The organism is Enterobacter sp. DNB-S2, from assembly GCF_019443845.1.
GTDB classification, from domain to species: domain Bacteria; phylum Pseudomonadota; class Gammaproteobacteria; order Enterobacterales; family Enterobacteriaceae; genus Enterobacter; species Enterobacter asburiae_B.
Genome location: NZ_CP050520.1, coordinates 4,563,973 through 4,679,315, shown reverse-complemented (window position 1 = coordinate 4,679,315; position 115,343 = coordinate 4,563,973). Strand labels below are relative to the sequence as shown.

At 54.3% G+C, this 115,343-nt stretch carries 105 protein-coding genes, 1 tRNA gene and 6 pseudogenes (2 of these 112 only partly in view); 59 read left to right on the top strand and 53 right to left on the bottom strand.

Annotation, left to right across the window (positions count from 1 at the left end):
• Positions 1-798: the 5' portion of a TrkH family potassium uptake protein gene (locus HB664_RS22505; RefSeq protein ID WP_033146649.1), read on the bottom strand. The gene continues 678 nt to the left of window position 1, outside the view; only the first 798 of its 1,476 coding nucleotides appear in the window; its start codon is at positions 796-798; its stop codon lies beyond the left edge, outside the window.
• 199 nt (positions 799-997) lie between these two features.
• On the opposite strand from HB664_RS22505, the pseudogene HB664_RS22500 reads away from it, so the two are divergent.
• Positions 998-2,173, top strand: a pseudogene (locus HB664_RS22500) (YgiQ family radical SAM protein); the annotation flags it as partial.
• Positions 2,174-2,308: 135 nt separating this feature from the next.
• Here the strand turns inward: HB664_RS22500 and HB664_RS22495 are convergent.
• Entirely contained in the window at positions 2,309-2,944 is a 636-nt protein-coding gene (locus HB664_RS22495; RefSeq protein ID WP_023279901.1) for a hypothetical protein, read from the bottom strand.
• A 613-nt stretch (positions 2,945-3,557) separates the two neighbouring features.
• On the opposite strand from HB664_RS22495, the gene HB664_RS22490 reads away from it, so the two are divergent.
• The 5 genes and pseudogenes from HB664_RS22490 to HB664_RS22470 form a co-directional block, all read left to right on the top strand.
• Positions 3,558-4,805, top strand: a complete 1,248-nt coding sequence (locus HB664_RS22490; protein ID WP_007897923.1) for a site-specific integrase — start codon at positions 3,558-3,560, stop codon at positions 4,803-4,805.
• Positions 4,792-6,558: a hypothetical protein gene (locus HB664_RS22485; protein WP_007897920.1), complete on the top strand. Its 1,767-nt coding sequence runs from the start codon at positions 4,792-4,794 to the stop codon at positions 6,556-6,558. Before HB664_RS22490 ends, HB664_RS22485 begins: the two co-directional genes overlap by 14 nt.
• On the top strand, positions 6,546-8,663 hold the full coding sequence (locus tag HB664_RS22480; protein ID WP_017384059.1) for a hypothetical protein: 2,118 nt from the start codon (positions 6,546-6,548) through the stop codon (positions 8,661-8,663). Before HB664_RS22485 ends, HB664_RS22480 begins: the two co-directional genes overlap by 13 nt.
• A 3-nt stretch (positions 8,664-8,666) precedes the next feature.
• Complete coding sequence (locus HB664_RS22475; RefSeq protein ID WP_017384060.1) at positions 8,667-9,095, top strand: hypothetical protein; 429 nt, start codon at positions 8,667-8,669, stop codon at positions 9,093-9,095.
• 90 nt (positions 9,096-9,185) lie between these two features.
• A pseudogene (locus tag HB664_RS22470) lies at positions 9,186-9,874 on the top strand (IS3 family transposase); the annotation flags it as partial.
• A gap of 546 nt (positions 9,875-10,420) precedes the next feature.
• Here HB664_RS22470 and HB664_RS22465 read toward each other — a convergent pair.
• Complete coding sequence (locus HB664_RS22465) at positions 10,421-10,729, bottom strand: helix-turn-helix transcriptional regulator (protein ID WP_032415288.1); 309 nt, start codon at positions 10,727-10,729, stop codon at positions 10,421-10,423.
• A 95-nt stretch (positions 10,730-10,824) separates the two neighbouring features.
• Positions 10,825-11,949 carry an alkene reductase gene (locus tag HB664_RS22460; RefSeq protein ID WP_023279877.1) on the bottom strand — a complete coding sequence of 375 codons (1,125 nt, stop codon included), beginning with the start codon at positions 11,947-11,949 and terminating at the stop codon, positions 10,825-10,827.
• A 260-nt stretch (positions 11,950-12,209) separates the two neighbouring features.
• Between HB664_RS22460 and HB664_RS22455 the strand changes: the two genes are divergently transcribed.
• The 5 genes from HB664_RS22455 to HB664_RS22435 all read left to right on the top strand — a co-directional run bounded on the left by HB664_RS22455 (position 12,210) and on the right by HB664_RS22435 (position 16,924).
• Positions 12,210-13,142 carry a LysR family transcriptional regulator gene (locus tag HB664_RS22455; RefSeq protein WP_158002126.1) on the top strand — a complete coding sequence of 311 codons (933 nt, stop codon included), beginning with the start codon at positions 12,210-12,212 and terminating at the stop codon, positions 13,140-13,142.
• An 82-nt stretch (positions 13,143-13,224) separates the two neighbouring features.
• Positions 13,225-14,100 (top strand): MBL fold metallo-hydrolase, encoded by an 876-nt coding sequence (locus HB664_RS22450; RefSeq protein ID WP_017384065.1) that lies wholly within the window; start codon positions 13,225-13,227, stop codon positions 14,098-14,100.
• 178 nt (positions 14,101-14,278) lie between these two features.
• Positions 14,279-15,058: a DMT family transporter gene (locus tag HB664_RS22445; protein ID WP_048702732.1), complete on the top strand. Its 780-nt coding sequence runs from the start codon at positions 14,279-14,281 to the stop codon at positions 15,056-15,058.
• Between the two features lie 75 nt (positions 15,059-15,133).
• On the top strand, positions 15,134-15,970 hold the full coding sequence (locus HB664_RS22440; protein WP_023279881.1) for a helix-turn-helix transcriptional regulator: 837 nt from the start codon (positions 15,134-15,136) through the stop codon (positions 15,968-15,970).
• A gap of 294 nt (positions 15,971-16,264) precedes the next feature.
• On the top strand, positions 16,265-16,924 hold the full coding sequence (locus HB664_RS22435; protein ID WP_007897903.1) for an SDR family oxidoreductase: 660 nt from the start codon (positions 16,265-16,267) through the stop codon (positions 16,922-16,924).
• A 41-nt stretch (positions 16,925-16,965) separates the two neighbouring features.
• Here the strand turns inward: HB664_RS22435 and HB664_RS22430 are convergent.
• A pseudogene (locus HB664_RS22430) lies at positions 16,966-17,562 on the bottom strand (LysR substrate-binding domain-containing protein); the annotation flags it as partial.
• Positions 17,563-18,009: 447 nt separating this feature from the next.
• Positions 18,010-18,336, bottom strand: coding sequence for a four-helix bundle copper-binding protein (locus HB664_RS22425; RefSeq protein WP_022649401.1), 327 nt, complete (start codon positions 18,334-18,336; stop codon positions 18,010-18,012).
• Between the two features lie 431 nt (positions 18,337-18,767).
• Here HB664_RS22425 and HB664_RS22420 point away from each other — a divergent pair, with 431 nt between their 5' ends.
• Entirely contained in the window at positions 18,768-19,901 is a 1,134-nt protein-coding gene (locus tag HB664_RS22420; protein ID WP_022651297.1) for a glutathione-independent formaldehyde dehydrogenase, read from the top strand.
• Positions 19,902-20,470: 569 nt separating this feature from the next.
• Positions 20,471-20,770 (top strand): annotated as a pseudogene (locus HB664_RS22415) (transposase); the annotation flags it as partial.
• A gap of 71 nt (positions 20,771-20,841) precedes the next feature.
• Here the strand turns inward: HB664_RS22415 and HB664_RS22410 are convergent.
• On the bottom strand, positions 20,842-23,493 hold the full coding sequence (locus tag HB664_RS22410; RefSeq protein ID WP_012561117.1) for an excinuclease ABC subunit UvrA: 2,652 nt from the start codon (positions 23,491-23,493) through the stop codon (positions 20,842-20,844).
• 616 nt (positions 23,494-24,109) lie between these two features.
• Between HB664_RS22410 and HB664_RS22405 the strand changes: the two are divergent.
• Positions 24,110-25,243 (top strand): annotated as a pseudogene (locus HB664_RS22405) (IS3 family transposase).
• A gap of 199 nt (positions 25,244-25,442) precedes the next feature.
• On the opposite strand, the gene fghA reads toward HB664_RS22405, so the two are convergent.
• The 5 genes from fghA to HB664_RS22380 all read right to left on the bottom strand — a co-directional run bounded on the left by fghA (position 25,443) and on the right by HB664_RS22380 (position 29,016).
• The gene (gene fghA / locus HB664_RS22400) at positions 25,443-26,279 is read right to left on the bottom strand and encodes an S-formylglutathione hydrolase (RefSeq protein WP_012561110.1); all 837 of its coding nucleotides are present in this window, start codon (positions 26,277-26,279) and stop codon (positions 25,443-25,445) included.
• Between the two features lie 64 nt (positions 26,280-26,343).
• Complete coding sequence (locus tag HB664_RS22395) at positions 26,344-26,742, bottom strand: VOC family protein (protein WP_012561111.1); 399 nt, start codon at positions 26,740-26,742, stop codon at positions 26,344-26,346.
• A gap of 43 nt (positions 26,743-26,785) precedes the next feature.
• Positions 26,786-27,895, bottom strand: coding sequence for an S-(hydroxymethyl)glutathione dehydrogenase (frmA, locus tag HB664_RS22390; RefSeq protein ID WP_017384070.1), 1,110 nt, complete (start codon positions 27,893-27,895; stop codon positions 26,786-26,788).
• Between the two features lie 34 nt (positions 27,896-27,929).
• Entirely contained in the window at positions 27,930-28,205 is a 276-nt protein-coding gene (gene frmR, locus HB664_RS22385) for a formaldehyde-responsive transcriptional repressor FrmR (RefSeq protein ID WP_017384071.1), read from the bottom strand.
• 113 nt (positions 28,206-28,318) lie between these two features.
• A protein-coding gene (locus tag HB664_RS22380) for an IS1 family transposase (RefSeq protein ID WP_223195083.1) occupies positions 28,319-29,016 on the bottom strand; the annotation gives its coding sequence in 2 pieces (ribosomal slippage) (positions 28,319-28,767 and positions 28,767-29,016; 699 coding nt in all).
• Between the two features lie 400 nt (positions 29,017-29,416).
• Between HB664_RS22380 and HB664_RS22375 the strand changes: the two genes are divergently transcribed.
• On the top strand, positions 29,417-30,400 hold the full coding sequence (locus tag HB664_RS22375; RefSeq protein WP_023280857.1) for an MDR family oxidoreductase: 984 nt from the start codon (positions 29,417-29,419) through the stop codon (positions 30,398-30,400).
• A 62-nt stretch (positions 30,401-30,462) separates the two neighbouring features.
• On the opposite strand, the gene HB664_RS22370 is transcribed toward HB664_RS22375, so the two are convergent.
• Complete coding sequence (locus tag HB664_RS22370) at positions 30,463-31,119, bottom strand: TetR/AcrR family transcriptional regulator (RefSeq protein ID WP_023280966.1); 657 nt, start codon at positions 31,117-31,119, stop codon at positions 30,463-30,465.
• A 423-nt stretch (positions 31,120-31,542) separates the two neighbouring features.
• Complete coding sequence (locus HB664_RS22365; RefSeq protein WP_023314851.1) at positions 31,543-31,839, bottom strand: helix-turn-helix transcriptional regulator; 297 nt, start codon at positions 31,837-31,839, stop codon at positions 31,543-31,545.
• An 858-nt stretch (positions 31,840-32,697) separates the two neighbouring features.
• Here HB664_RS22365 and HB664_RS22360 point away from each other — a divergent pair.
• From HB664_RS22360 to HB664_RS22350, 3 genes and pseudogenes are all read left to right on the top strand, one after another.
• On the top strand, positions 32,698-35,973 hold the full coding sequence (locus tag HB664_RS22360) for a P-loop NTPase fold protein (RefSeq protein WP_023314849.1): 3,276 nt from the start codon (positions 32,698-32,700) through the stop codon (positions 35,971-35,973).
• Positions 35,974-36,177: 204 nt separating this feature from the next.
• Positions 36,178-36,507 (top strand): hypothetical protein, encoded by a 330-nt coding sequence (locus HB664_RS22355; protein ID WP_000140246.1) that lies wholly within the window; start codon positions 36,178-36,180, stop codon positions 36,505-36,507.
• Positions 36,508-36,621: 114 nt separating this feature from the next.
• Positions 36,622-37,629: pseudogene (locus tag HB664_RS22350) on the top strand (DUF3362 domain-containing protein); the annotation flags it as partial.
• 84 nt (positions 37,630-37,713) lie between these two features.
• Here the strand turns inward: HB664_RS22350 and dkgA are convergent.
• Positions 37,714-38,541, bottom strand: a complete 828-nt coding sequence (gene dkgA / locus HB664_RS22345) for a 2,5-didehydrogluconate reductase DkgA (protein ID WP_033146647.1) — start codon at positions 38,539-38,541, stop codon at positions 37,714-37,716.
• Between the two features lie 105 nt (positions 38,542-38,646).
• Positions 38,647-39,810 (bottom strand): alcohol dehydrogenase, encoded by a 1,164-nt coding sequence (gene yqhD / locus HB664_RS22340; protein ID WP_047060383.1) that lies wholly within the window; start codon positions 39,808-39,810, stop codon positions 38,647-38,649.
• A gap of 195 nt (positions 39,811-40,005) precedes the next feature.
• On the opposite strand from yqhD, the gene HB664_RS22335 reads away from it, so the two are divergent.
• The gene (locus tag HB664_RS22335; protein ID WP_048979108.1) at positions 40,006-40,905 is read left to right on the top strand and encodes an AraC family transcriptional regulator; all 900 of its coding nucleotides are present in this window, start codon (positions 40,006-40,008) and stop codon (positions 40,903-40,905) included.
• Between the two features lie 45 nt (positions 40,906-40,950).
• Here HB664_RS22335 and yghB read toward each other — a convergent pair whose 3' ends face one another.
• Together yghB and metC are read right to left on the bottom strand one after the other, a co-directional pair.
• Positions 40,951-41,610, bottom strand: a complete 660-nt coding sequence (gene yghB / locus HB664_RS22330; protein ID WP_029740714.1) for a DedA family general envelope maintenance protein YghB — start codon at positions 41,608-41,610, stop codon at positions 40,951-40,953.
• A 143-nt stretch (positions 41,611-41,753) separates the two neighbouring features.
• Positions 41,754-42,941: a cystathionine beta-lyase gene (gene metC, locus HB664_RS22325; RefSeq protein WP_045403978.1), complete on the bottom strand. Its 1,188-nt coding sequence runs from the start codon at positions 42,939-42,941 to the stop codon at positions 41,754-41,756.
• Positions 42,942-43,192: 251 nt separating this feature from the next.
• Here metC and exbB point away from each other — a divergent pair, with 251 nt between their 5' ends.
• A complete protein-coding gene (gene exbB / locus HB664_RS22320; protein WP_023309174.1) occupies positions 43,193-43,924 on the top strand; it encodes a tol-pal system-associated acyl-CoA thioesterase in 732 nt (243 codons plus the stop codon).
• A gap of 4 nt (positions 43,925-43,928) precedes the next feature.
• The gene (exbD, locus tag HB664_RS22315; protein WP_023309173.1) at positions 43,929-44,354 is read left to right on the top strand and encodes a TonB system transport protein ExbD; all 426 of its coding nucleotides are present in this window, start codon (positions 43,929-43,931) and stop codon (positions 44,352-44,354) included.
• Positions 44,355-44,396: 42 nt separating this feature from the next.
• On the opposite strand, the gene HB664_RS22310 is transcribed toward exbD, so the two are convergent.
• Together HB664_RS22310 and HB664_RS22305 are read right to left on the bottom strand one after the other, a co-directional pair.
• On the bottom strand, positions 44,397-44,846 hold the full coding sequence (locus tag HB664_RS22310) for a hypothetical protein (protein ID WP_032659963.1): 450 nt from the start codon (positions 44,844-44,846) through the stop codon (positions 44,397-44,399).
• Position 44,847: 1 nt separating this feature from the next.
• Entirely contained in the window at positions 44,848-45,252 is a 405-nt protein-coding gene (locus tag HB664_RS22305) for a hypothetical protein (protein WP_217071823.1), read from the bottom strand.
• Between the two features lie 103 nt (positions 45,253-45,355).
• On the opposite strand from HB664_RS22305, the gene HB664_RS22300 reads away from it, so the two are divergent.
• The 4 genes from HB664_RS22300 to HB664_RS22285 all read left to right on the top strand — a co-directional run bounded on the left by HB664_RS22300 (position 45,356) and on the right by HB664_RS22285 (position 48,702).
• Positions 45,356-45,859 carry an ESA_00282 family adhesion-associated protein gene (locus HB664_RS22300; protein WP_023309170.1) on the top strand — a complete coding sequence of 168 codons (504 nt, stop codon included), beginning with the start codon at positions 45,356-45,358 and terminating at the stop codon, positions 45,857-45,859.
• A gap of 81 nt (positions 45,860-45,940) precedes the next feature.
• On the top strand, positions 45,941-46,429 hold the full coding sequence (locus HB664_RS22295) for a TIGR00645 family protein (RefSeq protein ID WP_023309169.1): 489 nt from the start codon (positions 45,941-45,943) through the stop codon (positions 46,427-46,429).
• Positions 46,430-46,773: 344 nt separating this feature from the next.
• Entirely contained in the window at positions 46,774-48,321 is a 1,548-nt protein-coding gene (locus HB664_RS22290; RefSeq protein WP_219940230.1) for a methyl-accepting chemotaxis protein, read from the top strand.
• Positions 48,322-48,447: 126 nt separating this feature from the next.
• Positions 48,448-48,702, top strand: coding sequence for a hypothetical protein (locus HB664_RS22285; RefSeq protein WP_094935319.1), 255 nt, complete (start codon positions 48,448-48,450; stop codon positions 48,700-48,702).
• A gap of 121 nt (positions 48,703-48,823) precedes the next feature.
• Here HB664_RS22285 and HB664_RS22280 read toward each other — a convergent pair whose 3' ends face one another.
• The 4 genes from HB664_RS22280 to yghU form a co-directional block, all read right to left on the bottom strand.
• Positions 48,824-49,150, bottom strand: a complete 327-nt coding sequence (locus HB664_RS22280; RefSeq protein ID WP_219940229.1) for a DNA-binding protein — start codon at positions 49,148-49,150, stop codon at positions 48,824-48,826.
• Between the two features lie 12 nt (positions 49,151-49,162).
• Entirely contained in the window at positions 49,163-49,495 is a 333-nt protein-coding gene (locus tag HB664_RS22275; RefSeq protein WP_033146641.1) for a type II toxin-antitoxin system RelE/ParE family toxin, read from the bottom strand.
• A 193-nt stretch (positions 49,496-49,688) separates the two neighbouring features.
• Positions 49,689-50,021: a hypothetical protein gene (locus HB664_RS22270; protein ID WP_029740720.1), complete on the bottom strand. Its 333-nt coding sequence runs from the start codon at positions 50,019-50,021 to the stop codon at positions 49,689-49,691.
• Between the two features lie 152 nt (positions 50,022-50,173).
• Positions 50,174-51,040, bottom strand: a complete 867-nt coding sequence (yghU, locus tag HB664_RS22265) for a glutathione-dependent disulfide-bond oxidoreductase (protein WP_219940228.1) — start codon at positions 51,038-51,040, stop codon at positions 50,174-50,176.
• A gap of 245 nt (positions 51,041-51,285) precedes the next feature.
• On the opposite strand from yghU, the gene HB664_RS22260 reads away from it, so the two are divergent.
• The 6 genes from HB664_RS22260 (at position 51,286) to gss (ending at position 58,643) form a co-directional block, all read left to right on the top strand.
• Positions 51,286-52,875 (top strand): ABC transporter substrate-binding protein, encoded by a 1,590-nt coding sequence (locus HB664_RS22260; RefSeq protein ID WP_219940227.1) that lies wholly within the window; start codon positions 51,286-51,288, stop codon positions 52,873-52,875.
• Between the two features lie 45 nt (positions 52,876-52,920).
• On the top strand, positions 52,921-53,874 hold the full coding sequence (locus HB664_RS22255; RefSeq protein ID WP_047646342.1) for an ABC transporter permease: 954 nt from the start codon (positions 52,921-52,923) through the stop codon (positions 53,872-53,874).
• Between the two features lie 5 nt (positions 53,875-53,879).
• Positions 53,880-54,725 (top strand): ABC transporter permease, encoded by an 846-nt coding sequence (locus HB664_RS22250; protein WP_023294546.1) that lies wholly within the window; start codon positions 53,880-53,882, stop codon positions 54,723-54,725.
• Positions 54,718-55,695, top strand: a complete 978-nt coding sequence (locus tag HB664_RS22245; RefSeq protein ID WP_219940226.1) for an ABC transporter ATP-binding protein — start codon at positions 54,718-54,720, stop codon at positions 55,693-55,695. Before HB664_RS22250 ends, HB664_RS22245 begins: the two co-directional genes overlap by 8 nt.
• Positions 55,692-56,669 (top strand): ABC transporter ATP-binding protein, encoded by a 978-nt coding sequence (locus tag HB664_RS22240; RefSeq protein WP_069303302.1) that lies wholly within the window; start codon positions 55,692-55,694, stop codon positions 56,667-56,669. Before HB664_RS22245 ends, HB664_RS22240 begins: the two co-directional genes overlap by 4 nt.
• 111 nt (positions 56,670-56,780) lie before the next feature.
• Complete coding sequence (gene gss, locus HB664_RS22235; protein ID WP_219940225.1) at positions 56,781-58,643, top strand: bifunctional glutathionylspermidine amidase/synthase; 1,863 nt, start codon at positions 56,781-56,783, stop codon at positions 58,641-58,643.
• A 52-nt stretch (positions 58,644-58,695) separates the two neighbouring features.
• On the opposite strand, the gene pgaD is transcribed toward gss, so the two are convergent.
• From pgaD to pgaA, 4 genes are read right to left on the bottom strand one after another with little or no spacing between them, the layout of a single operon-like run.
• On the bottom strand, positions 58,696-59,130 hold the full coding sequence (gene pgaD, locus HB664_RS22230) for a poly-beta-1,6-N-acetyl-D-glucosamine biosynthesis protein PgaD (protein ID WP_032659996.1): 435 nt from the start codon (positions 59,128-59,130) through the stop codon (positions 58,696-58,698).
• Positions 59,130-60,458: a poly-beta-1,6-N-acetyl-D-glucosamine synthase gene (pgaC, locus tag HB664_RS22225; RefSeq protein WP_219940224.1), complete on the bottom strand. Its 1,329-nt coding sequence runs from the start codon at positions 60,456-60,458 to the stop codon at positions 59,130-59,132. The genes pgaD and pgaC overlap by 1 nt, the downstream gene beginning before the upstream one ends.
• Positions 60,451-62,388, bottom strand: coding sequence for a poly-beta-1,6-N-acetyl-D-glucosamine N-deacetylase PgaB (gene pgaB / locus HB664_RS22220; protein WP_219940223.1), 1,938 nt, complete (start codon positions 62,386-62,388; stop codon positions 60,451-60,453). The genes pgaC and pgaB overlap by 8 nt, the downstream gene beginning before the upstream one ends.
• A gap of 8 nt (positions 62,389-62,396) precedes the next feature.
• Positions 62,397-64,835, bottom strand: a complete 2,439-nt coding sequence (gene pgaA / locus HB664_RS22215) for a poly-beta-1,6 N-acetyl-D-glucosamine export porin PgaA (protein ID WP_219940222.1) — start codon at positions 64,833-64,835, stop codon at positions 62,397-62,399.
• Between the two features lie 672 nt (positions 64,836-65,507).
• On the opposite strand from pgaA, the gene HB664_RS22210 reads away from it, so the two are divergent.
• The 3 genes from HB664_RS22210 to HB664_RS22200 all read left to right on the top strand — a co-directional run bounded on the left by HB664_RS22210 (position 65,508) and on the right by HB664_RS22200 (position 67,073).
• Positions 65,508-66,059: a helix-turn-helix domain-containing protein gene (locus HB664_RS22210; protein ID WP_064673297.1), complete on the top strand. Its 552-nt coding sequence runs from the start codon at positions 65,508-65,510 to the stop codon at positions 66,057-66,059.
• Between the two features lie 131 nt (positions 66,060-66,190).
• The gene (locus HB664_RS22205) at positions 66,191-66,484 is read left to right on the top strand and encodes a DUF1493 family protein (protein ID WP_231113503.1); all 294 of its coding nucleotides are present in this window, start codon (positions 66,191-66,193) and stop codon (positions 66,482-66,484) included.
• A 166-nt stretch (positions 66,485-66,650) separates the two neighbouring features.
• Entirely contained in the window at positions 66,651-67,073 is a 423-nt protein-coding gene (locus tag HB664_RS22200) for a hypothetical protein (RefSeq protein WP_231113502.1), read from the top strand.
• A gap of 140 nt (positions 67,074-67,213) precedes the next feature.
• Here the strand turns inward: HB664_RS22200 and HB664_RS22195 are convergent.
• Together HB664_RS22195 and HB664_RS22190 are read right to left on the bottom strand one after the other, a co-directional pair.
• Positions 67,214-67,289, bottom strand: a tRNA-Phe gene (locus tag HB664_RS22195).
• Between the two features lie 95 nt (positions 67,290-67,384).
• Positions 67,385-68,101, bottom strand: a complete 717-nt coding sequence (locus HB664_RS22190; RefSeq protein WP_219940221.1) for a DUF554 domain-containing protein — start codon at positions 68,099-68,101, stop codon at positions 67,385-67,387.
• A 181-nt stretch (positions 68,102-68,282) separates the two neighbouring features.
• Between HB664_RS22190 and HB664_RS22185 the strand changes: the two genes are divergently transcribed.
• Entirely contained in the window at positions 68,283-70,418 is a 2,136-nt protein-coding gene (locus HB664_RS22185; protein ID WP_219940220.1) for an ornithine decarboxylase, read from the top strand.
• 108 nt (positions 70,419-70,526) lie between these two features.
• Here the strand turns inward: HB664_RS22185 and HB664_RS22180 are convergent, their stop codons facing one another.
• Together HB664_RS22180 and HB664_RS22175 are read right to left on the bottom strand one after the other, a co-directional pair.
• Positions 70,527-71,219, bottom strand: coding sequence for a response regulator (locus HB664_RS22180; RefSeq protein ID WP_023309148.1), 693 nt, complete (start codon positions 71,217-71,219; stop codon positions 70,527-70,529).
• The gene (locus HB664_RS22175; protein WP_196367035.1) at positions 71,209-72,834 is read right to left on the bottom strand and encodes a sensor histidine kinase; all 1,626 of its coding nucleotides are present in this window, start codon (positions 72,832-72,834) and stop codon (positions 71,209-71,211) included. The genes HB664_RS22180 and HB664_RS22175 overlap by 11 nt, the downstream gene beginning before the upstream one ends.
• Positions 72,835-73,179: 345 nt before the next feature.
• Between HB664_RS22175 and HB664_RS22170 the strand changes: the two genes are divergently transcribed.
• Genes HB664_RS22170 through citG form a run of 8 tightly spaced genes read left to right on the top strand, consistent with a single transcriptional unit; the run spans position 73,180 to position 80,488 of the window.
• On the top strand, positions 73,180-74,541 hold the full coding sequence (locus HB664_RS22170; RefSeq protein WP_033146621.1) for a 2-hydroxycarboxylate transporter family protein: 1,362 nt from the start codon (positions 73,180-73,182) through the stop codon (positions 74,539-74,541).
• A 17-nt stretch (positions 74,542-74,558) separates the two neighbouring features.
• Positions 74,559-75,422 (top strand): fumarylacetoacetate hydrolase family protein, encoded by an 864-nt coding sequence (locus HB664_RS22165; RefSeq protein WP_045134818.1) that lies wholly within the window; start codon positions 74,559-74,561, stop codon positions 75,420-75,422.
• 10 nt (positions 75,423-75,432) lie between these two features.
• Entirely contained in the window at positions 75,433-76,455 is a 1,023-nt protein-coding gene (gene citC, locus HB664_RS22160) for a [citrate (pro-3S)-lyase] ligase (protein ID WP_143346502.1), read from the top strand.
• A 16-nt stretch (positions 76,456-76,471) separates the two neighbouring features.
• Positions 76,472-76,765 carry a citrate lyase acyl carrier protein gene (citD, locus tag HB664_RS22155; RefSeq protein ID WP_008499773.1) on the top strand — a complete coding sequence of 98 codons (294 nt, stop codon included), beginning with the start codon at positions 76,472-76,474 and terminating at the stop codon, positions 76,763-76,765.
• Positions 76,762-77,637, top strand: coding sequence for a citrate (pro-3S)-lyase subunit beta (citE, locus tag HB664_RS22150; protein WP_032640621.1), 876 nt, complete (start codon positions 76,762-76,764; stop codon positions 77,635-77,637). The genes citD and citE overlap by 4 nt, the downstream gene beginning before the upstream one ends.
• Before the next feature lie 10 nt (positions 77,638-77,647).
• Positions 77,648-79,165 (top strand): citrate lyase subunit alpha, encoded by a 1,518-nt coding sequence (gene citF, locus HB664_RS22145; protein WP_126785797.1) that lies wholly within the window; start codon positions 77,648-77,650, stop codon positions 79,163-79,165.
• Between the two features lie 2 nt (positions 79,166-79,167).
• On the top strand, positions 79,168-79,707 hold the full coding sequence (gene citX, locus HB664_RS22140) for a citrate lyase holo-[acyl-carrier protein] synthase (RefSeq protein ID WP_087823215.1): 540 nt from the start codon (positions 79,168-79,170) through the stop codon (positions 79,705-79,707).
• Complete coding sequence (gene citG / locus HB664_RS22135; protein ID WP_143346503.1) at positions 79,685-80,488, top strand: triphosphoribosyl-dephospho-CoA synthase CitG; 804 nt, start codon at positions 79,685-79,687, stop codon at positions 80,486-80,488. Before citX ends, citG begins: the two co-directional genes overlap by 23 nt.
• Positions 80,489-80,567: 79 nt before the next feature.
• Here the strand turns inward: citG and HB664_RS22130 are convergent, their stop codons facing one another.
• The 4 genes from HB664_RS22130 to mutY form a co-directional block, all read right to left on the bottom strand.
• Positions 80,568-81,824 (bottom strand): nucleoside permease, encoded by a 1,257-nt coding sequence (locus tag HB664_RS22130; protein WP_029740744.1) that lies wholly within the window; start codon positions 81,822-81,824, stop codon positions 80,568-80,570.
• Between the two features lie 272 nt (positions 81,825-82,096).
• Positions 82,097-83,173: a membrane-bound lytic murein transglycosylase MltC gene (gene mltC, locus HB664_RS22125; protein ID WP_033146615.1), complete on the bottom strand. Its 1,077-nt coding sequence runs from the start codon at positions 83,171-83,173 to the stop codon at positions 82,097-82,099.
• 56 nt (positions 83,174-83,229) lie between these two features.
• Positions 83,230-83,502, bottom strand: a complete 273-nt coding sequence (locus HB664_RS22120; protein WP_023309138.1) for an oxidative damage protection protein — start codon at positions 83,500-83,502, stop codon at positions 83,230-83,232.
• 26 nt (positions 83,503-83,528) lie between these two features.
• The gene (mutY, locus tag HB664_RS22115) at positions 83,529-84,587 is read right to left on the bottom strand and encodes an A/G-specific adenine glycosylase (RefSeq protein WP_048977245.1); all 1,059 of its coding nucleotides are present in this window, start codon (positions 84,585-84,587) and stop codon (positions 83,529-83,531) included.
• 138 nt (positions 84,588-84,725) lie between these two features.
• Here mutY and trmB point away from each other — a divergent pair, with 138 nt between their 5' ends.
• Genes trmB through HB664_RS22100 form a run of 3 tightly spaced genes read left to right on the top strand, consistent with a single transcriptional unit; the run spans position 84,726 to position 86,544 of the window.
• Positions 84,726-85,445 (top strand): tRNA (guanosine(46)-N7)-methyltransferase TrmB, encoded by a 720-nt coding sequence (gene trmB / locus HB664_RS22110; protein ID WP_033146613.1) that lies wholly within the window; start codon positions 84,726-84,728, stop codon positions 85,443-85,445.
• Positions 85,445-85,771 (top strand): YggL family protein, encoded by a 327-nt coding sequence (locus HB664_RS22105; RefSeq protein WP_014885198.1) that lies wholly within the window; start codon positions 85,445-85,447, stop codon positions 85,769-85,771. Before trmB ends, HB664_RS22105 begins: the two co-directional genes overlap by 1 nt.
• 56 nt (positions 85,772-85,827) lie before the next feature.
• On the top strand, positions 85,828-86,544 hold the full coding sequence (locus HB664_RS22100) for a DUF2884 domain-containing protein (RefSeq protein ID WP_058841913.1): 717 nt from the start codon (positions 85,828-85,830) through the stop codon (positions 86,542-86,544).
• 82 nt (positions 86,545-86,626) lie between these two features.
• On the opposite strand, the gene HB664_RS22095 is transcribed toward HB664_RS22100, so the two are convergent.
• The 6 genes from HB664_RS22095 to HB664_RS22070 form a co-directional block, all read right to left on the bottom strand.
• Entirely contained in the window at positions 86,627-86,965 is a 339-nt protein-coding gene (locus HB664_RS22095; RefSeq protein WP_219940219.1) for an endonuclease domain-containing protein, read from the bottom strand.
• A 69-nt stretch (positions 86,966-87,034) separates the two neighbouring features.
• Positions 87,035-88,171: a radical SAM family heme chaperone HemW gene (hemW, locus tag HB664_RS22090; RefSeq protein WP_219940218.1), complete on the bottom strand. Its 1,137-nt coding sequence runs from the start codon at positions 88,169-88,171 to the stop codon at positions 87,035-87,037.
• Positions 88,164-88,757 carry an XTP/dITP diphosphatase gene (locus HB664_RS22085; RefSeq protein WP_219940217.1) on the bottom strand — a complete coding sequence of 198 codons (594 nt, stop codon included), beginning with the start codon at positions 88,755-88,757 and terminating at the stop codon, positions 88,164-88,166. The genes hemW and HB664_RS22085 overlap by 8 nt, the downstream gene beginning before the upstream one ends.
• Positions 88,758-88,760: 3 nt before the next feature.
• Positions 88,761-89,057 carry a DUF167 family protein YggU gene (gene yggU / locus HB664_RS22080; RefSeq protein ID WP_023309131.1) on the bottom strand — a complete coding sequence of 99 codons (297 nt, stop codon included), beginning with the start codon at positions 89,055-89,057 and terminating at the stop codon, positions 88,761-88,763.
• The gene (locus HB664_RS22075) at positions 89,054-89,620 is read right to left on the bottom strand and encodes a YggT family protein (protein ID WP_033146608.1); all 567 of its coding nucleotides are present in this window, start codon (positions 89,618-89,620) and stop codon (positions 89,054-89,056) included. The genes yggU and HB664_RS22075 overlap by 4 nt, the downstream gene beginning before the upstream one ends.
• 21 nt (positions 89,621-89,641) lie before the next feature.
• Positions 89,642-90,343 (bottom strand): YggS family pyridoxal phosphate-dependent enzyme, encoded by a 702-nt coding sequence (locus HB664_RS22070; protein ID WP_058841911.1) that lies wholly within the window; start codon positions 90,341-90,343, stop codon positions 89,642-89,644.
• Between the two features lie 17 nt (positions 90,344-90,360).
• Between HB664_RS22070 and HB664_RS22065 the strand changes: the two genes are divergently transcribed.
• The gene (locus tag HB664_RS22065; RefSeq protein ID WP_219940216.1) at positions 90,361-91,341 is read left to right on the top strand and encodes a type IV pilus twitching motility protein PilT; all 981 of its coding nucleotides are present in this window, start codon (positions 90,361-90,363) and stop codon (positions 91,339-91,341) included.
• A gap of 10 nt (positions 91,342-91,351) precedes the next feature.
• Here HB664_RS22065 and ruvX read toward each other — a convergent pair whose 3' ends face one another.
• The 8 genes from ruvX to metK form a co-directional block, all read right to left on the bottom strand.
• Positions 91,352-91,768 carry a Holliday junction resolvase RuvX gene (gene ruvX / locus HB664_RS22060; RefSeq protein ID WP_029739223.1) on the bottom strand — a complete coding sequence of 139 codons (417 nt, stop codon included), beginning with the start codon at positions 91,766-91,768 and terminating at the stop codon, positions 91,352-91,354.
• On the bottom strand, positions 91,768-92,328 hold the full coding sequence (locus HB664_RS22055; RefSeq protein ID WP_008499752.1) for a YqgE/AlgH family protein: 561 nt from the start codon (positions 92,326-92,328) through the stop codon (positions 91,768-91,770). Before HB664_RS22055 ends, ruvX begins: the two co-directional genes overlap by 1 nt.
• Before the next feature lie 87 nt (positions 92,329-92,415).
• On the bottom strand, positions 92,416-93,363 hold the full coding sequence (gene gshB / locus HB664_RS22050) for a glutathione synthase (RefSeq protein WP_219940215.1): 948 nt from the start codon (positions 93,361-93,363) through the stop codon (positions 92,416-92,418).
• Between the two features lie 19 nt (positions 93,364-93,382).
• Complete coding sequence (gene rsmE / locus HB664_RS22045; RefSeq protein ID WP_023309126.1) at positions 93,383-94,114, bottom strand: 16S rRNA (uracil(1498)-N(3))-methyltransferase; 732 nt, start codon at positions 94,112-94,114, stop codon at positions 93,383-93,385.
• 51 nt (positions 94,115-94,165) lie between these two features.
• Positions 94,166-94,873 (bottom strand): deoxyribonuclease I, encoded by a 708-nt coding sequence (gene endA / locus HB664_RS22040; RefSeq protein WP_023333343.1) that lies wholly within the window; start codon positions 94,871-94,873, stop codon positions 94,166-94,168.
• 94 nt (positions 94,874-94,967) lie between these two features.
• Positions 94,968-95,465, bottom strand: a complete 498-nt coding sequence (locus HB664_RS22035) for a SprT family zinc-dependent metalloprotease (protein ID WP_033146604.1) — start codon at positions 95,463-95,465, stop codon at positions 94,968-94,970.
• A gap of 58 nt (positions 95,466-95,523) precedes the next feature.
• The gene (gene galP / locus HB664_RS22030; protein WP_023309123.1) at positions 95,524-96,921 is read right to left on the bottom strand and encodes a galactose/proton symporter; all 1,398 of its coding nucleotides are present in this window, start codon (positions 96,919-96,921) and stop codon (positions 95,524-95,526) included.
• A gap of 358 nt (positions 96,922-97,279) precedes the next feature.
• Positions 97,280-98,434 carry a methionine adenosyltransferase gene (gene metK, locus HB664_RS22025; RefSeq protein ID WP_010435443.1) on the bottom strand — a complete coding sequence of 385 codons (1,155 nt, stop codon included), beginning with the start codon at positions 98,432-98,434 and terminating at the stop codon, positions 97,280-97,282.
• A gap of 663 nt (positions 98,435-99,097) precedes the next feature.
• On the opposite strand from metK, the gene yqgB reads away from it, so the two are divergent.
• The 3 genes from yqgB to speB all read left to right on the top strand — a co-directional run bounded on the left by yqgB (position 99,098) and on the right by speB (position 102,343).
• Complete coding sequence (yqgB, locus tag HB664_RS22015) at positions 99,098-99,229, top strand: acid stress response protein YqgB (RefSeq protein WP_127341063.1); 132 nt, start codon at positions 99,098-99,100, stop codon at positions 99,227-99,229.
• Positions 99,230-99,237: 8 nt separating this feature from the next.
• Complete coding sequence (gene speA, locus HB664_RS22010) at positions 99,238-101,214, top strand: biosynthetic arginine decarboxylase (protein WP_023309121.1); 1,977 nt, start codon at positions 99,238-99,240, stop codon at positions 101,212-101,214.
• Between the two features lie 208 nt (positions 101,215-101,422).
• Positions 101,423-102,343, top strand: coding sequence for an agmatinase (gene speB, locus HB664_RS22005; protein ID WP_014071686.1), 921 nt, complete (start codon positions 101,423-101,425; stop codon positions 102,341-102,343).
• A 53-nt stretch (positions 102,344-102,396) separates the two neighbouring features.
• Here the strand turns inward: speB and HB664_RS22000 are convergent, their stop codons facing one another.
• Both HB664_RS22000 and HB664_RS21995 read right to left on the bottom strand, forming a co-directional pair.
• Entirely contained in the window at positions 102,397-103,665 is a 1,269-nt protein-coding gene (locus tag HB664_RS22000) for an OprD family outer membrane porin (protein WP_094935385.1), read from the bottom strand.
• Between the two features lie 210 nt (positions 103,666-103,875).
• The gene (locus HB664_RS21995; protein WP_021242066.1) at positions 103,876-104,634 is read right to left on the bottom strand and encodes a M48 family metallopeptidase; all 759 of its coding nucleotides are present in this window, start codon (positions 104,632-104,634) and stop codon (positions 103,876-103,878) included.
• A gap of 272 nt (positions 104,635-104,906) precedes the next feature.
• Between HB664_RS21995 and tkt the strand changes: the two genes are divergently transcribed.
• The 7 genes from tkt (at position 104,907) to HB664_RS21960 (ending at position 113,295) form a co-directional block, all read left to right on the top strand.
• The gene (gene tkt / locus HB664_RS21990) at positions 104,907-106,898 is read left to right on the top strand and encodes a transketolase (RefSeq protein ID WP_045355615.1); all 1,992 of its coding nucleotides are present in this window, start codon (positions 104,907-104,909) and stop codon (positions 106,896-106,898) included.
• A gap of 340 nt (positions 106,899-107,238) precedes the next feature.
• Positions 107,239-108,258, top strand: coding sequence for an erythrose-4-phosphate dehydrogenase (epd, locus tag HB664_RS21985; RefSeq protein ID WP_032660071.1), 1,020 nt, complete (start codon positions 107,239-107,241; stop codon positions 108,256-108,258).
• Positions 108,259-108,307: 49 nt separating this feature from the next.
• Entirely contained in the window at positions 108,308-109,471 is a 1,164-nt protein-coding gene (gene pgk / locus HB664_RS21980) for a phosphoglycerate kinase (RefSeq protein ID WP_023333323.1), read from the top strand.
• A gap of 92 nt (positions 109,472-109,563) precedes the next feature.
• Positions 109,564-110,643 carry a class II fructose-bisphosphate aldolase gene (fbaA, locus tag HB664_RS21975; RefSeq protein WP_029739216.1) on the top strand — a complete coding sequence of 360 codons (1,080 nt, stop codon included), beginning with the start codon at positions 109,564-109,566 and terminating at the stop codon, positions 110,641-110,643.
• Between the two features lie 186 nt (positions 110,644-110,829).
• Positions 110,830-111,684, top strand: a complete 855-nt coding sequence (gene mscS, locus HB664_RS21970; RefSeq protein WP_033146600.1) for a small-conductance mechanosensitive channel MscS — start codon at positions 110,830-110,832, stop codon at positions 111,682-111,684.
• Between the two features lie 143 nt (positions 111,685-111,827).
• Positions 111,828-112,463, top strand: coding sequence for an arginine exporter ArgO (gene argO, locus HB664_RS21965; RefSeq protein ID WP_021242063.1), 636 nt, complete (start codon positions 111,828-111,830; stop codon positions 112,461-112,463).
• A 91-nt stretch (positions 112,464-112,554) separates the two neighbouring features.
• A complete protein-coding gene (locus HB664_RS21960) occupies positions 112,555-113,295 on the top strand; it encodes an oxidative stress defense protein (RefSeq protein WP_023309114.1) in 741 nt (246 codons plus the stop codon).
• 48 nt (positions 113,296-113,343) lie between these two features.
• Here the strand turns inward: HB664_RS21960 and argP are convergent, their stop codons facing one another.
• Positions 113,344-114,237, bottom strand: a complete 894-nt coding sequence (argP, locus tag HB664_RS21955; protein WP_008499727.1) for a DNA-binding transcriptional regulator ArgP — start codon at positions 114,235-114,237, stop codon at positions 113,344-113,346.
• Between the two features lie 127 nt (positions 114,238-114,364).
• On the opposite strand from argP, the gene rpiA reads away from it, so the two are divergent.
• Both rpiA and serA read left to right on the top strand, forming a co-directional pair.
• On the top strand, positions 114,365-115,024 hold the full coding sequence (gene rpiA / locus HB664_RS21950) for a ribose-5-phosphate isomerase RpiA (protein ID WP_014885151.1): 660 nt from the start codon (positions 114,365-114,367) through the stop codon (positions 115,022-115,024).
• Between the two features lie 265 nt (positions 115,025-115,289).
• On the top strand, positions 115,290-115,343 hold the 5' portion of the coding sequence (gene serA / locus HB664_RS21945) for a phosphoglycerate dehydrogenase (protein ID WP_023333318.1). Its footprint extends 1,179 nt past the window's final position; only the first 54 of its 1,233 coding nucleotides appear in the window; its start codon is at positions 115,290-115,292; the stop codon falls past the right edge of the window.

Genomic DNA, 115,343 nt, shown 5'->3' with positions numbered 1-115,343 from the left:
GTACCAGAGGGTGAAGTTGAACGCGGAGAGCAGTGAAAACGCCCCGGCGACCAGCTCAATCGCGTGGCTGTCATAAAACCCAATGCTCTCGCTGCGGGTGGAGAACCCGCCCAGCGACACGGTCGACAGCCCGTGACAAAGGGCGTCAAAAAATGACATTCCCGCCAGCCAGTAGGCCAGGGTGCAGGCCACGCCCAGCGCGAAGTAGGTCACCCACAGCGTGCGCGCGGTATCGGCAAGGCGGGGAGTCAGACGCTCCTCCTTGAACGGCCCCGGCATCTCTGACTGATAGAGCTTCATGCCGCCGATGCCCAGCAGCGGCAGGACCGCGACGGCCAGCACGATGACGCCTAACCCGCCGATAAAATTCAGCTGAGCGCGGTAATAAAGGTACGACTTAGGCAGGGCGCTGACGTCCCCGATCACCGTTGCCCCGGTGGTGGTGATCCCGGAAACCCCTTCAAAGAGCGCGTCGGCAAAGGAGAGCTGTAGCCCGTCATCCATCCAGAGCGGCATGGCGCTAATGAATGAAAACAGCAGCCAGAACAGCACGATAATCACAAACCCGTCGCGGGTGCGAAGCTGTATGCCGGCGTGACGGGTTGCCCGCCAGGTTAGCCCTCCGAGAGTAAAAAAGGTTAAAAAGGTGGTCAGGAAGGCAAAGTAGGTCCGCTCTTTATTCAGCAGGGCGATCACCATCGGCGGCAGCATGGAAAGGCTGTACAGCAGAACCAGAAAACCGCAGAGGTGAAGGACAACCCGCAGCTGGGATACATGTAACGAATCGTTGGGCTTCACGACAGAGCTCCGCGCAATAACACGTTCCGGGGCAACTCACCGGAAAATATAGTGAATATTATGATTCAAAATTATCAGGGCGCCGTATTTTAACGACTTCCACGAATATCTGCCTGCTTCCTGCATCCTTTTCTTCAAATCTGGCGGATGAACAGCGTATAATCCCGCTCCTTTTGTCTATTTTTTCTTCGGAAGCATTATGAGCGCAATTTCCCTGATCCAGCCGGATCGTGACCTCTTCTCCTGGCCCCAGTACTGGGCGGCCTGCTTTGGACCGGCGCCATTCCTGCCGATGTCCAGGGAAGAGATGGACCAACTGGGCTGGGACAGCTGCGACATCATTCTGGTCACGGGCGATGCCTACGTTGACCATCCGAGCTTCGGCATGGCCATCTGTGGCCGTATGCTTGAGGCGCAGGGCTTCCGCGTGGGGATCATCTCCCAGCCTGACTGGAACAGCAAAGACGACTTTATGCGTCTGGGTAAACCCAACCTGTTCTTCGGCGTGACCGCAGGCAACATGGACTCGATGATCAACCGCTATACCGCCGACCGCAAGCTGCGCCATGACGACGCCTACACGCCGGATAACGTGGCGGGTAAACGCCCCGACCGCGCAACCCTGGTCTATACCCAGCGCTGTAAAGAAGCCTGGAAAGACGTCCCGGTGATCCTGGGCGGCATCGAGGCGAGCCTGCGCCGCACCGCACACTACGACTACTGGTCAGATACCGTTCGCCGCTCGGTGCTGGTGGATTCCAAAGCCGATATGCTGATTTACGGTAACGGCGAGCGTCCGCTGGTGGAAGTGGCGCACCGTCTGTCGCAGGGTGAGCCGGTGAGCAGCATCCGCGACGTGCGCAATACCGCCATTATGGTCAAAGAGGCGCTGCCGGGCTGGAGCGGGGTGGATTCCCGCATCATTGATATGCCGGGCAAAATCGACCCGATCCCGCATCCGTACGGCGAAGATCTGCCGTGTGCCGATAACAAGCCGGTTGAGCCGAAAAAAGCGGAAGCGAAGGCTATCGTTGTGCAGCCGCCGCGCCCGAAACCGTGGGAAAAGACCTACGTGCTGCTGCCTTCCTACGAGAAGGTGAAAGCCGACAAGGTGCTCTACGCGCACGCGTCCCGTATTCTGCACCATGAAACCAACCCGGGCTGCGCCCGCGCGCTGATGCAGAAGCACGGCGAGCGCTTTATCTGGATTAACCCGCCGGCGATCCCGCTCTCCACCGAAGAGATGGACAGCGTCTTTGCGCTGCCGTACAAGCGCGTGCCGCACCCGGCGTACGGTAACGCCCGTATCCCGGCGTATGAGATGATCCGCTTCTCGATCAACATCATGCGCGGCTGCTTCGGCGGCTGTTCGTTTACTCTTGTTTTTATGTATTTAGAGTTAAACTCTACTTTTCTATTTTTAGAATTCAAGCTATTCATCGTAATTGAGAGATATCCTTTTAATGTTCAGCAAGCCTGTTAAAAGCACTTTATCTGAACCGCGTTTTGCCTAAATCCTGCTCAATATATACTCTCCCTGAGTTCTGAAATCCTCAAATTCCCCAATCTTAAAGCATTGATACATAGATGATGTCAGATAATGCGCAATCATCTCACCGCCAATATGGATCCGTTCCGGGTGTGAGTATGTCGCCTGTATAGCCCTTTGTTCATTCATCATTACAGGAATTGTCTGCAACAAATCCCCATCCAGGATTTGGCACTCAGGTTTTACTCCTGTTCCGTATTGTAATTGCTCTGATTCGAAATCATGGACTGAGCGATAGGCGAACGAAACGATATTTCCTGTTTCCTCGCAAATTGCGAACTGATAAACACTGGTTGTCACCGTTGAAGAAGAGGGAATTGCATGGTCATGCTTGTATTGTTTCCACAGCCTCCTTAGACAGGCCGATGTATGATAATTGAGATTTTGTATACCTGATACGACCATTCTGGTTGATGCTTCAAGCAACCAGGTGTTAGAAAATCCACCTGCCCCCGTACCTGCTATGATGGTTCTTAGCTGGGGGATGTAACCTGCTTTGGAAACAAAAGATAACGGCTCCCCATTATCGGTGACGGCAAGGGTATCTGTTACAATCAGTGCTTGTGCTTCGTCTGTATAAAATATCAGTGATGACATATTTTCCTCATCCAGAAAAGACATTACATGAATCACAGAACAGGTCACTACAACCACGTGAAAGGGAGTCAGACCATTTTCCAGAGGTAAATATATTCTTGTGTTTGGACGCGTTGCGGTTCTCTGTAAAAAATATATAGCACAAACAAAAGTCCCCGCAGGGATAAATATAGTTATATGCGCTTTTTCTGCTGGCTTTTACAATTGAAAGTGACAGGTAAACGAAATGTGTTACAGGTTTCTTTTGCTTTTCGTTGGGTTCTGTATATGCGAATTTACCCTGTGTGTTATTTTTGCAATGGACTCAGGCTGTATTCAATCAATTAAGGTTTACTTCTGGCATTAAGATGTATCCGTTGCCTGTTTTTTAAGGGCACGGTTTGTGCCGGGAAATGAAAATCACATCTTAAGTTCTTCACTCAAAGGATTTGTGATGTTTATCACGTATGGTCCGGGTAACGTGTTGAGGTCAATGTATTGCATCGTGATGGTGTCGTTACATCTTTTACTTTCCTCCTGATTTGCATATTCACTCCCGGCAACCTGGTTGTTTGTTTTTTCTTCTTCCGGATTTATAGTGTAGGCATGAGGTGGCGTTTCAGGGCGACAGACTGTGAGGATAATCACTAACATTCATGCGCGTTATGGGCGTGTCAGCAAACTGGATGCAACAGAGCCGAAACTGAAATTTGAACCCGGATTTCTGTATGCTGAAATACCTTATATTAGCGGCATCCAGAATCGAAAACTGAGCCGATATGTACACTTTTATCTTATGGATAAAGCTATCCTGCAGGCCAGGGATTTAAAGCCTTTAGCCCGGGCATTTTTACGCTGGATAAGGTGGCTGGAGGATAACGGACTTGACCCTTTCACCCCGGGAACGTTGAAATACCAAAGCCCTACATATGGCTTCAGGGAGTATCTTCTGGGGGCCGTAAGGCAGGGGCGCATCGCCTCATCCACCGCGGCGGTGTACATCAGCGTTATCCGACGGTTTTACGTATTTCTGGGCAAGTGTGGTGAGCTGGCTGCCAGCTCATTTTTTACGTTGGTCGAAAAAGTCGTTGACGGGCGACGCAAGGTGATAAGTTCGGATCTTGCCATCAGGATAACCAGCACAACAAAAAGGACAATCAACCCACTGAATGATGCAGAGGTTCATATCCTGGATGAGGCACTGAAATCTGAGTCCGGGTTGTTCAGTTTAATGATTGTGCTGATGAAAAATTGTGGGTTACGGCTGGATGAAATGCTGACCCTGCCGTCGTCACTCTTTACTGAAGAGTACCTTGCCAGTGTCCCTGTATCTGAGTTGACCATCAGGGGGCTTCATATTGGTCCGAGATGCGGAGTTCATACGAAGTTTGGGATGACGCGAGAACTCTTCATCACCAGACGATTGTACGAGCAGGTTCTGGATTATCTGGCGGATGAGGAGTATGAAAAGAAGATCCAAAAATGGCGTGCACGACAGGGTGGGGAAGGGCGGCACGAGCCTTTATTTTTAATGGCAAACGGGAAACGGATGTCTGAAAAAGCCTTTTACTCCCGCTGGTACAGTTTTCGCCATCGCCTGGCCCGGTCTGCTCCGGGAAATGTGTTCAGACATAAACCCCATGATTTGCGGGCAACGTTTGCGACCCATTTTTTACGCTCGGCACTGAGTTGCTATCCCGATCAGGCCGCAAATGCGCTGGGTACAGTAAAATACTGGATGGGCCATAAAAGCGAAAATACGACGATGAAATACATCGTCTTTCTTCAGCAAAACCAGATTTCTGATGCAGTCGCCGGGGTCATGGACGCATTGATTGACGGTGCTGCAGGTCGCGATGGAGCCATATATGAGCCGGAGTGAAACGCAGATAACGTGGATGGCCGAAAATGTGCTGTCATGGGAGACGGTCAGCGGACACATCACTCAGCGGGATCTGAACCGATATTATTTACTTGACGTTTATCTTCAGGCTCATTTTTCAGATTATGTGTTGCTCCCCGGATGGTTTAGTGAACATTCGCATCTTGCCCGCCCTGAAAAACGCGATTTTATTGCCTCTCTGAAACGATTTCTTCTGTCTTACCGTCCCGCCGGAAGGTTAACCATTTTCCGTTATCTCAATATGTTTTTTATATGGCAGTCAGTCAATCAGTATGACTATGGCACGGCTGAAGGCGTTGAAATGTATATTAAACATCTCATGAACGATATTCGTCGGCGAAAAATTTCAGTCAGGATGGCAAGACACTACTTGTCCGTGGTCAACCGGTTTTTGCTTACGGGCGGGCAGATTCAGAGGCGGTATGAATATGAATTCTTACCGAAAGGAACGTATCAGCAGCAGGGAAGGGATAGCTATACCAGGAATGAACTTTCCGAGATCCTGAGGCAGTTGTCATCCATGAATGAGTTCCTTGCGGGATGTATCCGGGAGCATATCGCTAAATCGGAAAAAGGGGTGCGGCATTTCTCACCGTCTTTGCTGGCACCTGTTTATGAAGCGTATTTCCGGTATCCGGGAGAGAACGGGGTCAGCAGGGCAGAGATCATCATCAGGGACGTTCTGGAAAATTACTTTCTTACTTCTTTTTTTCTGTTCTGTTACCACACATGGGGAAACACCTCTCAGGTTCTGGGTCTGACGCGGGATGATATACATCTGGATGAAAAGGGTATCAGCACTGATTATGTTTATAAGGGGAGAGCGAATAAGTATATACGTCTGACGATAGGTAAATCGGAGTATGTGACCAAACGTGCGGGCTATTACTGGTTTCTGTCTTTTATCAGGCTCAGGGACGACATCGTTAACTATCTGGTTTCCGCAGATAACTTCCCTCCGGTACAGGCGCTGTTTCTGAGTGAGCCGCAGGTGAAATTCCGTAAGCTTTATTCTCTTAATCCCAGTCATCTGACTAAATTTTCTAACTCTGAGGGGGCGTGGGCCACGATGCGGCAGCTTAATCCCTCGCTTCCATCAATTACCGTTTCTGGCTTGCGCAAAACGTCTGAGCAGTATACGGACAGAACATTAAAGAATGGTCTGATTACGGCGGAAAAAGCACAGCATAACTGGGGCACTTACAGGCGGAATTATGCTGCAGGTAACCCACAGGGGGCGAAGGAAAACTTCAGTGCTGCACTTGATACGCTTATGAATCAGGGGATTGCGACACGTGCGTTATCCGAGCGGGTAAAAGTTGCTGATGAGCTGGGGATCGATCTGCGTGGAAGCGATGAGGGTGTGGATCTTTTATTGAATGGCCTGGGATGTCGATCGCAGGAGCCGCCTACAGATATTGAATTGCGCTTTATAAAAAAGCAAAAACGATTTGGCCGGACACCAAAGGCTTGTGCGGATTTTTCTCATTGTGTCGAATGTTCAAAAAGTTGCGTTGTGGAAACGCTGGAGTCTGTATGGCTCCTGCTGTCATTCAGGCATGCTATCGAGTATGGAAAACCGTTGTACATCGGTTCGGTCAATGCTGTGGAGCGTTATGAAACGTTACTCCTGAAGATTGATTTACGGCTTGGGCTGGTAGATGAGGCGACCCTGAAAAAAGCGCGCGTTAAACTTCAGCGAGAAGGTGTGGCTCCGGTATGGCAGATTTGAAGAAAAAAGAGGTAAGCCGTAGTCGAATGGCGGAGTTTCCTGCCGGAACGCCGCTTCGTTCAGGGGATGAGTTTCCGACTGAGGATATCATCTGTGAGGCACTAGAAAACAAAAGCTTTGAACGTCTGAATAACTGCCTGGTTATCGCCAGCTCAGATGAACATGATATGCGTTTTATCAATGAGGAGACGCTGAATATTTATTTCAGGGATGATGTCTGGACCAATCGCTATGTCAGAACCCATATTGGTGAAACGTTAAGAACCGTTAATTTTTCAGGCATACGGGATCCTGAACTGCGTCTTGAAGCCAAAATCATCTCAGCCAGCCTGCTCTGGATTGTCGGCAGGACCGCGAAGACGCAGTCCCTGATCCGGAAATGTGCAAACATTGTGGCGGGAGCCCGTATTATTGAGTCTATGGGGTATCGCAGTCTGTTTCAGCTTCGTTTTCCGCTTGTCCGGAATGCTTTCATTGTAAAGATGAAGGAGGAGGATGAGCACGGCAGGAAGCGTTCTGAAAGAACATTACGTAATTACTTTATGGACCTGGCGGATATCTCGCTGACAGGTCATACCCGTCTTCGAAAATACGGTTACTTTCCTGATATTAGCTTCGACAGTTACAACAGTGTGGATGATTCAAACCAGACATATTGTATGCCTTTCAGTCTTATGATGTCTGTCTGGGAAGGGCTGATTACTGAACTGGATGCTGAAATCAGTGATTTCGATTTTGACGGGTTTTCCCGGCTGTGCGCTATCATAAACGGTTTTTATGATTCGCCTTACTATACGTCGATGCTGGAAGCCCGTAAAAGAGGGACAGCAAAAAGCATACCGGATTACCGGGCCGCGTATTACTACAATATTGTTGCCGGGGAAATTCGGGCGCTTTTCGCGACACTTGGCCCCGGGATGCAGGGCTGGTTCTCGGTACATAAAAATAAGCGCTGGAGATCTGATTTTATTGGCGTTGATCACATAAAGCTGAACACCTGGCATTTTGAGCTGACGTTAAAAGTCATGAATGTGATACAGGCCATGTCGGGGATGAGACACAGCGAAGTGCTTGGCGTGATGCACGGTTCACTGATTTATGATGGTGATATCCTGGGACTTCGTTCGGTGTTGCATAAGTTCGCCCCGGAAGGTGGAAGTCACGAAGACTGGGTTGTTTGTCGCTATGTGGAAAAGCCTTTTCAGCATTTACGCAGAATTAATCAAATCATGACAGGCCTGGACGGGAAGACGCTGGACAATGTTCCATTGTCTTTAAATATCAGGTCGTGGTTCTCGGAGCAAAAACTCTCTTTTATGGGGACGCAGCGCCAGACTGAGTGGGCAAAGAAATTTGTGAAAAGACACCATCTGTTCATCCGACGTGACCATATTGATGAGTTCAGGCTTTTAAATCCAAACATACGTGATGATGAACGCGTTGCGATGGAGATTCGGGAGGGGGCTTTCTGGCCATTGCGAACCCATCAGTTTCGCCGTTCACTTGCTGTACACCTCAGGCGTCTTGATCTGATTTCTACTAATGATCTTATCCGGCAGTTTAAGCACTTAATCAGAGGCATGACGGAGTGGTATATGTCCGGTGCACTCAACGCTTCGCATTTTAGCCGGGCGATCCCTCAGGCATTCGCTGCCGAGATTGAGAGGGTTGATACCGAACTCTCAGCTTCCAGGGCTGTTTCTTATCAGCATGAAGGCCTGCTTTATGGCGAAGGCGGGAAGTTACTGATGTCCCAGAGAGGTGGGCACTTACATCAGATGACGTTTCCTACACTGAAAAAAGCGATGAGCATGGCTAAACGAGGCGGGCAAAAACTGGTATCTCTTGGAAACGGTTTTTATTGCATGAATGGCCATGACTGCGAGTTTAAGGCGGTTGTTCAGTCAGCGTCCTGCAATCCGGGATGTGAGAACATGCTGGCCGGAGCTGATTCTGTTCCCGTGTGGAAACGCAGGATGGCTCATTATGACAACCTTCTGGAGATTGCCGTGCGAAATAATGCTCCTCAGGCTGACAGGGATTTTCTGATGCTTGAGAGAGATTTTTATGCAGATGCTGTCCGTTTTTTTGAAAAGGATGAATAGAGCATGACGAACGAACAGTCGGGGGTTAAAAAAACACAGGCAAGAGCAGAGCAGGCCCTGAGGGAACTGATGTTATCAGGGGAGCGTATCAGCCAGTATGCTGTGGAAAAACGAGCGGGGCTGGCAAACGGCACCCTGAATTATAACTGTCCTGAGTACAGGCAGGTCAGGGAGGCTATCCGCAGTCTGAAAAAAACGTGCCAGGGCACCGCGCCGGTTGATGAGCAGGGCATTGAGCAGCAGATCAAGCTGAAAGAAAAGTATCGCCGTCAGAGAAATGAGCTGAGGGAAGAAATCAAAAAGATGATGGCTGAAAATGTAGAGCTGTTACATAACCTTATACTTTTACAGCAGTATGTCAGGGAGCTTGAACGCAACACCGGGAGGGAGAAAGGGGACGTCATTCCGTTCTCGGGTGGTGTCAGGGACTGAGGCTATACTGAACGGAAGGACGCGAGGTGAATCGCCACAGGTTTAACAGACACCTCAGAGTCATTTAAGATGACTTAAAGAGAGGTGCCCATGAGCGGTAAGCGTTATCCTGAAGAGTTTAAAATTGAAGCAGTCAAACAGGTTGTTGATCGCGGTTATTCTGTTGCCAGCGTTGCAACGCGTCTCGATATCACCACCCACAGCCTTTACGCCTGGATAAAGAACTACGGTCCGGATTCTTCCACTAATAAAGAACAGTCAGATGCTCAGGCCGAGATCCGCCGTCTTCAGAAAGAGCTGAAGCGGGTTACCGACGAACGGGACATATTAAAAAAAGCCGCGGCGTACTTCGCAAAGCTGTCCGACTGAGGTACGCCTTTATTCGTGACAACACCTATTGCTGGCCTGTTCGCCTGCTCTGTCGGGTGCTGGATGAACATCCCAGTGGTTTTTACGCCTGGCTTCAGCAGCCGCATTCACAACGCCATCAGGCAGACCTGAGACTGACAGGACAGATTAAACAGTTCTGGCTGGAATCGGGATGCGTCTATGGTTATCGCAAAATCCATCTGGATCTGCGGGACAGCGGGCAACAGTGCGGAGTGAACAGAGTCTGGCGACTGATGAAACGTGTCGGGATAAAGGCTCAGGTCGGATACCGGAGCCCGAGGGCATGTAAAGGCGAGGCCAGTATCGTGTCGCCCAACAAGCTCCAGCGACAGTTCAATCCGGATGCTCCGGATGAGCGTTGGGTAATCACAGCGTGGTTTCCTCAAACCCTCGCTGTGAATTAACTGAAATACTTCATTGAAGCTGTAACCAAACAGTTAACTGAAAGAATGAGCCCGCAGAGCATTGCACAGCGATGACACCATTTGTTGAGCTTCACCGTTTTCGCATACAACCGTCCGGAATTTGGAAAAGCACTGTCTTTTTGTACTGACCGATCATGATTAAGTGACACCTCTTCGAAAAAGAGAGCGCGATGAGCGATTAATATATGGCTCGAAAGACAATTATGTTGGGCTTTTATGACCGCTGTCAGAGGTATTATCTTACCCGGACGGCAACAGGGTCGGAATGTCATCAGCGGCACTGTAACAAGCTATCCGCCATCTTAAATATCTGCAGGTCCTTGCACCGAGTATGCACACCAACCGACAGAGTGATTTGACCCAAACTGGTGGATATTTTGCAAAACTATTAGCCTCTTATGACCGGTCTGCAGCCTGATATTGAGGAATTAGTGCGCTTTCATGGAATGCCTGCCGGGATCGCAAGTACGAACCCCCGGTACTGTTACACTGAATGTGCTCAGTCCTGTATCAGATTGTATTTTTCAGCAACTCAAGAACAACCCTTATTTTATCATTGTCACGTTTGTAGTACGTCCAGGGACCGATGCGCTGAGAAGTAACAAGTTGTGCCCGTTGAAGAGCTGAGAGGTAAAGAGAAACGGTAGACTGTGAGAGCCCGACCTTTTCCTGAATGATACTGACACACACACCGAACTCGTCCGCATCAGCATAAGGCTGATGGAAGTGTATTTTCGGTTCCTTGAGCATATGCAGAATTTTTCTTCTAACAGGGTTTCCCAGCGCCTTAATCACGTCATTCAAATCAATATCAGGCATAAACTCTGTCACTTGTCGCATTGAGGAATTGCAATGTTACGATACTTCTCTACGTTAAGCATCAGCTTTTGAAAAGCTGATGCTCATAAGAATGGTTAGCCAAAGGCGGGATAATCTGTGTAGCCTTTTGCCGTTCCACCATACATGGTTGTTGGATCGACCGGATTCAGTGGCCATTCATGATAAAGGCGCTGCGGTAAATCCGGATTAGCTATGAACGGGCGGCCAAATCCGATAATGTCTCCCCAGCCAGCACCGATAATCCGTTCGGCTTTTTCTTGCGTATATCGCCCGGCATACATAATTACACCGCTGAATAACTTACGGACTTCAGCTCTGAATGCTTCAGGCAATTCGGGAGCATCATCCCAGTCGGCTTCAGCAAGAGAAATATAGGCTATTCCGATTTCTTCAAGAATTTTAACGGCTTCGGTATAGGTTTCATGGGGATCATCTTCCACCAGGCCAAGATAGACCCTTACTTCATCCGTGGTCTGAAAGAGCGGAGCAAAACGGACTCCCACACGGTCTTTACCGACCACATCAGCGACAGCCTGCGTCACTTCGCGCAGAAACCGCAGCCGGTTATGTAATGAGCCACCATATTCATCCTCTCTTTTGTTGCTATGGGATGACATGAACTGGTTAACCAGGTATCCATTTGCACAGTGAATTTCCACACCGTCAAAACCGGCATCAAGGGCGTTCTGAGCTGCCCCGGCGTACATCCTGACAATCTCACTAATTTCCTCTTTTTCCAGTGCGCGGGGGCAGGAAGCGGTAGCCAGCGCACCCTCTCCCGGCCCGGTTTCGATGAATACCTTAACGTTTTCCCCTGCCGGTATCGCCGACGGAGCGACAGGCGAGGCGTTACATGGCTGCAGGGAGTTATGGGATACTCTTCCGACATGCCAGAGCTGGGCAAAAATGATGCCTTCTTTTTCATGCACTGCCCGCGTCACTTTCTTCCAGCCTTCCACTTGCCGTGAGCTGTAGATCCCCGGGGTCCACGCATAACCCTGCCCACGAGGTTCGATTTGTGTTCCTTCGGTCACCATAAACCCGGCACTGCTGCGCTGTGCGTAATATTCAGCCATCAGTTCGTTCGGAATATCACCCGGTTGTGAGCTCCGTGAGCGGGTTAAAGGCGGAAGTACAACACGATTCTTCAGGGTGTAGGGACCTAGTCTGGTGGGAGAGAACAGGTTTTTCGTCTTCATTACATATCCTGATATAGCGAATTTTCAATATCACTGAAACGCCATGTCTCAGCATTTACGACCTGGCATGTCGTCGTTCGGCCGATGTAGCCGCAGAACCACGACACTTTATTCCACATATTGAGATTTACCAATATCTAGATTTATAAAAATTATGATCGGATGAGCGGAACGGGGGGGTTGCCTGATGGCTCACAGAATCGGCATCATGAACCTAAATGGTTCTGATAATGTTATCGGAGATCCTGAACGGGAACGGTATGCGTCACGATTTTAATGACTATGTTGCATTCATGGCAGTAGCACAGGAGTGCAGTTTTTCACGGGCTGCTGTCCGCCTCGGGATCTCGGCATCCACGCTTTCACACACGATACGTCGTCTCGAGGAGCGCGTTGGCATGCCGTTACTTATGCGTACAACCAGGCGGGTGGCTGTCACCGAAGCCGGTAAACAATTATTACTGACGCTTGAACCCGGTCTTGCGCGCATTGAAGCGGGCGTGACAGCTCTTCAGAGACTGCGCCATACACCGGCTGGGCTGGTCAGACTTACGGTATCAGATCACATGATTCATGAATGTCTCTGGCCACGATTGTCACCGTTACTAAAAAAATATTCGGATATCAAGGTGGAAATGTCGCAGCAGAACGGTTTTGTCGACATTGTTGAGGGCAATTTTGATGCCGGAGTCCGAATTGGTGATGACATATTAAAGGATATGGTGGCCGTCCGAATCGCACCGGACATACGGTTTGTCGTCATTGGATCGTCCACCTATCTTGCAGAAAGAGGTCTGCCGCTACATCCCTCTCAGCTGGAAAAACATGACTGCATCAATATACGTCTGTCACCCACAGGCCCGCTGTATGGCTGGGAATTTGTCAGGCAGGGGGAGATTGTGAAAAAAGTGGACGGGCAGCTTACTTTTTCAAGCATTTATCCAATGCTTCAGGCAGTAAAAGATGGCTACGGCCTGGCCTACCTGCCGGAGTCTTCTGCCCTGGCGGGGATTGAGGCGGGACACTATTGTCGGGTGCTTGAGGACTGGTCAGAGGCTTTTCCCGCCGACATGATAATTCCAATAATGTCCATTACAGGCTCCGGTAAAGATAATACCGACACCTTACATGAGAAAGGCAAAAGCAATATAACCTGCTGTGCTCCGGATTTTAAGAATGAGCGGTTTACGTAGCAGGATGAGCAGTTCGAACCAGAAATTTCGTTACTATTGCTAAAGTAAAACCTGATGACCTCTAATCGTAACGGAGACCAATATGACTTCACAACTGAACTGGCAGGCCCCGGCTATCAATCGCAAAAAAGTAGGTGACATGACTGTGACCATGCTGAGTGATGGCTATCTGGACGTATCTTTTGAGCTGCTGTCTGGTATTGACGGCTCACGTGCCGAGGATTTACTGCAGAAGCGCGGTGTGCCAGCAGTACCCCGTATTAATATCAACGTCTACGTTATCCAGACGCCTGAGCGAACCATCCTGATTGACAGTGGTGCCGGAGGTATCAATGGCTGGGGCGGTCGGCTTCAGGTAGCCCTGGCCGCGGCAGGCATTGACCCGCTTCAGATTGATACCCTTCTCCTGACTCACGCGCATCCTGACCATATCGGCGGGCTTGCAGGCCCCCTGCAGACTCCCGTTTTCCGCAATGTTCAGCAGTTGTTTGTGCATGAGAAAGAACTCGCTTTCTGGCGTGATGAAACCATTTCCGCTGGCGCGCCTGACGCATTCAAGCCGTTCTTTGAAGTAGCAAGGAACGCCTTCAGCGCTTATGACGACAAACTGGTGCCATTCCGCGAGGAAGCGATTTTACCAGGTATTCAGACTGTACCGCTGTTCGGCCATACACCAGGACATACCGGTTATCTGCTGGGTGATGAAAAAGAGTCGCTGCTCATCTGGGGTGATATTGTTCACTTCCCGCACATTCAGGTTGCTCAGCCTGACGTTACTATCGCGTTCGACAGCGATCCTGCGGCGGCGGCGGCCATCCGTAGCAAAGTGCTTGACCGCGCAGCGAGCGATAACCTGGCTGTCAGTGGTATGCACTTCAACCTGCCTACTACCGGTAAGGTTATCCGTGAAGGTAACAGCTTCGCACTGAATTACGACCTGTGGTCACCCGCAGTCTGATCACCTTCCTTCCCGGTGCACACAATAGTGACCGGGAAGATCCCCTTTCATATCGCCCGACAAGAACCCACCTGCAATACTATGAATATCACTGCCTCACAAAAAAATGGCTCATTACTCTTGCGCCCTGGCTTTTTGTATTCCTCTGGAGTCAGGGTTTGTCGCAGCCAAATTTACCGTGCAGTACAGCGCGCCGTTTCATCTTTTATTCCTGCGTGGCGCATTTTCCTGTCTGGTCCTTCTGCTGCTTACACTGGGGTTCAGGGCCCGTTTTCCGTCCGGCAGAGGAATGGTTCGCAACCTGATTGTCGGACTTTTCCTGCAGAGCTTCTTTCTGGGCGGATGCTTTTATGCCATCCATCGTGGCATGCCGTCAGGCATTGTGGCGCTCATCACCGGCCTGCAGCCGGTACTGACTGCAATACTGGTTTCACTCATGCACCGTCAGTCCCTGCATCCCCGGAAATGGCTGGGTATTGCGATTGGCTTTGCGGGCGTTTTCCTGGTGCTCTCGCCAGGCCAGCATAGTTTTGCACTGGATCCTGTGGCTTTTGGGTCGGTCATGCTGGGGTTATTTGGCGTAACGATCGGAGCGCTTTATCAGCGCCGTGCTCAGGGAGATGGACATATCTTTGCGAACACGTTTTTACAGTACGTCACTTTGACAATATCGATGGGTGCAATTAGCCTGATGTTCGAATCTGCTCCGACGCAGTGGAGCTTATCATTTGCGCTGGGTCTGGGCTGGCTGGTTATTGGCGTATCGGTTCTGGCGATTATGTTGCTGATTTTTATGATACGAAGCGGTGAAGCAACCAAAGTCGCTACTTACTTTTACCTGGTTCCCATTCTCACGGCAGCTGAAGCGTGGTTGCTGTTTGGAGAGGCCATTACATTGCCCATGCTTGTGGGTATGGCAATAACTATAATCGGCCTGATTTTTGTCATCCGGGAATAGACAACCGCACGCGTCGCTGTATGCTTTTGTATATGGCGACGTATAATAGCGGTCAAAGTCAAATTCCGGATGAATATGCAAACAGTCAGCTTTTCCGATTCTCCCGTTGATGATCTCCTCGCTGAGCTTCTTACCCTGGCACGCTCCCGTTTTCCACTTCCCTGCGATTGCCTTCGCGCAGAACAGACGCATCAGGTAAAGAAGTTCGAGGTGGAAGGTGCGACCCTTTCCTTCCCGCTGGAAGGAGAATTCCGGTATCGTGAAAATGAGAAATGGCACCGGGTGATCCCGGGCGAGATTATGGTCGTCCCGAATGCCCGTAGCATCGATATAGAATATGCCCCTTCAGAACAAAGTGGTGAGTTTGTTGCCCTGAGCGTGGTGCTCGCGGAGGAACAGCTTGAAGCAGCCAGGCTGTTACTTGCCGCACCACCACCACAGGACACCGGCAGCATCGCAGCCATTTCCGTATCAGCTCTTCTTTCACCCCTTAACCGCTGGACAGCCGCAATGCGGGAAGGGAAGCGTCCGCTTTCCCTGCACGCCATGGTTGAAGTGGTGCTCTGGCTTTATGGCATGGGATACCATGCTTTGCTGCGAGCCCGGCAGCCAAGTCTGGCCATGAAAATCCGTCAGATGGTAGCGGACAAACCGGCTCATCCCTGGAGTGCTGCTGAAATTGAAGATCTGACGGGACTCAGTGGCCCCACGCTTCGGCGCCACCTGGCCAGTGAGTCAACCAGCTTACGCTCAGTTATCGCCGATGCACGTATCGCGGAGGCTCTCCGCCTGCTGATGACATCGACGCTGCCGGTAAAAACGGTCGCGGGGCGGGTGGGTTACAATTCACTATCGAGCTTCAGCAAGCAGTTTTCTGAACGCTATGGAATCGAACCTTCAGGGTTCCGCTGACTTCAGTTCGTTCAAGGTACACATTGCGTCCCTCGCACTTCAGTAACTTGCGTGGATCTTTCGAATATAACGGAAGATATTGGCCGGCATTGCGTGTAACCGGTTCAGGAGTTCTCATCGTGACGGGAGAGCTAAATCGGTACGGCTGTTGTTCTCAGCTATAAGAACAACTGAGTATCTGACCAGCTGTCTGGTGCTGGCAGCAGCATGCAGTGCAATCGGTCAGGCTCAAAGGAACTGACCTGATGTCAGGTTATAATTTCGGACACATCATAACCCCAGAAGGAGACAACTGTGGTTCATGTTTTCATTATCGGTGGTGCAGGCAAAATCGGCCAGCGTCTGTGCAGGATCCTTTCAGGTAGGGGGCATGCTGTTCGTGCCCTCTACCGTAAGCCAGAGCAGCAGGCATTGCTAGGCGAGCTGGGTGCTGAGCCCGTCAGTGGGAGCCTGACAGAGCTGGATGCAGCTGCGCTGGCGATGCACTTTGCAGGTAGTGATACAGTGGTGTTTACTGCCGGTGCCGGCGGTAAGGGGGGACAGGAGATGACCAATGCGGTCGACGGCGAAGGGCTGAAAAAGTCGGTAGCTGCCGCCCTCAGTGCCGGTGTGTCTCGCTTTCTGCTCGTTTCTGCATTCCCGGAGTCCGCACGGGGAGAAACCACTTCTGAATCATTCGAAAATTATATGCGTGTTAAAAAAATGGCCGATGTGGAACTAGCACAAAGCGAGCTTGACTGGGTGATCCTGCGCCCCGGCGCGCTGCAGGATAAGACTGGTACGGGTTATGTACGTGCCGGCCTGGCCATCCCGTATGGTAACGTGCCCCGTGATGACGTGGCGGCTACGCTGGCTGAACTCATTGAGCAACCTGCCGTCAGCCGCGTCATCATTGAGCTGACGTCTGGCGATGCTCCTGTCCGTGAAGCCATACAGAAGCTGGCGGGCCGATAAAAGGCAGCGCACGTACCAGCAGGCTGCAGGCCCCCAGGCGTTTACAATAAACTTTCCAGCCAGTCGGTAAACGCCCGTACTTTTCGGGAGAGATGGCGGTGCGGATACAGAAGTTACAGTTTGCGATTCGGGGACGTATTATCTGGCAGAACCTCTACCAACAGCCCGCGATCGAGATAAGGCTGCAAAAAAATATTCATGCCCTGTAGTATTCCCAGCCCCGCCAGGCCTGCTGCAATGTAGGCTTCTGAGTTATCCACGACAAGCCTGCCTGGAAGTTCAATTTCGGTGGAGCCCTCTGACGTCCCGAATGTCCAGGGCATAACTTGTCTGTTGCTGCTGTTAATCCAGTTGACGGCCTGATGCTGCTGCAACTCGTCCATTGTTTCCGGGGTGCCGTGTTGATCAAGATACGCAGGACTGGCGCAGGTCGTCATTTTAACGGTTCCCACCTCCTTTGCGATATAGTCGCCATCGTCCAGCTCCCCCACCCTCAGTATGCAGTCCAGGCCATCATGCAGCATATTCCGTCGGCGGTCTGAGCTGCTCAGGATAATTTCAATTCCGGGATGCTGGCGATAAAAATCAGGCAGGTTGGGTATAACAAGTAAAGCCGCAAACGCGACAGGCATATCTATGAGCGAATAGCGGGCGTCAAAATGATAGCGACAGGAAAGTTCTGCCATATTAAACATAACAACCCTTGGGCGCACCGCCGCAGGCGCCCTCAGCACGTTTCTGCGGCCTCCCGCCTGTTTCCGGCACCTTTCAAACGCCCCTGATGATTTCTGCGCGTCTGCATGGCTATGCAGTGAGATCTGCTCTCCACCGATTAGTGCATGCAGATTTTGGAAACGTCCAATTCTGGCACGAAGCGGTCACCCCGGCGGGGTGCAGTCCGCTGTCAGCGAAAACGGACATTGAGCCAATCAAATAATCTGTGCCAGAATTTGTCATTGAGGCTAGTACTTTCGAGTAGATCTATTTCCCGCCCGTACTCTTAAACTCATCTATCTCATCCTTCTACGACTTATTACCGGGAATATAAAACCCCGCCGAAGCGGGTTTGGTAATTTGAGTTTTTCTCAGGCGGCCATCTTTCTGCATTGTTCGGCGCAGTGATGACAAGCGCTTGAGCAATCCTGACAATGGTCATGTTCATGCTTTCCACACTCGTCACCGCACTTCTGACAAACATCAGCGCAAAGACGGCAAAGATCCTGGGCAGACCCGCTATTTAGTGTCATGAATTGAGCTGCAAGACGGCAGATATTTGCACACTGCATATCCAGTTTTATGCACTCGCGCATCATCTCCAGATTCTCTTCGTCGAGACACGAAGCCGCACAGTTATCACATGCCGTTGCACATAGATAACAGGCTTCGATGCATTTTTTGTATTCGTCTAACATAATTTCTCCTTAGCTAAGGTTACGTATTAAGCATGGAAGAGATAACTGATTATTCAAATTTTGAATTAGTTAATTACCTTTTCAGCATTTCATATCATTGATTCAAAGTGCATCTCTAGGGTTACCTAATTCACCTATGTCTACTTCTGGCACAATGCAGAAATGAGATAGATTTACTTTATCCGCTTCTCGCTCAAAGCTGTCCGTAATCCCTTGCCTGCTTAAAAAAACCGGATTAACGTGTGATGTTTTTACGTTTTCCAGGCAGCCTTCATCGGTAAGTACCTGTCTTACAGACTTCAATGCACTTAGTTAAGAAACATCCTAATCGTCCTTTCGCCGATCGCGAGATCTGTTATGGCAGCTAAACTCGATTGATACCCCAATCCGCGGGGCAGCATTTCCTTTCCGCACGCAAGAAGGAGAAGATCATGAAAGCAGTAATTTACAACGGTCCTTATGATGTAAAAGTAAAAGACGTACCGGATGCGAAAATTGTCCGCCCCACGGATGTACTCGTCCGCATCACCACCACCAACATTTGTGGGTCGGACTTGCACATGTATGAGGGCCGGACCAGCTTTGAACAGGGACGGATTCTGGGTCACGAAAACCTGGGTGAAGTGGTCGAAATTGGCTCAGGCGTTGAACGTATTAAGGTGGGCGACTATGTTTGTCTGCCGTTTAACGTGGGATGTGGTTTTTGCGAAAACTGTGAAAAAGGTCTGACCGGCTTTTGTCTCACTACCAATCCGGGTACGGCAGGCGCAGCTTATGGTTTTGCTGAAATGGGTCCCTGGGAGGGAGGTCAGGCGGAACTGCTTCGGGTGCCATTTGCCGACTTTAACTGCCTTGTTCTTCCCCCTGATGCGGCAGAAAAAGAAGATGATTATGTGATGCTCTCTGACATTTTTCCTACCGGCTGGCATGCAACAGAACTTGCCGGATTGAAGCCTGGTGAAAGCGTGGCCATTTATGGCGCGGGGCCGGTCGGTTTGATGGCAGCTCATTCGGCGATCATTAAAGGTGCTTCACAGGTGTTTGTGGTTGATACGCACACAGACCGGTTGGCTCTGGCTGAAAAAATGGGGGCGACGGGCATCAATGCTACTGGCGATGAAGCTGTACAAAAAATTCTCGACCTGACGGATGGACGCGGTACGGATTGTGGCTGCGAATGTGTTGGCTATCAGTGCTGTAACAAACATGGCCATGAAGATAACTCTGTTACCATGAACAGTCTTGTTGCGTCGACGAAAGCAACCGGGGGAATTGGTGTGGTTGGCGTCTTTATTCCTCAGGATCCGGGGGCTGAATCGGAGCTTGCCAGAGAGGGTAAGATGCCATTTGATTTTGGGAGTTTCTGGTTTAAAGGACAGGCAATCCGTACCGGCCAGGCGAACGTTAAGGCCTATAACCGTCAGCTGTCTCGCCTCATCCATCACGATAAAGCCAGTCCGGGCAAAATAATTTCTCATCGTCTTTCGCTTGAAGAGGCTCCTGCCGGATATAAGCACTTCGATGAGCGGGATGAAGGATGGACGAAGGTTATCCTTAAGCCTTAAATAGAGTTATCCGGTATGAGAAAGCAAAAACCGGGAAAGAATGTATGACTTTTGACAGGGTGCAATAAAATATCCTGTCAGGGCGTTATTATTCATACTTTCAGCTGCCAGGCGCTTCCATATCCAGACTTGTTCCCTGATTTTGCCGACGAGATAGCAAAATTAATACATTCAGGAGGAGGCATCTGCGGTTGATCTGTTCCGTATTTATTAACGCCCTGTGCTGTAAGTATTGTCTGCCTCTACCACATAGCAGACATGTGCGCAGGAACGGTCCGCTATGAGCGAAAAGCGGACTTCCGGTCCTTGCGCAAACTCCCGTTCCGAGAAGTTGCAGTTCACAAATCACCTGTTAAAGAAGGTATGGTAGCCCACAGCATTAATTTTGCTTCCATCTTCAGTCAGACTGGCCGGTACCGGCTTCCGATAAGTTTCGTCGGCTGAGGCCCGCTAAAGTAGAGAGGTCAAAAAATAACCTTGACGTACAATAATTTTCGATATCCAAACTGACCCCTAATTAGGTGGACACCTGATGACTGACTTAAAATTTCTATCACGCCAGCGTTACACATCCGCAGTCGCATCTTGCGGGGTTCAGCGGGGTGTTGCAGGCGGACGTGCACGTGCGGACGCCCTCTGACACCACGACCGAAGCGCTGTGCCGTATCGGCGAGCTGTATGGCATCGAGGCGGGCATCCGGGGCAAAAGCGCGGCGGAACGGCTGGCCATTCGGCAGGAAAAAGCGGTACCGCTGCTGACCGCGCTGGAGGGCTGGCTGCGTGAAAAGCAGAAAACGCTGTCACGGCACTCGGAGCTGTCGAAGGCGTTCGCGTACGCGCTGAACCAGTGGGATGCGCTGAAATTATACCTGCGGGAGATTACTGATACAGAACACGCCGGGAATGTGCCGCCATTGACGCAATGACGACACAGCCCTTTTTAACCGTTCCGTGAGAGTTCCCTGGCAATATACTGTGCGGTACGGCTTTCTTTGACCTGCGATACCTGTTCGGGAGTTCCTGCGGCAACCAGGCGTCCTCCCTCATGTCCCGCTCCAGGACCGATGTCGATAACCTGGTCTGCCTGAGTAACCGCCCGCATATCGTGTTCAATCATTATCACCGTATTTTCTGCATCAACAAGCCGCTGCAGCTGCACAAGGAGGCGGTCGGCGTCTGAAGCATGCAGGCCGGTTGTCGGTTCATCTAGGATATACAACGTGTGGCCACGTTGGCTACGTTGTAGTTCGGTTGCCAGCTTGATCCTTTGCGCCTCCCCTCCGGATAACTCGGTTGCTGGTTGTCCCAGACGCAGGTAGCCCAGACCAATTTCACTCAGCAGACGGAGGGGACGAGCCACTGGTTCTTCAGTCGCAAAGAACTGACTGGCTTCATCCACCGTCATATGCAGGACCTCCGCGATATTTTTGTCCTGCCAGCAGATCCTGAGAGTATCCCGGTTATACCGCGCGCCATGGCAGGTCGGGCACGGTGCATACACGCTCGGCATAAACAACAGCTCCACGCTGACGAATCCTTCACCTTCACAGGTTGCACAGCGGCCTTTTGCCACATTGAAAGAGAATTGACCCGCATCGTAATGATGGAGTTTGGCGTCAGTCGTTCCGGCAAAGAGCTTACGAACAGGATCAAACAACCCGGTATATGTCGCCAGGTTTGAACGGGGGGTCCTGCCTATCGGTTTCTGGTCAACCTGAACCAGACGCTTTACCAGTCCGGTATCACCGGTCAGGGTACCGTACGTTTTCTCCGTTACGGATGGCCCCTCAGCGTCGCTGGCTTCGGAAAGCACGTCTTCTGGCTCACCGCCAAGTGAAGAAAGCACCAGTTCCGGTAAGGCCTGGGCAATCAGACTGGATTTACCGGAGCCAGAGACTCCCGTCACGGCTGTCAGCACACCCAGAGGAATATCAACATCGATCCACTTAAGATTGTGGCGATGGATCCCCTGCAGTTTCAGCCACCCGGATGGGATACGGGCAAAAGATTGTGGTGGCCGGACTTCATCAAATAAATAACGCGCGGTACGAGATTGGGTGACGGCTTTCAGATCTTCAGGAATACCACTGTAGAGAACATGTCCTCCCTGTTCACCAGCCGACGGTCCCACATCAACAAGCCATTGCGCCCGTCGCATCAGGTTAAGATCATGTTCAACGACAAACACCGAGTTGCCGGCATCACGAAGGTTCTCAAGCGCATCGTAAAGCGCTTTACTGTCTGAGGGGTGCAGACCCGCAGACGGTTCATCAAGAACATAGACCACACCAAACAGCATCGAACTGAGTTGCGTGGCAAGACGCAGTCGCTGAAGCTCTCCTGCAGATAGAGTTGGGGTTGCTCTGTCCAGCGTAAGATAACCCAGCCCCAGCTTCTGCAACTGATACAACCGGGCCATGACACCACCGGTCAGCCGTTGTGCCGCCAGTCGTTTCTCTTCCGATAACGCCGATGTCCGGCAGACATCGGCGTTATCGGAATGGACCGCTTTTCCGGATGCAGCACGCTCTGTCAGATCCCGACGGGTGATATCCCTGTCGGCATCTGCGCCGGCGTGGTGGGCACTGAAATCCCCCCGGGAGATTGGAAGGAGCAATTCCGCCAGCTGGTCTAAGGGCATCTGCATAAATTCACCAATGTCCACACCGGCAAAGGTGACGGACAATGATTCTGACTTCAGTCTTTTCCCGTGACAGACCGGACACAGCTTGCCTTCCATAAAACGGGAGACTCGTTTTCTCATCAACGCGCTTTGCGTGCTGGCGAAGGTATGTAGCACATAACGACGTGCCCCGGTGAAGGTCCCCATATAACCCGGCGTCATTTTTTTCCTGACGGCTTCGCGCGTATCTTCCGGACTCAGTCCCGGGAAAACCGGTACAGTGGGGGTGTCTTCGGTAAAAAGGATCCACTGACGGTCTTCCGCTGGCAGATTTTTCCAGGGAGTGTCGATGTCATACCCCAGCGTCACCAGAATATCCCGCAGATTCTGTCCGTGCCAGGCCGGGGGCCAGGAAGCAATAGCCTTTTCACGGATACTAAGTGAGGGATCGGGCACCATCAGTGTTTCAGTTACCTCATAGATATGGCCCAGACCATGGCAAGAAGGGCATGCCCCCTGCGGCGTGTTGGGAGAAAAATCCTCGGCATACAGCATCGGTTGTCCGGCAGGATAAGCGCCCGCCCGTGAGTACATCATTCGCACCAGACTGGATAAGGTGGTCACGCTGCCGACAGAGGAGCGCGCGTTACTGGCACCGCGTTGTTGCTGAAGCGCAACGGCTGGCGGCAGTCCGTCAATGGCATCCACATCCGGAACCCCGACCTGATCAATGAGGCGACGAGCGTAGGGGGCAACCGATTCAAAGTAGCGCCGTTGCGCCTCAGCATAAATGGTGCCAAAGGCCAGTGAAGACTTACCCGAGCCTGACACACCCGAAAAAACAACCAATGCGTTGCGCGGAATGGAAACATCCACCTCTTTAAGGTTGTTCTCGCGAGCACCGCGAATCACAACTGAATTGTTGTCGTCAGTCAGGATGGGATGATAACCGAAAAGTTTCTTTGCCATAGAATTTCCTGTGCTAGGTGTGTCCGCTCTTAATAAGGCCACCTCTTGTGACGGTATCTGGTGTGCCGGACCGCTCGATCAGAAAGCCCGTCGAAAAAAGCGTTTGTGTGACTGGAAACAGATTGCTGAAGCTGGGCCCGGTGGTACCATGTGGGACACCGCTGAAGTTTCAGCGGTACCCTGCGGATCCGCCTTCTGTATGAGAACTGGCTGGCGGCGTACCCGGGACCGGAGATTTGGCTCCCGTGATAATGCGGGCTCCCCGGTACGCGACGCTGTGGTTCCAGACCCAGCTGATGGCGACACTCAGGCGGTTTCGGGTACCAATTAAAAAATACAGATGAATAATGCACGTGATTTCATATGTCATTTCCTTTCATTACAGTTTTAGACCCCATCAGACATCTGCCTGGCAGAGTTAACGGAGATAGGAGCGGACTATCGAAATGGTGTCGTCGATTGACCTCTTCTGCGACTCATTTCGTTTGCCCGTATCGGGGAATTCCTCCCGAAGATAGCTTTCCAGAACAACCGCCATCAGGTCGTTAACGGCTCCCTGGACTGACCCCGCCCCGGTAGACGATCCTGCCCTATAGTTTGAGTATAGGAGGAGCGTATGGGCACACCACGATTTACACCTGAATTTAAGGAAGAAGCCGTCCGTCAGATAACGGAACGCGGTTATTCCGTCGCCTAAGTATCTGAGCGTCTGGGCGTCTCTGCACACCGCCTCTACAAGTGGCTACGGGCTATCAAACCTGATAACAGCGAGCAGCATGCCCGGGATTTACTGGAAGCTAAAAGCGAGATCCTGAAACTCCGGGCGCAGCTAAAACGCACCGAAGAAGAACGGGATATCCTGAAAAAGGCCGCGCGGTACTTTGCAAAGGAGCCCGACTGAAGTACCGCTTTATCAATGAGCACCGAACTGTATGGGGTGTGATGACGATGTGTCGGGTACTGAATGTCGCCCGGGCCGGGTTCTATGCGTGGCTGCATAACCCTGTCTCGGCGCGTGATAAAGATAACCAGCGCCTGCTGATGCTTATCCGCGACTCATATTCCCTGAGCGGAGGCGTATACGGTTACCGGCGGGTTCATGGCGATCTGAACGAAATCGGGGAAACCTGTGGTAGAAACCGGGTGGGTCGGATCATGCAACTGGACCGGATTAAAGCTGTGCGCGGCTATAAAGCGCCACGTCGTATCGCTGGCAGGCCTTCAGTCGTTGCTCCTAATCTCGTGCAGCGGCAGTTCACCGTTGTCCGGGCCACCCAGGTCTGGGTCACCGATATTACTTATATCCGCACCTGGCAGGGCTGGCTGTATCTGGCGGTGGTTATCGATCTCTTCGCCCGTAATGTGGTCGGCTGGTCGATGAAACCCACTCTCTCACGCGAACTGGCGCTCGACGCGCTGATGATGGCGGTCTGGCGCCGAAAACCAGACAGCGAGGTTATCGTACATAGCGATCAGGGCAGCCAGTACGGCAGTGACGACTGGCAGCGCTTCTACCGGGCCAATAACCTGGCGCCGAGCATGAGCCGGCGTGGCAACTGCTGGGATAATGCGGTGGCCGAATCGTTCTTCAGTTCGCTGAAAAAAGAACGGATCAGAAAACGCATATATAAAACCAGGGATCTGGCCCGGGCGGATCTTCGATTACATTGAAGTCTTCTATAACCGGTCCCGGCGCCACAGCCACCTCGGCGACGTCAGTCCGGAGGCCTTCGAACAGGCCTCGTCGTGAGGACAGGATTTGTCTACAGGCGTGGGGTCAGTCCAAACTATAGGGCAGGATCGTCTACCGGGGCGGGGTCAGTCCATCAACGGCTCGGAAGTGTCTAGATTATCCGTGGCGATTCAGTTACAGTACATCTCAGGTCTGCAGGGTTCAGGCCCTGTTCAGGCCTGAAAATTAAGCACATTTTCTGAGGCTGGAAATCAACTCATGCTGACAGCCTGAGCCTGTTGGCATGGTAAGCAATGTGCTCACCAATAAAGCTGGAAATGAAATAATAGCTGTGGTCGTATCCAGTATGATATCGGAACGACGCATTGAGGTTCATCTCATTGCATACTCTCTCAAGGATTTTGGTGCGCAGTTGCTCTTCATAAAAGGCGTCACTCAGCCCCTGATCAATGAAGATTTCTGGTAATTTTTCACCCTGTAAAATGAGGCTGACTGGATCGTAGGCTTCCCACGTTTTTCTGTTTTCACCCAGGTAAGCGCTAAATGCCTGTTGCCCCCATGGCACCTGAGAAGGCGATACTATCGGGGAAAATGCTGATACGCTCACATATTCACCAGGATTTCGCAGAGCCAGCACCAGAGCACCCAGCCCTCCCATAGAATGACCGGATATAGATTTTCTTGCCGTTGCAGGAAAATGATTCATGACGACATCCGGAAGCTCTCTGAGAATATAGTCATACATCCTGTAATGAACATTCCACGGCTGTTCCGTCGCGTTCAGATAAAAACCGGCCCCCTGGCCAAGATCGTAACTGTCGGCATCCGGGACATTATTACCCCGGGGACTGGTATCCGGGACAACAACGATGACGTTATGCCGGGCTGCATAATGCTGCATACCTGATTTGGTGATGAAATTCTGCTCAGTACAGGTCAGGCCCGACAACCAGTATAGTACCGGCAGTTTTTCTGTTACTGCTTTGGGAGGAAGATACACACCGAAATTCATTTCACAATTAAGGGATTGTGAATAATGCCGGTACACGTTTTGCCAGCCGCCAGAGCTGGCATGCTGCTCAATGAGTTCCATCAGCCGTTATCTCATGGTTATTTCCCCTGACCGAAGCCAGGGGAAGTATCTTTAAATCCGGACGTCAGATAAACGTATACGCCGTGATTTTGTTACCCGCCGGATCCCGCAGGTAGGCAGCATAGGCCCCGGGAAGGTGACCACGCGGGCCAGGTTGACCTTCATCAGCTCCACCGGCGGCAAGGCCGGCAGCATGGAAAGCATCAACCTCTTCCGGGGTGGCAGCAGCGAAGCCGACAGTCACCCCGTTAGCGGAAGGTGCTTCACCGTTGCCCGGACGGGCAATGATAAATGCCGGCTTTTCGCGGCCATAGAGTACCCAGCCGTTGCCAAACGGGCCGAGGTTATTGATACCAAGCGTGCCCAGGACGACATCGTAAAATGCGGAGGATTTCTCGACATCGGCTGCGCCAATGAACACATGAGAAAAGATGCCGTCACCAGAAATTACCGGAGTTGTCATTTTCCACTTCCTTCAGTTTGAGTTGATTAAAATTCTGATGGGATCAGTAATGAATCACTGTCCGGATAGATTTGCCTTCATGCATAAGCTCGAAGGCGTCATTGATTTCATCCAGTGTCATCGTATGGGTTACAAATGGCTCAAGGTCAATATCCCCCTTCATGGCATCCTCGACCATACCGGGGAGCTGAGTGCGGCCTTTTACTCCGCCAAACGCGGAACCTTTCCATACGCGCCCGGTGACCAGCTGGAAAGGACGGGTGGAAATCTCCTGTCCGGCCCCTGCGACACCAATGACAACGGACTGCCCCCACCCACGGTGAGCACTTTCCAGCGCTGCACGCATGACGTTAACGTTACCGATACATTCAAAGGTATGGTCAATACCCCACTTGTTGATATCCAGCAGAACATCTTTAATCGGTTTGTCATAATCATTCGGGTTAATGCAGTCAGTGGCCCCGAACTGACGGGCCAGGTCAAATTTTGTCGGATTAGTATCGATAGCGATAATACGTCCCGCTTTTGCCTGACGGGCCCCCTGTACCGCAGCCAGACCAATTGCCCCCAGACCAAAAATGGCAACTGAATCGCCCGGCTGCACTTTAGCCGTGTTATGGACGGCGCCAATACCGGTAGTCACGCCACAACCCAACAGGCAGACGTGTTCATGGTTCGCCTCCGGGTTAATTTTTGCCAGAGAAACCTCGGCCACAACGGTGTATTCACTGAATGTGGAACATCCCATGTAGTGGTAAAGAGGCTGACCGTTGTATGAAAAGCGAGTGGTCCCGTCAGGCATCAGTCCTTTGCCCTGAGTCTCGCGAACCGATACACAGAGGTTCGTTTTACCGGACTGGCAGAATTCACACTCCCCGCATTCAGCGGTGTAGAGCGGAATAACATGGTCACCCGGCTTCACACTGGTGACGCCTTCACCAACTTCAACGACGATACCGGCTCCCTCGTGGCCGAGAACCACCGGGAAAACGCCCTCAGGGTCATTCCCTGAGAGGGTAAAGGCATCGGTATGGCAGACACCTGTGTGGGTGTTTTTAATCAGCACCTCGCCTTTTTTAGGCGGAGCAACATCAATTTCAACAATCTCCAGGGGCTTCCCTGGTGCAAATGCAACAGCGGCACGTGATTTCATACGTAATATATCCTCAATGTAATAATGGCCTCACCTATTTAAGATAGGCACGAACCAGCTCAATCGTATCGTCAACTGATTTACTGACTTCATGACTGTAGCTGTCATTCTGGTCAAAGGTTTCCCGTATGTGGCTCTCCAGCACCTCTGCCATCAGTCCGTTAGCGGCGCCCCGGACGGCGGCGATTTGCTGGAGAACGGAACGGCATTCAGCGCCACTTTCAAGTGCTCTTTCCAGAGCATCAATCTGACCCCGGATACGGCGAACCCGGGTTAGGACCTTTTTTTTCTCTTCAGGAGTACTGGGCATTGCTTACCTCACTGCTCTGTATTTCTTATACTATAGGGGAGTATTACATTAAGATCAACACATACCCCACTATAGTATAATAAATATATCAGAGCACCGGTAATGACTCCAACTTACTGATAGTGTTTTATGTTCAGATAATGCCCGATGACTTTGTCATGCAGCTCCACCGATTTTGAGAACGACAGTGACTTCCTGCCCAGCCTTGCCAGATGCTGCCTCAGATTCAGGTTATGCCGCTCAATGCGCTGCGTATATCGCTTGCTGATAACGTGCAGTTCTCCCTTCAGGCGTGATTCATAAAGCGGCCAGCCATCCGTCATCCATACCACGACCTCAAAGGCCGACAGCAGGCCCAGAAGACGCTCCAGCGTGACCAACGTGCGTTCACCGAATACGTGCGCCACAACCGTCCTCCGTATCCTGTCATACGCGTAAAACAACCAGCGCTGGCGTGATTTAGCGCCGACGTAACCCCACTGTTCGTCCATTTCCGCGCAAACAATGACGTCACTGCCCGGTTGTATGCGTGAGTTTACCGACTGCGGCCTGAGTTTTTTAAGTGTCGTAAAATCGTGTTGAGGCCAACGCCCATAATGCGTGCACTGGCGCGACATCCGACGCCATTCATGGCCATATCAATAATTTTCTGGTGTGTACCGGGCTGAGAGACGGTGTAAGTGAACTGTAGCTGCCATGTTTTACGGCAGTGAGAGCAGAGATAGCGCTGATGTCCGGCAGTACTTTTACCGTTACGCACCACGCCTTCAGTAGCTGAACAGGAGGGACAGCTGATAGAAACAGAAGCCACTGGAGCACCTCAAAAACACCATCATACACTAAATCAGTAAGTTGGCACCATTACCCGAATTACCAGCGTCTGCTCTTGGCACGGAGCGGACCTATTTACTGAGCCGAAGGTCCGCTCAGACTAACTCATTAAAGCCTGGTTGTTTTATCGCATCATCAGCCGTGTTCTGAAGCATTAGCTATGTATCTTCAGGGATGCTGATTTTCCCTCTGCACCAGATAAACCAGAATACAGTTTGATGTCGGTCAAAAAAGACAGCTTTAAGTGCATGAAATGAATAATGTTTCTTGAATGCTGGCAAAGCACTGGGATCGTAGTGTTGATTATTAGACGATCGGTCAATATTATTTATTGACGACTTAATGACTGAACGGTAAACGCCCGGACAAACGAGGTGAACGTGTTTAAATCTTTATTAATCAACAAAACAGATGGACGCTATAGTGCGCAACTTGCTGAAATCGCTGAAAGTGAACTACCGCAGGGGGATGTGGAGGTCAATGTTGACTATTCATCCATCAACTACAAAGACGCACTGGCCATTACGGGCCGGGGCCCAATCGTCCGACGCTTTCCCATGGTGCCCGGCATTGATTTTACCGGTACAGTGTCCGCCAGTTCACATCCCGAATATCAGGCCGGAGATAAGGTTCTCCTGACCGGCTGGGGTGTTGGGGAAAAACACTGGGGCGGACTATCCGAAAAAGCACGGGTAAATGGAGACTGGCTGACGCCGCTCCCGGCTGGCGCTAACGGCAAACACGTAATGGCAATCGGAACAGCTGGGTTTACCGCGATGCTGTGCGTAGACGCACTTCTGAATCATGGTATTAAGCCTGAAGATGGTCCGGTACTTGTTACCGGTGCCAGCGGCGGCGTCGGGAGCATTGCGGCCATGATCCTTGCATCAATGGGGTACCGCGTTACGGCGTCTACTGGACGCCCGGAAGAGGCTGCCTGGCTCTATAAAACGGTCGGTGTGGACGAGATTATTAACCGTTCCGAGCTCTCCTGTCCCGGAAAACCGTTACAGAAAGAACGCTGGGCTGCCGCCATTGATACAGTCGGTAGCCATACGCTCTGCAATGTATGCGCCGGGGTGCGTTATGGCAGTATTGTTGCAGCCTGCGGCATGGCACAGGGGATGGAACTAATGGGGAATGTGGCTCCGTTTATCCTGCGTGGCGTCACGCTGAAAGGGATTGACAGTGTCATGTTCGCGAAGGAAAAAAGAGCGGCGATCTGGCAGCAGGCGGTACAGTATTTACCGGAGTCCAGACTGGATAGCCTGACCACCGTTTATCCGCTGAGTGATGCCATCAATGTGGCCGAAAAACTTCTGAGTGGCGGAATTCGTGGCCGGGCAGTAATTCAGTGTAGCTAATGAAGTGGAAGCCAGGCTCAGCCTGGGTTTGATAATTATTATCAGGGGCTGCGGCCCCTTTTTTACTTTTCAACAGCCGTGTCCTTAGAGGGCTGATAGCGTACTGACTTTTTGAAATAGCTCCAGAAGTCGTACACAGGCTGGGTTGAGCAATAAAGTTTGGCACGCATTACGGCACCCTCCCAACTGCTCCAGAAAATGGCCGCCAGTTGCGTATTATTCATATCGGAACGGATTTCGCCCGAAGATAACGCGTCGGACAGACAGCACGCCACAAGCGCCTGCCAGCGCTCAAGTATTTCGTGGAGCTGTTTGATAAAGGACAGTGGAAGACCCGGACTCTCCTGCATCATATTGCCAACCAGACAGCCCCGGGTGAAATTGTACTTTTTAATGCCGTCGCAGGCATCGTCGATGAAATTTTCCAGACGCATCATTGGTGTGAAGGATGATTCATACAGATGTTTTTGGAGTTTATGCACAAAGAAACTGTCATAGGCGCTCAGAACAGTCTGGGCATACTCTTCTTTGCTCTTGAAATAGTAATAAAATGAGCCTTTAGGAACACTGGCATTTTTGACAATGGCATCGACTCCCGTTGAAAGAAAACCATTCTGCGTGAGCAGTTCAAGCCCGCTTCGGATCAGGTCATTACGGGTATCTGTATAGGTACTCTCTGTTTTTCGTGGCCTGCCTCGCCCACGAATTTCGCCAGTCATGACTTTGCTCCTGCATTTTATTAACGGAAAAGAATAAGTGATTTTGCGCGGAGGCTTCAATCAGTTTATCCCCGGCGGTGACGAGGTGGCCACCTATGCCGACTGGACAGGGGACTGACTATTGCCATAACGCCATCGCAGGTTGCTTCAGTAAACCTGCTAATCCCGTACAATGGCGAATTCGCTATATCCGCTTCTCGCACTTAGCTGCCATAAATCGGCCAGGCAATCACAGGTCATTTCTGTCTCGCAAAGAAGGTGCCGTTTCTGCTTTGCGTTGACACCCCTAAATATTAGAATTAAAAGGAGAGAGTTACTGGAAAAAGGCAGCGGAGGCAGTGACAATCGTGGCTTGAAGCCACTACTCGATGGATGCGGACATGTAGTTGGCGTCATTCGACAAAACTAGCAAACTTCTAATAGTCACCATTTCTCCCGTCTGGCGGGAGTGCTGTCAAATGCCCCCCTCATCTCTGTGTGGGAAATGAAGGGTGAAGGGGAAATAGATGACAGCGTTATTTCTACGCCCAGAATACTGAATACCTTGTACAGACGATCAATACTGGCGCTAGCAGGGTTTGCTTCCAGGCGGGCATAGGTTTGCTGCGTTACGGCAAGCCTCTCAGACACATCTTTTTGCGTGAAGCCCTTGATTTTGCGAAACCCGATTAGCACAGGTCTGAGCTGGTTCAGCGTTTTTATCGGGAACTGATTATTCATAAGTGACCTGCCTCGCAGACTGAGTAGGGAGTACCGCCCTGTAATACAGCAGGTAAGGTGTATTTTGTGTTATACAGACTATAGGCTGTAAAACCTTTATTGAAAAGATGCTGATGTTCCAGGGGCATGCCGAGCATGGACGATTTTCTGCGGGGCGGTATTTCGCTACGGGGGAGATTGCGTTCGGGCAATGTACCGGTGTAAAAAACGTCAATTTTTCAAAACCGCTGTTATCGGGATAAGCTGAAAACTCCGAAGGCAGACACAGCCACGAATAATGTCAGACTTAAACTCTGTAGCTGTCTTCTTTTGCCTGTAAATAACGTCTAGTTTGACTCTGATGAAGGCTGTACCAGGCAGAGAACATGTCACTCTCGGGGCCGGATGATAAAATGTGTTCAACTGGCTGGGCAGGGTAATAGCGAAGAACGTTCTCTGAAATTCGATTCAGCTCAGCGTAACGTGCGCTGTAGGTATGTATAATCCATTGCATCAATTTTGCATCCGTATTATTCGCAGATTACACACAAGAAGCTTAACAATGGCTGAAAGAGTGAGCAGGGATATGTAACAAAAACAAGGGCTTCAAGATGAACTGGATAAAACCGGAGCAGAGCAAGCCCTGTTCCGGTTTGTCAGGCTTTGGAATTTCTTCCAGGCCCCTGCAGCTAGTCACAACAAACACATTAATGTTTTCATTGCTTCAATTCAATATTATTGTGTGAAAGGGATTCCATCGAAATCGGCTTATGCATGCTTAAAACTAAACTGCCCCGGCTGCAGTCATTTGGTTGCTGTGGGCTCTGTACTGTGTCTAATAGTGAAAGAATCTTACGTTATAACGAAGGAAATTGCTGAATGACTCTACGATTGCAGACGGAATCACCCGCTGACCAGGATATGTTTAGAGGCAGCAGTCATGAAAAAGTTGCAGAGAATGTGGCTCAGATCATCAGGACACCTGATGTCAATATTATTGGTCTGGAAGGTGAGCTGGGTTCAGGTAAGTCAACAATATTGAAGTTCCTGCAGAAAAAGCTTAAAGATGATTTTACGTTCATTAACTTTGATGCAGAACGTTACCATCATGGCTCAACTAAAAAAGCGCTTATCGATGTCATCCACCACGGGGTCAGCCTACAATGTCCGGGCTCCCGGGATGTGTTGGATAAGTATAAAAATCTGGCTCTGGGTAACATCGTTGAATACGACAAGAGGGTCAGCAGCAGGCTAAGCTGGTTGACCGTCGTTTTTATTTTACTGTCATTGCTTTCCGTGCAGATGCTTCGTTATGTGCTAACAGACCTTAATCAATATTTTACTAACAAGGAGTCATTATTAGGGTGGCTTTTTTATGTTGAGGTGGCCGCGTTTCTTTCTCCTGCCATTATGGTCGCAGGACTGGCATGCCTGCAGAACATGGAATGGTACAGAAAGAAAGGGTATTCGAGTATTGGTGATTTGTTCAAACGCAACAGTACTGACAGGATTGAAGAGACTTGGCTAGTTAATAAGGAGGTCGGAGCTATTGAGCTGGCTGAAGCTCTGCAGGGATTTACCTCCAAAGAGGTCATTTCCCATGGAGATCGCTTCATCCTTATCATTGATAATCTGGACCGAATCAGTGCAGACAAAGTGAAAGAGCTCTGGAGTGATATGGAGCTTATTGCCGGAGCCACTCATGAACACTTCAGGATAGTGGTGCCCTATTCGGCAAGACAGGTTTCAGCCTCACTTTCTGTGGCGGGTTTCAGCGGGCGTGAGTTTATTGCAAAGCGGATTCCTGTAAGTTTTCAGGTTCCTCCTCTTATTTCGGCAGGATGGCAGGAAGCGTTAAGGCAGTACTGGAAAGAAACAGTAAATGAGGATGCAGGGATAGCGTGCCGGGAAGCAACGGTGTTGCTTGAGCGCTGGAAACCCTCTGAGTATCCTCGTATCACACCGCGATTAATGAAGAAGTTTGTTAATGATATTCATATTCTGAACCTTACCGTTCCTGCAACAGAAGATCATCGCCATATTCTTATTGCTCTCTACTTACTGGTGGTCAGATACGGGGAGCGAGATATTAAAGTATTACTTCGCGATCCCAAAGCTAGTCAGACCGAACCCGGTATTGCTCCGGATGATTTTGACGAGATGCTCTCGCTAACTTATCAACAAATATCCCGAATTTTTAATAACGATACAGAAAGATGGAGCGAATTTCTGATGAGCATCCACTATCAGTCCACGGTGGAGCTTGCCAGGAGCGAGTTGCTTGATACGCCTCTTAAAGACGCGATTGGTGCTATAAATATCCCACGGCTTGAAGAACTGACGGCCTTGTGGGGTTTCGCTGAAGCATGGCAGCGAGTGGCACCACATATTCAGATGCGAGACTGGCTGGTTTCTTATAGCCGGATGGATGAGAAGTGTCAGGCTCTCGCCGAACCGCAACTCAAAGTCGCAGTGCAAATGCTGAATCAGAGTTATGCTGTTTCACTCAGAGAAAAGAATGATGAAGGTTTCGTATTGAGTCTGCAGAAACTGATGGCTGACGGGCGGATAAGCCTAGAGCCTTTCGTCGAAAGGCAAATATCGTTTATTGTGAGTAAACTTGATGAAATTCAGGATTCAGAAAAATTGGAGGCTGAATCCACGCAGACGTTGCTGCAGGAAGCTGATTCATACTCTGTTCTGGCCGGTGAATCACTACTGAATAAAATGGAGAATTTTGTAGATGGCGTATTTTATGTGGAATACCTTGTCAATAATGAAGAGACCTTGTCAAACCTGAAAATTGGCACACTAGATATCGGAAATCACGGTCGGGAGGAGATGTTACGCTATGGAGCTGAGCAACCTCAGATAGACCTTTTTAATCCGGGAATTATCCGGCATATCAATATTGCATCGAAGGCGGTACAGAACGTAATTGGAAAGAATGATGGTACAGGTGGGGCTCAGGTTAGCTCTGCAATAATGACGCTTAAAAATCGTCAGGTTGTTGAGGACGTTATCCATTTCAGAAAAATTGTTCTGAGCCCGGACTGGAATAATAATGTTTTAAATCAATATTATCTTAATAATACGGCGACGAGGAATCTCTTCCCTGCGGAATTTGCTGCACAGGCTGTTGCTCACATGGTGCTCCATGGTAACTATGCCGGTATCGAGTCGTACAGTGAACATATTGGTGAGGAACGGTTTGACCTGGCTTTGGCTGCATATCTTCGTTATCTACGTACTGCCGAGAGTATCTTTATAGCACTTAAGGATAAAAATGTTCTGCCGTACATCAAAAATGCTGTTGGCAGGATTGTTGATTTAGGTCTTCTGGTGAATATACCTGTCCTGAGCTTTGTTAAAGGTCAGTATGACGTCATCAAAGAAGCTACAAATGCAACCTCTCTTTTAATATTTGTGCGAGAGCGTCAAAAAGCACTGTCAGAGAAAATAATTGAGTCTGATGTGAATGCTATGGGTCCAGTATTTCTCCATGACGTATATCAGTCAGGTGAGCAGTTTGATATTTTGAAGAAAAAGCTGAACGCCCTGGCATGTGGAGTATTTAGTTCTTCTGAAAGGCTTATTGAGTGTTTTACGGTTCTTCCTGTGAACATGCGCTTTATCCTTGAACAAATGCAACTTCAGGGGCAGCATATCCGGATGGAAGGTAGTGTGGGTATCTTTGCATCATGGTTCCGTGATGCAGAGCCAGACGTTGTCACAAATGCCGAGAACATTCATTTCCTGTGGTCTTGCCTCGACGATACCCAGAGAGAGACTGTACTTGATGAGTTGCACGATGTCTTACTTGAAAGACATATTCGTATTGACAGCCGTATTGCGATTATTACCCGTTTTCATAATGAGTTGTCGTTTATTGAACCTGAGAAGGCCGTTGAACGCAGGGCTATTGCGGCGCTGTTTAGCGCTTCTGTTGATAATGTATTATTGTCTCAATGGCTTGACCGTCAGACGTTTTCATTTTCATCATGGTCTCCGGAGGACGCCCGTACGGCAACGAGTTGTATAATGAATAACTCGGAGATTTTTCCTCTCATCTGCAGGAATTCACAGTATATTAAAAACAGAATGTTACCAGAGAAAGCGGACGTTACAGAAGATAGTGATACGTTTCCGGACTGAGTTCGTTCTTTAAATCCTATACCTGAAGACCACAGCGGTGGTCTTTGGGAGTTTTTTTATTGCCTGATATACATTAAGCATGTTATATCTTGCTAAGAAATAATCATTCAGGGATTAATCATAACTACTGAAGTTATGTTGTGTTCTTTTCTTTTAAAAATAAATTATTCAGATTTATTTTCTATTGATTTAATGAGGTAGGGAATGACAGAAAGTGCTTTGCTTTTGCGAGAGGCATTTAATGAATCGGTTAACTATATGACATGGTCTTTTTATTCACTGATAACTGCTTACGTTTCGATGGCTTTTTATGATAGAGTTGAGGTTAAGACCCGAATAAATAATTATCTGAATAAGTTACTTTTCGTGATTGCTATGTCCGTTTTTATCCCAAATATGTACTTTGTTTCAATGGTGTTCAGTCAGAAGTTAGGCACCGCAGCTGGCGTTGCGTCATTCATTATTGGGCTACTTTTCATGATGTTAAACTCGGCGCCTGTAATTACTGGTATCGTACAGCAGCGCAAAGATTGAGTTTTATGAGTATAGTCAGTTGGGTTTTCATCTGTTTTATCAGACTTAGAAAAATGAAATCTTTCAATTCATTGATTTTAAACGCAAAAAAATTTCTAAATGATCAGAATTATAGGGTGCTCCTTCTGCTCCATTACCGAACACGAAGGGCGTATTATCCAGAGCCGCTCTGAAGATTCGATCATCAATGAGATCGAAGCGATTCGCGACTCGGTGCCGGGCTTTACCGGCGTGATTTCCGACCTTGGCGGCCCAACCGCGAACATGTACATGCTGCGCTGCAAGTCGCCGCGCGCGGAGCAAACCTGCCGTCGCCTCTCCTGCGTCTATCCGAGCATTTGCGAGCATATGGACACCAACCATGAGCCGACGATCAACCTCTACCGCCGCGCGCGCGACCTGAAGGGCATCAAGAAGATCCTGATCGCGTCCGGGGTACGTTACGACATCGCCGTGGAAGATCCGCGCTACATCAAAGAGCTGGCAACGCACCACGTCGGCGGCTATCTGAAGATTGCGCCGGAGCACACCGAGGAAGGCCCGCTGTCGAAAATGATGAAGCCGGGCATGGGCAGCTACGATCGCTTTAAAGAGCTGTTCGATACCTATTCAAAGCAGGCGGGTAAAGAGCAGTATCTGATCCCATACTTCATCTCCGCCCACCCGGGCACGCGCGATGAGGACATGGTGAACCTGGCGCTGTGGCTGAAGCAGCGTCGCTTCCGCCTGGATCAGGTGCAGAACTTCTATCCGTCACCGCTCGCTAACTCGACGACCATGTATTACACCGGCAAGAACCCGCTGAGTAAGATTGGCTACAAGAGTGAAGAGGTGGTGGTGCCGAAAGGGGATAAGCAGCGCCGTCTGCATAAAGCGCTGCTGCGCTACCACGATCCGAAAAACTGGCCGCTGATCCGTCAGGCGCTGGAAGAGATGGGTAAAAAACACCTGATCGGCTCGCGCCGCGACTGCCTGGTACCGGCCCCGACGCTGGATGAGATGCGCGAAGCGCGTCGCCAGAACCGCAATACGCGCCCGGCGCTGACCAAGCACACGCCGATTGTGCATCAGCGTTCGAACGGTAATTCGAGTGTGAAGAAGCCCGTGAAGCGCAAAGCGTAAATAAAAAAAAACCGGCGAGCCGGGGTTTTTATGTCGACACGTAGGCCGGGTAAGGCGAAGCCGCCACCCGGCTTTTTTACGCGATTACCCGCCAAACTGGTCCGGGTCCGGCCCAAGCCGTTTACCCTTATCCAGCTTCGCAATCTCACCAAGCTCGTCTTTGTCCAGACGGAAATCCCAGACGTCGAAGTTCTCGGCGATGCGCGATGGCGTGACCGATTTCGGGATGACCACCAGGCCGTTGTCCAGATGCCAGCGAATGACGATTTGCGCCGGGGTTTTACCATATTTATCCGCAAGCTCACGGATAATCTTTTGATCAAACACCCCTTCGCCGCCCTGCGCCAGCGGGCTCCAGGACTCGGTCTGGATTTTATGCGTAGCGTTCCAGGCATGTAGCTGGCGCTGCTGCATCAGCGGATGCAGCTCGATCTGGTTAATCACTGGCGCAACGCCCGTCTCGTCAATCAGCCGCTGCAGGTGATGAACCTGGAAGTTACAGACGCCGATGCTTTTCACCAGCCCCTCTTTCTGCAGTTCAATCATCCCTTTCCAGGCATCAACGTAGTGATCGATAGCCGGAACCGGCCAGTGCATCAGCCAGAGATCGACGAAATCGAGCTGGAGTTTCTCCAGGCTCTCCTCCAGCGCTTCGCGGGGGCGTTTTTGATCGTCGTTCCACAGTTTCGTGGTGATGAATAACTCATCGCGGGGGACGCCGGCGCTGGCCAGTGCCTTACCCACGCCGTCCTCGTTTTTATATGCGGCGGCGGTATCAATGGACCGATAGCCGACTTCCAGGGCTTTATGAATGGCGGAGACGACCTCGTCGTTACCGGCTTTCCATACACCTAGCCCCAGCTGGGGCATCACGTTGCCGTCCTGCAGCTTGATTACGGTTTGGTTTGCCATTTTTCCTCCTTCAGGTGCGCATCGCCGGAGGGTTCCTCCGGCGATGGGTTGTGCATTAAGTCTGGACGAAATGTCAAAAAACGAAAGTCGGGAGGGCAAAAACGCTTAGCGTGCCGCTTCGTAGATGCGACGGCTCACGTCGAGCGTAATATCGCCGTGCTCGCCCAGGTGGGTCATGCCGTGCTCTTCGAGTTTCGCCAGCAGGGCAGGGATGGAGCTGCCATCCAGGCCGTAGCCGGACAGACGCGTTGGCACGCCCAGACCTTCAAAGAAGCTGCGGGTCGCTTCGATGGCGGCATCAATACGCGTATCGTCAGAACCCTCGGTGATGTTCCACACGCGTTCTGCGTACTGCAGCAGTTTGGCACGCTTGGTGTCCCGTTTTTCGTTCCACAGCGCAGGCAGCACAACGGCCAGCGTCTGAGCGTGGTCCAGACCGTGCATCGCCGTCAGCTCGTGGCCCAGCATATGGGTTGCCCAGTCCTGCGGCACGCCAGCCCCGATCAGGCCGTTCAGCGCCTGCGTTGCCGCCCACATGACGTTGGCACGCACGTCGTAGTTTTCCGGCTCTTTCAGCGCTTTGGGACCTTCTTCGACGAGCGTCAGCAGAATGCCTTCCGCGAAGCGATCCTGAATTTTGGCATCTACCGGATACGTTACGTACTGCTCAACGGTATGAACAAAGGCATCGACCACGCCGTTCGCCACCTGACGCGCAGGCAGGGTGTAGGTATAAACCGGATCCAGGATCGCGAACACAGGCTGAACGTGTTCGTTCATAAAGGCCTGTTTGTCGCCGGTCGTTTTGCGGGAGATCACCGCGCCCTTGTTGGATTCAGAGCCGGTGGCCGGCAGAGTCAGCACGGAGCCCATCGGGATGGCGCTTTTAATGTCGCTGCCGCGGGTTTCCAGAATGTGCCACGGATCGATGCCGTCAGCGTAGTGCGCTGCCGCCGCGATGAATTTGGTGCCGTCCAGCACGGAGCCGCCGCCGACGGCCAGCAGGAAGGTGATCTTCTCTTCGCGGGCGATTTTCACCGCGTTCATCAGCGTTTCGTAAGACGGATTTGGCTCGATGCCGCCGAACTCACGCACGTCCAGACCGTCCAGGGCGCTGTAAACCCGATCCAGCACGCCGGTTTTTTTCACGCTGCCGCCACCGTAGGTGATCAGTACGCGGGCGTCAGCAGGGATCTGGGCGCGCAGATCGGCGATAGCGTCTTTACCAAACAGAATGCGGGTTGGGGTGTGAAGATTAAAGTTGTTCATTGCTCGTTCCCTTTAGTGGGTGAAAAACCGTGGTGGCGCAGAGGGCGACCTGATGCTGCACATTGTGGCCGTCCGGGGCTATCCTCTCAATGCACATTCCTGCCGATGTCTTGCCCATTTCTACAGAGCGCTGGAGAAAGCGCGGAAAACGACGCACACTGTCAACGTCGGAAACCGTACCCGGAGTAACGTAATATGAACCGTGAAGCGATCTGCCATCAGCTCACTGCGCAGATTAAAAGACTGATAGATAACGAAAATGGCGTCAGTGGCCTGCTTCCTGACATTCGCCTGCTCTACGGCACGCAGCCCGGGACGCGCACGCCGGTCATGTACCAGCCGGGCATCGTTTTTCTCTTCTCGGGCCATAAAATTGGCTATATCAACGAGCGCGTGTTCCGCTACGACACCAATGAATATCTGCTCCTGACGGTACCTTTACCCTTCGAATGTGAAACCTTCGCGACAGAGGCCGTTCCGCTGGCCGGTATTCGCGTCAACGTCGATATTCTTCAGCTGCAGGAGCTGCTGATGGATATTGGCGAAGACGAATTCTTCCAGCCGTCTATGGCGTCGAGCGGGATTAACTCGGCGACGCTGTCGGAAGAGATCCTCTGCGCCATTGAACGTCTGCTGGACGTGATGGAAAGGCCGCTGGACGCGCGTATTCTGGGCAAACAGATCGTCCGCGAAATTCTCTACCACGTGCTGCTGGGCCCGGGCGGCGGGGCGTTACTGGCTCTGGTGAGCCGACAGACCCACTTCAGCCTGATAAGCCGCGTGCTCAAGCGTATCGAAAGCCAGTACACGGAAAACCTCAGCGTCGACCAGCTGGCGGCGGAAGCGAACATGAGCGTCTCGGCGTTTCACCATAACTTCAAGTCGGTAACCAGCACCTCGCCGCTGCAGTACCTTAAAACCTACCGGCTGCATAAGGCGCGGATGCTGATGATCCACGACGGCATGAAGGCCAGCGCGGCGGCGATGCGGGTGGGTTACGAAAGTGCGTCGCAGTTCAGTCGGGAGTTTAAGCGCTATTTCGGCGTCACGCCGGGAGAGGATGCATCACGCATCCGAACCATGCAGGGAGCTTAAGCTTTTTCCTCTCTCCCCTATGGGGAGAGGGTCAGGGCGAGGGGATCAGGCGCTGCAGTACTTCTTCTTAATCACCACCGCGATGGTTCCCACCAGTCCTGCCACCAGCAGGAACATCGGCAGCACCATCAGGAAGGTCATCACCTGATCTTCATGGTGTTTCACAAAGGGGATCATATTCAGCGCATAGCCGAGCGTGGTGACCACACCCACCCACAGCAGAGCGCTCAACCAGTTGAAGAACTGGAAGCGGCGGTTTGACAGACCGGAAATGCCCGCCATCGTAGGCAGAAGCGTGCGAACAAACGCGAGGAAACGCCCCGCCAGCAGTGCCAGCAGGCCGTGGCGATCGAACATGCAGGTCGCACGCTGATGATATTTATGCGGTAACTGCGCCAGCCAGCCTTTCACGACGCGGGTATTCCCGAGCCAGCGGCCCTGCAGATAGCTCAGCCAGCAGCCCAGGCTTGCTGCGGAAGTGAGAATAACCATCGTTGGCGTGAAGTCCATGACGCCTTTCCCGATTAACGCCCCGGCAAGTAAAAGCAGGCTGTCACCGGGTAAAAACGAGGCTGGCAGTAATCCATTTTCCAGAAAAAGAGTTGCGAACATCACGAGGTAAACGATACCAACGATGTGAGGATCCGCCAGCGCGGCAAAGTCGTGATGCCAAAGCGCCGCGATAATATCTTGAATAACAGCCATGGACTTTCCTGTGGAACAGCAGATATAGCGCTATTGTACTCCCTTATTCGCCCGTCGGGTTTGATCCCGGGCGCAACTCATGCAGACTTTTCTCATTGCCGTGTCCACAAAAGCGTCCAGAGAGTACATTTTCAGCCAGCACTCTACACGATACGCTCGAACCCTGCTGCTAAATCGGCAATCAGATCGTCAACATTTTCTAAACCGATATGCAGTCGAATCAGGGTACCGCTGAAGTCCACTTCACCGCCGGGACGCAGAGCCGCAACCTGTTCCGGCTGATTAGGCAGGATCAGGGATTCAAAACCGCCCCAGGAGTAGGCCATGCTGAAGAGGGTAAAATTATCCAGATAGCTCGCCAGCTCGTCGTTATTCAGCCGCTTTTTCAGTACGAACGAGAACAAACCGCTGCTGCCCGTAAAATCACGCTGCCAGAATTCGTGGCCTTTACTGCCCGGTAGCGCGGGATGATTCACGCGCTCAACCTGCGGATGCTGCGCCAGCCATTCGGCCACCTTCAGGCTGCTTTCATGGTGCTGACGCAGGCGAACGCCCAGCGTGCGGAGTCCGCGGCTGGTCATGTAGGCCGTATCTGCATCCACCATCTGGCCCATCAGGTAGGCATTTTCACGCAGCTGATCCCAGCAGCGCGCGTTGGAGACCGCGGTGCCAATCATGCCGTCAGAGTGGCCTATCAGGTATTTCGTCGCCGCCTGAATCGAGATATCAATGTCGAATTCCAGCGCTTTAAACAGCACGCCCGCCGCCCAGGTGTTGTCGATCATCACGATCGCCTCTGGGGCTTTGCTGCGCACGGCCTTCACGATAGCCGGCACGTCGTGAACTTCCATGGTGAGCGATCCCGGAGATTCCAGGAACACAATGCGCGTGTTTGGCTGAATAAGTTCGGCAATGCCTTCGCCAATCAGCGGGTCGAACCAGCCGGTCGTTACGCCGAGCTTGCTGAGGATTTTGGTGCAGAAGTCCTGGCTGGGCTCGTAGGCGGTGTTGGTCATCAGGATATGGTCGCCCTGTTCCACAAACGCCAGAATGGTGTTGGCGACCGCCGCCGCCCCGCACGGGAACAGCGCGCAGCCTGCGCCGCCTTCCAGCTCGCACATCGCCTCCTGAAGAGAGAAATGGGTTAGCGTGCCGCGACGGCCATAAAACAGCCCGCCTTTGGCGCGGTTGCGCGTGGCGATTTTTTTCTCCTCAACGGTATCAAACACCAGCGAGGAGGCTCGTTGAATCACGCTGTTGACCGATCCCTGCGTATATTTTTTGCTGCGTCCTGCCTGTACCAGCGTGGTATCAAGATGCTTCTTTGTCATGTTCGCTAACCCTGTTTTTATACGTCTGGACGTCCAGACTACCACGATTGGAAAAAACTGCACCCCGGGGCTTATCGAATAAGCAGAAAATATTAGCAAAAATTTGCATAAGAAATTTTTACTGCGTAAGCGCAAGGAAAGTGAACGAAAATTACGGCACCATGCAAATACTAATGAGAACTACTATCAATTCGACGACGTTTTGATATTATTACGCTCAGATTTTGTGATTTGCGTCCTGGAGATACAGAGTGGGTAATAATTTGATGCAGACGGATCTCTCCGTTTGGGGCATGTATCAGCATGCTGACATCGTGGTTAAGATTGTGATGATCGGCCTGATTCTGGCGTCCGTTGTCACCTGGGCTATTTTCTTCAGCAAAAGCGCCGAGCTGCTTTCGCAGAAGCGTCGCCTTAAGCGGGAACAGCAGCAGCTGGCCGAAGCCCGCTCTCTGGATCAGGCTGCAGACATGACCTCATCCTTCCACGCGAAAAGCCTGACCACCCTGTTAGTGAACGAAGCGCAGAACGAGCTGGAACTCTCCGCTGGCAGTGAAGATAACGAAGGTATCAAAGAACGTACCGGTTTCCGCCTGGAGCGTCGCGTTGCGGCCGTTGGCCGACACATGGGACGCGGTAATGGTTATCTGGCGACCATCGGCGCGATCTCACCGTTCATCGGTCTTTTCGGAACGGTCTGGGGCATCATGAACAGCTTTATCGGTATCGCGCAGACCCAAACCACCAACCTGGCGGTCGTTGCGCCGGGTATCGCAGAAGCGCTGCTGGCGACGGCAATCGGTCTGGTTGCCGCTATTCCGGCGGTGGTCATCTACAACATCTTCGCGCGCATGATTGGCAGCTACAAAGCCACGCTGGGTGACGTTGCCGCGCAGGTTCTGCTGCTGCAAAGTCGCGATCTCGACCTGAACGCCAGCTCGGTTAAGCCGGTGCACGCGGCGTCTAAACTGCGCGCAGGTTAAGAGTATGGCGATGCGTCTAAACGAAAATCTGGACGATAACGGCGAAATGCATGAAATCAACGTGACGCCGTTTATCGACGTCATGCTGGTTCTGCTGATTATCTTCATGGTGGCCGCGCCGCTGGCGACGGTGGATGTGAAGGTGAATCTGCCCGCCTCTTCCAGCCAGCCCCAGCCGCGCCCGGAGAAGCCTATCTACCTGTCGGTGAAAGCGGATAAATCCATGTTCCTCGGGAACGACCCGGTGACGGCCGACTCTGTCATCCCGGCGCTGGAGCAGCTTACGGGCGGTAAGAAAGACACCACGGTCTTCTTCCGCGCGGATAAAACCGTTGATTATGAAACCATGATGAAGGTAATGGACACGCTGCATCAGGCGGGTTACCTGAAGATTGGACTGGTCGGCGAAGAGAAAGCGGCCTCGAAGTGATAAAGAAGCTGGCGAAAGCCGGCTTTTTTTATGCCTGTCGGTTTAAGCGTTTTTATTATCCGTCGGTGCGGTAGAAGGGGTTGCCAGCGCGTCCTCATCAAGCGCCACGCAGGTGACGTTTGAGGTACGGTACTCACCGTCTGACAGCTTGCGCGTCAGACGCAGGGTGGCGATTTCTCTGGCAAGCAGATACTGATAATTGGCCTCAAGACGTCCCAGAAGCTTCTCTTTCAGCTCGGGACGCTGCTCTATGATGGCGTTCATCACGGCACCGTAAATCTCTTCTTTGACCTGTAGCGGATAAATTTCACGGCGATTCTGCCATTTCAGACGAACCAGCGTCGCCGGGATCGATACCAGGTCTTGCGTAATACGCGTCATCTCGTCATTTTTTGTGTTTCTTAGCGCGTCGAGATTTTGCTTTAAGATAAATTCATCACTTTTTTTATCATCTAAAGTCAAATAAACGTCGTTGTTTTTAACTTCTTTCACGTTAATCTTCCCCCAGGCTATAAAAGATTGGGTTGTTTTTTTCGCGCGTAATTAAATTAAGCCAAATTTCATTGCCCGCTTCATTAATTCCTTCGGTTTTCTCGGCCATTATTTGACTTAGTTTCTGGGCATCTATTTCACCCTCGGCCTGCAGGTCATTCAGCAGGTGGACAAAGGCTTCAATTTTTATGGCGCGAAATAAGCGGTCTTTTATATGGCGATCGTGCTCTTCCAGCAACATATTTCGGGATTTGCCAGTTCGGGAAACACCAATTAATATATCGGGCTCGAAATCAGAGAGCTTTCTTTTCCCCTGAGTGAAACTGGCCTCTTTTTCTGCTTCCGTCGGTTGCTGTTCCACAGGCGTAATGTGGTACTTAGCCGGGACGAGATAGTCGGGCAGCATTTTTAATTTCCTTTATTTTCAACAGGGTGGGGTTGGTAAAGGCGTGAGATTCGTTGACAATATCATGAGGCAAATTTAAAATCAAAAAAAATGGAGCCTACCCATGAACAGCATCTTTTTTACGGTCATCACATTACTATTACTGACCGCTGGTGTGCTTTTATTGATGCAGGAGTTCAATAAAACGAAAGTGTCGAAAGACACCAGTGAACCCCCGCAACCTGAACTGATGACAAAAGAGGAAGGGGAAGACCATTTCTCTGTATTGATGAACTCCGTTACGCCTGTCTGGTACTGGCGGGTGAACCACGAATATATCGACTTTTTACACGCGACAATTAAGCGTATGAAAATGTCGGAAATTAATGACACGCCTGGACTGTTTGAGGCGCAGCGTCGCTGTAGCGATCTGAATTCAGCAGTCTATAAATATTATGACAATATTAAAAAGCGCTGTCTTAACGGCGAGAAGGTCTCTTATTCCGATCTGGACGTATTAAATTTGCGTCAGTGTTTTCGCGAGTTCAGTCTGGAAGCCTATCCTGAACTGGTGGCGCTTGTCTGGCCGGAGTACGCACGTCCCGAGGTTAACCCAGACAACGTCTGAGTGACGTACCGTTGAGTTATTGCAAACAGTCAGCGCCGTTGAGATATACTGGGCGCTGGTTTCTTTTGCAAACAGGACTCTATGGAACGCTTTTTTGAAAATGCCATGTACGCCTCCCGCTGGATACTGGCTCCCGTCTATTTTGGCCTCTCGCTGGCACTTATCGCACTGACGATTAAGTTCTTTCAGGAAATCTGGCATGTTCTGCCGAACATTTTTTCTATTGCCGAAGCGGATTTGATTCTGGTTCTGCTGTCGCTGGTGGACATGACCCTGGTGGGCGGGCTGCTGGTGATGGTGATGTTCTCCGGCTACGAGAATTTTGTCTCCCAGCTCGATATCGACGAGCGTAAAGAGAAGCTCAGCTGGCTGGGCAAAATGGATGCTTCGTCGCTGAAGAATAAAGTGGCCGCGTCGATTGTGGCGATCTCCTCTATCCACCTGTTGCGCGTGTTTATGGACGCGAAGAACGTGCCGGATAACAAACTGATGTGGTACGTCATCATCCACCTGACGTTTGTGCTGTCTGCGTTTGTGATGGGGTATCTGGATAAGATCAGTAAGAAATAAAGTACACCTTACCCCTCACCCTAACCCTCTCCCCAAAGGGGCGAGGGGACCGCTGGTGCGGCCTTTCTCCCTCTCCCTGTGGGAGAGGGCCGGGATGAGGGCATCAGACAGCATTATTTATCCGACGACGCCTGCCACAGATTCAAAGCGCTTTCCCACTCTGCACTTATCACATCATAAATTGCATCACTAAGCGCTGGCCTAATGATTAACGGCAGCTGTGTGACCAGTGAAGCCACGCTAATTAAAAATGATCACAAAACGTTATAATTTCCCTCTTTCCTGCCGATAACGAGAGTAGTACTCGCCTCTGGGCGAACTCACCCTCACGGCAAGGAAGACTTATGAATATGCTCCGTAATTTCACGATCCGTTTCGTCATGCTGACGATTCTCGGGATCTTTTGTTTAATGTGGGCGGGCGTTGGGTTGTACAGCACCTGGTCCCTTTCTCGCGTATCGGATGGCAATGAAGTCGATCGCCAGCTGGTTAAACAGATGACGGTACTCAGCCAGGGTAACGATCAATATTTCCGCTTTGTGACCCGTCTGAGCCGTGCGATGGAAGTCAAAGCCGCAGGCGGCACGCCGGATCTGTCCTCTGCCCAACAGGCGCTGGATAATATGGGCAAGAAACTGGCCGAGATGAAAGCGATCTCCCCAGGCCCGATGGACGAGCAGGTCTCTTCACGGGTGATCGGCTCCTGGCAGGCGCTGCTTGAACAGGGCGTCACGCCGCAAATGCAGCAGGCGAAGCAGGGGGCTCTGGAGGGGTATCGCCAGCAGGCCAACAACGTCACGCCACCGCTGAGCCGCGCGTTCGGTGCGGCCGCTGAGGAGTTCAACAATGCCGCCGCGAAGTCGCTCGACAGCACCCGCGTGGTGGTGGACGGCCTGACAAGTATGACCCGCACGGTGATTATCGTCGCCACGATTATCGGCCTGCTGATCCTGCTCTTCACCGACCGTTATCTGGTGGCGATGCTGGTTAAACCGCTGGACCGCATCCGTCAGCAGTTCCGCCAGATTGCCCAGGGCGATCTCAGCCAGCCCATTGAGCCGTTTGGCCGCAACTGCGTGGGGCAGCTGGTGCCGCTGCTGAGCGCGATGCAGGACAGCCTGCGCGAAGCGGTCAGTACGATTCGCTCCGGCAGTGAAAATATCTGGCGCGGCGCGACAGAAATCTCCAGCGGTAACAACGATCTCTCTTCCCGTACCGAAGAGCAGGCGGCTGCGCTGGAAGAGACGGCAGCCAGCATGGAACAGCTAACCGCCACGGTGAAACTGAACGCGGAAAGCGCGCGTCAGGCCAGCCAGCTGGCCGATGTCGCCTCAACTACCGCCAGCCGCGGCGGCTCGCTTGTGGAAGAGGTGGTGACCACCATGAGCGGTATTTCGGAAAGCTCGAAGAAAATTGCTGAAATCACCAACGTGATCAACAGCATTGCCTTCCAGACCAATATTCTGGCACTCAATGCGGCGGTTGAAGCGGCGCGCGCGGGTGAACAGGGGCGCGGTTTCGCCGTGGTGGCAGGCGAAGTTCGCAACCTGGCAAGCCGCAGCGCCAACGCGGCTAAAGAGATTGAGGGGCTGATTACCGATTCCGTTTCCCGCGTAGAGCAGGGGGCGCAGCTGGTGAGCGACACCGGCACCACCATGGATGCGATTTTGCGCGACGTGACGGAAGTGACGACCATCATGAAGCAAATCGCTTCCGCCTCTGAGGAGCAAAGCAAGGGTATTTCGCAGGTCGGGATTGCCATTACCCAGATGGACGGCGTGACCCAGCAAAACGCCTCGCTGGTTGAAGAAGTTTCTGCGGCAGCGGCGGCGCTGGAGCGCCAGACCGAAGAGCTTCAGCGCTCGGTGCAGAAGTTCCGCCTGACGGCATAACGCAACGTACAAGGCCGCCTTGTGCGGCCTTGTATTATTAACGCCTTCCCCATTCAGCCCCTTCTGAAACTGCTATTCTTTTGCTAACCCCCTGACGTTCTGGGCTCTCTTCTTCGAGGTGTTGCTATGAACAGATCGTTATCTGTCGTTCCCGTCCTTTCTTTCATTCTTCTGATGCTGTTCTCGGTTTCTGCCAGTGCGACCCAGCAGGCGCAGGAGCGGCGCGTGGCGCGTGATGTCAGGCAGGAAACCCGCGACGCGTCGCGGCAGGTGAAGCAGACCTGCGTGGCGAACAATAACCAGAGCAATCACGACTGCCGTCAGGACAAGCGTCAGATGAAACAGTCCGGAAGACAAAAAGCGCGGGACATTAAGTATTAATGCAACAGATGAGGCGGCATGCAGGCATGTCTCTTACCGCCTTTTCCAATGGCGTTTCAGCATGACGATCGTCATTGATGCTTCGCCCGGCCAGAACTTAGGGCGTATTTTGACGTGCGTCTCACGCTGGTGCGTTTAACCCTGCAGCTGCAATTCTGGAAATCGGATATCCCGTTGCGGATGCCACTTCCGCAATACGCTTAAATGAAGGGTTACCGTTTGGTGAAAGTGATTTATAGAGTGATTCGCGAGAAATGCCTGCACGTTTAGCAATGACGGTCATCCCGCCAGAGGCTTCAATCACATGTCGTAAAGCCAGCATGAACGCCTCATAGCCTCCGGGCTCGTCAATTTCAATAAAAGCCTGATGAAGATATATGGGCGCGAAATCCGGGGAATCTTTCAGGAGCTGTACCATTGCGTCATCATGAAGTACTGATTTAGCCATTCCGATTTCCTCTTATATTCTGCGCTTGTAGTCGTTGAGATACTCAACGGCCCTGTCAATATCTGCATTTTGCTTTTTTTTCGTTCCAGTCAATAGCACCAGACTCACTGCGCCATCTGCCGGATCGAAGACTTCGCTGAAATAGACGCGGTAACCCGGCCCCTGGTCAATCCTGAGTTCTGAAACGCTCTCTCTGCATGGCTTGCAATCACCATAGTTACCCGTAGACATTCTGGCGACACGTGTAGCAATCATGGCTTTAGCTATGGGATCTTTCACACTTCTCAGATATGCATCAAAAGGGTCGTACCCGTCTGCTGTGATGTAGTGTTTGACCTTAGCCATTATTGTAGCCTGTAGTTTACGATAAGCAAATGCATTGTAATCTTCAGGCTACGACAGGCAACTGTTCACAGGGTTGTGGCAGTGGGGAAGATGTGATTTCTGAAAGCGGATCGCAAAAACTTGAGACCTTGTGCGGAGGGATGACTGCACAACAACGAGGCCGGGCTCGCTGAGCGCCGCCCGGCTGTATTTATCAGTGCGTCGCTTCACCAATCAGCGCGCCCGTGCCCGCACCAACGGCTGCACCTTTCAGCACGCTCTTGCCGGTAACCGCTGCGGCACCTGCGCCCACGGCAGCACCTACCGCGCCGCCCTTACGCGCGGCTTTACCTTTGCCGCCGTTTTTGAACATGGCACCTGTGCCTGCGCCCACGACGGCGCCGCCAACGGTCGATTTCAGATCTTTGCCCGTGGCCGCACCAATGGCCGCGCCTGCTACCGCGCCAGCGGCGGTTTTGTCGATGGCCATTCCCGAGGTGGAAAAAATGAGGGCGCTGATAACCAGCGTTGTTTTAATAAGTTTCATAACAGATCCTTTGTGACTGCTGTCGGTTGAGACGTCGTTTCTCACGCGAGAAAAACGTCCAGATAGTGCCAGCAATACCGGCTCAACCTTTAAGCTAATCATGCCCTGGGCTGGGATCTCAGTTGCCGGGCGGGGACCCGCCCGGCGGAACATTACGCCTGACGCTTATCTTCCGTATTGGTATCGAAGTCGCTCGCCGCGTGGCGTTCGTGGAGCTGCTCGTTCAGCTCGCCGCTGGTGCGGTTAACGATACGGCCGCGCTTAACGGCATGGCGATTCGCCACGTCTTTCGCCCAGCGCTGCACGTTTGTGTACTTCTCTGCATCGAGGAACTCGGCGGCGTTATAGACGCTGCCAAGCGCCACGCAGCCGAACCACGGCCAGATGGCGATATCCGCGATGGTGTACTCTTCCCCCGCCACGTAGCGACCGCGCGCCAGCTGTTTATCCAGCACGTCGAACAGGCGCTTGGCTTCCATGGTGAAGCGGTCAATCGCGTATTCAATTTTTACCGGCGCGTAGTTGTAGAAGTGGCCAAAGCCGCCGCCGAGGAACGGCGCTGCGCCCTGCAGCCAGAACAGCCAGTTCAGGGTCTCGGTGCGTCCCGCCGGATCTTTCGGCAGGAAGTGACCGAATTTCTCTGCCAGATAGAGCAGGATATTGCCGGATTCAAAGACGCGCGTTGGCGGGTTCGTGGAGTGGTCACGCAGCGCCGGTATTTTCGAGTTCGGGTTCACCTCAACAAACCCGCTGGAGAACTGATCGCCCTCGCCGATGCGGATCAACCATGCGTCGTACTCCGCGCCCGTCACGCCCAGCGCCAGCAGCTCTTCGAGCATAATCGTCACTTTCTGACCGTTCGGTGTTCCGAGAGAGTAAAGCTGCAGCGGGTGGGAGCCCACGGGCAGAACTTTCTCATGGGTCGCGCCGGAAATCGGGCGGTTGATGTTGGCGAACGCGCCGCCGCCGTTCTTTTTCCATTCCCACACTTTTGGTGGCTGATACGTGTTGTCTGACATGTTGGCCTGCCTTTTGAGTGATGTGTTGAGGCAGTGTAGCAGGAGATTTGTGAAGCGTTTAACGAACTGAGCGTAATCGATCTGCCGCTATTCCTTCCGGCGCTTATATATATCAAATCCGGCATAAGCTTAATCGAAAATCGCATTTTCATAATTAATGCGTAAACCGATAAAGCTGAATATGATGCTTCAACATAAATAAAAGATGCAGTAATAAACACTTTATAAGGCAAGGAGTTAGTGAGATGCGCAAGCTTCTGTTATCGGCAGTGGTCGTTTCGCTCGCGTTAGGCCTGGCGGGCTGTGATGATGCGAAAAATAAAGAGACAAACAGTGCGGCTGCGGCAAAAAACGACGCGCCAAAAGAGGGCGGTTCGCTAATTATTGGAATTACCTCCGGCGACCCGTTAGCCGTTAATCCGCTCTATGCCAGTGACCGTACGACGTTAACGATCATGCAGGCGCTCTATGCCCCGCTGTACAGCTTTAATAACGGCAACATTGAGTGGGGCCTGGCGGAAAGCCTGACGCCTTCCGCCGACAACCTGAGCTATACCCTGACGCTAAAACCCAACCTCAAATGGCAGGACGGCCAGCCGCTGACGGCGGATGACGTGGTCTTCACCTTCAACAAGCTGCTGGATGCCAAACAGCACAGCTTCTTCCGCAGCATGTTCACCTACGGCGACAAGCCGGTACAGGTGAGCAAGGTGGATGAGCGCACCGTTAAGTTCACCCTACCGCAGGTCAGCGCGGCCTTTACCGGCACCCTGGTACAAATCTACCCGATTCCGCAGCACGTGTTCGACGGTGAAGGCGACCTGGAAAAGAGCAGCAAAAACGATGCGCCGGTAGGCTCCGGGCCGTTCAAATTTAAAGAGTACCGCGCCGGGCAGTATTACGCCCTGACCCGTTTTGACGATTACTGGAACGGCAAAGCGAAGCTTGATTCGGTCACCTACCGTTTCGCCAAAGACAGCAACGCCGCCAACCTTGCGCTGCAAAACGGGGAAATCAACCTCAAGATGGTTGATCCGCAGGACGTGAACCGCCTGAAAAATACCGGTAAGTTTGACTTCGTGGTCTATCCGGAAGGCCGTCTGGCCTATATGACGTTCAACCAGAACGTGCCGGTGATGAAGAGTAAAGAACTGCGCCAGGCCATCGCGTATGCCATCAACAAAGACGAGCTCACCCAGACCGCCTTTACCTCGCTCGACTACGCTAAACCGGCGACCTCGTTCCTGACGCCAGATACGCTTTACAAGACGGATGACGTTGAACAGTACAAATTCGATCTGCAAAAAGCCAAAGACCTGCTGAAGACGTCCGGCGCGCCGGACAACCTCAAGCTGCGCCTGGCGTATGTGAACACCAACAAAACCCAGGAGAGCATGGCGCTCTATATTCAGCAGGCGCTGAAGGGCATTGGGGTGAACGTGGAGCTGATGCCGCTGGACTCCAACGCCATGTCTCAGCGCAGCCTCGATATGAACAATACCGCGTGGGAGCTGAACCTGGGCGGCTACATCATGGGCTCCGAGCCGGACGGTTACAAATCGCTGTTCATGAGCAACGAAGCCTATAACTACGCGCACTACAAAAATCCGCAGTTTGATGCCCTGTGGGATAAAGGCGCAGTGGAAACCGACGCCGCGAAACGGGCCGATATCTATAAGCAAATTCAGCAGACCGTGGCGAACGACATGACCTACTACCCGATCGCCTATACCAATGCGACCGTCGCGGTGGACAAGCGCTTCGGCGGCACCCAGGAAGCGGAGCCGAAACCGGTCTATCTGTTCCAGGATCTGTCAAAAATCTATCAGAAATAAGTAATTGCCCCGGCCGTCAGGTCGGGGCCTTGGTAAGGGCACGTCGTGAACACACTCCTCACGCGTCGGCTGCTGCAGCTGCTGCCGATGCTGTTCTTTATTTCACTGGTGGCGTTTCTGCTGGTCAAGCTCGCGCCTGGGGATCCGGTGGCGGCGTACATTACGCCGCGCATGGCCCCGGAAGACATCGAGCGTATTCGCCAGAGCCTGGGGCTGGATAAGCCGCTGGTCACACAGTACGTCCTGTGGCTGAAAAACGTCCTGCGGGGCGATCTCGGCTATTCGCTGATCTACCACCGTCCGGTGCTGGAGATGATCGGCGAACGCATTCCGGCCACGCTGGGGCTGATGGGCGCGTCGCTGCTGATGGCGATCGTGCTGGCGATCCCGCTGGGGCTGCTGGCGGGCGCATTTAAGCACCGCTGGCTGGATCATCTGCTCAATTTATTCGCCTATATCGGCATTTCTGTTCCGATATTCTGGTTCGGCATCCTGCTCATCACCGTTTTTGCCGTGCAGCTTAACTGGTTCCCCAGCATGGGGATGCGCACCATCGGCATGGAGGATAACGGGCTGGATCTGCTGCGTCACGGCGTGCTGCCGTGTATTGCCCTCACGTTCTACAACCTCTCCAGCTACGTGCGCTACATCCGCTCCAACACCATCTCGCAGCTCTCGGCCGACTACGTGCAAACCCAGCTTGCCTACGGCGCGACGCGTTCCAGTATTCTGTTTCGGCACGTTCTGAAAAACGTGCTGCTGCCGGTGATCACCCTGTTCGGCCTGTCGTTCGGAGAGCTGATTGTGGGGGCCTATGTGACGGAAAGCGTCTTCTCCTGGCCGGGGATGGGGCTGCTCGGGATCCAGTCGATCGCCTCGCTGGATTACCCCCTGATTATGGCGATCATCATGCTCTCGTCGATGATGCTGATCGTCGGTAACCTGATCGCCGACGTGCTTTATCGCTTCGCCGATCCCCGCATTCGTACGCTGAGGTAACCCGGATGAGCAGACGCTGGCAGCAGGTTCGTCACCAGCTGCGCCGCAACCGTCCGGCGCAGTTCTCTCTGTTTGTGCTTTTTATTTTCGTCGTCGCCGCGCTCTGTGCGGGGTTAAGCCCGTACGATCCGGATCGGATGGCGCTCGGCGCGCGCACGTTGCCGCCGGATGCCGCGCACTGGTTCGGCACCGACGAATACGGCCGCGACTACTTCACCCGCGCGCTGTATGGCGGCCAGATCTCCCTGATGGTCGGTTTTCTGGCGATGCTCTTTTCCACGCTTATCGGCACGGTGGTGGGAACGGTGAGCGGCTATTTTGGCGGCTGGCTGGATAACCTGATGATGCGCGCCGTGGATATCCTGATGGCCATTCCGGCCTTCTTCCTGCTGCTGGTAGTAAATGCTTACCTCAAGCCGGGCGTGGATAACATCATTCTGATTATCAGCCTGCTGACGTGGATGAACATGTCGCGCCTGGTGCGTGCTGAAACCCTGTCGGTGAAAGAGCGCGAGTACGTGCTTTATGCCCGCGCGTCGGGAGAGCATCCGCTGCGCATCATCGTGCGCCACATTATTCCCGGCGTGCTGCCGACCATTATCGTGGCGGCCACGCTCAATATCGCCTCGGCCATTCTGATGGAGTCAACCCTCAGCTTCTTAGGGCTGGGCGTGCAGGCGCCCGCGGCGTCATGGGGAAGCATGCTTAACAACGCGCAGTCTTATATTGGCGAAGCGTCGTGGCTGGCGATGTTCCCCGGCATTCTGATCCTGCTGACGGTGTTCAGCTTTAACGTGCTGGGCGATGTATTCCGTACCGCCTTTGAGCCGGGAGCGAATCGCGATGAATAACCTATTAGCGCTTGAGAACCTGCAAACCACGTTCCGCACCCGCGAGGGCGAGGTTCACGCGGTGCGCGGCGTGAGCTTTCAGGTTCAGCCGGGCGAACTTGTCGGCATCGTCGGCGAGTCGGGCTGCGGGAAAAGCGTCACCTGCAAGTCGATTATCCAGCTTCTGGGGAGCAACGGACGGATAACCGGCGGCAGCATCCGCTTCCAGAATGAGGATCTGGCGCAGAAAACGCCCGCGCAGATGCGCGCCATTCGCGGCAACCAGATCGCGATGATTTTTCAGGATCCAATGACCGCCCTGAACCCGGTGTTGACCATCGGCAAGCAGATGGCTGAGATCCTGATGCGCAACAAAGGACTCAGCAAAAAAGCGGCCAAAGCGGCGGCCATCGCCATGCTGGAACAGGTAGGCATTGCCGGGGCGGAACGGCGATACGACCAGTATCCCCACGAGTTCAGCGGCGGGATGCGCCAGCGGGTGATGATCGCGATTGCGCTCTCCTGCAACCCGAAGCTGCTGATTGCCGACGAACCGACCACCGCGCTGGACGTGACCATTCAGGCGCAGATCCTGCGCCTGCTGAAAAGTCTGCAACAGCAGACCCGGACCGCGATTTTGCTGATCACTCACGATCTCGGCGTGGTGGCGCAGGTCTGCAGCCGCGTGGTGGTGATGTACGGCGGGCTGGTAATGGAGGAGGGGAGCGTGGAGGACATTTTTTATCGCCCTGCGCATCCTTACACCCAGGGGCTGCTGGCCTCGCTGCCGCGTCCGGATGAGGTCAATCAGCGTTTATCGCCCATTGAAGGTTCGCCGCCTGGCCTGCTTAACCCGCCACCGGGCTGTCCGTTCGCGGAACGCTGTCCGAAGCGCATGCCCCAGTGTGAACGACAGCCTGCATTTTACACCGCCGGAGAGGGCCATCGCGCCGCCTGCTGGTTATGGGCCGACAAGGAGATTCAGGCATGAGTGAACAACTGGCGCCATTAGTGAGCGTGCGCGATCTGCGCAAGCACTATCCGCTCAACGGCGGTTTGCTGCGTAAAGGCGTGGCCGTGAAGGCGGTTGACGGCGTGAGCTTTGATATCCAGCCCGGCGAGACGTTTGGCCTGGTGGGGGAGTCAGGCTGCGGAAAATCTACCCTCGGGCGCGCCATCCTGCGCCTTTTCGATATCACCTCGGGTGAGATCCACTTCGCCGGGCAGGCGATTGCCCACGCCCGTGAAAAAGAGCTTAAGCCGCTGCGTAAACGGATGCAGGCGATTTTTCAGGATCCTTACTCCTCGCTCAACCCCGGAATGACGGTGCGACAGCTGGTGGCCGAGCCGATGCAGATCCACGGCTACAGCCGCGAAGAACAGCGGGAACGTACGGAAACGCTGCTCTACAAAGTGGGGCTGAAGCACGAGCACCTTGAACGGTTCCCGCATGAGTTCAGCGGCGGCCAGCGTCAGCGCATCAGTATCGCCCGCGCGTTGTCCGTGCATCCTGAATTTGTGCTGTGCGATGAGCCGCTCTCTGCGCTGGACGTCTCGGTGCAGGCGCAGGTGGTGAATATTTTGCAGGATCTGCAGCAGGAGCTGGGACTAACCTATCTGTTCATCGCCCACGATCTCTCCATGGTGCGGCATATCTCCAGCCGCATTGGGGTGATGTATCTCGGCAAACTGGTGGAGGTTGCTCCGGCGAATGAACTGTATCAACGTCCGGCGCACCCTTACACCCGCGCGCTGCTGGCGGCGGTTCCCCAGCCCGATCCGCGCATCCGCAACCTCGAAGACGCCACCCTGCGCGGCGACATTCCAGGCCCCACGTCCGCGCTGCCGGGCTGTAAGTTCTGCAGCCGCTGCCCGCACGCGATGCCGGTTTGCCAGACGCAGGAGCCTGCCATGCGGGAGATCGCGCCAGGGCATTTCGCGGCATGCTGGCTGTTTAACATGTAGTTAATGCGCCGCGCAGGTGTATGATAAATGTCCCTCTGTCAGGTTAATTACAACGTGCAGACGACGACAACCCTTAAAAAAATTGCCGCCTGCCTGTTTTAGGTTGGATACATGCGTAAAGGAAAGTTAAGCAGTGATGCGCCATTCGGGACATTGTTAGGCTATGCGCCCGGTGGCGTGGCGATTTACTCTTCAAATTACGGCAGTCTGGACCCGCGAAAATACCCGGAAGACGCGGATTTTCGCAGCTATATCGGCAACGAATACATGGGCCACAAGTGGCAATGCGTTGAGTTTGCCCGCCGTTTCCTGTTTCTCAACTATGGCTTCGTGTTTACCGACGTCGGCATGGCGTGGGAAATCTTCTCCCTGCGCTTTTTGCGCCAGGTGGTGAACGATAACATTCTGCCCCTTCAGGCTTTTGCCAACGGTTCAAAACGCGCGCCGCGCGCCGGGGCGCTGCTGATCTGGCAAAAGGGCGGCGAGTTTCACGAGACCGGCCACGTGGCGGTGATCACCCAGCTTCTCGACGATAAGGTGCGTATTGCGGAGCAGAACGTGATTCACTCCCCGCTGCCGCTCGGGCAGCAGTGGACGCGCGAGCTGCGTCTGAGCGTGGAGAACGGGTGTTACACGATCCATGACACCTTCAACGACACGGAGATTCTCGGCTGGATGATCCAGACCGACGACGCGGAACACAGCATTCCCCAGCCGGAAATCGACGGCGAACTGCTGAAAATCAGCGGCGCGCGGCTGAAAAACAAGCGTCAGTTCGACGGAAAATGGCTTAACGAAAATGACGCGCTGCAGCAGGCGTATATCCGCGCTAACGGCCATGTGATCAACAAAGATCCCTGCCAGTACTTCACCATTACCGAAAGCGCCGAGCAGGAGCTGATCAAGGCCACTAACGAACTGCACCTGATGTACCTGCACGCGACGGACAAGGTGCTGAAAGACGACAGCCTGCTGGCGCTTTTCGACATCCCGAAAATCCTCTGGCCGCGCCTGCGCCTCTCCTGGCAGTGGCGTCGCCACCATATGATCACCGGTCGTATGGATTTCTGCATGGATGAGCGAGGCATTAAGGTCTACGAGTACAACGCCGACTCCGCGTCCTGCCATACCGAGGGCGGGCTGATTCTCGAAGAGTGGGTGAAAAACGGCTATCGCGGCAACGGGCATAACCCGGCGGAAGGGCTGCTGGAAGAGCTGACCGGGGCGTGGAAGCACAGCCACGCGCGGCCGTTCGTCCACATCATGCAGGACAACGATGTCGAAGAGGACTATCACGCGCTCTTTATTCAGCGTTCGCTGATGCAGGCCGGGTTCGAGACCAAAATTCTGCACGGGCTGGAGGCGCTCAGCTGGGATGCCGCCGGACAGCTGATTGACGACGAAGGTCGCCACGTCAACTGCGTGTGGAAAACCTGGGCGTGGGAAACGGCGATAGAGCAGATCCGCGAGGTAAGCGAAACCGAATACGCCGCCGTGCCGATCCGCACCGGACATCCCGAGGGCGAGGTGCGCCTGATTGACGTCCTGCTGCGCCCGGAGGTGCTGGTCTTCGAACCGCTGTGGACCGTTATTCCCGGCAACAAGGCGATTCTCCCGGTCCTGTGGCAGCTGTTCCCGAATCACCGTTATCTGCTCGACACCGATTTTGGGGTTAACGATCTGCTGAAGCAGACCGGCTATGCCGTCAAGCCGATTGCCGGACGCTGCGGCAGCAATATCGATCTCATCAGCGCCCAGGACGAACTGCTGGATAAATCCAGCGGCAAGTTTGTTGACCGCAAAAACATCTACCAGCAGCTGTGGTGCCTGCCGAAGGTCGACGGCAAGTACATACAGGTCTGCACCTTCACCGTGGGCGGGAACTACGGCGGAACCTGTCTGCGCGGCGATGACTCGCTGGTGGTGAAGAAAGAGAGCGATATCGAGCCGTTGATTGTGGTTAAAGACAAGTAGTTTACATCCGCGATAAAAAAGCCCCCGCAGGGCATCCTGCGGGGGCTTTTCGTTACTGCTCTTCCTCTTCCTGCTGCTCGTTGATCTTCAGATCGATGATGCGGCCAATCTGATCGTGGTACACCGTCAGCAGGTTGTACTGGCTCATCTCGGAGATGATCTGCGGTGAGACGTTAAAGCTGCGGGCCAGCTCCTCCTGGTGAAAATAGCCCGGCTGGCGCCGTCTCACGTGGGCGCGACGGCGGTTGTACTGATACCACAAAATCAGCAGCCAGCCGTTGAGCGCGGCAAATAGCAAGTAGATCAACACCGTATTAAAGGACGCGATAATCACGCCCCAGCGGTGGTCGCTCTCATCGGTTAGCTGCATCCACAGACGGGCATACAGGAAAAACAGAAATCCTCCCCACGCCACCAGCGTTAGCGCGGCATCAAAAAGACGCGGCAAGAGCCGATGCTCGGTCAAAATTAAGGTGTTTTCGTTCATTAAATGCTCCCTTTTCCCCGGTCCGGACTGATCCAGCGCGCGCGGGCGCGCTGGCGTTTAAGCATGACTTTTGGAAATGCGACTAGGGTGGTGAACAGGCCGATCATCCAGTACACCATCGGGAACCAGATCACCCAGAAAAGCGAGCTGGCCACTTTACGTTCATAGCGCCGCTCGATGTACAAGCTGACCAGGAACTGCAGCAGGCACATCACGCCCAGCAGCAGCCCGGTAAACTCCGGTGGAAAAAGGCTCTCCACGGTCAGCCTGGCGGGAACAGGCGCAACCTGGCTGAGGAGGAACAGCAGCACCGTCATCGCGTACGCGAAGGCCCACAGCGTTGACAGCGCGTACTCCATAAACAGCGGCCACATGCGGTGATGTTCCCAGCGCACAATCCTGCGAAGGTTGACCAGAAACACCTCCGCGCCCCCCTGAGCCCAGCGCAGACGCTGTTTCCACAGGCCCCTCAGCGTCTCCGGCATCAGGATCCAGCACAGCGCCCGCGGCTCAAAAAAGATATCCCAGTGGCGCAGCTGAAGCTTCCAGCTGATGTCGATGTCTTCGGTGATCATGTCCGGGCTCCAGTACCCGACGTCCGCCAGCGCCTGTCGGCGAAACGCGGCGATGACGCCGGAGACGGTAAAGACCCGGCCATAGATCCGCTGCGTCCGCTTGATGAGCCCAATAATGGAAGAGAACTCGCCCACCTGAATGCGGCCAATCAGCGTGGAGCGCGTGCGAATGCGCGGGTTCCCGGTAACCGCCCCGACGTGGGGGTACTGAATCAGCGGGGCCACCAGATAAGCGGCGGTATCGCGATCGAGCAGGGCGTCGCCGTCAATGCAGACCAGCAGATCGCCCCGCGCCGCCGCGGCTCCGGCTTTAAGCGCCAGCGCTTTCCCCTGATTTTCCGCGAGGTTAATCACCCGCAGGCGCGGCTGTTCCTGCGCCAACTCCTGCAGCACTTGCGCGGTGTTGTCAGAGGATCCGTCGTTGATGGCGATAACTTCTATATTTTCATACCGCTGATCCAGCGCGGCGCTGATGGTCTCCCGGGCATTTCGTCCCTCGTTGAAGCAGGGGATAAGAATGGAGATGAGCGGCTCACCGGCGAGCGTCGGGGCGGATGTGTCTTTATCCCACGACCAGTGGCGTTCAAGCTGAAACCAGAAATAGAGGCCGCCGGTTATCCAGAGCACCGACATGAACAGCGGCCAGAAGAACACAAAATCCAGAATCAGTTCGCCGGTAAAGAGGGCGGCCACGCCTAACGGCAACCCGAATACCAGACATAAAATAGAGAAGGCGATAATGCGATCAGTCATTGTCAGGGTACCAGTACGAAGAAAATTCAGGCCTGATGCGTGAGATATCAGGTTGGTTGTTGAGAAAGTCGTCGGGGTAGTAACCGTAGTTTTTGACGCCGTTCAGCTGGAGCACGCGCATCCACTGCGCAAGCTGGCTGTTGGCAACGGCGCGCTGCGGTTTCTGGTCCCAGTCCCTGGCCTGCAGCTCGAAAATGGTTTTATCAAGCGCGCCGGGGCGCGCGGCGACCGCGTTAACCAGACGCGTCAGCCAGGCATCGCTCTCGTCTGCCGGAACGGACTCCATCAGCGGCATGGCCATCGGCACCGTCCAGTCGTACTCCGCCAGAAAATCATCAAGATTCTGCGCGAACCACGCTTCGCTTTCGGGCTGCAGAATGGGTAAGGCGAACATATTGCGGGCGGTTTTTATCTGCGGGCCACGGATATGCTTCACCGCCAGGCTCAGGGCGTGGGTAAACCCGATAAGCGTCTGGCTTTTCTGACGCGTGGTGTTCTGACCGGCATCGTCCACGTCCGTCAGCGCCGCATCGTCATGGAACAAAATCCCGTTGAAGCTGGCATAGCGGGCCAGGTCTTCATAGATGTCCGTCACCTGCTGGCGCACCTGCGGGTCCCACGGGGAGAGCCGGATATAGGGCTCGGTGGCTTCGCGCAGCTGGCCGGTTTGACGATCCCGGCGCTGCACGCGCGGCAGGGAAGGATCGAGATCGAACGAGAGCACCGGCATCCACGCGAAGACTTTTACCCCGGCGCGGGTTTGCAGCTGCCAGGCGACAAAATTAAAGAGATCGGCCCGAACCGGCAGCCGACGGTTGGGGAAATAGAGCGCCTTGATCCTGCCGTCGCCCTGCGGGTCGGCAAACGCCTGCAGGAAAACATGGCTGATCTTCATGTCGTAGACCCGCTGGATCAGCCTGTTGATGTTTTGGGTCTGCTGGGCAGGATCGGGATCGTAAACGTAGTCGAGATCGACGTGCATGACGCGCACGGGATCGCGCTCCTGAACCTGGCTGACCGTGCTGGCAAACGCCTTGAGCGAGGGATTTCCGGCGATCAGCAGGCGGGGGATGTTGCCCAGATCCTGCACGTTCCCCAGCCCGTCCTCAAGGGTGAAGGCCAGCTGATAACCCTGCTGTCTGGCGATCGCAAGCGACGTACCGTTGGCGGCACCGTAGGGCCAGACCCAGGCGCGCGGCGCCTTGCCCGTCACCTGAGTAATTTTTTCAGTCACTTTGCGAACGTCATCGCCGATCCGCTGGCTGAACTGCCGATCGGTTTCATAGCGACCCGTCGCTTTGTCATAAAAGCGGTTGGCGATGGCCGGTTCCCGGCTGCCCTGCGGGTTGGCCGGAATGCCGTAATGCGAGGCCCAGGTATGCGATCCGATCTCAATCAGCGGGGACTGGCTAAGCTCGCGCACCATGTCCCACGTTGCGAAGCGATCCCGGGGCGTCATCAGGCCGCCGAAGTTAACTTTTTGATTCGCTGGCGTATCCACCCAGCTGCCCACCGGCGCCCACAGCGCAGGAACGTTCCATGCCTTAAGCAGCGGCCAGACGCGGGTGTAAAAGCTGCTGTAGCCGTCGTCAAAGCTGAGCAGAACGGCTTTTGGCGGCAGCGTTTTTTTCCCGTCATGCGCGTCAAGAATGTCCTGTACGCTGATGGCGTGGTAGCCGTTGTGCAGAAGCCAGCTTATCTGCTCGTTTAACGCGCTGGTGCGAACGGAGAGGTAGCGCTGATCGGCGGCATCGTCTTCGACGTCGTGGTAGGCCAGGACCAGAAACTGGTTCTCCGGCCAGGGTTTACTCGCCTCCAGCTGCGGCCGATCTTTGGGCGCAATGAACGAGATCGCCTGCGCGCAGACGCTCGCGCTGAGGCAGAGCCAGCCGAGGAGTATCAGGCTCACGGAAAAACGTGTGTTCAGCATATTCATCCTTAAAAGCGTAAAGTCGCGTCAAACGTGACGGAGAGATTGCTCTCGCGTTTGCCGTCGTACGGGCGTTTATCCCAGTTCAGCATCACGCCGGTATCAATGATGTTGTTCCACTGGACGCGCTGTCCGTAACCCAGCAGGGCGATGGCGCCAGCGGACTGATTTTTCTGCCAGTAGCTGCCGCCTCCCGCTACAAACTGCTGGCTCCAGAGGGTGTCGTAATGGCGGACCATCTCATGGTCAACGGCCAGGGCCGCCGTCACGGACAGATCCCGCTCCGGGTTGTAGTAGAGCGTGTCGCGCAGGCTGTTTTTACTGGCGGCGATCCCCGGTTCGAGATCCAGCGTCATAGACGGGGTCTGCCAGAGACGCTCCTTGCCCGTGAGGGTGTATTCCTGGCGACGGTTATGGTCGGAGAAGCGGCTGAGGGCGGCGCTGAACTGGTACTCACGCCGCTCGTTTTGATACCAGCGCACCCCGCCTTCACCCCGGTTGGCGCTAATGCCGTTGCGTAACGCCCGAAGGGGCGTAGTGCGCGACAGGCGTTCCAGGCTGCCGCTGACCTGCCAGCTATCGTTCACAAAGTACGTTGTTGCGAGGCGAGCGCCCGGCTTGTTTTCGCCGTGATAGCGGTTGCTGGAAAGCTCGGCTTCGAGCTGGAGGTCGCGTGGTCGCCACTCGACGCCGCCCAAAAGGTGACGGCTGGTGCCTTTGCCTTCATCGAAATTACTCTGCGCGTAGCGGGTACCCGCAAACAGCCGCCAGCTGTCCGCTACGGGTGGGCCATAGAGCGTGGCGTCCCAGCTCAGGTCGTGCGTCCCGCTGACGGGGCTATCGGAGTGCAAACCCTTGCTCGCGTTGAGGCGCAGCTCGGACATGTGGTGGACCGTCCTGAGCCTGTCGAGACGCCTGGCGCTGCGGTCGGCAGGCGCGCGGGCAAGCACGTCGTCGGCCAGTAAATCCATCTGTCGCCACTCCTGTAGATCCATCGCGACGTAAGCCTGCTGTTGCTCTAGCTCTGTATTGGACGGCTCCAGCGCCTCCGCCTTTTTCAGCGTTTGCTCGGCCGCACGCGGCAGGCCCCGCGCCTGAAGCAGGGTGGCGTAGTCAATCTGTAATCCCTGATTGCCCGGCGCCGTTGTCGCCAGACGGTGCGCCAGCTTTTCGGCTTCCGGCAGCGCATTCGTTGCCAGCAAATAGTTAAAGCGGAGCGACTGCCCGGTAAGCCACCGATCGTTCGGCTGAGGGGTAGGGGAGCCGAAATCGTAGCGGGTCCACGGGACGCTGCGGGTCTGGCGCTCAGCATATCGGCGGGCGGATTGATAATCTCCCGTATCCAGCCAGGCGTAGAAAAGCGCGTGCTCCTCGTCCTGCGGGTCGGAAGCGTATTGCGGATAGCGTTGCAGAAGCGCGAAGGCGGCGGCCGCGTTTTTCTCCTGAAGATACGCGGAGATGACCCAGCCGATTGCCCAGCCCGGCATCGGATGCTGCTCAGCCGTCAGCGCCTGATATTCACGGATGACCTGCGGGTAATCACCATGCGCATACAGCGCGCCAAGCCTGTCGATACGCGCCAGGACGACGTCTTCCGCCGCCTGCGGATCGTTTTGCCAGCGGGAAAGCAGGGCGTCGTAACGATTCAGCGCGGTTTGCGCAAGCTGCAGGCGCTCCTTTTCTGTTCTGCCGGGCACATCGGCAAGGCGAACCTGTTCGGCGGCGGCATTACGCTCAAGACGGCGACGCTCCGCGGGGGACAGCGTGACGCTTTGTGAAAGCTGCAGCGCGGGGGTGTTCACCCGGCTATCCGTTAGCGCGTCGATCAGCTCGCTGAGGAGCGCTTTATTCTCAGGCGCGATATTCAGCGCGCGGGTATCTGCCAGCAGCCGATCCCAGCTTTTTCCCTGGCGTAACCAGACATACGAGAGCGTCTCAAGATGTGCCTGAGAAGGATTTTCCGCTACCAGCCGTTGGGCTTCCTGCAGGGCAAGCGTGTCCATGCGGGCATCGGCGAGAGTTTTGATGTAGCCGATACGATAGTCGTCGTTATCCGGCGCAAGGCTACGCGCCTCTTTCCAGCGCGCCAGGGCTGGCTGCCAGGCTTTTTTATTCCGCCAGGATTGCGCGACGGCAGCAACGCCGCGGGCGGGCAGCGGCATATAAATACCGTAACGCTGCCAGACCTGAATAACCTCGTCATCATGACCTGCCCAGGACGCAACCTGTAACCAGTCCGCAACTTGTTTAGGCGTCAGGGCATGCTGCTGCTGATAACGCTGAAGATAATCGAGAAACGGCGTGTAATTACCGTTACGCGCCTGTTGAATCTGTTGCTCATAAACGGATTCAGTCGCCTGAGCCAGAACAGGAAAGAGGAATAACAGAAACAATAATGTTGGGGCGCGATAAAAGAATAACGTATTGAAGCGAAGCGATCTTTCCATATCTATTTGCCATTTGTTTATCATGAATCCATTGCATAACACGGCCGCCTTTAAACTCAGGGTTAAAGGCCATAAATGAGAACATTAAATCTGAATGCAGTGATGTTACGGGGTACTTACCTAAAGGTAATTATGGATCCTTATCTCAGTGGACTGGGTGAAAGCTAATGTACACCTGATATGTTGCCGGATAAATATGTTGAAATGGGGCTGTGTTGTTTTGAGATAATTCTGTATCGAGTGGTTTTTGGCGGTTTTATTGAAATGATTGTTTATTTGTAAATTATTGATATATTGGTATTTTATTTATATTGTGACAGCTTTGTATATATTTTTAATGTGGTTTACCTGCCTCAATTAAAGTACTTTCTGGTGCATGTTTGGGAAGTTTCATGACAAAAACTCTTAATGTTTAGGGAAGTGACTTTTCTGCGATTGTTTTTTATTTATAATTAATGGCAGCCATTGAATGATAGTCTACAGGAAGTCTTACTCATCAATGTCTGTATTGAGGGATGTCCAAAGCCAGAATACATTTATCGTTAATATAACAGCGCTATAAAACGAAGGCGGCCTTCTTTGCGAGGGATCGTGCTTGCTTTAATCTAAAAGGGATGGTTAGTGGCAACTTCAATTGTTTTAGTGACTCAGGATCGCTACCTTGTCAGGGGGATGAGGATATTTTTCCCGGATATTATCCTGCTCGACTCGATTGACAGAAACATATTTGATAACGGTGCAGATGAATATTCTGTATTGATTGATAGTCGTTCTCCGCTCCGTTTATATGATTACCTGATACGCCATCCGGCCAGAACGAAAAAAACAATCTGCTGCGTTATGCTCGATATGCGACACCGCGAGGAGAATCTGCTCAGTATGAAGTTATTTATGAACACGTCGCTGACCGCGCCGGATATGGCGTCGTTATTTAACCTGGTGCTCAATATGAAGGGCAGGCGCCTGACCACGAAGTGGCTGCTTAACTTACGGCTTAGCACGCACGAAGCGATCATGCTGCGGTTGCTGCGGGCAGGGATGCCGATGGAAGCCATCGCCGATGAGCTGAATACGTCGGTGAAAAGCCTCTATCGCAAACGAACGGCGCTCTCGGAACGCCTGGGGGCGGAGAACTTCAACGAGGCGTGTTTGTTTATCTTTAAAAACAAACTGCTGGACGCAGGTGGGAACGATCCCTGGGGTGGGGAGAAACCAAAAGCATAGAACTGACTTGAGGGCGGTATTCTGAGTTTTGAGAAAACTGGACGGTGACGACATCCTTGTTTTAGCTATGGATTTACTCTGGCTCAAAACGAGAGAAAGGACGTTGTAATGGACACGGTTGAAGAGTCTGGTTGGAAATTTTTCTGATGCTACATGATGAGCAAGAATTGTTAGATTACCTCACTGAGAATTACAGTGACCGTAAATCTCCGGCAAAGAAAGAATGGACCTTCCAGGAGCATTTCAATCTCATACCTGAAGATCTTGAGGACATGCTGCTTGACCTTTTCCCCCGGTACGGAATTGAGTACAGCAACTTTGTGATGGACCATTATTTTGAACCGGAGCTGTTTTGGTTTCAGTTTCGGCTCAGAAAAAAATTCCGCGATCGGCAGTACAAACCGCTATCTACCGGCGGATGTTAGGTGGCAGAAAATGATCGGGTGGCGGTTGGATTTTGGGGGAGAGGAAACGCGTATTATAATGAAAAACGAATAGTATCTTCTGCTCTTCAACCCCGTTTATGAACTGCCAGAGGCTAAGCCATGTGTTTTATCCTGAGCGGGTGATACCAGAAGGAGACTCCTGGAAGTGATTGAAAAATTTAAAAGGACGTTAGAAATGAATAAATATCTGTCTGGTCTGTGTGTTGTTTCCTTTTTTTATTTTTCTTCAATAGGTTACGCGCACTCTGCGGGGCTAAATAAAGTTCAGGTTAGTATCAAACCCAGCAGCGCTAATGGAGGATATATCCCGGTAATTTCTGATGCAGATGAAATCGAGCCTTCTGATTTCAGGGAGTCGGATCTACAGGAGATGCAGAATAGCCTGAGTAAGATGAAGTCCGACAACCGCAAAGTCGATGAGCTAACTCAGAAGGTTTTACAGCTTGAGAGAAAGAATTCTGAGCAGGAGAGTAAGATCGAGCGATTGCAAAAAAGCCTTGATGACATGAAGCGGAGCAACGACAACCTTTCAAATCAGGTCAGCAATTTATCCGGCAAAATTAAGTGATAAAAAAGAGCCACCGCCTGTATTAACTTACCGGGCTATTAGCGTAAGCGTGCCTGCATTAAAGCCACGCTTATCAGCGCTCAGAAATCGGCTGTAGCCATATAGCAAAAACCCAGCCATAGGCTGGGTTTTCTAAATAGTGGTGCCCGGACTCGGAATCGAACCAAGGACACGGGGATTTTCAATCCCCTGCTCTACCGACTGAGCTATCCGGGCAACGGGGCGCATTAAACCCGATCTGCCCCGTGGCGTCAACGAAAAATGTTGTTTTCGTTACAGACTGCGCAATCTCTCACCATTTCGCCGCATCCTTAAGCGAAAAAGTGCGTCCAGAGCGCGGAGAGCGGCATGGCGAGCAGCAGTGCGGGCAGCATGTTCACCACGGCAAACATCTTAATCCCACAGATGCGCAGCCCGGTCGCCAACAGCAGCAGGCCGCCGACGGCGGTAAAGTCTGCCATCATTGCCGGCGTGGTGAGCGGGAGAATCAACGTGGCGCAGGTGGCAAGCGCGAGCTGAATAAGCAGCATCGGGACGCAAATCGCCGCCACGGCGACGCCAAGGGTAGTGGCGAAAATGGTGGCGGTGAAGAAATCAAGAAACGCTTTCGCAATCAATATGCCTGGGTCGCCCGTCATCCCTTCCTGCATCGAACCGAAAATCCCGGTGCCGCTGGCGCAAAACAGAATGATGATGGCGACATAGTTTTGAATAAACGACTCGTGCGTACCGTGTTTCGCCTTGCCGCCCGGTCGGGCAATCAGGTTTTTGGCTTTACTCACCGCGCTGTTAATGCCTTTTTCCAGATAGCAAAATTCGCCAATCAGCGCGCCGAGCAGGGTGGCCAGCACCATCACCGGCAGGTTGGCGCATTTGATCACGAGAAGAATACCGATCCCTAACGATGCCAGGCCGAATATCGAGGGCATGGAGGTGCGAATACGCTCCGGCAACCGCTGGCTCAGCACGGCGCCGAGTACGCCGCCCAGCAATACGGCGCCTGCGTTAATAAATGGCCCGATAACCAAAGTTAACTCCTGTTATTTAATCATTGATATTGCATTATTATGGCACGGCAGGGCTGCGCGGGCCTTAGCTTTGGTTGATTTCGTGCATACTGATTCCTTCTTGCACCTCAAAATAAAAGGTGACATTATTGCGCGAATTTTCTCCTCCCTGTCTCACCGCCCGGTGAGGGTAACTGCGCCTATGAAAACCATGAAAATTGCCGTCAGCCGCGAGCTGCTCTCCACTGTGTCTACGCACCGCGAAAAGGTGACGCTGGACAGCACTGATTTTACCGATGTGGCGGCCGTCGTCATCACAACAGCTGAAAGTCGCAGCGGCATTCTTGCACTGCTGAAACGCACGGGCTTTCATTTACCGGTGTTTATTTTCTCGCAGGAGCCAACGGACGTACCCGACGGCGCCACCGCGGTCATCTCGGGTAAAGCTCAGGAGTTTCTGGAACTGGAGAGCGCTGCCAGCCGTTACGAAGAGAATCTGCTGCCGCCTTTTTTCGACACCCTGAGCCAGTATGTGGAGATGGGCAACAGCACTTTCGCCTGTCCGGGCCACCAGCACGGGGCATTTTTCAAAAAACACCCGGCAGGGCGACAGTTCTATGATTTCTTCGGTGAGAACTTGTTTAGCGCCGATATGTGCAACGCCGACGTGAAGCTGGGCGATCTGCTGATCCACGAAGGGTCCGCCAAGCACGCGCAAAAGTTCGCGGCGAAAGTGTTCAACGCGGACAAAACCTACTTTGTGTTGAACGGCACGTCAGCGGCCAACAAGGTGGTGACCAACGCGCTGCTGACACGCGGCGACCTGGTGCTGTTCGACCGCAATAACCATAAATCTAACCACCACGGAGCGCTGATCCAGGCGGGCGCCACGCCGGTTTATCTTGAGGCCGCGCGTAACCCGTTTGGCTTTATTGGCGGGATTGACGACCACTGCTTTGACGATGCCTATCTGCGGGATCTTATCCGCGAGGCGGCGCCGGAGAAGGCCGACGAGGCGCGCCCGTTCCGCCTGGCAATCATTCAGCTTGGCACCTACGACGGGACGATCTACAACGCCCGCCAGGTGATCGACAAGATCGGTCATCTCTGCGACTACATCCTCTTTGACTCCGCATGGGTGGGTTACGAGCAGTTTATTCCGATGATGGCGGAAACGTCCCCGCTCTTGCTGGAATTGAACGAGAACGATCCGGGAATTTTCGTGACCCAGTCGGTGCATAAACAGCAGGCCGGGTTCTCGCAAACGTCGCAGATCCATAAAAAGGATAACCACATTCGCGGGCAGGCGCGCTTCTGCCCGCACAAGCGGCTGAACAACGCGTTTATGCTGCATGCCTCCACCAGCCCGTTTTATCCGCTGTTCGCAGCGCTGGATGTGAATGCCAAGATCCACGAAGGTGAAAGCGGACGCAGGCTGTGGGCGGAGTGCGTCGAGCTGGGGATTGAGGCGCGCAAGGCGATCATTGCGAATTGCCATATGATCAAACCGTTTATCCCACCGGTGGTGGCGGGGCGGCCGTGGCAGGATCATCCGACGAACGCCATCGCCAGCGAGCTGCGCTTCTTCAGCTTTGAGCCGGGGGCCAAATGGCACGGCTTTGAGGGCTATGCCCGCGAGCAGTACTTTGTCGACCCGTGCAAGCTCCTGCTGACCACGCCGGGTATCGATGCCGAAACCGGGGAGTACACGGATTTCGGGATCCCGGCGACGATTCTGGCGCACTACCTGCGCGAAAATGGCATCGTGCCGGAGAAATGCGACCTCAATTCGATCCTGTTCCTGCTGACGCCTGCCGAAAGCAGCGAGAAGCTGGCGCAGCTGGTGGCGATGCTGGGCCAGTTCGAACAGCATATTGAAGACGACACGCCGCTGGCGGACGTGCTGCCGACGATCTTCCAGAAATACCCGGTGCGCTACCGGGATTATACCCTTCGCCAGCTGTGCCAGGAGATGCACGATCTCTACGTCAGCTTTGACGTGAAGGATCTGCAGAAGGCGATGTTCCGCAAGGAGAGCCTGCCTGAGGTGGTGATGAACCCGCAGGATGCGAACCGGGCCTATATTCGCGGTGACGTGGAGCTGGTTCGCATACGTGATGCCGCAGGGCGCATTGCTGCCGAAGGGGCGCTGCCCTATCCGCCGGGCGTGCTGTGCGTGGTGCCGGGTGAGGTCTGGGGCGGGGCGGTACAGCGTTACTTCCTCGCGCTGGAGGAGGGCATCAACCTGCTGCCGGGCTTCTCGCCGGAGCTGCAGGGGGTTTACAGCGAGAAGGATGCCGACGGGATTAAGCGGCTGTATGGGTATGTATTAAGGTAGCCCCCCCTCACCCTAACCCTCTCCCCAAAGGGGAGAGGGGATTGTACGGGGCCGTCTTTTCACCCTCGCCCCTTTGGGGAGAGGGCCGGGGTGAGGGGGAACGTTTCATCAAACCGCACTACGCTTGTACATCCTCCTCGGATGCCCAATCTTGCCGTACAGCATCTCCACCGTCAGAAAGCCCGCCTCCACGCAGTGCTCCAGATAGCGCCGGGTGGTGGTTTTGCTTAATCCCGTTTCGCTCACCACCTCATCTACGGTAAAGCAGTGCGTTGCCTTATCGTTGAACAGCGTCTGCACCCGCGCCAGCGTATTTTCCTCAATGCCTTTACTGCCGTTGTCCAGGCGGTAGTTTTTCGCCTGGAGCTGATACAGCGAATCCACGTTCTGCTGGTCGACAATCTTCCACACGCGCTGCTGTTCGGCAAACTGCACGAACCGCTCCAGCGACTGGCTGAGCCGCTTCCAGGAGACGGGTTTGAGGATGTAGTCGAACGCGCCGTTGCGAATCGCCTGGCTGCAGGTGTCCATATCGCTGGCGGCAGTAATAAAAATCACCGAGCAGTTGGCGCGGGCCAGCATGGGGTTATTGATAAGCGAGATACCTTTGCCGTCCGGCAGGTAGTTATCCAGCAGCATCAGCTGCGGCTGTTTGCTTTCAAGCTCTGCCTGGGCCGCAGCCAGCGACGAGGCAATGCCCACCAGCCTCAGACGCGGGTGTTTGCCTATCAGCTCCGCGTGCAGTTGCGCCAGTTCGTTCTCGTCTTCAACAATCAGTACGTCGATAAGTTCATGTTGCATAGTCGGTGTCTTCCAGTTGCCGGGCGGTTCCCGTGGCCGGGATAAACAAGGAGAAAATGGCGCCGCGCGGGGTATTATCGGCAACTTCTATCGCGCCGCCAGCCTGTGTGACGTAGCTTTCGATCAGATACAGGCCAATCCCATGATCGCCGCGCGTTTTGGTGGTGATGCCGCGTTCAAAGATTCGGTCACGGATCGCCGGTGTAATGCCAACGCCCTGGTCGGCCACTTCAATAATCAGCTCCTGTTCGCTGAGTTTGATCAGCACTTCTACCGGCGCGTGGGGAAGCGGCGACCGCTGTGTTGCTTCGATGGCGTTATCCAGCAGGTTGCCAATAATCGAAATCAGCTCTTGCTCACCAAGGGGCAGGAACGGTCTGTCCAGCCGACAGCCCGGGTCGAAACACAGCTCGACGCCTTTCTCCCGCGCGCGGGCGGCTTTCCCCAGCAGCAGGCCGCACAGGGTCGGGGAACTGAAGCGCGAAGAGATAAAGTCCAGCAGCTCCTGGGCATGTTCCGACTGCGCCTGAATGTAGCCAATGGCTTCCTCATAGCGGCCCATATGCAGCAGGCCGGAGAGGGTGGTCATCCTGTTTAACTGCTCGTGGCGCATGATGCGCAGGTTATCGACATAGCGTTTTACCTGGCTGAGCTGGGCGCTCAGCGAGTCGATCTCGTTGCGATCGCGGAAGGTGATCACCCAGCCCTGCAGCGACCCCTCAAGCATGATGTGCACCCGGCTGGCAATCACCGTGAGATCGTTAAAACGACAAATCTCGTCATGGGTATCTTTCGCCAGCATCGTCTGCGTGTCGAAGAACGGGACCGGATCGATCACCTGGCTTATCAGCTGTCCGCGCAGCTCGCGGGCCGGCTGGCTCAGGCCCAGTAGCTTGCGCGCCGCCTGGTTGATGACTTCAATCCGCCGCCGATCGTCAATGGCAATCACCCCTTCATAAATAGATTCCATCATCGCCTTCTGCTGGCGCACCAGCAGGCCGATCTCGCGCGGCTCAAGGGAGAAGATCTGCTTCTTGATGCTGCGGGTAAAGAACCAGGAGAAGATAAAGAGAGCGATCAGCAGCAGCACGGCGGCAATCAGGATATTAACCACTTTGCTGACGGTAATGGTATCAAGGTAGCTGGTCAGATAGCCTACTGAAACAATGCCGACTACCTGTCCGGCGGCGTTGAAGATGGGGGCTTTACTGCGCAGCGAAATGCCCAGCCCGCCTTTGCGAATGGTGGTGGTGCTTTTACCCTGCAATACGGCTTCATTGTCTCCGCCAACCAGGGTTGTGCCCACTCTGTCGGCAAAGACGGAGTGAAAAAGATGCTGCCCCTTATTATCACCAATCACAATAAAGCTGGCGTCACTGTGCGCAGAAATCTTCTGCATAAAATCATGGATGGCGCTGATATTCTTTTGTTCAACTTCATTACGCAATGTCGGAATAAGCGCAATCTCTTCAGCCTGTATTTTGGCACGCGTACTCATTTCCTGATAAAGCTGTTTCCCGACGTCGGCATAATAATATCCGCCCAGCAGCGCGAAAAGCACCGAGAAAAAGGCAACCAGCGAAATAAACAGCTTAATCTGGAAAGAAACTTTCATAACTATCACGCGAGGTAGCAGCAAAGATCGCCAATATATCATCTTTTTTCGCGCTGACGCCCGCTTTGCCGAAAACTTGTGATCCCTTGCACAGCGGGCGCTGTAAAAGAGTTATCCTGAAGGCGAACGTTCTTCGGGCTTCCCGAAAAAATGTTATTTGTTTGTTCAATTCGGAAAAGAAACCATAAAAACCACGGCAATAAATAAGGTGTAAATCACATTAAATAAAAGAAACCATTAAAACCATAGCTGCCATTAAAACTTCGCTTTTAATATGCCATCCCTCACATAAAGTAAGCCTTTGTGACTCTAAGCTGAACGCACAAAATAACCAAGGGGCTTATTATGAGCACAACTGACGATTCTTTCTCTGTTACCCACGACCCGATTGAAATTCAGCGGCCTTCGCTCAAAGAGCGCTGGTGGCATATTATGGATACCTGGAAAGTTGGGATTATTCCTCTGCCGCTGTTCGTTCTGGCGGGCGCACTGATTGCGATTGATTGCCTGGGCGGAAAACTGCCGAGCGATATCGTGGTCATGGTGGCAACGCTGGCCTTCTTCGGCTTTGCCTGCGGCGAGTTTGGCAAACGCCTGCCGATTGTCGGCAAGCTCGGCGCGGCGGCGATTTGCGCCACCTTTATCCCTTCCGCGCTGGTTTACTATGGCCTGCTGCCGGACGTGGTGGTCGAGTCCACCACCAAGTTCTACAAATCCACCAACATTCTCTATCTCTACATCTGCTGCATTATCGTCGGCAGCATCATGAGCATGAACCGCACGGTGCTGATTCAGGGTTTCCTGCGCATCTTCTTCCCGATGCTGTGCGGTGAAGTTGTCGGCATGCTGGTGGGGATGGGCGTTGGCCTGGCGCTGGGTCTTGAGCCGTTCCAGATCTTCTTCTTTATCATTCTGCCGATTATGGCGGGCGGCGTCGGGGAAGGGGCGATCCCGCTTTCCATCGGCTATGCCACCCTGCTGCACATGGACCAGGGCGTGGCGCTCGGCCGCGTGCTGCCAATGGTAATGCTCGGCGGTCTGACGGCAATCATCATCTCCGGCTGCCTGAACCAGCTCGGTAAACGCTTCCCGCACCTGACCGGTGAAGGTCAGCTGATGCCTAACCGCGCGAATGCCGATGCCACCGTCTCTCAGCCTGCGTTTTCCGGCAAAGCGGACGTCACCACTATCGCCTCCGGCGCGCTGCTGGCGGTGCTGCTCTACATGCTGGGCATGCTCGGCCACAAGCTGATTGGCCTGCCCGCACCGGTCGGCATGCTGTTTATGGCGGTCCTGGTGAAACTCTGCAACGGCGCCTCTCCGCGCCTGCTGGAAGGCTCTCAGGTGGTGTACAAATTCTTCCAGACCTCCGTGACCTACCCAATCCTCTTCGCCGTCGGCGTAGCTATCACCCCTTGGCATGAACTGGTGGCGGCGTTCACCGTCAGCAACCTGCTGGTGATTGTCAGCACCGTTTCCGCACTGGTGGCAACCGGCTTCTTCGTCGGCAAAAAGATTGGTATGCACCCGATTGATGTCGCCATCGTCTCCTGCTGCCAGAGCGGCCAGGGCGGTACCGGCGACGTGGCGATCCTGACCGCAGGCAACCGTATGAGCCTGATGCCGTTCGCCCAGATTGCTACCCGTATCGGCGGGGCGATTAACGTCTCTGTCTCACTGCTGATTCTGGGCAACTTCCTCGTTTAAGTTTTCAGGAAAGAACAATGAAACTCGCAAGCTTTTTATACCAGGGAAAACGCAGCTACGGCATCGTCCAGGCCGACGGCGTGATTGATTTAGGCCGCCGTCTCGGCGACCGCTACAGCGACCTTAAAGCGCTGCTGCAGGGCAACGGGCTGGCGCAGGCCACCCGTTACCTGAACGATGCCGTGGACGTGCCGATGAGCGCCATCACCTTCTTACCGGTGATTGAGCAGCCGGAAAAGATCCTCTGCGTGGGCATGAACTATGCCGACAAGCGCAAGGAGTTTGACCAGCATAACCCGGCCCCGACGCTGTTTGTCCGCTTCCCGGATTCACAGACAGGCCACAACGAGCCGGTGCTGAAGCCGCGCCATTCAAGTGAATTCGACTATGAAGGCGAGCTGGCGGTGATCATCGGTAAAGGCGGGGAGAACATCAGCCGCGATGACGCCCTGCGCCACGTGGCTGGCTACAGCTGCTACATGGACGGCTCCGCCCGCGACTGGCAGCACACCTGGTTTACCGCCGGTAAAAACTGGCGTCAGACCGGCGCGTTTGGGCCGTGGATGGCGACGGCGGACGAGATCCCGGACCCGCACCAGCTTGCGATCCGCACCTGGCTGAACGGCCGCATGGTGCAGGAAGACAACACCAGCAGCATGATCCACAAGGTTGCGGAGCTGATCGAGTACATCAGCACCTTCACCCGCCTCAGCCCGGGCGATGTGATCATCACCGGATCCCCGGGCGGAGTGGGTAAAAAGCGCAATCCGCCGCTGTTTATGAAGGAAGGGGATCGCATTGAGGTGGAGATCGAGCATATCGGTCATCTGAGCAACGTGATCGTGGAAGCGCCAGCCGTCGGGCTTGCGGCAGCACATTAAGAAAGACGGCATGAACAGTCAACCCATCGATTTTCGCCACACCGTCGTGGCGAAACACCCGGAACGCTTAAGCCAGATCCGCTACCTGCTGGCAGACAGCGGCCTTGGCCTGGACAACGACATCACGCTGTTTGTCGAAGCCTGGTCCGGCTCGCAGCTGGTGGGTTGCGCAGGGCTTGCTGCCAACGTCATCAAATGCGTGGCGGTCAACGAGCAGCTTCGCGGCGAGAACCTCAGCGCGCGGCTGCTGGCAGAGGTGGAAAATGCGGCGCTGGAGTGCGGCCATTTTCACCTCTTCCTCTGCACCCGTCCGTGCAACCGGGAGCGCTTTGCCCGCAGCGGCTTCTGGCCGATTGCCCAGAGCGGAAACAACGCGGTGCTGATGGAGAACACCCCACAGGGGATCGAACGCTACTGCCGTTCCCTGCGCGCGAAGCGCAAGTGCGGGGAGAACGTTGGCGCGATAGTGATGAACGCCAATCCGTTCACCCTCGGCCACCGCCATCTGGTGGAGCAGGCGGCGCAGCGGTGCGATGCCCTGCACCTGTTCGTGGTGCGTGAAGACGCCTCGTTCTTCCCGTTCAGCGCGCGCCTCGAGATGGTGCGCGCGGGCGTGGCGCATCTGCCGAACGTGTTGGTGCATGAAGGCTCGCAGTACATCATCTCCCGCGCCACCTTCCCTGCCTACTTCCTGAAGGAGACCGGTAAAGTGCAGCAGGCGTGGAGCGAGATCGACGTGCTGATCTTCCGGGACTTCATCGCCCCGGCGCTCGGCATTACGCACCGCTTCATCGGCTCGGAGCCGTTCTGCGATATCACCCGCCAGTACAACCAGACGCTGCACGACCTGCTGGCCTCGCATATCGAGGTGGTGGAAATGCCGCGCATCAAGGCCACCGGCAACGCTATTTCAGCGTCCGAAGTGCGCCGCTTACTGAAGACACAGCAGTTTTCCCGGATCCGGGAGATTGTCCCGGACTCCACCTTCGCGCATCTCGAAACGCATTACCGTGCGAGTGCGGAAGTCGCTTAACTACCAGGAATTTATCATGAAAATTGTAAGGGAGGCGCTGGCCGGAACGCAGGAGTCCAGCGACCTGATGGTGAAAATCGCTCCCGCTCACGGCGAGCTGGAGATAGTCATCCACAGTGAAGTGATTAAGCAGTTTGGCGAGCAGATTCGCCAGGTGGTCAACGACACGTTGCGCGCCATGAACGTGCACCAGGGATTAATCATTATTGAAGACAAAGGGGCGCTGGACTGTGTGATCCGCGCCCGCCTGCAAAGCGCGCTGATGCGTGCCGCCGATGAACAGGCCATCAACTGGGGGGCGCTGAAATGAGCAAACTCCGCCGCAGCATGCTGTTCCTGCCGGGCGCTAACGCCGCCATGCTTTCCACCGCCTTTATCTACCGTCCCGACTCCATCATGTTTGACCTTGAGGACGCCGTCGCCCTGCGCGAGAAGGATACCGCGCGCATGCTGGTGTTCCACGCCCTGCAGCACCCGATGTATCAGGATATCGAAACCGTAGTGCGTATTAACCCGCTCAGCACGCCGTTTGGCCTGCTGGATCTGGAAGCCGCGGTGCGGGCCGGCGTGGACGTGATCCGCCTGCCGAAAACCGACACGCCGGACGATATATACGAGCTGGAAGGCCACCTCGAGCGTATCGAACGCGAGTGCGGCCGCGAGGTTGGCTCCACCCGCGTGATGGCGGCGATTGAATCGGCCATTGGGGTCATCAACGCCGTGGCGATTGCCCGCAGCTCTGTGCGCCTCATCGGGATTGCGCTGGCCGCCTTTGACTACGTGATGGACATGCAGACCGAGCGCGGCGACGGCACCGAGCTGTTCTACGCCCGCTGTGCCGTGCTGCACGCCGCCCGCGCGGCGGGCATCGACGCCTTCGACGTGGTGTGGTCAGACGTTAACGACGAGGCAGGGTTCCTGCGCGAGGTCGATCTGATCCGCAAGATGGGCTTTAACGGCAAATCGCTGATTAACCCGCGCCAGATTGATCTGCTGCACAACGCCTACGCCCCGACTCAGGAAGAGGTGGATCACGCCAAAAGGGTGATTGAGGCGGCAGAAGAGGGTGAGCGTAACGGCCTGGGCGTGGTGTCGCTCAACGGCAAAATGGTGGATGCACCGATTATTAACCACGCGCAGGTGGTGCTGGAGCGCGCGGCGGCCTCCGGCGTGCGTCGGTAAGGATAAAATAATGAATCAGACAGAACTTCTTCACGTGAACTTCCCCCATCTGCGGGACTTAAAACCCTTTGATACCGCCCACAGCGCCACGCCGTGGCTGGCGGACAGCGACGCGAAGCACAGCCGCAAGCTCTGCGCCTCTGTTGAAGAGGCGGTTAAGCGTTGCGGCCTGCAGGACGGGATGACCATCTCCTTCCACCACGCGTTTCGCGAAGGCGACCGGGTGATCAACACCGTCGTGGCGCTGCTGGCGCGAATGGGCTTCAAAAACCTGACGCTGGCCTCCAGCTCGCTGATGACCTGTAACGACGCACTGATCGAGCATATTGAAAGCGGCGTCATCACCCGGATTTACACCTCGGGCATGCGCGGCAGGCTGGCGGATGCCATCTCCCACGGGCTGATGGACGAGCCGGTGCAAATTCATTCCCACGGCGGGCGCGTGAAGCTGCTTCAGGACGGCGAGCTGAATATCGACGTAGCGTTTCTCGGCGTGCCGTGCAGCGATGAGTTTGGCAACGCCAACGGCACGCACGGTAAATCGTGCTGCGGGTCCCTGGGCTACGCGATGGTGGACGCGCACTTTGCCCGTAAGGTAGTGCTGCTGACCGAAGAACTGGTGCCGTTCCCCAATATGCCCGCCAGCCTGGTGCAGGACCAGGTGGATTACATCGTGCAGGTTGAAAGCGTGGGCGACCCGGCGAAAATCAGCGTCGGCGCGGCGCGCGTCACCAGCAACCCGCGCGAGCTGATGATCGCCCGCTATGCGGCGGACGTGATTGAACACTCCGGCTACTTCAAACCGGGCTTCTCGATGCAGACGGGCTCCGGCGCGGCGGCGACCGCCTGCACGCGCTTTATGGAAGAGAAGATGGAGCGCAGCGGCGTGAAGGCGCGCTTTGCGCTCGGCGGCATCACCGGCAGCCTGGTGGATTTACACGAGAAGGGACTCATCGAAAAGCTGCTCGATACCCAGTGCTTTGACGGCCAGGCGGCGGCCTCGCTGGCGCGCAACCCGAACCACGTGGAGATCTCCACCAACGTTTACGCCAACCCCGGCAGCAAGGCTGCAAGCTGCGACCAGCTCGACGTGGTGATCCTCAGCGCTCTCGAGATCGACGTCGATTTTAACGTCAACGTTATCACCGGCTCCGACGGCGTGATGCGCGGCGCGTCCGGCGGACACTGCGACGTGGCCGCCGCGGCAAACCTGACCATCGTCGTCGCGCCGCTGCTGCGTAGCCGTATTCCGACGGTAGTGAAGCGCGTCACCACGCGCCTCACGCCGGGTGAGAGCATCGACGTGCTGGTCACCGACCACGGCATTGCGGTCAACCCGGCGCGCCCGGAGATCCGCGAGCGCCTGCTGGAAGCCGGGCTCAAAGTTGTGGATATCAGCGCGCTTTACGAGCGGGCGATTTCCCTGACGGGCGTACCGAAACCGATTGAATTTACCGACAAAATCGTCGGGGTGATCCGCTACCGCGACGGCAGCGTGATCGACACCGTGCGACAGGTAAAGGAGTAGTTATGACAATAGCGACACCCGTGCGGGCGGGTGTCAGCCTGGACGAACTGCTGGCGGCGAAAGAGCGCCGCGCAGCGCGCCAGGCTGACATGCTTGAGCACTATCAACAACCGGTGATTTCCCTCACGCTGGTCACGCCAGGGGAAATCAAAGACAGCCTGCGCTATCGCAATACCATGGGCGTGGCGCTGCAAATGTGCGACCAGCTGCTGTGGGAAAACCGCTGGCAGGTGCTGGACCGTCAGGTGCTGTGGCTCCCGACCGGGCCAGAAGCCCTGTGGTGCGTGGCCCATCCCGCGGTGGAAATCAAAGCGCACTGTGCGGAGCTGGAGCAGACGCACCCGCTCGGCAGGCTGTGGGATCTGGACGTGATCTGCCCTCAGCACGGCCACGTCGGGCGTCAGTCGCTGGGGGCGAATCTCAGACGCTGCCTGATCTGCGACGAACCCGCTCATGCCTGTTCCCGTTCGCGCAATCACCCCCTTGAGCAGGTGGTTTCCCGCGTGGAGAAGACGATCGATGACTGGTTTGCTCGCGACTAAACCGCGCCCGGTTGACGTGCCCGCGCTTGCGGAGGCGGCGCTATGGCAGGAGCTGGAGCTGACGCCCAAGCCGGGGCTGGTGGACAAGCTCAATAACGGTTCCCATCGCGATATGGACCACGCGCTGTTCGTCCGCAGCATTGCGGCGATTACCCCGTGGTTTTCGCGCTTTGCCGAACTCGGTAACGCGCATGCAGATAAACCCGCTGACGCACAGCTTCGCATTATCCGCCCGATGGGGATGGCCTGCGAGCAGGCGATGTACGCCGCGACGAACGGAGTGAACACCCACAAGGGCGGGATTTTTGCCCTGGGTTTACTGTGCTTCGCTGCCGGACGTGTGAAAAATATCTCCGCAGACAGCCTCTGTTGTGAGGTGAGTAACATCTGCAGCGGGCTGGTGTCGCGGGAACTGGCCGCGCGCAGCGGACAGGCGACGGCGGGCGAGCGGCAGTTTCAGCTGTACGGCTTAACCGGCGCGCGCGGAGAGGCGGAAAGCGGCTTTGCGACGGCGCGTAGGGTGCTGGCGCAGTGGAGCGGACAGCCGCTTCACGGCATGCTGTTGCGCCTGATGGCGGTCAATCAGGACAGTAATCTCGTCTCGCGCGGCGGCATTGAAGGGCTGCGCTACGTTCAGGGCTACGCGCGGGAATTACTGGCCAACGGCTGGGATCGCGAGGCGCTGCTTAAGATGGATAAGGCATTGATTGAACGGAACCTGAGCCCGGGCGGCAGCGCGGATTTACTGTCAGTGGGGTGGGTGCTCTCTGCAATAAAATAGCCGGGTGGCGGCTTCGCCTTACCCGGCCTACGGTCTGGTTTTGTAGGCCCGGTAAGCGCAGCGCCACCGGGCACAACAATCAATGCGCTATCGGCTGCGCACCGTGCGGCTCGCGCACGTGCTTGTACTTGAACAGCGCGATGAACGCGAAGAACAGCACCAGCGAGTACGCCGCGAAGATCAGCCACACAGGCTGCCAGTTGGTGATGCCGTTGGTGGTGTACATCTCAACGACTTTACCGCTTACCACGCCGCCCAGAATACAGCCGAAGCCGTTGGTCATCATCAGGAACATACCCTGCGCGCTGGCGCGGATTTCAGGCTTCACCTCTTTTTCCACAAACACCGAACCAGAGATGTTGAAGAAGTCGAAGGCGCAGCCGTAAACAATCATCGACAGCACCAGCAGCACGGTACCAAACGCGCTCGGGTCACCGTAGGCGAACAGGCCGAAGCGCAACATCCATGCCGCGATACTGATCAGCATGACGTTTTTGATGCCGTAGCGGCTCAGGAAGAACGGGATGGTCAGGATGAACAGCGTCTCAGAGATCTGAGAGATGGACATCATCACCGACGCATGTTCAACGATAAAGCTGCCGGAGAACAGCGGGTTGTTATCGAAGCTGTGCAGGAAGGTGTTGCCGAACATGTTGGTGATCTGCAGCTCTGCGCCCAGCAGCATGGAGAAGATAAAGAAGATCGCCATGCGTTTGTTTTTAAACAGCGCGAACGCGTCCAGGCCGAGCATGGTGCTCCAGCTCTGGTTTTTCTGCTGGTTAGAAACCGGAATGGTTGGCAGCGTTAGGGTGAAGATCGCCAGCACCACGGAAAGCGCCGCACCGATATAGAGCTGCATATGGCTCAGTTCGAAGCCTGCGAAGCTCACGCCCCACATCGCCATGATAAAGCCGATGGTACCCCAGATACGGATTGGCGGGAAATCGGTCACGATATCCAAATCCGCGGATTTCAGGCGGTAGTAGGAGATGGTGTTGATCAGGCCAAGCGTTGGCATATAGGCCAGCGAGTTAAGCAGGATCACCATGAACATCGCCCCCGGCGTGGTCACCTGGGCTGCCATAAACAGCGTCCCCGCGCCCACCAGATGGCAAAGCATGTACAGCCATTTCGCACTCAACCATTTATCCGCCACGATGCCCAGCAGCGTTGGCATGAAGACAGCCGCAATACCGAGCGAGCTGTATACGGCACCGATTGACGCACCGTCGAACTTGAGCGTCACAAACATATAGGAGCCGAGTGTGGTCAGCCAGCTACCCCACAGGCAGAACTGCAGAAACGACAATATTTTAAGCTGCAGCTTAAGGTTCATGTTACTTTCCTCACAAGTGAGCGGGAGATATGTTGTTTTGGGAACATTCAGGGTTGTTATTTGATGCAATTCTATCAGTTGGCAACAATATGTTTTGTTACCTCCCGCAAAAAAATGCAATCCACATTAATTTGCAGTTTGGATTGTGATGCAAATAACATTTTCGTATGGGTGGGGTTGGATAGGTGCGGCCTGATGCCCTCACCCTGACCCTCTCCCACAGGGAGAGGGGAAACAGAACACCTTCTCCCAGAGGGGAGAAGGTGTGCCGATCACCGGCGACGGTAGTTCTTCTGCGCCGTATTCACCTTATACAGATAGCGACGGGATTCCGCAGACGGGTGACGAGTGGTGAGGGTAGAGTAGACATCCCCCGGCGCCATGCTGTTGATGATGTTCGCGGCCTGCACTTTGTCATTCGAGAAGACGCGCAGCACGCTGCCCGCGCCGCCGTTATAGGCGGTGATCACCGCATAGCGGCGCGACGTTGGGTTATCAATTCCGCCCAGGTACACATTGTTCAGCATCGCCAGGTAGGCCGTGCCGGTATCAATGTTGCTCTGCGGATCGAACAGATAGCTGCGGCTCGGCGTGCCGGATTTCCCCTGCGCGCGGAAGACGTCTTTACCGGCGCTGTGCTGCACAACCTGCATCAGCCCCAGGGCGTCGGAACGGCTCACCGCGTACGGGTTGAACGAGGATTCGGTCTGCATAATCGCCAGGATCAGCGACTCATCCACGCCGTACTTGCGCGAGGCCTGACGCACCATCCCAATGTACTTATGCGCACGCTTGTCGAGGTGGTTCGGGACGAGGTTGATGGTGACGCTGTAGATAATCTTCAGGCCGTTAGAGCGGCTTTTCAGGCGCGTCTGCAGCAGGTAGTCGGCAAATTTCGTGGCGCGACCTTCCCAGCGGATCGGCTGGCCGGTCTGATCGACAACCTGGCCGTACAGGAACGGCTCTTTCGAGATAGTGATATCGTCGGCATCGGAGTAGAGATCGATAGAACCCGGATCGTCACCCATCAGCAGGGTTTTGACGATCGCCTGACGCAGTCGTGCCGCAGGGTCGGTGCCTGCGATGGTCTCAATCGTGATCGTACCCTCATCAAAGTTGATGTGGCTACGGGTCTGATAGGCGTCGGTGTACTTAACGTAGTCCTTAGGTCCGGCAATAAGAACTTCGTTAAATCCCCATATGTTCTCGATGTTGTGGGCAAACTGCCCCATCAAAATGTCAAAACCGTTGGTGTCCTTGATCCAGGCTTCGTTGTAATCTTCGCCTTTTTTTGACGAACACGAGACAAGCAACGGCGCAACAAGGGCTAGCGCTAAAAGTTTTTTCATCATTCCGGGAGTGCGTGTTGTGTTTGCTTTAACGGCGGGGTTCCCCCCGCACGCTGTTATTTTTCCGGTGGCGTATAGCCTTCGATGTGCACGTCTTTACCTTCGAACAGGAAGCTCACCATCTCCTGCTCCAGCAGCTTGCGGTGTTCCGGGTTCATCATGCTGAGTTTTTTCTCGTTGATCAGCATGGTCTGCTTTTTCTGCCACTGTCCCCAGGCTTCTTTGGAGATTTCATTGTAGATGCGTTTACCCAGGTCGCCCGGATAAAGCTGGAAATCCTGGCCTTCAGCGTCACGCTGCAGGAAAGTACAAAAAATCGTTCTGGCCATACTCATTCCTCTTTTTCTTGTCGATGCTAAACCATTGCACCGGCACGTAATTGCTGTAACAGGCGCTCCACGGGAGCCGCCAGTCCGACTGATGGCGGTTGCGCTAAGTTATACCAGAGAGCGGTGCCTTCATCCATGCACGAGGCAAATGACGACACGGGAAGCCACATGGGTACAATATCCAGGTGGAAATGGCTGAACGTATGGCGAAACGCGGTCAGCTGCGTCAGGTTATCGGCAGCAATCCCGCGCTGTTTAAGCCATTCACGCAGCAAATCTTCATCTTCAAACTGTGGGAAGCAGTATAGACCACCCCACAGACCGCTCGGTGGACGCTGGGCGAGGAAGACCTCGTCGCCGTGCTGCATCAGCAGCATATAGCCGGTGCGCTCCGGCAGCGTCTGTTTGGGTTTCTTACCCGGATATTGCGCCCATGAATGGTTGGCATACGCCACGCAGAGATTATTCACCGGGCAGAGTTCGCATTTCGGTTTTGAGCGCGTGCAGACCAACGCTCCGAGATCCATCATCGCCTGGTTGAAACGCTCGACGCCGTTGGCCGGGGTGACCGCTTCACTTATTTCCCAAAGGCGTTTTTCGACGTCCTTCTTCCCCGGCCAGCCGTCGACGGCATAGCAGCGTGCCAGCACGCGCTTCACGTTGCCGTCGAGGATCGGGAAATGCTTCCCTAAAGACAGGGAGAGAATGGCGCCTGCGGTTGAACGTCCGACGCCGGGGAGATCGGCCACCTCATCGAAGGTTTCCGGGAATGTCCCGTTATGGCGCGTGGCAACCTGCTGTGCGGCCTTGTGAAGATTACGCGCGCGGGCGTAATAGCCCAGGCCTGTCCACAGGTGCAGCACTTCGTCTAATGGCGCGTTTGCCAGATCGGCCACCGTCGGGAAGCGCGCCATAAAACGCTCGAAGTAAGGGATCACCGTGGCGACCTGCGTTTGTTGCAACATCACCTCGGAGAGCCATACTTTGTAAGGCGTTTTTTCAATTTGCCAGGGCAGGGTTTTACGCCCGTATTTGTCGTACCAGTCCAGCACCTGGGCTGAAAATTGAGAGGCTTGCATGGTCATCGATTCGCATAATCAGGGACGCAGATTGCAGCACAGCGTCAATCTGCTGTAAACCGGATCTTTCCCATGCTTGCATAGAAGCCTTAACTTTGGATAATGCCCGTTTCCCGAACATTCTCACAAGCAGACAACTCTTTTATGAAAAACGACGTCATTTCACCGGAATTTGATGAAAACGGTCGCCCGCTGCGCCGTATTCGCAGCTTTGTCCGCCGTCAGGGCCGCCTGACAAAAGGGCAGCAACATGCGCTGGACAACTACTGGCCGGTGATGGGCGTTGAGTTCAGCGAGCAGCCTCTGGACTTTACCGAACTGTTCGGCCGCGAAGCACCCGTCACGCTGGAGATCGGGTTTGGTATGGGCACCTCGCTGGTGGCCATGGCGAAAGCGCGACCGGAGCAGAACTTCCTCGGTATCGAAGTCCACTCCCCGGGCGTGGGTGCATGCCTGGCAACGGCCCATGAAGAGGGCGTTGAGAACCTGCGCGTGATGTGTCACGACGCGGTGGAAGTGCTGCATAAAATGATTCCTGACAATTCTTTAACCATGGTTCAGCTCTTTTTCCCTGACCCGTGGCACAAAGCACGTCATAATAAACGCCGTATCGTTCAGGCGCCGTTTGCCGAGCTGGTGAAAAGTAAGCTGAAGCTGGGCGGTGTCTTCCATATGGCGACCGACTGGGAACCGTATGCGGAACATATGCTGGAGGTGATGTCGTCGCTGGACGGGTATAAAAACCAGTCTGAGAGTAACGACTATGTACCGCGTCCGGAATCGCGTCCGGTAACGAAATTTGAACAGCGTGGCCATCGTCTTGGTCACGGTGTATGGGACTTAATGTTCGAGAGGGTGAAATAATGGCAAAGAATCGTAGCCGTCGTCTGCGTAAAAAGATGCACATCGAAGAATTCCAGGAAGTGGGCTTCTCCGTTGCGTGGCGTTTCCCGGAAGGCACCAGTGTAGAACAGATCGATCAGGACGTGGATGCGTTCATCAATGACGTGATTGAGCCAAACAAGCTGGCCTTCGACGGTAGCGGCTACCTGGCCTGGGAAGGTCTGATCTGCACCCAGGAAGTGGGTAAATGCACTGAAGAACATCAGGCCCTGGTACGTAAATGGCTTGAAGACCACAAGCTCGAAGATGTCCGCGTCAGCGAACTTTTCGACGTTTGGTGGGACTAATAAAGCAGTAAGGGGCCAGCATTAGCTGGCCCATTTTGTCTGAGGGAGTGTTTAAGATGCGCAAAACGTTGCTGGCTGTTGCTTTGATGGCAACCGGATTCACCGCCCATGCGGATTATCAATGTAGCGTCACCCCGCGTGATGACGTGGTGTTAAGCCCGCAAACCGTGCAGGTCAAAGGCGAGAACGGCAATCTGGTGATTACGCCGGATGGTAACGTGACGTTTAACGGCAAGCCGCAAAACCTGACTGCCGCGCAGCGCGAGCAGGCGAAGGATTACCAGGCTGAGCTGCGTACCGCACTGCCGTGGATTAACGACGGCGCGCTGACCCGCGTTGAGAAAAGCCGCGTCGCGCTGGATAAGATCATTACTAAAGAAGTGGGTGAGAGCAGCAACATGCGCACCCGCCTGACGAAGCTGGACAAGCAGCTTAAAGAGCAGATGAACCGCATTATCGAGACGCGCTCCGACGGCCTGACGTTCCACTACAAGGCGATCGATCAGGTCCGCGCTGACGGGCAGCAGCTGGTGAATCAGGCGATGGGCGGCATCCTGCAGGACAGCATCAACGAGATGGGCGCCAAAGCCGTGCTGAAGGGCGGCGGTAATCCGCTGCAGGGCGTGCTGGGCAGCCTGGGCGGCTTGCAGACCTCCATTCAGAACGAGTGGAAGAACCAGGAAGATGATTTCCAGCAGTTCGGCAAAGACGTGTGTAAACGCGTGGTGTCGCTGGAAGATAGCCGGAAGGCGCTGGTGGGGACGCTTAAGTAAGATCTCTGCGCGCTGGGCCCCTCACCCCGGCCCTCTCCCCATGGGAGAGTGTGTAATCGTTCCCTCTCCCTGTGGGAGAGGGTTAGGGTGAGGGCATCAGGCATTGCAGTCGTTGCAGAATAGCTATCAACACCTCCTCCTCATTAGCCCTGAATTCATGATTCCAGAACCGCAAAACTTCCCAGCCGTTTGCGTTTAAGAATGCTGTTCTTCGTAAGTCATACGCCTCTTCATTCTGATGCTGACCCCCGTCCAGCTCAACGATCAGCTTTGCCTTAAAGCAGGCGAAATCCACGATGTACGGACCAACAGGCTTCTGCCGACGAAACTTATACCCAAAGAAGCGACGACCCCTGAGCAAATACCAGAGGCGTAATTCTTCGGGCGTCATTTGTTTGCGGAGTTGTTTTGATTTTTCCATCCCCACACTCTGCCAGCCTTTCCCTCAGCCGGCAGAGCGGGATGCAAAATCCTGAATCAGCCTTCAGGATTATTCGGCGAGGAACAGCTCAAGAAGGGAATTTAAGAACAGCTTGCCGTGCTCGGTGATCTGCCAGTATTCCTCACATTCCGTGAGATACCCCTGCGCCAGCGCCTCGTCGATCTGCGGGCGAATCACCGACTCCGGCAGCCCGGTGTAACGCGCAAATTCCGCGCGCGGCGCGGCTTCCAGCAGACGGAAGCGGTTCATGAAGAACTCAAACGGTTTATCCGCCGCCTCAACGTCGTGCTGACGTTCCAGGTAGCGGCCTTCCATGTATCCGCGCGGATGGCGGGTTTTGGCGGTGCGCAGAATGCGCCCGTCCGGGAAGGTCACCTTGCCGTGCGCGCCGCAGCCAATTCCCAGATAGTCGCCAAAGCGCCAGTAGTTCAGGTTGTGCTGGCACTGATAGCCCGGCTTCGCATACGCGGACGTTTCATACTGCTGATAGCCCGCAGCGGTTAGCAGCCTGTGACCCTGCTCGAAGATATCCCACAGCGCGTCGTCGTCCGGCAGCACCGGCGGGCGCGAGCCAAACAGCGTATTTGGCTCGATGGTGAGCTGATACCACGACAGGTGCGGTGGGTTCAGTTCGATCGCCTGGCGCAGGTCGTCCAGCGCCTCTTCCAGCGACTGATCCGGCAGGCCGTGCATCAAATCCAGGTTAAAGCTGCGAAGATTAAGCCCGGTCGCCAGGTTGGCAGCGCGCTTCGCCTCTTCCGGGCCGTGAATGCGCCCCAGACGTTTCAGCTTCGGTTCGCTAAAGCTCTGCACACCGATGGAGATGCGGTTCACCCCCGCGCGCTGATAGTCGACAAAACGGTCGGCCTCAACGGTGCCGGGGTTGGCTTCCATCGTAATTTCAGCATCTGCCGCCAGGTTCAGGCGCGCACGCACGCCGTCCAGCAGCGTCTGCATTGCCGGGCCGGACAGCAGGCTCGGCGTACCGCCACCAATGAAAATGGTCTTAACTTCACGTCCCTGTGCGTAAGCGACATCGGCGTCCAGGTCGGCCAGCAGATGCGCAACGTAGTCATCGTGCGGCACTTCGCCCTTCAGCGCGTGCGAGTTGAAATCGCAGTACGGGCATTTCTGCACGCACCACGGGATGTGAATATACAGACTCAGAGGTGGCAAATTAGCCATTACGCAGTGCTTCCAGTAACAGTTTCAGCGCGCGTCCACGGTGGGAAATCGCGCTTTTCTCTTCGCGGGTCAGTTCCGCAGCGGTTTTGCCCTCGGTCGGGACAAAGAAAATCGGGTCGTAGCCAAAGCCGCCGTTGCCAGCCGCTTCATGAGTAATCACGCCCGGCCAGCTGCCGTGGCAGACAATCGGCGTCGGGTCTTCCGCGTGACGTATATAGACCAGCACGCAGTGGAACTGTGCGGTGCGCTGTTCGTCCGGTACGTCTTTCAGGGCGACAAGCAGCTTTTCCAGATTCTGCTGGTCGGTGGCGTCAACGCCGGAATAGCGCGCAGAGTAAATCCCCGGTGCACCGCCTAGGAAGTCCACGGCCAGGCCGGAGTCGTCGGCAATCGCGGGCAGGCCGGTAATTTGCGCGGCGTGACGTGCTTTCAGGATCGCGTTTTCGATAAACGTCAGCCCCGTCTCTTCGGCGGACTCCACGCCAAGAGCGGTCTGGGCGACCACGTCCAGCCCAAAATCATTTAATAGCGAGGCCAGCTCGCGCACTTTACCGGCGTTGCCGGTCGCGAGAACAACTTTCTGCATGGTTTAGTCCTGTTCTTTCAGAGCCGCGACTTCCGTCGGGATAGATTGCGGATTAAGGATTTTTACCTGTTTATGTCGCCCAAGTTCACCTTTTTCAATGATGACCTGGCTTTTGGCGACGCGAAACTGTTTTGCCAGATATTTGGTCAGATGCGCGTTCGCCTGGCCGTCAACCGGTGGGGCGGTGATGGCGACCTTTAACTCGTCGCCATGCAGCCCGACAATACCGTCACGGCTGGCTTTCGGCTGAATATACAGCCGCAAAACCAGCCCGTCAGCGCAGGTGCTTACGGCACTCATAGCGCCATCCACAGCCCCGGCAGCAGCATATCGCCCGTGGACTGTAACAGCTCAGCGATCCCCATATTAACCACGTAAAGCAGCAGAACCAGGATCATCGGCGAGAAATCAATACCGCCCATCGAAGGCAGCAGGCTGCGAATCGGGCGCAGCAGCGGTTCGGCCAGTTGGATCAGCGCATACTCCACCGGGCTACGCCCCTGGCTCACCCAGCTCATGATGGCCATGACCAGCAGCACCCAGAAAATCAGCAGGCCGATGGTTTTGATTAAAATCAGGACCGCAGCAATCCAGATAATCGGCTGGAAGGTGATGACCATAAACAGCACGATCGCTTTGATAACGCTCAGAATAAACGCCACCAGCAGAGACGAACTGTCGATGGGACCCATCGCCGGGATAATGCGGCGCAGCGGTCCGACAACAGGTTGCGTGATTTTCACGACAAACTGCGAGAACGGATTGTAAAAATCACAGCGGGCCCACTGCATCCAGACGCGCAGCAAAAGCGCCATCGTATACAGCTCAAGCACTGTTGAGAGCAGGAAAGTCAACGTCTTCATGGCGTTCCTCAGGTTTCCTTATTATTTTGAGTAGTCGCGCGCACCGAAAATTGCCGTGCCGATGCGCACCATAGTGCTGCCTGCCGCGATGGCGGCTTCCATATCATCCGACATGCCCAGTGAAAGCGTGTCTACCGTGTTATAGCGCGCTTTAAGCGCCTCAAATGCTACAGCCATTTGCTGTGCCACGGCAAACTGCCTTTCATAACTTGACTCAGGCGCAGGAATGGCCATCAGCCCGCGCAGGGTCAAGCGCGGCAGTTCGGCCACCTCGGTGGCCAGCGCCTCCAGCTCGCTCAGCGCAATGCCGGACTTGCTGTTTTCGTCGCTGATGTTGACCTGAATAAGCACGTTGAGTGCCGGCATTTCTGCCGGACGCTGGTCATTCAGACGGGTAGCGATACGCAGGCGGTCGATGGTGTGGCACCAGTCGAAGTGCTCTGCCACCAGACGGCTTTTGTTCGACTGCAGGGGGCCAATAAAGTGCCACTGCAGATCCGTATTTCCCTGTTCCTGGAAGTAGCGAATTTTATCCACGCCTTCCTGCACGTAGTTTTCACCAAACGCCCGCTGGCCTGCATCAATAGCTTCTGCGATGGCGCTCGCAGGCTTGGTTTTGCTGACTGCAAGCAGCGTAATTTCTTCTGAAGCACGGCCGCAACGCGCTGCGGCGGCTGAGATTTTGTCCCGGACCTGTGCCAGGTTATGCGCAATGTCGTTCATTTTCCGAGGAGTAGTCTATGGATGTGGAAGAAATTGTGGCCCTTAGTGTAAAGCATAACGTCTCCGATCTACACCTGTGCAGTGATTCGCCACCGCGCTGGCGCAGATTAGGCCGGCTTGAACCCGCTCCCTTTCAGCCTCCCGACGTTGGGGCGTTATTAAAAGCGTGGCTTAACGATGAGCAGCAGGGGATATGGTGGGCAAAGGGGCAGGTGGATTTTGCCGCGACGGTAACGGGAGGCCCGCGCCTGCGCGGCAGTGCCTTTAAGCAGATGAGAGGTGTTTCTGTGACGCTGCGGCTGTTGCCGCGTAGCTGCCCGCAGCTCGCTTCGCTGGGCGCGCCGCGGGTAATCCCGGAACTGTTATCCAATGACGCCGGGCTGATTCTGGTCACGGGGGCGACCGGCAGCGGCAAATCCACTACGCTGGCGGCGATGGTCGATTTTCTCAACCACCATGCTGACGGCCATATCCTCACGCTTGAAGATCCGGTGGAGTTTATCTACCAGAGCGAGCGTTGCCTGATCCAGCAGCGGGAGATAGGCCAGCACAGCCCGTCATTTGCTGAAGCGCTGCGCAGCGCCTTACGCCAGGATCCGGACGTTATTCTGCTGGGGGAGCTGCGCGACAGCGAAACGATCCGCCTGGCGCTGACGGCGGCGGAAACCGGACATCTGGTGCTGGCGACGCTGCATACGCGCGGGGCATCGCAGGCGATTGAACGGCTGGTCGATACGTTCCCGGCGCAGGAGAAAGATCCGGTGCGTAGCCAGCTGGCCGGCAGCCTGCGGGCGGTGCTGGCGCAGAGGCTGCTTCCCGATCTGCAGGGCGGGCGCGTCGCGTTGTATGAACTGCTGGTGAACACAGCGGCGGCGGCGAATCTGATTCGTGAAGGGAAAACGTGGCAACTGCCCGGCATCATTCAAACCGGTCAGCAGGCAGGAATGCAGAACTTTGACCAGAGCCTGGCGGAGAGACGGGCGCAGGGGCGGCTGTAAGCCCCTGTGTTTAAAAGCCCTGGTCGAAATAGCTTTCGAGGATGATTACTGCTGAAGCGGAGTCCACGCTGCCTTTGTTGAGCGCCCGGAAGCCGCCGTGCTCAAACAGGCCCGCGCGCGCTTCGACGGTGCTAAGACGCTCGTCGTGAAGCTTCACGGAGACGCCAAAGCGGCCATGGATTTTATTGGCGAACTTACGCGCCCGGGCGGTAAGCGGCTGTTCTGTACCGTCCATGTTCAGCGGGAGCCCAACAATCACGTCATCCGGCTGCCACTCTTTGAGCAGACGCTCGATAAGATTCCAGTCTGGCGTGCCGTCGTTGGCCTTCAGGGCCGTAAGCGGACGCGCGGTACCGGTGATGCGCTGACCCACGGCGACGCCAATGCTTTTAGTACCAAAATCGAAGGCCAGAAGCGTTCCGCTCATCAGGCGTGCCCCGCTACGCCAGGCATGGTCAGGATATCAATGCCAATCAGCTTTGCCGCGTCACGCCAGCGATCGGCGATCGGGGTTTTAAACAGGATATTCATGTCCGCAGGCGCGGTAAGCCAGGCGTTATCGAGGATCTCTTGCTCAAGCTGGCCTTTCTCCCACGACGAATAGCCCAGCGCCACCAGCACTTCAGAAGGCTGCTCAGCGGTGCCCAGCGTTTCAAGCACGTCGCGCGAGGTCGTGATGACGGTGTTATCCGAAATTCGAATACTGGAAGAGAATACCGGCGGCGTATGCAGGATAAAGCCGCGATCTTCTGCAAGAGGTCCACCCAGCATCACGGGTTTATCAAGCCGGATTTCCGGCAGTCGCGCTTCAGCCGGTATTTTCAGCTTGTCCAGAATTCCTTCAACCTGAAGATTTTCCAGTGGTTTATTGATGATAATACCCATCGCGCCGTCTTCATTGTATTCACAAATATAAACCACGGCGCGGCGAAAAATCGGGTCCTGGAGAGCAGGCATGGCAATAAGAAAGTGATGCTGTAAATTCATTGTCAGAGGTACTGTTTCCTGGTTTAAAAAGCGACAGCGCCCAGTATGGGGACAAACACAGGCGCTGTCACTAATAGTATTGTTAGGTTATTTCTGTAAACGTTTTTCGATAGCGTCCATCAGCATTCCGGTGATCGAAATCGGGAATTCCGCTTCAATTTCACGAATGCAGGTCGGGCTGGTGACGTTCACTTCGGTGAGACGATCGCCGATGATATCCAGGCCAACGAAGATCAGGCCTTTGGCTTTCAGCGTCGGACCAATACGGCGGGCAATTTCCCAGTCGCTTTCGGTCAGCGGGCGCGGCTCACCGCGGCCACCGGCTGCCAGGTTCCCACGAGTTTCGCCACCCTGCGGGATACGCGCCAGGCAGTAAGGAACCGGTTCGCCATCCACAACCAGAACGCGCTTATCGCCGTCTTTGATCGCCGGAATATAGTTTTGCGCCATGCAGTAGCGCGTACCCAGTTCGGTCAGCGTTTCGGCAATCACGCCAATGTTCGGGTCGCCTTCTTTCACGCGGAAAATCGACGCGCCGCCCATGCCGTCCAGCGGCTTCATGATGATATCGCCGTGCTTCTGCCAGAATTCTTTCAACTGGGCTTTGCTGCGGGTCACCAGGGTTTCCGGCGTCAGGTCAGAGAACCAGGCGGTGTAGAGCTTCTCGTTGCAGTCGCGCAGGCTCTGCGGCTTGTTGACGATCAGCGTGCCTTTCTCTTCTGCACGCTCAAGGATGTAGGTGCTGTAGATGTATTCGGTGTCGAACGGCGGATCTTTACGCATCAGGATGACGTTGAGATCGGCCAGGGCAATATCCTGCTCGGTGCCGAACTCGTACCATTTGTCGTAGTTCTGCTCGACGTTAACGATGCGGGTGCGCGCGCGGGCTTCACCGTTGATCAGGTAAAGATCGTTCATCTCCATATAGTGGAGTTCATAGCCGCGACGCTGCGCTTCCAGCAGCATGGCGAAGCTGGAATCTTTCTTGATGTTAATGTTTGCGATGGGGTCCATCACGATGCCGAGCTTGATCATGTTCTTCTCCGTTAATGCTTCAACCCAGATCGCCAAACCGTACCTGTAGCGCGGTAATGGCCGTGAGTGCCGTTGTCTCAGTGCGCAGAACGCGAGGTCCCAACAGAATATCAGTAAACTGGTAACGTGCCGTCATCGCAATTTCATCCGCCGACAGGCCGCCTTCGGGGCCAATCAGCAGGCGTACGCGCTCAACGGGCAGAGGTAGCGTATTGATGCTGGCGCTGGCGCGCGGATGAAGATTGAGCTTCAGCCCGCTCTCCTCTTCTGCACACCAGTCCTCCAGATCCATCGCCGGGCGGATCTCCGGAATACGGTTGCGGCCACTCTGTTCGCAAGCCGCAATGGCAATTTTCTGCCACTGCTGGATCTTTTTGTTCAGACGTTCCGCATCCAGTTTAACGCCACAGCGTTCAGAAAAAAGTGGCGTAATGAGGCTTACACCCAGTTCAATGGATTTCTGAATGGTGAACTCCATTTTCTCGCCGCGCGACATCACCTGGCCCAGATGGATGTGCAGCGGTGATTCCCGGTCATCCACTTCGCCACGCAGGACGTTAACGTGTACGCTTTTTTTATCAGACCGCGTGATTTCCGCGTCGAAAACCTGGTTCGAGCCGTCGAACAGCTGTATTGCCTGACCTGCGCCCATGCGCAGCACGCGGCCAACGTGGTTGGCGGCGTCATCAGACAGGGCGATTTCGCGGCCTGCGGTAATCAGTTCAGGATGGTAAATGCGGGGAATGCGCATAGTCAGAAATTCCATGTGTCATGCGATATAAGCGAATTGCCGTAGTGTAGGTTAGCTCTTTTGCGCCTGGCAAGCCCGCTGGACGTAAGGGTTGTGATTCCCCTGGACTCTGGCGATGCGTTCGTCGCGCTGGCATTCCCACTCCGTCACCGGGTACTGCTTGTCCCAGGCGTTGAACAGCTGCGTCTGCTGGCGGGAGAGGTTGAGGTCGTAACGGTCACGCATATAGAAGTAGGTGCGGGCAATGCTGCCGCGCGCGCGGGCAGGGGGCTCGGCGACTTTCTCTTTAAAATCAACCTTCATACCGCACTGGCCGTACTGGCCTTCGCCACCGTTCCACTGGCTGTACATGAAATTACCCCGGTCTCCGTTCACTTCACCGACGGCAGGCTGCAGGTTATGCATATCGCTTTCCATCTGGCGATAAACCGGATCTTTGGCGCAGTTTTTACGTCCGCCATCCTGCCAGCACTGGCGCTGGTGGCCAAACTGCCAGGCCGGAACGACATGTTCCCATTCAATGCGGCTGGCGCGGTTTTCGTTTTTACGCACCTTATAGCCGCAGGACTCAAGGTCAACGACCCCTTTTTTACCCTGCCAGTTAATTTTACAGCCGCAGTAGAAATCGCCCGGCACATCGGCGTTTACCTTCACGCCTGCTGCCTTGGCCTGGGAAAAACTGTTGATACCGTCGGCCAGAGCATGGCCTGAGAGCGCCGTCGTCAGAAAGGCGACCGCGAGAGAAAAATTACGGGACATCTTACACTCCGTGTCAAAACGAGCCCGCAACGTAACGAATGTTGTTCCCGTATGCAATCAGTCAGATCAGGAAAGTTCCTGAAAGTTCAGATGATTATTCCGCAACCAGCGGCTCGCCGCATTTGACGCAGCGGTAGGTCGCCTCGCCGCGCACCACGCGATTATGGCGGCGGACGGTAAGCTGGTGCTGCTGACACTGGCAGCGGTAGGGGAAGGTATTGCGGCGCACCGATTCCAGCTCGAACTGATGGGTACGGCGTGCCGGAACGCCGAGCACCGCTTCCATCATCCACTTCCACTCCTTGCCGTGGGGCGCGACGCGTCCGAAGTGTTTCCACACCAGCAGATGCGCCAGCTCGTGCGGAACCACTTCCTCGATAAACGCCTGCTGGTTTTCCATCATCAGCACCGGGTTAAGGCGGATCTCATAGGGCTCGAGCCAGGCAGTACCCGCTGCGGTTCCGCGCTGCTGATATACGATCTTAGGTTCAGGGTAATTACGGCCGAGCTTCAGGTTCGCCTGGGCGAGTTTTTCCCGCAGGCTGCGCATAACGGCTTGCTGAACGGCAATGGGGAGACGGGGTGCTTTCATAGGGGCAGAGCATAAAGCGCGAAGCGGGGAGGCGCAAGAGGCGCCTCCCGCATGAGGATCAGTCGTGGGCGCCGATTTCGCGCAGCGGACGACCTTTCATCAGGTTACGTTCAATATGTTCCAGAGAAACGTGTTTGGTTTCTGGAACCAGCCAGATAGTCAGCACAATAAAGAAGATGTTCAGACCAGCGTAGACCCAGAAGGTGTTCGCGTTGCCCAGGGTATTGAGCATGGTCAGGAACGTTGCGCCGACGATCATGTTGGCAATCCAGTTGGTTGCGGTAGAGCAGGTGATACCAAAATCACGCCCTTTCAGCGGCTGGATCTCAGAGCACAGCACCCAAATCAGCGGGCCGGCGCTCATCGCAAACCCGACGATAAACATCAGCAGCATGCCGACCGCAAAGTACTGGGCGGTTGGTGAGTGAATGCCCACATGCATCATGGTACCGAGGACACCCATACCGGCCGCCATCACCAGGAAGCCCAGCGTCAGAGTTGGCTTACGTCCCCAGCGGTCCACCAGGCCGATGGCGATAAAGGTCGCCAGCACGTTGGTCAGACCCACGATGACGGTCCCCCACATCTGCTCGGTGGTGTTGGTATAGCCCGCCAGCTCAAAGATTTTTGGCGCGTAATACATGATGACGTTCATCCCGGTGAACTGCTGCATCACCTGAAGCAGCACGCCTAGGAACACCGCGCGGCGGAAGTTGCTGTTCTCTTTAAACAGCGCCCAGCCGGACTGTTTGACCTTCAGGCTTTCGCGGATCTCTTCCAGCTCGTTTTTCGCTTCGGCGCTGGTGTCGCGCAGGCGCATCAGTACGCGTTCGGCATCGTGGAATCGACGTTTGGCGGCAAACCAGCGCGGGCTGTCCGGCAGGAAGAAGACGCCAATCAGCAGCAGAATGGCCGGGATGATGATCACGCCGAGCATCCAGCGCCATGCGCCGCTGTAGCTAAACGCGGTATCGGAAAGGTACGCGCCCAAAATACCGATGGTGATCATGAGCTGATACATCGAAATCATACTGCCGCGGATTTTCTCCGGCGCGATTTCAGACAGGTAAAGCGGGGCGGTATAGGACGCCACGCCCACGGCCAGACCGAGCAGCACGCGGGAAACCAGCAGAACCTCAACGTTGGGCGCTGCGGCAGAGAAGAGTGAACCGGCAACGAACAGGATCGCGCCGATCATCAGGCTCTTTTTACGCCCGAGCTTGAAGGAGAGCCAGCCGCTGCCGACGGCACCCACTGCGGCGCCAAACATCATGGAGCTGACCACCCACTCCTGGGTGTGAGCGCTGATCTGGAACTCGTCAGTGATGAAAGGTAATGCACCGGCAATCACGCCGATATCCAGGCCAAAAAGTAATCCTGCCAGGGCGGCGAGGAAACAGACGAAGAATGTCATCGCCTTGTTGGACGTACGCCCCTGTTTTTTATTGTCAGGCATTATGCCCTCCAGTTGGGTTATCAGTTTTATTGATGTAAAGGGTAGGTGAGTGACCCGTAAAAATATGTGAGATTAATCACATAGGTGTAATCGGTTACACTAGCGTGCAACCGTAAAAATAATTAAAGCTTTGAAAATATAGAGGTAAACGAGGTGATATGCATCGCGAAAGAACACATTTCAGACTTAACTGAAAGGCGATGTAACAGCAGAAGAAAGGCGATCATGCAAAGAGAATATTCTGAAAGCGAGGCGCATCCGGTGCGGTGTAATCGGTACCATATGTGCACCTTTGCGGCGCCACCTACAAAAAAGGCCAGCCCGAAGGCTGGCCTTTTATCACGCAGATGTCAGTCGATTACTTCAGACCGGCAGCTTCACGCAGCAGGGCGGCTTTGTCGGTTTTTTCCCATGGGAAATGTTCACGACCAAAGTGACCGTATGCCGCGGTTTCTTTGTAGATTGGGTGCAGCAGATCCAGCATCTGAATCAGGCCGTATGGACGCAGGTCGAAGAACTCGCGCACCAGCAGCGTCAGCTGTTCTGAAGGCACTTTCTCGGTACCGAAGGTTTCAACCATGATGGAGGTTGGCTCAGCTACGCCGATCGCGTAGGAAACCTGGATCTCACAGCGGTCAGCCAGGCCGGCTGCAACGATGTTTTTCGCCACATAACGTGCCGCGTACGCCGCAGAACGGTCAACTTTAGACGGATCTTTACCAGAGAACGCACCGCCACCGTGACGCGCCATGCCGCCGTAGGTATCAACGATGATTTTACGACCGGTCAGACCGCAGTCACCCATTGGGCCGCCGATAACGAAGCGTCCGGTTGGGTTGATGAAGAATTTGGTCGCAGAGCTCAGCCATTCGGTCGGCAGAACCGGCTTGATGATCTCTTCCATCACTGCTTCCTGCAGGGATTTCTGATCGATATCTTCGGAGTGCTGGGTAGACAGAACCACCGCGTCAATACCGACGATTTTGCCATCGTCATACTGGAAGGTGACCTGGCTTTTCGCATCCGGGCGCAGCCACGGCAGGGTGCCGTTTTTACGCACTTCAGCCTGACGCTGCACCAGACGGTGTGCGTAGGTGACCGGTGCTGGCATCAGCACGTCGGTTTCGTTGGTTGCATAGCCAAACATCAGGCCCTGGTCGCCCGCGCCCTGTTCCAGCGGATCGGCACGGTCAACGCCCTGGTTGATGTCTGGAGACTGTTTGCCAATCGCGCTCAGAACCGCGCAGGAGTTGGCATCAAAGCCCATATCAGAATGCACATAGCCGATCTCACGCACCGTGTTACGGGTGATCTCTTCGATATCAACCCATGCGCTGGTGGTGATCTCACCGCCAACCAGAACCATGCCGGTTTTGACATAGGTTTCGCACGCTACGCGCGCTTTAGGATCCTGCGCCAGGATCGCATCCAGCACCGCATCGGAGATTTGGTCAGCAATTTTATCAGGATGTCCTTCTGATACGGACTCGGACGTAAACAGGTGTTTTGCCATGTTTTATTTCACCTAAGAGGAATTTGGTTAGCTCAAGCTGCTGTGCGGAATAGCCAAAGGAGATAATTCTACCAAGGCCTGCAGGTTTTTGACACTGGCAGTATGAGTGTTAATCAGTATAGATGGATTAACATCTGGACGGCTATTTTAGGTCACTTCTTCGCCCGATTTCCAGTTTTTTTTGACTAACCTCTCACTCAGTTGAAATTGCTGCTGGCAATAATTCCTGACGGCCCCGGCAACACGCACATTTATCTTTTGCTTTTTACCCCTGTTCTCGGTATAAAACGCGGCGCGCGGCTCATATAAAATAAGCGCTCGATGAACTCATCGTGTCGCCACTTCCAGCCGGGTTAAGCAGTGAACTTTTAGCTTTGGCTTGTGGTCCGTTTCAGCAGAGGCGGCCGTGGAGGTGATACGAGATAATGAACCATCGTTTTCCGCACATTCAGCGCAGCCGTTCTGGCGCGTATTTGATTCCCGCAACCCGCATTTCTAGTCTGCAAACCTGCCGATGTTATACCCATCTCGGCGCTTCTCAGGATTCCAGGGCCGGTCACGCTTTGTGAAAACTGAACAAGGGCGCTCTTGTTAATACAAGAGTTTTCTCGTGGTTTCGCCGAACCTTGTCATACAGAGTTCGGATACGTGTTTTACAATGATATGAATAAGAAACCGGTCGCACGGTCTGGTTTTCAGCATACTCTGCTGGGAAACGGAGCCGTTTATGGGTTGTTATCGCCGTATAACGCTGCGATAGTAGTCAACTGTTTTACACTTATTACAAAGAGTTGAGGTTCGCTATGTCTGACGACATGTCTTCTTTTTCGCCTTCGTCAGCGGGCGAACAGGGTGTACTACGTTCTATGCAGGAGGTTGCGATGAGCTCCGAGGAAGCCAGCAAGATGCTGCGCACTTACAATATTGCCTGGTGGGGCAATAACTACTACGACGTCAACGAACTGGGCCACATCAGCGTCTGCCCGGATCCGGACGTCCCTGAAGCGCGCGTGGATCTCGCGAAACTGGTGAAAGCCCGTGAGGCTCAGGGCCAGCGTTTGCCTGCACTGTTCTGCTTCCCGCAGATCCTGCAACATCGCCTGCGTTCTATTAACGCCGCGTTCAAGCGCGCGCGTGAGTCCTACGGCTATAAAGGCGACTATTTCCTGGTTTACCCGATCAAGGTGAACCAGCACCGCCGCGTGATTGAATCCCTGATCCACTCCGGCGAGCCGCTGGGCCTGGAAGCAGGCTCCAAAGCGGAGCTGATGGCAGTTCTGGCGCATGCGGGCATGACCCGTTCAGTGATCGTCTGTAACGGCTATAAAGACCGTGAATACATTCGTCTGGCGCTGATTGGCGAAAAGATGGGCCACAAGGTCTATCTGGTTATCGAAAAGATGACCGAAATCGCCATCGTGCTGGAAGAGGCCGAACGTCTGAACGTGGTGCCACGCCTTGGCGTGCGTGCGCGTCTGGCGTCACAAGGTTCCGGTAAATGGCAGTCCTCAGGCGGCGAGAAATCCAAGTTCGGCCTGGCGGCAAACCAGGTGCTGCAGCTGGTGGAAATCCTGCGCGAGCGCGGTCGTCTGGACAGCATTCAGCTGCTGCACTTCCACCTCGGCTCGCAGATGGCCAATATTCGCGACATCGCCACCGGCGTGCGTGAATCCGCGCGTTTCTACGTTGAGCTGCACAAGCTTGGCGTAAATATTCAGTGCTTCGACGTGGGCGGCGGCTTGGGCGTGGACTACGAAGGGACCCGCTCGCAGTCTGACTGTTCCGTGAACTACGGCCTGAACGAATACGCGAACAACATCATCTGGGCAATCGGTGATGCCTGTGAAGAGAACGGCTTGCCGCATCCGACGGTGATCACCGAATCCGGTCGCGCGGTGACCGCGCACCATACGGTGCTGGTCTCTAACATCATCGGCGTTGAGCGTAGCGAAATCAGCGAAGCGACGCCTCCGGCAGACGATGCTCCGCGTTCCCTGCAAAGCATGTGGGAAACCTGGCAGGAAATGCACGAGCCGGGCACGCGTCGTTCCCTGCGCGAATGGCTGCACGACAGCCAGATGGATCTGCATGACATTCACGTGGGTTATTCTTCAGGCACCTTCAGCCTGCAGGAGCGCGCGTGGGCGGAGCAACTCTATCTGAACATGTGCCATGAAGTGCAGAAACAGCTCGACCCGAGCAACCGCGCGCACCGTCCGATTATCGACGAGCTGCAGGAACGTATGGCGGACAAGATTTACGTCAACTTCTCGCTTTTCCAGTCGATGCCGGATGCCTGGGGTATCGACCAGCTGTTCCCGGTTCTGCCGCTGGAAGGGCTGAACCACGCGCCGGAACGCCGTGCGGTGCTGCTGGACATCACCTGTGACTCCGACGGTGCCATCGACCACTACGTTGACGGAGACGGTATCGCAACGACGATGCCAATGCCGGAATACGACCCGGAGAACCCACCGATGCTGGGCTTCTTTATGGTCGGCGCGTATCAGGAGATCCTCGGCAACATGCACAACCTGTTCGGTGATACCGAAGCGGTGGACGTGTTCGTGTTCCCTGACGGCAACGTGGAAATTGAGCTGTCCGATGAAGGGGACACCGTGGCGGACATGCTGGAATACGTTCAGCTGGATCCGAAAAAACTGCTCACTCAGTTCCGCGACCAGGTGAAAAACACCGGTCTGGACGATGCGCTCCAGCAGCAGTTCCTGGAAGAGTTTGAAGCGGGCCTGTACGGGTACACCTACCTGGAAGACGAGTAGGAAAACGCTCTCTCCCACAGGGAGAGGGCGGGGTGAGGGCATCAGACCGCACAATGCCCTATACTCACTTGAACCCGTATGCATTACCGGCGATAATTCGCCCCAATAAGCGATTTACGAATCAATCCCTTCCTCGTCGGGTTTAACGACGCGGAGGGGATTTTTTTTCATCTGTTTTTAATGTATCGACTTTAAAAGAGGTCAGGACATGAGCACTTTAGGTCATCAGTACGATAACTCTCTGGTATCTAACGCGTTTGGTTTTTTACGCCTTCCGATGAACTTCCAGCCGTACGACAGCGACGCTGACTGGGTGATCACCGGCGTGCCGTTCGATATGGCAACATCTGGCCGCGCGGGTGGTCGTCACGGCCCGGCAGCGATTCGTCAGGTTTCCACTAACCTTGCCTGGGAGCATAACCGCTTCCCGTGGAACTTCGACATGCGCGAGCGCCTGAACGTGGTGGACTGCGGTGACCTGGTGTACGCCTTCGGCGACGCGCGTGAGATGAGCGAAAAGCTGCAGGCGCACGCCGAGAAGCTGCTGGCTGCCGGTAAGCGCATGCTCTCCTTCGGCGGCGACCACTTCGTGACCCTGCCGCTGCTGCGCGCCCATGCGAAGCACTTCGGTAAAATGGCGCTGGTGCACTTCGATGCACATACCGACACCTACGCGAACGGCTGCGAGTTTGACCACGGCACCATGTTCTTCACCGCGCCGAACGAAGGTCTGATCGATCCGAACCACTCCGTGCAGATCGGCATCCGCACCGAGTTCGACAAAGACAACGGTTTCACCGTGCTGGATGCGGGCCAGGTTAACGATCGCGGCGTGGACGACATCATCGCGCAGGTGAAGCAGATCGTGGGTGATATGCCCGTGTATCTGACCTTCGACATCGACTGTCTGGATCCGGCATTTGCACCGGGCACCGGTACGCCGGTCATCGGCGGTTTGACCTCAGATCGTGCCATCAAGCTGGTGCGCGGCCTGAAGGATCTGAACATTGTCGGGATGGACGTGGTGGAAGTGGCGCCTGCGTATGACCAGTCCGAGATCACCGCGCTGGCCGCAGCGACTCTGGCGCTGGAAATGCTCTACATTCAGGCAGCCAAAAAAGGCGAATAAGCCTCACCTTGCGTGAAAAAAAAACCTCTCTATTGAGAGGTTTTTTATTGCCTTCAGAACACGTTAAACGGGTATTCCACATAAGCCCGGATCTCGTCCCCGCCCACGTTGTACTCGCTGGCGTTGCCGGAGACGCGCAGTACGGAGTAGCGCAGTTTAAGCTTCAGATCCTTCGCCGGACCATCCTGCACCTGGTACTGGATCTGGTTAAACCACTCGTGCTCTTTGCCGTTGCTGGTTTCAGAGGTTTTAATATTATCCCCACGTACGTAGGCAGTGGTCCAGCTCAGGCCCGGTAAGCCAAGACCGCCAAAGTCCAGACCGTAGGATGCCTGCCAGGAACGTTCGTCTTCGCCGTTAAAATCAGACCAGTAGGAGTTCGCCAGCCAGATGGTGTTTCCGCCGTCACCCACGCCGCCCTTGTCGCGATAGCCGCCGTAGTTGTAGCCGGTGCTGCCGCTGCTCTGCTGGTACGCCACTTTGAACGTGTGAATGTCCCAGATGTAGCTCGCCGCCAGGCTCCAGATGGTGTTGCTGCGGCCCGTGTCGAGGCTGTCCGCGTAACCCTGATCCAGACGGGAGTTATAGCCGTTGAAGTCGAGCACCAGCTGCTGCCCGGTGCTGAACGGCTGTTTGAAGTTCATGCCCAGGTACTGCTTGTTCATCACCTCTTCATTATGAGAGGCGTACAGCGCGCCGCTGAACTGGTCGTTAAACTGATAGCTCGCACCGCCGAAGGAGAGGCTCTTCAGCCCGCTGTCGTGGCGGTCATCGCTTTTACGCTGCTCGTCGGTGAAGTAACCGGCGTTGATTTCCAGACCGTCGATCTCTTTCGAGGTCAGCATGGTGCCGGTGTAGCTTTCAAACAGCAGGCGGGAGCTGTCGGCATTGATGACAGGCAGCTCTGGACGCTGATTTCCGTAGCTCAGCACGGTGTTTGATATACGCATTTTGGCGGTGGCACCAAACTTTGCCAGATCGGATTTTGCCCGGCCATCCTCTTCCTGTTTAAAGAAGTCGATGCCACCTGCGCCGCTTTTGCCACGGCCGCCGTCCAGGCGCACGCCGTATTGAGCAATACCGTCCACGCCAAAGCCCACCAGCCCTTCGGTATAGCCGGATGCAAACGTGGCGATGATCCCCTGACCCCACTCGGCTTTGTCCTGCTGGCCCTGATGGTAGTCGCGGCTGATATACGCATTGCGTAAAAACAGATCCAGATGGCTGTCGTCAATAAAACCCTGGCTGTCGGATTGCTGGCTTGCAGCGGCAGGTAATGCAGCAAATAAACTTAAAGCAATTAATGATAATTCTTTTTTCACGGAGGGAACGTCTCTGTCTGGATATAGTAATTTGAATAACTGCGGGGGTGATAATTACCGGAAAAAGTGACCTTTGCAATAATTATGTGACCAGACATTTCAAGGTGATAAGGCAGATTTGGCGGGGCTTTCAGGGGTGTTGTCGATACGTGCTGTTAAGTTAACAATTCATGCGAAATAAAAAGGAGGCAAATCTGCCTCCTTCCAAAATTATTTAATTCCGTCTGCGGCCATACGATCGCGAATATGCTGTGCGCGTTCTTCTGAGGCCGGGTGATCGTCAAACATGGAGCTTTGGCGTCCGGCTTCCAGCTTGGCCAGTTTTTCGAAGCTGGTGGCTAAGCCTGATGGATTAATGCCGCGTTTGCGCAACAGATCGTAGGAGTAGTCATCCGCCTCGGACTCCTGACGCTGTGAGAACTGAGAGTTAACCAGCTTTTCACCCACGTCCCCAAGCTGTGACTGCGACAGGCTGCCAACGATACCGCCCGCAGAGGCCGCTGCTGCGCGGATGGCATTGGTGCCCAGGGCAACCTGCATCCCTTTCTTCACGTGGCCCAGGGCAACGTGGCCCATTTCATGGCCGATGACCGCTTCCACTTCGTTGTCGGTCATCATGTCCATCAGCCCGCTGTAGACACGGATACAGCCGTTCGCCATCGCGAAGGCGTTCACGTCTTTCGCCATGTACACCTTGTAGTTCACCGGCTGGCCGTTGATGTTGTCGCCCAGCGCGGAAGCAATCTTATTCAGACGCTGCGTGTAGGTACTGTTAGCCGGCGCAAGCGTGGCTTTTCCGTCCATATCTTTACAGGCCTGGTCGCTCAGCGCTTTCACCTGCGCATCGCTCAGGGAATAGGCCTGAAAGGCCTCTGCGCCTGACGTCATCAGACCGTTAGAATCCATATTCTGACAGCCGCTCAGCAGGAGCGTTGTACCCAGGGCCAGCACTATTGCACGCATTTTCATGAGGTTGCTTCCGTACTCGTTAAACTGAATAAAATCCGAAAAGGGCACCGTCAGCGAAGCCGGTGTCGGGCTAAGTATAAGGAATATCTACAGGGCCGGGCGAGCAGATTGCGCAACATGCGAGCATGATCCAGAGATTTCTTAACAAGCAAAAGAATGCTCCATGTACATGACTTGCGGCTTGGGTTACATTGTTGGCACTTTTTTCCGGCGTAGCCCAAAACGCGCTGTCGTCAAGGGCATGGCCTTTAACAGTCCGATCTGGAGTTAAAATGTCCTCACGTAAAGAGCTTGCTAATGCTATTCGTGCGCTGAGCATGGACGCAGTACAGAAAGCCAAATCCGGCCACCCAGGGGCTCCTATGGGTATGGCTGATATCGCCGAAGTCCTGTGGCGTGATTTCCTGAACCACAACCCGCAGAACCCGTCATGGGCTGACCGCGACCGCTTCGTGCTGTCCAACGGCCACGGCTCTATGCTGATCTATAGCCTGCTGCACCTCACCGGCTACGATCTGCCTATCGAAGAGCTGAAAAACTTCCGTCAGCTGCACTCTAAAACTCCAGGTCACCCGGAAGTGGGTTACACCGCTGGCGTAGAAACCACCACCGGCCCGCTGGGTCAGGGTATTGCTAACGCTGTGGGTATGGCGATTGCCGAGAAGACGCTGGCGGCGCAGTTCAACCGTCCTGGTCACGACATCGTAGACCACTTCACCTACGCGTTCATGGGCGACGGCTGCATGATGGAAGGCATTTCTCACGAAGTGTGCTCCCTGGCAGGTACCCTGAAGCTGGGCAAACTGGTTGCGTTCTATGACGACAACGGTATCTCCATCGACGGTCACGTTGAAGGCTGGTTCACCGACGACACCGCAGCACGTTTCGAAGCCTACGGCTGGCACGTAGTGCGTGGCGTTGATGGTCACGATGCTGACTCGATTAAACGTGCAGTGGAAGAAGCGCGCGCTGTGACGGACAAACCGTCCCTGCTGATGTGCAAAACCATCATTGGCTTCGGTTCGCCGAACAAAGCGGGTACTCACGACTCCCACGGCGCACCGCTGGGCGACGCGGAAATCGCACTGACCCGCGAAGCGCTGGGCTGGAAACACCCTGCATTCGAAATCCCGTCTGAGATCTACGCTCAGTGGGATGCAAAAGAAGTAGGCCAGGCGAAAGAAGCGGCCTGGAACGAGAAATTCGCTGCCTATGCGAAAGCGTTCCCGCAGGAAGCGGCTGAATTCACCCGTCGTATGAAAGGTGATATGCCGTCTGACTTCGACGCGAAAGCGAACGAATTCATCGCTAAGCTGCAGGCGAACCCGTCTAAAATCGCGAGCCGTAAAGCGTCTCAGAATGCGATTGAAGCGTTCGGCCCTTGGCTTCCAGAATTCCTGGGCGGCTCCGCTGACCTGGCGCCATCTAACCTGACCCTGTGGTCTGGTTCTAAGCCAATCAACGAAGATACTGCCGGTAACTACATCCATTACGGTGTACGTGAATTCGGTATGACCGCGATTGCCAACGGTATTTCCCTGCACGGTGGTTTCCTGCCGTACACCTCTACCTTCCTGATGTTTGTCGAATATGCACGTAACGCCGTGCGTATGGCCGCGCTGATGAAACAGCGTCAGGTAATGGTCTACACCCACGACTCCATCGGTCTGGGCGAAGATGGTCCAACTCACCAGCCGGTAGAGCAGGTGGCTTCACTGCGTGTGACCCCGAACATGAGCACATGGCGTCCATGTGACCAGGTGGAATCCGCGGTGGCGTGGAAATACGGCGTTGAGCGTCAGGACGGTCCAACCGCGCTGATCCTCTCCCGTCAGAACCTGGCACAGCAGGAGCGTACGCCTGAGCAGCTGGCAAACATCGCTCGCGGTGGTTACGTGCTGAAAGATTGCGCGGGCCAGCCAGAGCTGATCTTCATCGCCACCGGTTCGGAAGTTGAGCTGGCTGTTGCAGCGTGGGAAAAACTGACTGCCGAAGGCGTGAAAGCGCGCGTGGTTTCCATGCCGTCTACCGATGCGTTCGACAAACAGGATGCCGCTTACCGCGAATCCGTGCTGCCTAAAGCGGTTTCCGCGCGTGTCGCAGTGGAAGCAGGCATCGCAGACTACTGGTTCAAATACGTGGGCCTGAACGGCGCTATCGTCGGTATGACCACCTTCGGTGAATCTGCTCCGGCAGAACAGCTGTTCGAAGAGTTCGGCTTCACCGTTGAGAACGTTGTCGCGAAAGCGAAAGAACTGCTGTAATCGTTTGTACGGTGCGGGCTGATGCCCTCACCCGAGCCCTCTCCCACGGGAGAGGGTGCAAACACTAAAAAACGGTAACCTCTCGGTTACCGTTTTGCTTTTACCTTGCCGCCATTATTCCACCTAAAATGTGACGCAAGTCATATAGCGCGCTTATTCATCTGGACAGACATTCCTTTTATTCCCCGATTCGCTTATTCTTGCTGAAGCGTTTCAGTCGATTAAATGTTCGACAATTGACCAATCAATCGCAGTTTGTAACAGCAAGGATTCCCCTTCGGGCGTAGCTGGATTACTCTTTCAGCCACCTCAAACTCAGGGATTGCTTTGCAGGAGATCTATGACCGTACGCGTAGCGATTAATGGCTTCGGTCGCATCGGACGTAACGTGGTTCGTGCTTTATATGAATCCGGACGTCGGGCGGAAATAACCGTGGTGGCAATCAATGAACTGGCGGATGCTACGGGCATGGCGCATTTATTGAAATATGACACCAGCCACGGACGCTTTGCCTGGGATGTGCGTCAGGAAAGAGATCGGCTTTTTGTGGGTGACGACGCTATTCGTGTGCTGCATGAGAACAGCATCTCCGGGCTACCCTGGCGTGAACTGGGTGTGGATGTGGTGCTTGACTGTACCGGCGTGTACGGCAACCGCGAACATGGCGAAGCGCATCTTGCTGCAGGCGCGAAAAAAGTCCTGTTTTCTCATCCCGGCAGTAACGACCTCGACGCGACCGTCGTGTTTGGCGTCAACCAGCATGAGCTGCAGGCCGAACACCGCATTGTTTCCAACGCCTCCTGTACCACTAACTGCATTATTCCGGTCATCAAACTGTTAGACGATGCGTATGGCATTGAATCCGGCACCGTGACCACGATTCACTCCGCCATGCACGATCAGCAGGTTATCGACGCCTACCATCCGGATTTACGACGCACTCGCGCAGCGAGCCAGTCAATCATTCCGGTGGACACGAAACTGGCTGCAGGGATCACCCGAATTTTTCCGCAGTTTAATGACCGATTTGAAGCGATTGCCGTGCGTGTTCCGACGATTAACGTCACCGCAATCGATCTTAGCGTGACGGTGAAAAAACCGGTAAAAGCCTGTGAAGTCAACCTGTTGCTGCAAAAAGCGGCACAGGGGGCATTTCATGGTATAGTTGACTATACGGAATTACCGTTGGTCTCAGTAGATTTTAACCACGACCCGCACAGCGCCATCGTCGATGGCACGCAAACGAGAGTCAGTGGCGCACACCTTATCAAGACGCTGGTCTGGTGTGATAACGAATGGGGCTTTGCTAACCGAATGCTTGACACCACGTTAGCAATGGCCGCTCAAGGTTTCAGGTAAGACGCATTGTGCGTCTGCAAAACTTTAAGAATCAACGAGAGGATTCACCATGTCTGTAATTAAGATGACCGATCTGGATCTGGCTGGTAAACGCGTTTTCATCCGTGCCGATCTGAACGTACCGGTTAAAGATGGCAAAGTGACCAGCGACGCGCGTATCCGTGCATCTCTGCCAACCATCGAACTGGCTCTGAAGCAGGGCGCGAAAGTGATGGTCACCTCCCACCTGGGGCGTCCAACTGAAGGCGAGTACAACGAAGAGTTCTCTCTGCTGCCAGTGGTTAATTACCTGAAAGACAAACTGTCCAACCCGGTTCGCCTGGTGAAAGATTACCTGGACGGCGTTGAAGTTGCAGCCGGTGAACTGGTTGTTCTGGAAAACGTTCGCTTTAACAAAGGCGAAAAGAAAGACGACGAAACTCTGTCCAAAAAATACGCTGCACTGTGCGACGTGTTCGTGATGGATGCATTCGGTACGGCTCACCGTGCTCAGGCGTCAACCCACGGTATCGGTAAATTCGCAGACGTAGCGTGTGCCGGTCCTCTGCTGGCTGACGAACTGGAAGCGCTGGGTAAAGCACTGAAAGAACCTGCTCGTCCAATGGTGGCTATCGTTGGTGGTTCTAAAGTTTCTACCAAACTGACCGTTCTGGATTCCCTGTCTAAAATCGCTGACCAGCTGATCGTTGGCGGTGGTATCGCGAACACCTTCGTTGCCGCTCAGGGCCACAACGTGGGCAAATCCCTGTACGAAGCAGACCTGGTTGACGAAGCCAAACGCCTGCTGAGCACCTGCGATATCCCGGTTCCAACTGACGTTCGCGTTGCGACCGAGTTCTCCGAAACCGCAACCGCGACCCTGAAATCTGTTAACGACATCAAAGACGAAGAGCAGATTCTGGACCTGGGCGACGTTTCTGCACAGAAACTGGCTGAAATCCTGAAAAACGCAAAAACTATCCTGTGGAACGGTCCTGTTGGCGTGTTCGAATTCCCGAACTTCCGCAAAGGTACTGAAATCGTTGCTAACGCTATCGCAGACAGCGAAGCGTTCTCTATCGCAGGCGGTGGTGACACCCTGGCGGCAATCGACCTGTTCGGTATCGCTGACAAGATCTCCTACATCTCCACTGGTGGCGGCGCATTCCTCGAATTCGTGGAAGGCAAAGTACTGCCAGCAGTAGCAATGCTCGAAGAGCGCGCTAAGAAGTAAGCCATTCAAGGGCAGGGAAACCTGCCCAATTTTCAGCGCGCTTTTAAGAGCTCGCACCTTTTCTAACGGCCGAAGATACAGGACTAAGCAACATGTCTAAAATTTTTGATTTCGTAAAACCTGGCGTTATCACTGGTGATGACGTACAGAAAGTGTTCCAGGTAGCTAAAGAAAACAACTTCGCTCTGCCAGCAGTTAACTGCGTGGGTACCGACTCCATCAACGCCGTACTGGAAACTGCTGCTAAAGTTAAAGCGCCAGTTATCGTTCAGTTCTCTAACGGCGGCGCTGCGTTCATCGCAGGTAAAGGCGTGAAAACTGACATTCCTCAGGGTGCTGCAATCCTGGGCGCTATCTCTGGTGCGCACCACGTACACCAGATGGCTGAGCACTACGGTGTTCCAGTTATCCTGCACACTGACCACTGCGCGAAGAAACTGCTGCCGTGGATTGACGGTCTGCTGGACGCGGGTGAAAAACACTTCGCGGCTACCGGTAAGCCACTGTTCTCTTCTCACATGATCGACCTGTCTGAAGAGTCACTGCACGAAAACATCGAAATCTGCTCCAAATATCTGGCGCGCATGGCCAAAATGGGCATGACTCTGGAAATCGAACTGGGTTGCACCGGTGGTGAAGAAGACGGCGTGGACAACAGCCACATGGACGCTTCTGCACTGTACACCCAGCCAGAAGACGTTGATTACGCTTACACCGAGCTGAGCAAAATCAGCCCACGCTTCACCATCGCAGCGTCCTTCGGTAACGTACACGGCGTTTACAAACCAGGTAACGTGGTTCTGACCCCGACCATCCTGCGTGATTCTCAGGAATATGTTTCCAAGAAACACAACCTGCCGCACAACAGCCTGAACTTCGTCTTCCACGGCGGTTCCGGTTCTTCTGCTCAGGAAATCAAAGACTCCGTAAGCTACGGCGTAGTGAAAATGAACATCGATACCGACACCCAGTGGGCAACATGGGACGGTATCCTGCAGTACTACAAAACCAACGAAGCTTACCTGCAGGGTCAGCTGGGCAACCCGAAAGGCGAAGACCAGCCGAACAAGAAATACTACGATCCACGCGTATGGCTGCGCGCTGCCCAGACTTCAATGATTACTCGTCTGGAGCAGGCATTCAAAGAACTGAACGCGGTAGACGTTCTGTAATTTGAGCTGCTAACAGCATCAGAAGGCCCGCAAATGCGGGCCTTTTTTTATGCTTTTTCAATACCCTGCCAGGCCGGTTTTTGTGATCTGTTTGGCAATACTTGCGCTTTTTGTTTACCCTTTACGGACCTGCCTGTCTCCATGGGGGATGGATTTTGTGTTTTGGTTTAACAAAAGGAAGAATAAATGGAACAACTCGATGTTGTAGACAGCATCAATAACGCCGGTAACTGGCTGGTGCGCAACCAGGCGCTGCTGCTGAGCTATGCCGTGAACATCGTCGCGGCAATTGCCATTATCATCGTCGGGATGATCGTGGCGCGCATTGTATCGAACACGGTTAACCGCGTAATGCTGGCCCGTAACATTGACGCCACGGTGGCTGACTTCCTCTCCGCTTTGGTGCGCTACGGCATTATCGCCTTTACGCTGATTGCGGCGCTGGGCCGTGTGGGCGTGCAGACCGCCTCCGTCATTGCCGTTCTTGGTGCCGCCGGTCTGGCTATTGGTCTGGCGCTGCAGGGCTCGCTGTCAAACCTGGCGGCTGGCGTTCTGCTGGTCACCTTCCGTCCGTTCCGCTCCGGCGAATACGTTGACCTTGGCGGCATTGCCGGAACCGTGCTACAGGTGCAGATTTTCTCAACGACCATGCGTACCGTCGATGGCCGCATCGTGGTCGTGCCGAACGGGAAAATCATCGCGGGCAACATCATTAACTTCTCCCGTGAACCGGTGCGTCGTAACGAACTGATTATCAGCGTGGCGTACGACTCCGACATCGATCAGGTGAAGTCGCTGATTAGCAACATCATTGCTTCAGACGATCGCATTCTGAAAGACAAAGAGCAGACGGTTCGCCTGAACGAGCTGGGCGCTTCCTCCATTAACTTCGTGGTGCGTATCTGGAGCAAAAGCAGCGATCTGCAAAACGTGTACTGGGACGTGCTGGAACGCATTAAGCGCGACTTTGATGCCAACGGCATCAGCTTCCCGTACCCTCAGATGGACGTAAACGTCAAAAAAGTCAAAGAAGCCGAATAACTTCTCGCAGGCCCGGTAAGCGCTAGCGCCACCGGGCTTTATTTTTATAAGTGCTGCTAATCCCCAATTAATATTATCAATTTCCTCTAATGTAATTCGCGCAGTATAGTCTCCTTCCAGAACAACACTGTGAGAATTTAGTCATGTTATCTTATTACTTTCAAGGGCTTGCCTTAGGTGCGGCCATGATCCTTCCCCTTGGCCCGCAAAATGCGTTTGTGATGAACCAGGGCATTCGCCGCCAGTATCATCTGATGATTGCCCTGCTGTGCGCGGTAAGCGATTTACTGCTGATCTGTGCCGGGATTTTTGGCGGCAGCGCATTGCTCATGCAGTCTCCCTGGCTGCTGGCGCTGGTCACCTGGGGCGGCGTGGCGTTTCTGCTCTGGTACGGTTTTGGTGCCCTGAAAACCGCGATGAGCAGCAACCTCGAACTGGCGAGCGCGGAAGTCATGAAGCAGGGCCGCTGGAAGATTATCGTCACCATGCTGGCGGTCACCTGGCTTAATCCGCATGTTTATCTGGACACCTTCGTGGTGCTGGGCAGCCTGGGCGGGCAGCTGGACGTTGAGCCGAAACGCTGGTTTGCGCTGGGTACGGTTAGCGCCTCTTTCCTCTGGTTCTTCGGTCTCGCCATTCTGGCTGCATGGCTGGCTCCTCGTCTGCGTACGGCCAAAGCCCAGCGCATCATTAATACGCTGGTGGGGCTGGTGATGTGGTTTATTGCCTTTCAGCTGGCAAAAGAGGGGATTCACCACGTTCAGGAATTGTTCAACTAATCCTTGTCTTATGGACAACTGAACAAGACCCGCTAAGCTTGCTGGCATGCGCCCTGTTAATGGGCACTCTTCGCAACATGGAGGAATAACAGTGAAGTTTAAGGTGATGGCCCTGGCGGCATTAGTAAGTTTTGGTGCGGTGTCGGTGCAGGCAAGTGAACTGCCGGATGGCCCGCACATCGTCACTTCAGGCACCGCAAGCGTGGACGCGGTACCCGATGTCGCAACGCTGGCAATTGAAGTCAATGTGTCTGCGAAAGATGCGGCATCTGCCAAGAAGCAGGCTGACGATCGTGTTGCGCAATACCTCTCTTTCCTCGAGCAGAACGGTGTCGGTAAAAAAGATATCAACTCCGCGAACCTGCGTACTCAACCCGATTACGACTACCAGAATGGTAAAAGCATCCTGAAAGGCTACCGTGCCGTGCGTACCGTCGAAGTGACCGTGCGTCAGCTGGATAAGCTTAACTCGCTGCTGGATGGCGCGCTGAAGGCGGGTCTGAACGAAATTCGTTCCGTGTCGCTGGGCGTTGCGCAACCGGAGAAATACAAAGACGAAGCGCGTAAAGCGGCGATTGATGATGCCATTCATCAGGCGGAACAGCTGGCTTCTGGCTTTAAGAGCAAGCTCGGCCCGGTTTACAGCGTGCGTTACCACGTCTCTAACTACCAGCCAAGCCCGATGGTACGGATGATGAAGGCCGATGCGGCGCCTGTATCCGCTCAGGAAACTTACGAGCAGCCAACCATTCAGTTTGACGATCAGGTGGATGTGGTGTTCCAGCTGGAGCCAACTCAAACTCAGCAAACTGAGGCGGCTAAGGCGCAGTAATTTGCCCTCACCCTAACCCTCTCCCGCAGGGAGAGGGAATTCAATCGATTAATCCTGTCTCAACACCTTGTGCCCGTAGGCCAGCAGCGCGTCGGTGACGTTGCGCATCATGCGGCTTTCTGGCGCAAACCGGTGCCAGTAGAGCATCCGGCGCTGATATAGCCCCGGCGTGAGGTCAATCAGCTCACCGCTTTTCAACTCTTTCTCAATCTGCAGATGCGGGATCATGCAGCAGGTGGTGCCCTGACGCGCAAGCTGCACAAAGGCTTCAGACGAGTTGACGATATGGCACGGCACGCTGCCCGGCGGCAGATCGAAGTTTTGCTGCAGGAACGCCTGATGCATATCGTCCAGATGGTCGAACGCCACGGCAGGGGCTTTCAGCAGCGCGGCGCGGGTGACGCCGTTCGGGAAGTAGCGCTCGGCAAAGGCTTTTGAACCCACAAACAGGTAGTCCAGCGCGCCCAGCTGATCGACAAGACAGCTTGGCAGCGCCTGAGGCTGAATACTGACTGCCCCAACCACTTCACCGCGACGCAGGCGCTCCTGGGTACGGGTTTCATCTTCAACCTGTAAATTCAGACGGATAGGGGAATCCGCTAATACCGGCGCAAGGGCCGGCAGCAGCCAGGTTGCCAGGCTGTCGGCGTTAACCGCCAGAGAGAGCAGCAGCGGCGTAGAGCCCGTTTGTTCGTCACCCAGCCACTCGTCTTCCAGCAGTTCAACCTGGCGCAGCAGGGCGAGAAGCTTTTGCCCTTGCTCGGTTGGACGTGGCGGCACGGTACGCACCAGAAGCGGTTGGCCGAACATGTTTTCAAGCTGTTTGATACGCTGTGATACGGCGGACTGGGTGATGCAAAGCTTTTGCGCCGCGCGCTCAAAACCGCGTTCACGAATAACTGCATCAAGTGCCTGTAGTGTTCTGTAGTCCGGACGTTTCATTGCTCTGGCTGGCTCCTTAATTTTGCTTATTCTGCACTATGACACAATTTTCCCTTCGTGGCAGACGAATTCCATTCGACGTGTTCTATAATGCGCCCTGAGTTTTCACACCACAGGCAAAACGATCATGACGCAGGATGAACTGAAAAAAGCAGTAGGATGGGCCGCTCTCCAGTACGTGCAGCCGGGTACCATTGTTGGTGTCGGTACGGGATCAACCGCGGCACACTTTATCGATGCGCTGGGCACGATGAAGGGGCAAATCGAGGGCGCGGTTTCCAGCTCTGATGCTTCCACGGAAAAGCTGAAAAGCCTCGGCATTACCGTTTTCGATCTCAACGAAGTGGATCGTCTGGGGATTTACGTTGATGGCGCGGATGAAATCAACGGCCACATGCAGATGATCAAAGGCGGCGGCGCGGCACTGACGCGCGAGAAGATCATCGCCTCCGTTGCGGACAAGTTTATCTGCATCGCGGATGCCTCCAAGCAGGTCGACATTCTGGGTAATTTCCCGCTGCCGGTCGAAGTGATCCCAATGGCCCGTAGCGCGGTTGCCCGTCAGCTGGTGAAGCTGGGCGGTCGTCCGGAATATCGTCAGGGCGTAGTCACCGATAACGGTAACGTGATCCTCGACGTTCACGGTCTGGAAATCCTCGACGCGATTGCGCTGGAAAATGCCATCAACGCTATCCCAGGCGTAGTGACCGTAGGGCTATTCGCCAACCGTGGCGCGGATGTGGCGCTGATCGGCACCGCTGACGGCGTGAAAACCATCGTAAAATGATCTGACGGGGGGAGTCCTCCCCCCGCTAAAAAATTTTTGAAAAGCTAAATTCGGTGACTTGTGTCACGTTTTTACGCCTCATTTGCCGATCCTGCCGCGTTTGTAAATTTCCATAGCATTTTCCTCTGACATTTTGCTCTGTATGACTTTTCTTCAGAGTGCCGACGCAAACGTTCATATTGCTGCAATAGTTTTTTTTGATATGTTGGCTACAGCGGATTCATATCCAGCACAACATCAGTTCAGACAAAACAGGGTCGGGTAAATGGCAAAGGTATCACTGGAGAAAGACAAGATTAAATTCCTGCTGGTCGAGGGC

Coding starts and splice junctions, on each gene's coding strand:
- HB664_RS22495 (WP_023279901.1), bottom strand. CDS start 2,944: ATGTCATCACTGATATTTTATACAGACGAAGCACAAGCACTGATTGTA.
- HB664_RS22485 (WP_007897920.1), top strand. CDS start 4,792: ATGAGCCGGAGTGAAACGCAGATAACGTGGATGGCCGAAAATGTGCTG.
- HB664_RS22480 (WP_017384059.1), top strand. CDS start 6,546: ATGGCAGATTTGAAGAAAAAAGAGGTAAGCCGTAGTCGAATGGCGGAG.
- HB664_RS22475 (WP_017384060.1), top strand. CDS start 8,667: ATGACGAACGAACAGTCGGGGGTTAAAAAAACACAGGCAAGAGCAGAG.
- HB664_RS22465 (WP_032415288.1), bottom strand. CDS start 10,729: ATGCCTGATATTGATTTGAATGACGTGATTAAGGCGCTGGGAAACCCT.
- HB664_RS22460 (WP_023279877.1), bottom strand. CDS start 11,949: ATGAAGACGAAAAACCTGTTCTCTCCCACCAGACTAGGTCCCTACACC.
- HB664_RS22455 (WP_158002126.1), top strand. CDS start 12,210: ATGCGTCACGATTTTAATGACTATGTTGCATTCATGGCAGTAGCACAG.
- HB664_RS22450 (WP_017384065.1), top strand. CDS start 13,225: ATGACTTCACAACTGAACTGGCAGGCCCCGGCTATCAATCGCAAAAAA.
- HB664_RS22440 (WP_023279881.1), top strand. CDS start 15,134: ATGCAAACAGTCAGCTTTTCCGATTCTCCCGTTGATGATCTCCTCGCT.
- HB664_RS22425 (WP_022649401.1), bottom strand. CDS start 18,336: ATGTTAGACGAATACAAAAAATGCATCGAAGCCTGTTATCTATGTGCA.
- HB664_RS22420 (WP_022651297.1), top strand. CDS start 18,768: ATGAAAGCAGTAATTTACAACGGTCCTTATGATGTAAAAGTAAAAGAC.
- HB664_RS22410 (WP_012561117.1), bottom strand. CDS start 23,493: ATGGCAAAGAAACTTTTCGGTTATCATCCCATCCTGACTGACGACAAC.
- fghA (WP_012561110.1), bottom strand. CDS start 26,279: ATGGAACTCATTGAGCAGCATGCCAGCTCTGGCGGCTGGCAAAACGTG.
- HB664_RS22395 (WP_012561111.1), bottom strand. CDS start 26,742: ATGACAACTCCGGTAATTTCTGGTGACGGCATCTTTTCTCATGTGTTC.
- frmA (WP_017384070.1), bottom strand. CDS start 27,895: ATGAAATCACGTGCCGCTGTTGCATTTGCACCAGGGAAGCCCCTGGAG.
- frmR (WP_017384071.1), bottom strand. CDS start 28,205: ATGCCCAGTACTCCTGAAGAGAAAAAAAAGGTCCTAACCCGGGTTCGC.
- HB664_RS22370 (WP_023280966.1), bottom strand. CDS start 31,119: ATGACTGGCGAAATTCGTGGGCGAGGCAGGCCACGAAAAACAGAGAGT.
- HB664_RS22365 (WP_023314851.1), bottom strand. CDS start 31,839: ATGAATAATCAGTTCCCGATAAAAACGCTGAACCAGCTCAGACCTGTG.
- HB664_RS22360 (WP_023314849.1), top strand. CDS start 32,698: ATGACTCTACGATTGCAGACGGAATCACCCGCTGACCAGGATATGTTT.
- HB664_RS22355 (WP_000140246.1), top strand. CDS start 36,178: ATGACAGAAAGTGCTTTGCTTTTGCGAGAGGCATTTAATGAATCGGTT.
- dkgA (WP_033146647.1), bottom strand. CDS start 38,541: ATGGCAAACCAAACCGTAATCAAGCTGCAGGACGGCAACGTGATGCCC.
- yqhD (WP_047060383.1), bottom strand. CDS start 39,810: ATGAACAACTTTAATCTTCACACCCCAACCCGCATTCTGTTTGGTAAA.
- HB664_RS22335 (WP_048979108.1), top strand. CDS start 40,006: ATGAACCGTGAAGCGATCTGCCATCAGCTCACTGCGCAGATTAAAAGA.
- yghB (WP_029740714.1), bottom strand. CDS start 41,610: ATGGCTGTTATTCAAGATATTATCGCGGCGCTTTGGCATCACGACTTT.
- metC (WP_045403978.1), bottom strand. CDS start 42,941: ATGACAAAGAAGCATCTTGATACCACGCTGGTACAGGCAGGACGCAGC.
- exbD (WP_023309173.1), top strand. CDS start 43,929: ATGGCGATGCGTCTAAACGAAAATCTGGACGATAACGGCGAAATGCAT.
- HB664_RS22305 (WP_217071823.1), bottom strand. CDS start 45,252: ATGCTGCCCGACTATCTCGTCCCGGCTAAGTACCACATTACGCCTGTG.
- HB664_RS22300 (WP_023309170.1), top strand. CDS start 45,356: ATGAACAGCATCTTTTTTACGGTCATCACATTACTATTACTGACCGCT.
- HB664_RS22295 (WP_023309169.1), top strand. CDS start 45,941: ATGGAACGCTTTTTTGAAAATGCCATGTACGCCTCCCGCTGGATACTG.
- HB664_RS22290 (WP_219940230.1), top strand. CDS start 46,774: ATGAATATGCTCCGTAATTTCACGATCCGTTTCGTCATGCTGACGATT.
- HB664_RS22285 (WP_094935319.1), top strand. CDS start 48,448: ATGAACAGATCGTTATCTGTCGTTCCCGTCCTTTCTTTCATTCTTCTG.
- HB664_RS22280 (WP_219940229.1), bottom strand. CDS start 49,150: ATGGCTAAATCAGTACTTCATGATGACGCAATGGTACAGCTCCTGAAA.
- HB664_RS22275 (WP_033146641.1), bottom strand. CDS start 49,495: ATGGCTAAGGTCAAACACTACATCACAGCAGACGGGTACGACCCTTTT.
- HB664_RS22270 (WP_029740720.1), bottom strand. CDS start 50,021: ATGAAACTTATTAAAACAACGCTGGTTATCAGCGCCCTCATTTTTTCC.
- yghU (WP_219940228.1), bottom strand. CDS start 51,040: ATGTCAGACAACACGTATCAGCCACCAAAAGTGTGGGAATGGAAAAAG.
- HB664_RS22260 (WP_219940227.1), top strand. CDS start 51,286: ATGCGCAAGCTTCTGTTATCGGCAGTGGTCGTTTCGCTCGCGTTAGGC.
- HB664_RS22250 (WP_023294546.1), top strand. CDS start 53,880: ATGAGCAGACGCTGGCAGCAGGTTCGTCACCAGCTGCGCCGCAACCGT.
- HB664_RS22245 (WP_219940226.1), top strand. CDS start 54,718: ATGAATAACCTATTAGCGCTTGAGAACCTGCAAACCACGTTCCGCACC.
- HB664_RS22240 (WP_069303302.1), top strand. CDS start 55,692: ATGAGTGAACAACTGGCGCCATTAGTGAGCGTGCGCGATCTGCGCAAG.
- gss (WP_219940225.1), top strand. CDS start 56,781: ATGCGTAAAGGAAAGTTAAGCAGTGATGCGCCATTCGGGACATTGTTA.
- pgaD (WP_032659996.1), bottom strand. CDS start 59,130: ATGAACGAAAACACCTTAATTTTGACCGAGCATCGGCTCTTGCCGCGT.
- pgaC (WP_219940224.1), bottom strand. CDS start 60,458: ATGACTGATCGCATTATCGCCTTCTCTATTTTATGTCTGGTATTCGGG.
- pgaB (WP_219940223.1), bottom strand. CDS start 62,388: ATGCTGAACACACGTTTTTCCGTGAGCCTGATACTCCTCGGCTGGCTC.
- pgaA (WP_219940222.1), bottom strand. CDS start 64,835: ATGGAAAGATCGCTTCGCTTCAATACGTTATTCTTTTATCGCGCCCCA.
- HB664_RS22210 (WP_064673297.1), top strand. CDS start 65,508: ATGAGGATATTTTTCCCGGATATTATCCTGCTCGACTCGATTGACAGA.
- HB664_RS22185 (WP_219940220.1), top strand. CDS start 68,283: ATGAAAACCATGAAAATTGCCGTCAGCCGCGAGCTGCTCTCCACTGTG.
- HB664_RS22180 (WP_023309148.1), bottom strand. CDS start 71,219: ATGCAACATGAACTTATCGACGTACTGATTGTTGAAGACGAGAACGAA.
- HB664_RS22175 (WP_196367035.1), bottom strand. CDS start 72,834: ATGAAAGTTTCTTTCCAGATTAAGCTGTTTATTTCGCTGGTTGCCTTT.
- HB664_RS22170 (WP_033146621.1), top strand. CDS start 73,180: ATGAGCACAACTGACGATTCTTTCTCTGTTACCCACGACCCGATTGAA.
- HB664_RS22165 (WP_045134818.1), top strand. CDS start 74,559: ATGAAACTCGCAAGCTTTTTATACCAGGGAAAACGCAGCTACGGCATC.
- citC (WP_143346502.1), top strand. CDS start 75,433: ATGAACAGTCAACCCATCGATTTTCGCCACACCGTCGTGGCGAAACAC.
- citD (WP_008499773.1), top strand. CDS start 76,472: ATGAAAATTGTAAGGGAGGCGCTGGCCGGAACGCAGGAGTCCAGCGAC.
- citE (WP_032640621.1), top strand. CDS start 76,762: ATGAGCAAACTCCGCCGCAGCATGCTGTTCCTGCCGGGCGCTAACGCC.
- citF (WP_126785797.1), top strand. CDS start 77,648: ATGAATCAGACAGAACTTCTTCACGTGAACTTCCCCCATCTGCGGGAC.
- citX (WP_087823215.1), top strand. CDS start 79,168: ATGACAATAGCGACACCCGTGCGGGCGGGTGTCAGCCTGGACGAACTG.
- citG (WP_143346503.1), top strand. CDS start 79,685: ATGACTGGTTTGCTCGCGACTAAACCGCGCCCGGTTGACGTGCCCGCG.
- HB664_RS22130 (WP_029740744.1), bottom strand. CDS start 81,824: ATGAACCTTAAGCTGCAGCTTAAAATATTGTCGTTTCTGCAGTTCTGC.
- mltC (WP_033146615.1), bottom strand. CDS start 83,173: ATGAAAAAACTTTTAGCGCTAGCCCTTGTTGCGCCGTTGCTTGTCTCG.
- HB664_RS22120 (WP_023309138.1), bottom strand. CDS start 83,502: ATGGCCAGAACGATTTTTTGTACTTTCCTGCAGCGTGACGCTGAAGGC.
- mutY (WP_048977245.1), bottom strand. CDS start 84,587: ATGACCATGCAAGCCTCTCAATTTTCAGCCCAGGTGCTGGACTGGTAC.
- trmB (WP_033146613.1), top strand. CDS start 84,726: ATGAAAAACGACGTCATTTCACCGGAATTTGATGAAAACGGTCGCCCG.
- HB664_RS22105 (WP_014885198.1), top strand. CDS start 85,445: ATGGCAAAGAATCGTAGCCGTCGTCTGCGTAAAAAGATGCACATCGAA.
- HB664_RS22100 (WP_058841913.1), top strand. CDS start 85,828: ATGCGCAAAACGTTGCTGGCTGTTGCTTTGATGGCAACCGGATTCACC.
- HB664_RS22095 (WP_219940219.1), bottom strand. CDS start 86,965: ATGGAAAAATCAAAACAACTCCGCAAACAAATGACGCCCGAAGAATTA.
- hemW (WP_219940218.1), bottom strand. CDS start 88,171: ATGGCTAATTTGCCACCTCTGAGTCTGTATATTCACATCCCGTGGTGC.
- HB664_RS22085 (WP_219940217.1), bottom strand. CDS start 88,757: ATGCAGAAAGTTGTTCTCGCGACCGGCAACGCCGGTAAAGTGCGCGAG.
- yggU (WP_023309131.1), bottom strand. CDS start 89,057: ATGAGTGCCGTAAGCACCTGCGCTGACGGGCTGGTTTTGCGGCTGTAT.
- HB664_RS22075 (WP_033146608.1), bottom strand. CDS start 89,620: ATGAAGACGTTGACTTTCCTGCTCTCAACAGTGCTTGAGCTGTATACG.
- HB664_RS22070 (WP_058841911.1), bottom strand. CDS start 90,343: ATGAACGACATTGCGCATAACCTGGCACAGGTCCGGGACAAAATCTCA.
- HB664_RS22065 (WP_219940216.1), top strand. CDS start 90,361: ATGGATGTGGAAGAAATTGTGGCCCTTAGTGTAAAGCATAACGTCTCC.
- ruvX (WP_029739223.1), bottom strand. CDS start 91,768: ATGAGCGGAACGCTTCTGGCCTTCGATTTTGGTACTAAAAGCATTGGC.
- HB664_RS22055 (WP_008499752.1), bottom strand. CDS start 92,328: ATGAATTTACAGCATCACTTTCTTATTGCCATGCCTGCTCTCCAGGAC.
- gshB (WP_219940215.1), bottom strand. CDS start 93,363: ATGATCAAGCTCGGCATCGTGATGGACCCCATCGCAAACATTAACATC.
- rsmE (WP_023309126.1), bottom strand. CDS start 94,114: ATGCGCATTCCCCGCATTTACCATCCTGAACTGATTACCGCAGGCCGC.
- endA (WP_023333343.1), bottom strand. CDS start 94,873: ATGTCCCGTAATTTTTCTCTCGCGGTCGCCTTTCTGACGACGGCGCTC.
- HB664_RS22035 (WP_033146604.1), bottom strand. CDS start 95,465: ATGAAAGCACCCCGTCTCCCCATTGCCGTTCAGCAAGCCGTTATGCGC.
- galP (WP_023309123.1), bottom strand. CDS start 96,921: ATGCCTGACAATAAAAAACAGGGGCGTACGTCCAACAAGGCGATGACA.
- metK (WP_010435443.1), bottom strand. CDS start 98,434: ATGGCAAAACACCTGTTTACGTCCGAGTCCGTATCAGAAGGACATCCT.
- yqgB (WP_127341063.1), top strand. CDS start 99,098: ATGAATAAGAAACCGGTCGCACGGTCTGGTTTTCAGCATACTCTGCTG.
- speA (WP_023309121.1), top strand. CDS start 99,238: ATGTCTGACGACATGTCTTCTTTTTCGCCTTCGTCAGCGGGCGAACAG.
- speB (WP_014071686.1), top strand. CDS start 101,423: ATGAGCACTTTAGGTCATCAGTACGATAACTCTCTGGTATCTAACGCG.
- HB664_RS21995 (WP_021242066.1), bottom strand. CDS start 104,634: ATGAAAATGCGTGCAATAGTGCTGGCCCTGGGTACAACGCTCCTGCTG.
- tkt (WP_045355615.1), top strand. CDS start 104,907: ATGTCCTCACGTAAAGAGCTTGCTAATGCTATTCGTGCGCTGAGCATG.
- epd (WP_032660071.1), top strand. CDS start 107,239: ATGACCGTACGCGTAGCGATTAATGGCTTCGGTCGCATCGGACGTAAC.
- pgk (WP_023333323.1), top strand. CDS start 108,308: ATGTCTGTAATTAAGATGACCGATCTGGATCTGGCTGGTAAACGCGTT.
- fbaA (WP_029739216.1), top strand. CDS start 109,564: ATGTCTAAAATTTTTGATTTCGTAAAACCTGGCGTTATCACTGGTGAT.
- mscS (WP_033146600.1), top strand. CDS start 110,830: ATGGAACAACTCGATGTTGTAGACAGCATCAATAACGCCGGTAACTGG.
- argO (WP_021242063.1), top strand. CDS start 111,828: ATGTTATCTTATTACTTTCAAGGGCTTGCCTTAGGTGCGGCCATGATC.
- argP (WP_008499727.1), bottom strand. CDS start 114,237: ATGAAACGTCCGGACTACAGAACACTACAGGCACTTGATGCAGTTATT.
- rpiA (WP_014885151.1), top strand. CDS start 114,365: ATGACGCAGGATGAACTGAAAAAAGCAGTAGGATGGGCCGCTCTCCAG.